We start from the raw sequence: 115,343 nt of genomic DNA, 5'->3' as shown, positions 1-115,343 counted from the left end.
ATCTGCCCGATATGCTCGATACTCCCCCCAATCTCGGCAATCGATCGGGTGGCACGGGTGATTGTAGCCTTGAAGATATCCGAGAACTTCCGTGCAAGCCCCTTTACCCGGTGCTTCTCCTCATAGGTTTCGACCATTGCCCGTGTGGTGATCCTGAAGAAGTCGGACGGGTGGGTGATCATCCGGCAGTTCACCTGGACGAAGAGGACCTCGTCCCCGATGCTCCTTTTGAGATTTTTCAAAAGCGAGGTCTTCCCGATCCGGCGTGGGCCGATGATGACGTTATGCTGTGCCCGGGAGAGGAGATCGAGCCTGATCCGTCTCACCTCCTCATCCCTGCCGATGAAGTAGGGGGGCTCGACTTCGCCTCCGACGATGAATATCTGTTCAGCCATGATCTGATCCGGTGGTTTGGTGGGTGTGTCTGAGTGGGTGTCTGATGGCGGTCGGTGTATCTGGTTTTCACGATAGTGGTTTTTGGCGAGTGAGGGATTTGGGGGGTTTTCAGGGATATGCATGATAATTGCATGGAGTATGTAAAGTGGTGATGCGAGGGGAGTGAATGTGATTTTGATTGTCCCACGGTGTCAGGGGAATAGGAGAGAGAGGGGAATTTAGCGGATCAGCTTGCGGGGTACCTGCGGGGTACTTGTGGGGTACTTGTGGGGTGTTCATCCTGTCTGGTAGTGATGAAATGGCGGTTTAGGTGAGCTCAATTCTCTCTAAACTGTCGCAATAATTGGAGAAGGGGGGATACTCTTACCGGCTCAGCTTGCGGGGTACTTGCGGGGTACCTGCACGGTGCTTGCGCTATAATTATCGTGTAATTTGTGGTTTTTCCCTCCTGTTAGGTGGTGGTAAAGGAGCGTTAATCCGGGTTCAATTGGCTTTAAGAAGCTTTAAAATTGGAATATGGGGGATTCTTTTACCGGCTCAGCCTGCGCGGTACCTGCGCGGTACTTGCATGCTACTTGCATGGTGCTTTCGCTAAAATTATCGTGTAATTTGTGGTTTTCCCTCCTGTTAGGTGGTGATGAAAGTGGCGTGAATATGGGTTAATTTGGCTTTAGGGGGCTTTAAAATTGGAATATGGAGGTTTCTTTTACCGTCTCAGCTTGCGCGGTACTTGCGCGGTGCTTGCATGCTACTTGCATGGTGCTTTCGCTAAAATTATAGTGTAGTTTGTGGTTTTCCCTCCTGTTAGGTGGTGATGAAAGGAGCGTTTATCCTGGCTCAATTGGCTTTAAGTGGCTTTAAAATTGGAATATGGTGGACTCTTTTACCGTCTCAGCCTGCGCGGTACTTGCACGGTGCTTGCATGCTACTTGCATGGTGCTTTCGCTAAAATTATCGTGTAATTTGTGGTTTTCCCTCCTGTTAGGTGGTGATGAAAGGAGCGTTTATCCTGGCTCAATTGGCTTTAAGTGGCTTTAAAATTGGAATATGGTGGACTCTTTTACCGGCTCAGCCTGCGCGGTACTTGCACGGTACTTGCACGGTGCTTGCATGGTGCATGCATGGTGGTGTTGGGCTGGGTTGCGGGGTAACTTGCGGGGCGGGTGTACCCAAAAGTGAAGAAACTACCTTTATCAGCTCTCAAACAAGAAGACTTGGAATAGAACGATGATGTGGAAGTGCAGACTACCATGACGGTTGCCCTCATCAATCCCGGGGTTCTCCGCTGGGCTCGTGAACGTGCACGTATTGGTCCAGACAGGCTGGCAAAGAGTGCCAGTGTCACACCAGAGAGGATTCTCCGCTGGGAAGAGGGGATGGAGAAGCCAACCTTCAGACAGGCACAGGAGATTGCGAAAAAGCTTCACATTCCTTTCGGATATCTTTTCCTTTCGCACCCGCCCGAGGAGAAGCTTCCCATCCCTGATCTTCGCAGGATAGGTGATCATCCGATCAGTGAAGTCAGTGCAGATCTCTTCGATCTGCTTGCCGACACCCTCTATAAGCATGACTGGTACAGGGATTACCTCATCGAACAGGGTGAGGAGAAGCTGCCTTTCATAGGGCGTTTTGATCCTGATGCTGATCCCAGGGAGATAGCCGCAGATATGACAACGACCCTTTCCCTCACGCTTGCAGACCGTACACAGGTGCGAAGCTGGGAGCAGTTCTATGATTTCCTTGTCAGGAGGGCGGAGGCTGCCGGTATCTGGGTGATGCGGAGTGGAATCGTTGCCAATAACACACATCGCAGTCTTGAGATCCATGAGTTCCGTGGTTTTGCCATCTGCGATGAGATCGCCCCGCTCGTCTTCATCAATGGAAACGATGCAAAAGCGGCACAGATCTTTACGCTCGTACATGAGATGACCCATCTCTGGATTGGAAAGAGTGGTATCTCTAATACGTCGCTGGATCGACCGGTGAATGGTGAAGGAAAAGATATTGAGAAGATCTGTAATGCCGTTGCCGCTGAAGTACTCGTCCCTGAGGGGCCTTTCCTGCATACGTGGGAGGAGATATGGCAGAAAGAGAGTTCTCCTGAAGATACGATCTCCACATCTGCAACATTCTTCCGGGTCAGTACCGTTGTGATCGCCCGCCGTGCACTTGATCTTGGCCTGATCGAATGGCCAGTGTTTGTCGATTATTATCGAAGTCAGGAGGAGCGATGGCAGCGGAGAAGGGAAGAACAGGGTGGCGGCAATTTTTTTAAGACGCTACCGGTACGGTATGGCAGGCGGTTTACCGAGGCGGTCGTCCGAAGCACCTTTGATCAGAGCCTGCTGATGCGTGAGGCCGGGCGGATGCTCAATATCAGTCCATCCAGGATTCAGCCGCTCGCGGAGCAGATTGGTGTTTGGTGATGACAACTCTATAGGCTCTCACAGGAGATCACGTTCCGGGATTAGAGATACTTCATGGCGACATCAAGAGGGCAAAATCCCCTATCCCGTATGCAGGGCTCTTTCTCTTTCTCTTTATCTGTCTCTTGCTCTACTTCTTCCTCTGCTTCTTTCTGATTGTGCATTTACGGGAACTTCTCACTTCGGTTCAACTGCCTGGAAACGAACCGACAACTAAGAAACTGCTTGAAATTAGAATCCGCAGGCATATTGACCATTTTTGGGTATGAATGGCATTAGGTGTGAACCAACCGATAACTAAGAAACTGCTTAAAATTGGAAATCGCAGGCATATTGACCAATTTGGGGTATGAAAGGCAATAGGTGTGAACTAACCGACAACTAAGAAACAGCTCAACAATTCAAATCAACTCCCTTCGCGGACCGCCCTGCTCTGAATCCCGGTATCGAAGAGCGATTATCCGCTCATAGCTGTCCGTTAATTGATATAACCTGCCTGGGCTGAGTATGGTCGCTTCGGGTGATAGAGGTGTGCGGTAGAGAGTACTTGCGGGGTAGGTAGCACGCAGGTTGATGTGGATGGATATGGCCATTTATCACAGATATTGAATGAAAAAGAATTCTCACCTGAATTACCATGTCGTGGTTAAGGAGTTATTGAGTTCAAATGTAATAACGGAAGATTTTTCTTTGAAGGGGTAGATTCTGCATCTGTTAATAGAAATTCAGTTTAGTTTTTTTATAAAAAAAATTGAACTTATAATGTCGCTTGGGGGATAATAATTGCAGGCTCTCTTTCAGATTGCAACAGTGGAATTAGCTTCTTTTTTAGAGAGTAGTTTCCCTGAGTTTTCAACTGACTGGTGGAATGAAAATGTATTTGACAATCTAAGCTTTCAACAGCAGAGATTTGTTGAAGAAAGGGGTTATAATTCACTTAAACAACTTGATTTTGCCGCACTACTAAGGATCTTAGATAGAAATTGGTATGATATATCAAATTTGTATTCCTTTCCCCCAGAAGGACGCTCTTGGGTAAAAGAACTACAAACCGTCCGAAATAAATGGGCCCATCTCTCCTCAGAAGAAATACCAAAAGAGGATTTATTCCGTGATGCCGATACACTGGAGAGGCTCCTCAAATTAATTGGTGCATCGGAAGACTCTCTTGAAAAGATAAATGAACAAAAACAATCAATTATCTCTATAGCCTTCGAAAAACGCTCAGAACTGAATAATACTACTGATTTAGTGTCAAATGCTACTGCTCTCAAAGCGGATGTAGATAGTAATAAGCCAAAGTTTGAGCGAGGGGATCTTGTCTCCCTTCGTTCAAATACAGAAATTAAATGTCCAATTCTAGAAGTCATTCCGGGCTATGGTGAATGTAGATATAAGGTATTTCAGGATTCTCGAACGGTTACCTATTATGAGAGCCAGTTACAACGGGTTTCTGAGTCTGAAACGACTCAGGAAATTCTTGATGCAGAGAAAGTAAAATCTTATTTGACCAATCTTCAAATACTCTCTCCTTCAATTAACAACCTTTTTTCGTTGCGTCAGGGTAGAATCCAGTTTGTCCCGTATCAATACCGCCCGGTATTGAAGTTGATTCGATCTGATCGACCTCGTTTATTAATCGCAGATGAGGTTGGCGTGGGAAAGACCATCGAGGCGGGGCTTATTATTAAAGAGCTACAGGCAAGAATGGATATCTCATCAATTTTAATCATCTGCCCCCGGACTCTTGTTACTGAAAAGAAATGGTATTATGAGATGAAGAGATTTGATGAATCCTTTACCTCTCTTGATAGCAACTTACTTAGACATTGTCTTCATGAATTGACTCTGGATGATGAATGGCCAAAACAGTATTCTAAAGTAATTATGCCCTTCTCTCTCTTTGATAAAAAATTATTATTTGGCAACTCTAATCAAAATAAGAGAAACAGAGAAGGGTTATTCTCTCTTTCACAACCACCAAAATTTGATCTGGTTATTGTAGATGAAGCTCACCATATTCGAAATTCAGATACATGCTTGCATCAGGGAATTCGGTATTTTTGTGATAACGCAGAAGCGGTAATTTTTCTCACAGCGACTCCCGTTCAATTAGGGAGGAAGGATTTGAACACTCTTCTTAATGTCCTGCGTCCAGATTTGATCATCGATTCATCGAGTTTTGACATGATGGCAGAGCCAAATCGTTATATTAACGAAGCTGCTCAGCACTGTCGGAGAGGGGAGAATGATTGGAATAAAAATGCTCTTGCCTGTTTAAATCAAGTGGCTCAAACCGCCTGGGGTTCACAGTTTATCCGGGAATCATCTGAATTCCAGAAGATATATGATAATCTACACGAAGAAAACCTCACTGATGCTGATCGGGTTCAATTAATACGCTCTATTGAAGAATTGTATACATTCAGTTCTTTGATCAATCGAACCCGCAGGCGTGATATTGGCGAATTTACTGTAAGAAAACCTGAAACAATCGAAATTGAATGTACGCCTTCTCAGAAAGAGTTGCATGATACTCTACTTGATCTTATTCAAAGAATGTTAGCGTATAGCCATGATAATTCAAATATTTCATTCATGATGACGATGATTCGGCGTCAGGTTGCCAGTTGCTTTTACGGTTTGGTACCACTTTTTGAGGATATGCTCAATGGACGTCTCAACAAGATTGAATATGCTGAAGCAATTGATGGTGATTCTGATCCTGATCCTGAGCTTGTATCTCAATTTCGTTCTGAAATCCAGAATCTCATCGTTCAAGCTCGAGAATTAGATCCCTATGATCCAAAACTGGAGGCCTTCATAAAGGTAATAGAAGATAAAAATACGTTGCCAAACAATAAGATTCTTTTATTTAGCACATTTCGTCATACTCTTGCATATCTTGCGAAAAATGTCGAAAACACGACTCTGCGCTATGGATTGATTCATGGTGATGTTCCCGATGACGAGCGTGCAGAAATCAGACATAGATTTGGATTGCCAAAGGAAGATCCATTGGCAATTGACATTTTGCTATCCTCTGAAGTTGGTTGTGAAGGTCTTGACTTTCAATTCTGCGACTTTTTGATAAACTACGATCTTCCCTGGAATCCAATGCGGATTGAACAAAGAATCGGAAGGATTGACCGATATGGACAAAAGAGCGAATCGGTGGCAATTGTTAACTTTATTACTTCTGGAACAATTGAGGCTGAAATCTACAATCGGTGTCTGTTACGAATAGGTGTTTTTGAACATTCAATTGGTGGAAGTGAGGAGATTTTAGGAGATATTACGAGAGAGATCCACCAAATAGCTGAAAGATATACTTTAACTAATGAGGAAATGGAAAGGAGGCTTCGTCAACTTTCAGACAATATGGTTCGTCGTATTCAGGAGGAACAGGAGTTAGAATCCAAAGAGGCTGAGCTTATTGGTCTTAATATTCCAAAAAGCACCTGGCTTCAGGATATTGAGTCTGCTGAGAGTTATTGGCTCTCTGCTGAAGCAATTCAACGATCTGTTACATGCTATCTCAAGGAGCGTCTTGGTGGAGAAGGTGAGTATCTGCTCGGAGAAAAGGCAGTAAAAACGTTAAGAGTGAATAAAGATGGAAGAGCAGCCCTACTCCAGGATTATATCCGAATACCTCATAAATCTGATCCAATCTTTCGAATGTGGGAGAAATGGTTAAAGGGAGACAATCCTGTATTTCCAGTAACATTTGATCAGGAGGCTGCAACAGAGGATGAAAAAATCACGTACCTCTCAGTCCTTCATCCCCTGATCAAACAAGCAGCATCTCATCAGGAACATCAACAGGTTGTTTATACCGCTCTTACAATTCAGGACACGGAATTGTCTCCGGGTCAATATCCATTTGGTGTCTATCACTGGAAAAAACAGGGTGTCAAACCTGATGATGTGATTGTTCCGGTTGCAACAGATCCAATACTTGAGGAAAAAATACTCTCCCTTCTTCAAACTGCCGAAGGTTCAGACTTTAACGATCATATTGATTCATCGGTTTTCGATGTGCTGGAAAAACGACATTATACAAAATGGATTGCAGCTCGCGCCAAACATATTGATGAAAACCGGCAGCAGGTTGAATATCGAATTCAAAGTCTAAAAGCCAGTCACAAGTCCCGCCGTCAGGTAATAGAAAACCAGTTGAAAGGAACTGCGAATAATAAAATTCAGATCATGAAGACGAGTGAGCTGGCCAGAGCTGAACAGGACTTTGAGCTGCGAATGAAGGATCTTGAAAAAGATAGGGATAGTGGAGATATCACCGCTGAGCCTGTGGTGTTTGGATTGTTAATTAATTTGTAGCTGTGTGGTATCTCTAATGAAATCACTTGATTTTTTCTGGAGGATGTGATATTGGTGTTCTCAGAGCAATATGAGCATATTCAAGAGATAAGAAATAGAAGAAAGGCTGATCCAGATACCATAGAGGACTTAAATAATATGTTAGAAGAAATATCTACTCGTATTTTTAAGAGTGGTTTTCATTTTTTATTTGAAATCATTCAAAATGCTGATGATGCAAATTATCAATCCAATAATCCCTCACTCTGCTTCAAACTTGTTAAAAATGATCCCACATCTTCACTTGGATCTAAGGGTGCATTCATAATAGAAAAAAATGAAACTGGATTTACCAAGGAGGATGTAAAGTCTATATGCAGAGCGGGTGTCTCTCCAAAGAGAAATAGCCGTGCCTTTATTGGAGAGAAAGGAATAGGGTTTAAATCTGTTTTTCGTGCTACTGACAATCCACATATTTTTTCAAATGGCTATCACTTTTGTTTACCCGCCAATAAAAATGATGGCACGATAGGTATGGTTTTACCATATTGGGTTGATTGTATTCCAGAAACTATTGATCCATCTCTTACAACAATCATACTGCCACTCGACAAAACAGATCTTTCATATGATGACATGAAAGAGAACCTTCTTCAATTTGATCCAAATAGCATTCTTTTTTTAAATAAATTAAAAAATATATCGGTTGTGCTTGACGGCGAAACCATCTTTTCTTTAACAAAAGAGGTAATTGATGATTATTATATTAGTACAATTCAAGAGATTAGTAACGATGGGAAGAAAAATTCGAGTATAAAGAGATTCCTTCTTTGTACAGATTCTTTTGATAAACCTATTGAGATTACTTCTGAAGAACGTAGCAATTGCCATGAGAGTAGCATATCTATTGCATTTCCTCTTGATGATGACTCTACTGGAGATGGGAAATTTTTTGCCTATCTCCCAGTTAAAAAAATTCCTGAAGTTCCATTCCTATTAAATGCTGACTTTTTACTCATCTCATCAAGAGAGGATGTTCATGTTGACGACCCATGGAACAAATGGCTCATTAGTTGCGTCCCGAAGGTCTTTGTGAAGGCATTCGATAAGTTTCTTGATATGGATGAATATTCCAAATCTTTGTACAAATTTATACCCCTCAATACTTCTGATGACTTTTTTCAACCTGCAATAGAGTCAATCATTGACGCTCTCAAGGGTATGGCAATTATCCTCACTGAGCCTGGTGGAAAAAGGGTCAAGCCAAATGAAGCTTTTCTTATATCTAAGGACTTACGTTCTCTTTTATTCGAAACAGATTTGCCCAAGTCATTGTATACACACCGTGTTGTTATTGAAGGTATCCAGGTGTATAACAAACAGCTAAAAGCACTTGGGGTAGAATCTTACCCAGATGAGTTTATTCAAGAATTCTTCAGAGATGTGGATTGGATAAAGAATCATGATTTTAACTGGCTATTGAGATGCTATCAATATTTTGCTTCACATAAGATCGATGTATCTCATTGCCCGATTATTCCAGTGGATACCCATGATGGGTTGCAATGGTTTAGTAAAGAGGAAGAAGCAATTTATTATCCCTGTAATGAAGAATTAAAGTCGTTTATTAATGATATCCCTGATTTTATTCATATAGATCTAAGATTTTTAAGTGCTGATTTTTTTAATGAAATTCTACAGGAGACAGAAACTTGCCGCTGGATAGAGGATACATTGGGGATTCAAACCCTTAATGAGGAATTGATAAACGAAATTTCGTTAAATTGGGTAAATAATCATTTCGAAGGGATGAGTGATGATGAAATAATCAACGCTTCTCTTTATTTTTCTGAAAATCTTGGTTCACTTTTAATCAGTCGGAATATCCCAATAATAATTTTTAATGGCGAAAAAAAATTGTTATCGATGGTGAAATCACAGCCTGGATTACAGGCAATAGTACCACCCATGAAATTAGATACAGAGGCCGGATGGCAGAATATTTTTACTACTTATGAAGAAAGGGATAATCTGGAGATACTTTCAGATTATTATGTAACTTTTGCGAAAACGAACGATACTTCTGATTCAATCACTCATTTTTTCCAGAATATTGGAGTGAACTTCTATCCCCTTCCTTTGATGGTAACGCTCTCCTTGGAAAAGGATCAACTAGTACCATTAGGTTATGATTATGAAGCTGAATGTGCGGAAAAAGTGAGATCAACACGTGGAAAAAAAATTATTAATTGGAAACCTTTTGAAATGCTTAAATATTTCACATTTTTAAATAATGACCAAAAAGAAATTTTTACAAAAAGTTTATTAATTTGGCTTAAGAATCAAAAGCCAGCTACAACATCTTCCTTTGTCCAAAAATATCCCTGGCAAGAATTAATAATTTATTATTTTTATTACTCTTGTATTCCTAAGCCTTTTAATTCAGAATTGCTTCAAGAACTCAAAAAGAAGAGTTGGCTCCCAACAACAAAGGGATTTTATCGTCCAAACGATGTTTTTATTCAATCCGCAGGAATAATTGAGATTTTTGAGTATTCTGTTCCATACTATGAGGGGCAAATTAGTGATAATCTTCAAAAAGTTTTTAAACTTCTTGGGGTAAGAACAGAAATAACATCTGTAGATCTTGTGGACTATTTAAGTTCTTTATCCACTCGAAGTGATATATCTATAGAAGTAATCGAAAAGATTTACAGGCGTTTATCAAGTATTCCCTCTTTCCCTCCTGATTTGAAAAAACGTTTCGAAAGTGAAAAACTATTTTTCATTCCATTGAATGATACAAATGGGAAATGGGTGTCGAAGGATCAGGTGATATGGAGGGATAGAAGCCAGGTTTTTGAGGATGATTACAATTATCTCCAAAAATACTATCCGAAATTTAAAGACTTTTTTGTAAACATACTTGAAGTAAAGAGCGATGTTGATTCCGAATGTTTTGCCAATAGATTGTTGCGCCTTCAGGAAGAAATGATTAGTCAAAGTCAAGATTATCCAGAGTTATTACCTAAGATCTACAATGAATTACAGAAAATCTCTAATCTTGCTATACGTCCCTCTTGGTGGAATGACTTTCAAAGAAAAGTAAAGATTTGGACTACAAATTCTACCTTTGAAACACCAGATTTGGTATATATACCTGATGATGGTGACCTCAAAGAAATTTTCGAGGGTCCTGAGATTCATTTTGTCTGGTATCCTTCTGATAAAGCTCGCTCATATTGGGATTTGCTGTATAAATCGCTTGAAGTTAAGAACATATCCGAAGTGGTAAAACGATCAATTGTGAGGAAGAATGTACTTGGACCCTGTTCAAAGCCCCACTACCTTACACCATCTGCCAAAATTCTGATTCTCGCCTGGCTTTTTGAAAAATATTATGATGAGATATATAAAAAATTGGTCGACAATAAGGCAGTTGAATTACTTCTTGAAACACAGGAATTCGAAATATCTGACTTAGAGATACAATATCAACTGAAATCCAATAAGATAACTAAGCAGCATTCTGCATACTGGGATCTAAAATCTAAAACATTATTGATTTTAAATCAACCTGATAAACATATTAAACCTGGCGTTTCCAGAGCAATAGCACGAGAGCTAATCATTTTAGGTGAAATTGAAAATAAAACCGCTGGAGATCTAACTGAATTCATTGAACTTGTACTTAATGAGGACAAAAATTATTGCATACAAAAATTATCTGCGAATAATTGGAGATGTCCTGACGAGGTCAAAGATTGGTTAAGAGAAAAAGATCTCATTAGTGGAGAACATGAAACCACTCTCATTCCAATTGAATATTTTGAGAAAGAGACTATAATCGAGAGTTCGGACAACAAAATTTTATCAAGTCAGGTTAACTCTAAAGATTATACCGAGGATTTGTCGCAAAATGTCGATGAAGCAATTAGTGAACGGTCATCTCAGTCCTTTGAAGATGAGGAAGGGGAAGAAATTGTCGAATTGCCAACGAAAAGTTCTCCCAATCCGGAAAGGCGATATGAACTAGTTAAAAATAAAAGTAAAAACGCTCCTGAAAAAGAAAAAGAAACCCGAGAACGCTCTGTATCTGTGAACCTACCTCCCGTTAAGGAAGAAGCAAAACCCTACCTCCTTGATCATTATACCAATATAGATGGTGATATGATTTGCCAGATTTGTAAAAGTAAACTTCCATTCAAATTGGATGATAACCAATATTATTTTGAAACAGTTCAATTTTTGGGAGATTTAAAGAAACATCATAAAGAAAATTATCTCGCTCTTTGTCCTAACCACAGTGCGATGTTTAGACATGCAAATCAATCAAAGATGCAATTAAAGGATTTATTTCTTAATATGAAAGGATGTAGATTGGAGGTTACTTTAGCACGCAAACAGAAGAGTATCCACTTTACTGAAGTGCATATTTCTGATCTAAGAGCAATAATCGACTCAGAAGAAATGGGCGATGATAAATGAGTGGCGGATATAATTCGGGAGTCGTTGACTCCCGAATCTCTGGATCGGTAAGATTGTCAATGGCGGTGTAAAAATGCTCACTTGTGGCGCCAATTCCCTTTTGATTGTCAAAGATTCTCATCTTTTCCCTACCCCCCCGCATAAACACTCTGCCCGGCCCCATAATACGCATCATAGACATGCTGGAAGACTGCGATCGTCTTCTCTTCATAGAGTTCCGGGGTATAGGCATCCGGCAGGCACTCATCCAGCATCTTGCTGATGGTCCGCCGGACATCTGATAGCGTCTGTTGGCGTTTACGCCAGTCAAGGACCAGCTTCTCTTCCTTCAGGGTGGCAAGCAGTTTTCTGGCGGTTGCCTTTACCCTCTTTCGGTCGGCAGCTGAGAGCTCGATCATCGGCTTTGTCAGCAGGTCAAAGATGGCAAGCTCTTCTTCATCCAGCTGCTCGCTGACCGTCCGCTGTTCCTCTTCATTCAGGCTCTTCGTGAAGGCAACGAGCTGGTGGAAGAGCTCATCATCGCTTAATCTCCCGGAATTGTATTCCTCGATCATCTTCTGGAACTGCTCAAGATAATTCATCCGGGTGCGATTGAGCCGGACCATCTTCATCATCTTCTGAACAACCTGTCCCTTCAGCTTCTCGTTTATCGTCCGTTTCTTCCCTTTTTTAAACTGTTGTGTGAGCAGATCAAAGTCAACATTACTAATGTCTATCAGGTGATCATCCTGATATGGCTGCTCTGCCTCCCGTATGAAGTAGCCATCGGTTGCTATGGAGCGGTCAAGCAGCCCCTCCACCTGCTCCATCACATTCGAGATATCAACAGGCGGGATGAGCGAGCGGATTGCGTCTGCGATGAAACGGATCGGTGAGACCTGGGCGGCGAATCGTCTGGCATCCGGATCGGGGAGCACCGCTTTATATAGCCGCTGAACGGTATTTGCAGAGTCAAGGAAACGGCGTTTGACCTCTTCTGAAACAAGGAGGGCTTCCACCGCCTGATCCTTCAGGGCGATTCTGCCAAAGCCTTCGGCAGCCTGTATCGCATCAATATCGACACCATGATCCTCGCAGAGGCTCCGGGTTTCAGAGAGAGCATGCTCAAGGGCGGCAACGAGGGCAGCTTTATCTTCTACCGGGGTATCGCCCTCTCCACCTGCACCATAGATGGCAAGAGCCTTCTCAAGATTCCGAAACACCCCGACATAATCGACAATTAACCCGCTTACCTTTCCGGGATAGACCCGGTTTGCCCGTGCAATCGTCTGCATCAGGGTGTGGTTCCGCATCGGCTTGTCAAGGTACAGGGTGGAGCAGCTCGGCACATCAAAGCCGGTAATCCACATTGCACAGACAAAGACCAGCCGGAAGGGATCGTCTGAACGCTTGAAGCGTTTCTCAAGATCTTCCTCAACCATCCGTTTCCGGTGGGGGCGGATATCAAGCCCTTTCTCTGCCATATCCGCGATCTCGTTCTGACCCTGCGAGACGACGACCGCCATATCCGTCTCTCTCATCCAGGCGATCGTCTCAAGGAGCTCTTTTCGATCATCACCCCCAGCTCTGTTACATTCTGCAACAAGTTCACTGATCTTTGTATCCCAGTATCTCCTGACCTTGTCATGCATCCGGATGGCGGTCGCCTTGTCGATTGCGATCATCATCGCCTTGCCCCGGAATCCCCGTCCGGTGAAATGATCGACGAGATCGCGTGCAATTGCCTCGAGCCTGTCATCCCGGGTGATCAGGTGGTATTCCCGTGCAAACTCACGCTCAAGCTTCTTCTCCTGTGCCTCATCAAGCTCGACATCTTCGAGGAGCTCTGCCATATCCACATTCAGGTTCTCGTTTGTAAGCTGGAGCTGCGGGATACGGTTCTCATAATAGAGCGGAACGGTCGCACCATCAGCCACTGACTGTTTGAAGTCATAGACGCTGATATACTCGCCAAAGACCTGGCGGGTCTTCTCTTCGGTGACGATTAACGGGGTGCCGGTGAAGGCGAGGAAACCTGCATTCGGAAGAGCAGTCCGCATATTCATGGCAAGGGTGTCGTACTGGCTCCGGTGTGCTTCATCGGTGATGACGATGATATCACCCCGTTCAGAGAGTACCGGATGTTTCTCACCTTTTTCGGTCCTGAACTTGTGAATGAGGCTGAAGACGTACCGGTGATCCTCGGTGAGCAGCTGGCGGAGATGGCGGCTGCTACCAGCCTGGGCTCTGCTTTCGGTCACAACCCCTGCTGATACGAAATTCCCATAGATCTGATTATCAAGCTCCTGCCGGTCGGTGATGATGACAAATGTCCAGTTACCGGGGACTTTGCGGAGCACCTTCTGTGAGAAGAAGATCATCGAGACGCTCTTGCCGCTCCCCTGAGTGTGCCAGAAGACACCGAGCTTTCCATCCCGCTCCCGGATGTCGGTGAGGGCATCGATTGCATTGTTGACACCCAGGTACTGGTGGTTCTTTGCAACCAGCTTGATAAGTCCGCCTGTTATCTCCTGAAAGAGGATGAAGTTCTCGACAATATCAAGGAGCCGGGCGGGTTCACAGATCCCATGAAGCATCGTCTCAAGTGAGATCCGCCCCGGCTCTTTCTCGCTCCCCACCTTCTTCCATTCGGCAAAGTGCTCCCACCCTGCGGTGACGCTGCCGACCCTGCTCTGGCTTCCGTTTGAGACGATGATCATCGCATTTGGCCAGAAGAGCTGAGGGATGGTGTCTTTGTAATCACGGATATTGCTGGTGAACCCCGTCTCAAGTCTGCGGTGGGCGGCTTTCAGCTCGACCAGAAGGAAAGGAAGACCGTTGACGAATCCCACCAGATCGGCCCGGCGGGTATGCATCTCCCCGGTGACCCAGAACTGGGAACAGAGGAGGAAGTGATTATTTGAAACTGTCTCCCAGTCGATGACCCGGACAAGCTCAATCGTCTCTCCCCCACTCTCCGGATCAGCCACCGGCACCCTGATACCGTTCTTCAGCAGGTAATAGATCTCGCGGTTTGCGGCAGCCATGCTCATCCGGGAGCGATCCTGGGTGAGGATGGCAATTGCCTCATGGATCGCTTCAAGTGGGGCATCAGGGTTGATCCGGAGCAGGGAATTGTGGAGATATGTCTTCAGAATGACTTCAGATTTCGTCTCCCGGCTGAGGGTGCTCACGCCATGATCAAACTCATCATAGGCATTGATCGCCTCCCAGCCAAGCTCCCTGAAGACTGCAATGGCGGGCTGCTCAACGAGGGCATCCTCTGTATACCCTGCCGGTGTCAACTTTCCTCCTCCTGAGCTGCTTCGATAAGTGCACGTCCGGCAGCGGTGGTGCGGTACCGTTGTTTCGGGCTGCGTGGTTTATCTGGGATTGTTCGTTCGATCAGACCGTTTTCAAGAGCTGGTTTTAGAAATTCCTTGAGAAAATGGACGCGGTCATTCAAATTTAGTTTGATTTGAAGTTCAGATGCTGAAACATCATCTAATGCACACTGTAACAGGCTGAGAACTTGTGGGGTACTTGTGGGGTACTTGTGGGGTACTTGTGGGGTGCTTGCGGGGTAACTTGCGGGGTAGTTGTGTGTTTTCTCCCCGCTCTTCTCCTCATGGTCCACTCCGATAAGAGCCCGTCCGGTGGCTGTAGTGTGGTACCGTTGCTTGGGGCTGCGTGGTTTATCGGGAATTGTTCGTTCGATCAGACCTTGCTCAAGAGCTGGTTTGAGATAGTCCTTGAGAAAATGAACACGATCATTCAAATTGAGTTTTGTTTGTAGTTCAGAAGCTGAAGAATCATCTAATGCACAATGTAACAGGCTGAGAACTTGTGGGGTACTTGTGGGGTACTTGTGGGGTGACTTGCGGGGTACCTGCGCGGTACTTGCGGGGTGCCTGCGTGTTTCCTCACCGGTCTTTTCCTTATCGCCAATCGGCATTGGAGAGAATATCGCAGAGAAAAAGCTCCCCGATGTGAATTCAGGCGCAGGATAGCCAAGCGATGTTGCACCATCCCGCATCCGCTTGATTCCTGTCCCGGCCTTTTCGATATAGGCAATCCGGTGAAGGAGATCCGCGATGAGCGGGTTTCTCCGGACACTCTTATTGCCGAGATCGGAAACCTGCATCCCTTTTGGGAGCCCGCCGGGGCTTGAGACTTCGATTCTGTCACTGAAGATCTCGACAAAGACATTTGCACCTTCGATGAACCAGTCCCGGTGCATGACCGCGTTTGTGATCGCCTCCCGGAGTGCTGCCATCGGGTATTCGGGGATATCCTCCCTTTGGAGTTTCTCGATCCGGTAGGCGGTCCGTGTGTTTCGTTCGATGAACCGGAGTGCATCCTCGATATCCGCGATGATGCCGCCGTCGAAGTCCTTCCGGTCGAGGATATGGACTTTCACGGTTCCTTTGAAGAGGAGGCAGGTGATGTATGCCTGGTTGAAGAACCGCCGGGGATCTTTTGCAAAGAAGAGGACACCGGCGTTCCTGAAGAGCAACCTCCCGCCGGACCGTTCTGCCGCCTCGATATTGACGAGGATATCCTCGACCGATCCGTCCCGGTAGATGCTGCTCTTTCCAAGCCAGTTCCTGAATTTATCGGTATCAAAATCTTCCGGATAGGAGAACCGGGTGTTTATCGCATGATCGAACCGGATCGCCCCCTCCTGCTGGAAGAGATCCCGGATCTCATTTCTGGAGAGCTTCTGCGAGACTGCCCCAAGCCGCCAGAAGAAGCCGTCACTGCACTGGACCGGCTTTTCAGTACTCTCCCGGACCGTCACCACCGTCACCTCGCCGATCCGCTCAAGCACAATCTTCACCGGGGGATCGCATTTCCGGGCGATATCCTGAATTCTGGCACGGAGGTCATTGGTATCAGGAAAACCCTTCACGGTCCCGTCATCCCGCACACCGAGGAGGATACGCCCCCCGGCGGTATTGGCAAATGCGACCAGCTCACGGGCGAAGGAGTCGTTTACTCGCTCCTTGTACTCGAGCGTGACGCCTTCGCCCTCCTGGAGGAGGATGGTGAGATCGGCGGGGGTGGTCATGTCATGGCAGCCTCGGGGATTCTGATATTCAGATCTGAGACATCCACCTCACCGGAGATAAGCTTTGGGAGAAGGAGGTCACGGGTGGTGCGGAGGTTTTGATTCTCTCTATTTAATGAATAAATCAAGTTGAATTGTGGTTGAACAATGTCCTGAAATTGCTTCAGAACAGATTCAGGGGGCTGAGCCAATGTATACTGCTCAAAGCATTTTTCTGTAACTCTCTGACGCCCTGTTGCTCCAGTCATACTCTTGATTGCATGATCTCGGAAAGTATCACTTCTTGACATTAGATATACGTACTCAGGACAGGCCGTTTTAGAACGGAGAACGATGAATTCTGTTGATCCACAAGCTATAGTATCATCAGTTGGCAAGAATTGAACAAATCCGGTCTTACCATTTTCAAGACAGGGAGTTATTCTCGCAAAAAGGGTGTCGCCATTTTGGAAGCGGGCTCCACTTGGTTTGTCTCGAATCTCAAAACCTTCAATTAACATTGAATTTTCTGCAAGGCTTCCCATCGGAACAAAAATAATTTCTTCCGATTTGGGAACAGGAATTCGTGGTCGAACCTCAACGATATCTAACATGCTCTTCACCTCCCACCCCTCCGGAATCTGCCCCAGAGGCGAGTCCACAAACCGGGCGTGCTCGTGGCCGGGGAAGCGGAATTTGACGAACCACTCGCGGTAGAGGTTCTGCGCCATCTCCTCAAGGATTTTGATGCGCCGGGTATTGTTCTCGATGAGGTCATCATAGGCGGAGAGGATGGTGGCGATCTTGTTCTGTACCTTTATAGGAGGTATATTAATTGTCAGATTAGGAATATCTGCTAAACGCATATGTTCAACGGTTGCACCAGAGCCAAAACCTTGGATTTGTCCCTGCAAATCATCAGCTAAAAGGGAATATAGTAAAAAATCTTCATTGAGATAATTTGGATTAACGCGAAAGTGGTAAAGTCTTTGTCCGAGAAAAATACTATCTTCTGTCCGTATTTTCCCCACATCTCCAAGAGGTGCTTCACGAGTTAAGATAATATCACCCATTTTTGGGATTAATCTACGTGTCCACTTCTTGAAAATTTCCTCGGTTACATAACGAACATTTTCGCAATCAATAAAACCATTCTTTATATTTGAGGTTCTGATCATTTTATATGGTGTTTCATAATCTACAATTGGTGCTGTGCGATTGACGCAATCTGTGTGCTTTGCACATAGATCAATAATTGGAACCCTTTTCCAACCAATTGGACATTCCCCCATCACTCCCCCTCCAGCAGCTTCCCCACATTCTCCGCGATCCGCTGCTCCAGTTCCCTCGCCTCTAGGTTGAGCAGTTCCAGCTCCTCGTTCAGCTCCTCAAGCCGCTCCCTGAAGTCGAAGTCATCCTCTTCCCGTGCCTTTACACCGACATACCGGCCGGGATTGAGGCTGAAGCCCTGTGCCTCCACCTCCCCGATGGTTGCCACCTTGCAGAGGCCGGGGATATCGATGTAGGTTCCGTCCGGGAAGTGCTCAGCCATCAGCTCCGCACTCTCATGGAGGTTCTCTGCCGCCTCGCCCCGGTAGAGGCGGGCGATGTTGGCGAGGAACTCGATCTGGGTAGGTGTCCAGTCACGGTGGGCACGGTCGACCTGGGTGTAGATATGCCGTGCATCGATGAAGAGGATCTGATCTGCCCGGTCGGTCTTCCGTTTTGCCTTGTCAAAGAACCAGAGGGTGCAGGGAAGGGTGACGGTATAGAAGAAGTTCGAGCCGACGGCGACCATCACATCGACGGCACGGTCGGCGATGATCTGCCGCCGGATATCGCACTCGGAACTGCGGGCGTCGGATGCGGAGTTCGCCATCACAAAGCCCGCCCGCCCGTTCTCGTTGAGTGCACTATAGAAGATCTGTATCCAGAGGTAGTTGCCGTTATCAACACGGGGGAGCCCGAAGGGGAACCGGGGATCATCCTTCAACCGCTCCTTATCCACCCGGTCCACATTGAAGGGGGGATTTGCCATCACGAAATCAAATCTTCCGGGTGATTTGTGGAGATCCTCATAGTAGGCGTTCCCCTCGCGGATATCCCCTGAAAGCCCGTGGACGGCGAGGTTCATCTTCCCAAGCCGGACGGTCTCCTCGACCTTCTCCTGCCCGAAGATACTCAGCTCGGTACCCGGATTATTCCGGTGCTCCTCGACAAACCGGGCACTCTGGACGAACATGCCGCCGGATCCGCAGGCGGGATCATAGATTCTCCCATGGAACGGCTCGATGATTGCAACGATCAGCCGGACAAGTGCAAGCGGGGTGAAGAATTCCCCTCCCTTCTGCCCTTCTGCCCTTGCAAAATTGCCGAGGAAGTACTCATAGATCCTCCCAAAAGCATCACCCTCTATATCCATCGGAACCGAGTTCATCGTCTTGAGGAGTTCCATCAGCAGGGCATTCTCAAAGCGCTTGTAGTTCCGGGGGAGCACTCCCTTCAGATCCGGGTTCCAAATCTCAATTGCCTGCATCGCCTCGTTGATTGCTTCTCCGATATTGGAGCCCTCCGTAATCCGCATCAGGGTGCTGAATCGTGCCTCCTCAGGCAGGTAGAGGACACCCTCTGCCTTGTAATCGTCAGGACCGATCTTTCTCCTCCTGCTTCCGCTCCCTTCGCCCTCGATCCTCGCTGCTGCCTCCTGGAACCGGTGATCGGCATACCGGAGGAAGACGAGCCCGAGAACAGGAACAGAGTATTCGGACGATTTCAGCTTGGAGTTGGCACGCAGCTCATCGGCTGCTGCCCAGAGCCGGGATTCGATATGGTTTCCGTTATGGTTCATGGAGTTGCTACCTGGTTTGCTTTGTGCGATTGAATTGTAGAGGAGAGATCGGCAGATGGATCGGCAGGATGGATCTGCAATGACACTCCTATCTGGGTAATCTGAAAGATTACTCTCTCTCCACCAACGATAAAGACTTTTATTTCTCATTCCATGAACAGGATTGATTGAATCCGGAGGGTTTAAAGACGGCAAATGTGATGATGGAGAGGAACAATGTGGCGGAATATCTTCCTGCAACAAGGATTTCCCATGAATTTTGAAAAAGAGTGGAATATGGGCGAATTAAGGGTTCATCTGCAACTACCCGGAAACTAAATGGCAACGAAAAGGGCTGTATTCTGTGCTTGAAAACCGTGATGTTAATGTGGAATTGGCGTCCGGAGTTTTCTGTGCAACAAGGATTCTCGTTAAATTTTGAAACCGGGCAAACTGAGAGGGAATAATGGTTTATGTGAAACTATCCGGCAACATCACATTGAGCCCATTGCGAGGGTGAAAACCGGGATCAGAGGTGCGAAAATATTGCTCCGAAATGCCCCTGCAACAAGGATTTCGGTTTGATTTTGAAATAAGGGGCAAATATGGTTGAAAAGTCTTCGAAGTGAAACTACCCTGCAACCACCCAGCAACTAAATAGCAACGAAAAACGGGCAGCACTGTGTGGTTGAAAAACGGGATGGAAATGTGGAATTGCCGCCTGGAGAATTCTATGCAACAAGGATTCTCGTTAAAATTTGAAACCGGCTAAAATGAGGGGGAATAGTGGTTTATGTGGAACCACCCGGCAACATCACATTGAGCCCATTGCGAGGGTGAAAACCGGGATCAGAGGTGCGAAAATATTGCTCCGAAATGCCCCTGCAACAAGGAGTTCGGTTTGATTTTGAAATAAGGGGCAAATAGGGTTGAAAAGTGTTCGAAGTGAAACTACCCTGCAACTACCCGGCAACAAAACCTGAGTGTATCTATACGCCCATTTAAAACCCCTCTTGGTCATGCTGCGTTCTTGATCTTTGAATAGAAGGCATCATCCACATATTGGAATGATTGGGGGGGCATAAACTCCGGATCGCAGACCTTCGGATCAACCGGTCTTTCAAGGGGGTCTGTCTTTCCAATCTCAATGGCATATCCTCTCTTCCTCCCTTCAAAATATGAGAAGAAATCCTCCTCACCTATCCCGGCTGCCTCCTTGCAATGTTCCCAGAGGGCGAGAGGATCATCTTCAACCACAGATCGGATAGTACATGTACCGACAATCTTTTTGACCGGGCTGCTTGAATAGATGACAATCTCATGGACATCAGGATGTCTGAAGATTACCTTTCGGAACTCGAATTTTTTAGAGCCAACAAGAATTTTATCTGCATATTTGGGTTTAACTGACATTAGAACTCTCATCCGTTCAACCCCTCTTGATTCTAAATCTGGATTGTCTCTCCGGTGTTTATATCCTGCTTGTCATCCTACGTATGAGCTCTGTATACCAGTCTTCATCACGAAACCATCGCTCCCTCACCGCATGTCGAATCAGCGCCTCTTTGTCATGGAAACCCTGATGGCATGCAATATCATTCAGTGCTTTGTGAGGGTCCTCACTCACTATCGCCGTTCCGCTTCTGCTAAATGATCGATACATCTCTAATGACTTCTCGACAATAGCCTTTTCGAGGCTCTGAGGGATGAATATGAAGTGAAAATGGAAGGAAAAACGATCATCTCTATCAGAAACCATTGATATGATACGATCTGCCGGATCATGCTCGATAGAAATGTCTCTTCTTCTCTTTGTTTGGAGGAGCCTGCTCATGGATTCTGAATATGTTGTGAGTAAATATGCAGGATCGGAGTAGTCTGCATCCTTCATGATGACAAAATGCACATTCATTATCCTGGTGCCGAAGAAACCCATGATTGCCGGCACATATTTGTCCATCAATTCATGTCCATTGTCAGAGAGAATGATGCAGCTATGCTTTGAACAATGGTAATCCGAACGATAGCATTTCTGAAACTCTCCCAGATCCTTATGGATACAGAGTGGATCTATGGAACATTCCAGCTGAACTACTTCATCCAAAAACCAGCAATCATGTTTCCCTTCACATAAAATAGGGCGAATCAATTCAGATCCCCCGGAGATCAATATTGATAGTCTCGATATCTTCGAGAGCTTCTGCTCCGGGTATCTCTTCTGCCTCTATTGTATGAGTATCCAGCCGTGGATGCATTTTGATGATCTGGACTGAATCGAGGCAGTTGTTCTGGTCTGCAACCTCAAGCAGGCTTTGAATGAGGTCGTTGGAATGGGTTGAAATAAAGAATTGTGTATCACTCGAGCAAAAGAAGATTGCATCGGCGAGCATTTCGATATATCCCGGATGGAGTGACAGCTCCGGTTCTTCCAGAGTGATCACGCCGTTCTTTGCAAGGACACTTAAATAAAAAATCTTAAGCATCGATTTGAATCCATCTCCCATTGATGACAATGGAATGATCCGGTTCTGTCCGCGTAATGAAACAAAAAGTCCGTCATCCGTCTTTCGTATGTCCTCGATATAGGGTATTTTAGAAATAATGCGATGATGAGATTCGGAGATCAGGTTCTTTCGAACCACTTTATCATGGAGTTCCTCGACCCTGCCTGATTGACAATCTGTATCGTAATCGCTTACAAAGCCTGTTGATTGATGTGTATGAGAATATATTGCATGAAAATTCTTAATCCGATACCTCATAAAATCGAATATCTCTTCCTGCTGCCGCACTAGTCTCATATTCTCGTCTTCAAGAATTAAATAAAGAAAAATGGGTGATTTCTCAAAAAACCCGGATATTACAATCTTCTTCTTATGGTATAGATGTGATTCGAGTTTCTTCTCCACATTTTTGATATAATTCTCTAATCGCTCATCATCATCCTCAGTTTCCACATCCTCATAATGTAATCGACGCTGACTATCTGATGGAAGTGATCCGTCAAGCCGTAATTGTTGCATCTTCTGTGAATTCGTTGATCGAGATCTTTTCTCCTGAAAGAACCGTGACCGAATCCGATTGATAGTGTCGGGTTGATTAAAATAATCCTGTGTTATTTCGTTGAAATACTCTCGAATTAAAGCTCCACTCCCATCTGTTGGGTATCCCTCTGAATAGTAACGTATCGAAATAGAACTGTTATTATATGAAATGTCAATAGGTTTCTCAATATCGTGAAAAAGGTAATCCATTGAATATTTATCAATAATCTCTCCTAAAACATAGACTCCCAGCGAATCCTCGCACTTGTTCTCACTGGATTTTAATAATGCAATTGCCTCGAGAGCAGATGATTTACCACTGTTGTTTGGACCGACAAGGATATTGATACGTTTTGGTGTAAATGATATCTCATCGATGGCTCGAAAATTCTTTATTGAAACCTCATGAATATCATTCATATGATGAGTGATGGTGTCCTGATGTCATTTCTATCTTACGATTAAGAATGAATTTTGTGTTTTGCCCTGCTCATCTTACCCTCCAATAACAAAAAGAAATGTGATTCAAAGCTACTTCCCCCCCCCTTCACACCACCTCCTCGATCCCCGGCAGGTGCCGGTACAGCGCCTCCCTGACCTCGGCCGCCGGCCGGCCGGTGCGGGTGGCGATGGCGGTGATTCTGTGGTTGATGATGCTGATCGGATCAGCTCCCTCAAGGTGGAGGCCGCGGCCCCAGGCACGGTAGCGGGCGGCCGCCTTCTTTCGGCTGGCCGGATCCGGGTTGGCACCCATATCTGTGCCTGACCCAGCCCCAGCACCAGCCCCCATATCTGCGGAAGCCCCCTCAGCTGCACCCGCACGTGCACCCGGATTTGCCCCGGCTGCCAGAGTTGTTCCGTTGGCTGCGATGTCCGCAAATTCGCGGCCGATCTCTTCCCGGAGGAGGGCATCCTGCTCGTGCCTTCGGGCGTTCCTTTGCTCTGCCGCCGCCCTGAAGGTGGTGGTCGCCTGGTTCAGCTCCTGCTCGATGGCATCAAGTTCAGCCCTGACGCGGTCAAGATCCTGCTGTATCAGGCTATACCTGATACCGGCCATCCTCCCGGCCATAGCTTTCTCTTCCTCTCCGGCAGCTCCATATGCCCCGTTTGCCCCGTTTGTCATGCCGGTACCGGCTGTTCCGGCTGTTAGCGCAGTTCCGCATATCCCCGATGCTCCGGTGAAGTACTCGGTGAAGAGCCGGGAGGCGAGTGCCGATATGGATCGGCCTTCTTTATGGTAGGATTCGAGATAGGGATGGAGATGATCGGCAAGGGAGAGGGATTTCGTGAACGCCATCAGCAGATCTCCCCGATAACGATCTCTTTCGCAGCTGGCTCATCTTCCGCACCTGGTTTTTCTTCCGGAGAGCGTTCTTCCTGAATGATGGCATCTGTGCCCGGAATATCATTTTGAAACCCTGGGCACTCGTCTTTCGCATCTGTTCTGTGCATACAATCTCGTTTGCAGAGATAGATAAAAGGGGTTAGCCGTGCGGGGTGTGAGTGTTTTTTCCACAATCAAAAAAAAGGGCAAGGGGGGTGGGCATTCCCCGGACAACAACTGCTATCGTGTTATTCGTGTTGGCTATTCTTTCGTTTTCAGGGCGTACACTCCTTCTGATGGAAAACTCTCTTCTGCTCAGTCTGTTTCTGCTCCCTTCAGGGTCACCCTCCCCGGTATATAGAGCCTCACCGTGCATGGTGTGAGTGTTTGTGCGGCTTCCCGGGCAGAAAAAAGCAAAGGAAAAAGATCGTGGTATTGTTGTGAGCAGTACTAGTACAAGAGATAGTTACCCCCCCCTGTCACCTTTCTGCAATCAGCAGTCATCCTCCTCGTAGCTAAAACAGTTATGTAGAATTCAGTATGCAACGTGAATCTTCAGTGATATATTTTTATGAGATGAGACAGGGATTACTACGTATGACTCCGTCTGTCACCATTGATGAAGTATATCTTGAAATTAAAAAAAAATTCAGAATACCATGGTTAGACGGGAAGATCTTGATGCCCTTCTTGATACCATTGAGATACTAAGCAATCCTGAAACGATGGCAATGATACAAAAGAGTGAATCTGACATTGCTGCTGGGAGATTCAGAGAAATCTCCTCAATTGACGATCTGCTTGGCGAGTTGTCCTGATGGAATGGACTATTCAGAGGACAGACACCTTTATCGAGAGCCTCAGGAAATGTAGGGATAATAATATTGATCACCGCCAGCATGTCTATGACTGATTATAGATATTAATGTGAAATATCATCGAGACTCCATATTACCTCGCCCCTAGCCTCTACCAACATAAGTATATATGCTAAAACAATTCATCCAAGACTATGGCACTCGCTGAGATGCTTACCCCGGTTTCTATCGCCATCCAGCTGATTATTGTAATCCTCGGATGCTATGCTGGCTTCAAAATGAAAATACAGGCAGGATTCCTCTTCGCACTCACATTCCTGCTCTTTGCAGTCTACGATATGACCTCGATGATGGGATATGGAGATGACACGCTTGCAATCATCAATATCATCGCATCCCTCTCTGCCCTCGGAGGTATCTACCTGCTCGTGAAGCCGGCATAATTTTCCTAAATCCCCCTCCCCAATTTGGTTCAATTCAAACATCACTCAGAACACACTGTACTATTTCGTGTTAATGGCAGCGTTGGTCTCAAATACAAAAAAGGTCTGAGGAGCCAGCTCCTCGCTGACAACTCTCCTCCCCTCTCCCCTCGCTTCCTCGATCCCCGGCAGGTGCCGGTACAACGTCTCCCCGATCTCGGCCCCACGCGCACCAACACGTACAAATACACCTGCACTGCTTGTACCTGCTGCACACCCGGTGCCTGGCCCTCTTGCCGTCCTGCTCTTTGGTTCCGTCTATCCCGCCAGTGCCAGATCCGCATCTGCACCCGCACCTTGGGAATGTATGGATCAACGGTGATGGTCATACCACGTGGGTGATATTTCACTGAAAAAAAGGCATTATTTTTGATTTCTCAATATTTGAGATAGTATTATATACAACTTAAGATATTGCTATGCATGCTATCATATTGGAAGGTACGGTTTCTACTACTGTTTATTGCACTCTGTCTGCTCTCAATCATCACAACTGCTGCGCTCTTCGATGGCGGGGGACGGATTGAGGCACTCGATCAGGATTATATCTTTGATAGGGCATGGGGTACAACAGCTCTGCCCGGAGAGTTCTTCAACCCGCGTGGAATCGCATTTGACGATAATGGCAACATCTATATCTCCGATACACAAAATGCCCGCATACAGAAGTTTTCGCCAGACGGGGTATTCATTGCCGGATGCGGATCATATGGATGGGAGCCGGGAGCGTTTGGTGAGCCGCATGGTATTACTATCAATGATACCGGGTACCTGCTTGTGACAGACTCTGGCAATAACCGTATCCAGATTTTTTCACCGTCATTGGAATATGTACAAAGTATCGGCTCATACGGACATGGTGTGGGAGAGTTTGACTGGCCGCTCGGTATCACGACAAGGCCGGACGGATCCATTCTTGTTGCAGATACAAACAACCACAGGATCCAGATCTTCTCTCCATCCGGAAGCTTCCTCTCATCAATTGGGTCAGAAGGAACAGCAGATGGCCAGTTCATGTACCCAAATGATGTTGCAATTGACGGTGCCGGGAACATATATGTCATCGATCTTGGCAACAACCGCGTACAGGTTTTTTTTGAAAACGGGACGTTCCTTCGGAGGTGGGGAGGCACCGGTGATGCCTCTGGCATGTTCAACTGGCCGCAGGCTCTCACTGTGACTGATAACGGAACCGTGTATGTCGCCGATTCAGGAAACAGCCGTATACAGACATTTACTCCGGAAGGCGTCCACCTCTCCACCTGGAATTATTATTCAGAAGAAAACAGCAGTGAATTTTCTCATCCGGGTGCAATTGCGGCTGGTCCGGGAGATGTCATTGGTATCTGTGACTCAGAAAATCATAGAATCGGGATCTATACTGAGAACGGACTCCTCCTGAACGGTTTTGGAATATATTCGCATGGTGGTGATGGTGAATTCTGCCGTCCGACAGGTATTGCCGTTTCCCCGGATGGCGGGATACTCGTCTGCGATAATGGCAACCAGAGAATCCAGAAATTCTCTTCCGATGGAGCGTTTCTCTTCAGGTGGGGTAGTCACGGGAGTGGAGACGGTGAGTTTACCAATCCGTTTGGAATTGCAACCGATGCGAACGGGAGTGTTTTTGTCACTGAAACAGATAATTTCCGTGTACAGAAATTCAGTGCAGAGGGAACATTCAATTCAATCATTGGCTCATATGGGAATGGCCCTGGTGAGTTCAATACGCCGCGTGGGGTGGTGGTATCATCGAAAGGAGAACTAATTGTCGTTGATTCTGCAAACCACCGGATCCAGAGATTCTCTCAATATAGCGAGTATCTTGGAGAATTCGGATCCTATGGCTCCGGAGATCTTCAGTTCTCCTCCCCGATCGGAGCAGCCATTGGTCCGAATGGAATTCTCTATATCGCAGATACCGGAAACAGCCGGATCAAAAGATATTATACAAACGGGACATTCATCAGCATGTGGGGTGTGTGGGGAAATCAGGGTGAGGGAGAACTCAACAATCCGCATGGAGTTGCGGTATCGCAGGCAGGAGAGGTCTTTGTCGCTGATACCTATAATGATCGGATCTGTATCTTCTCAGGTGAAGGGGCATTCCTGGAAACGTTTGGCTCATATGGCTCGCAAAACGGCTCTTTCTTCAATCTCCATGACATTGCCGTTGATAGCGAAGGCTCTCTCTATGTTGCAGATACACACAACCATCGGATCCAGAAATTTGTTTCTGTTGAAAAACCGCTGGTAGCCAATTTTTCCGCAAACCGCACCTTCGGCAGAGCACCTCTGTCGGTACGCTTCACCGATCTATCGAGCGGATCACCTGATGCCTGGAGCTGGGATTTTGGAGATAGTGAACGATCAGATCTCCAGAATCCGGTTCATACCTATAGGTCAGAAGGGATTTATACGGTACGCCTCACCATAACAAATGAGAAGGGAAATGATACCGAAACAAAGGAAGGATATGTGGTCGTCTTCGGAGATCGGAGTTCTCCTCTCATTGTGAACCACACACATACCAATCTTTCGAAAGTGCCACTCTCTGTAATTAAACGGGCAACGCGATCCCTCCATATTGCCTATTCGCATACATCACATGGGAGCCAGATCACCGATGGTATGACCGGGCTGATAGGATTTCCAAATGCACCATACGGGGGATCAGTATACCGGTGGAATCATGGTGGAACAGACGGAGCACTGGATCTCCATGACTATGCAATGGAAGGCGATCTCGGTAACCCGGATCGCATATCCTGGGCAAACCGTACCAGGGAATACCTGGCCGCTCATCCAGAAACAAATGTCATCGTCTGGTCATGGTGCGGCCAGGTCTCCACCTCGACTGAGGACGATATTGAGTTGTACCTCTCGCTGATGAACACAATTGAATCGAAATACCCGGATGTACTCTTCGTCTATATGACAGGTCACCTTGACGGCACCGGTGTTGAAGGCAACCTGAACCAGCGAAATGAACAGATACGGACATTCTGCCGGGAAAATAACAAGGTTCTCTATGATTTTGCTGATATAGAGAGCTATGATCCTGACGGGAACGGATACCTCGCCAGGTATGCAAACGATGGCTGTGATTATGAAGATGGAGGAACTACCCGGAACTGGGCGATCGATTGGCAGAACAGCCATAACGAAGGTGTGAGCTGGTACAACTGCAATGCCGAACATAGCCAACCCCTGAATGCCAACCTGAAGGCATATGCAGCATGGTGGCTCTGGTCAGGGCTTGCCGGGTGGTCACCTGATCTCCTCAGGGCAGATTTCAGCGCTGACACTCATGGCGGACCAGCCCCGCTGCTTGTCTGGTTCACTGATACCTCGGCAGGAAATCCCGGGATATGGTCATGGGATTTTGGTGATGGTACACACTCCACACAGAGAAATCCATCTCATATATATACGCAACCCGGGGTGTATACGGTGAACCTGACAGTTCAGAATGACAATATGACAAATACCCTCTCCAGGGAGAATTATATTACCGTTGTTGAAGGGGGGTCGATGGTTTGTGCAGGACAGCGACATCTCGCCACCAGGATGAATGGTACAGTGCCGATCTCGATTGTGAATATCACCCATGCAGATGGAATCTCTCTCTATCTCACCTTCAACCCGGTGCTTGCCAGTATCATTAATGTCACAGTAAACGCCTCTATCTCGACAAATACGACACTTAACTGCACAATCGATAATGCAACCGGCACAGCTTCGTTCTCTTTGAAAAGGTCGCCTGAGACCTTTTTCGCAGATACAGCACCACAGCAGGTGCTTGATCTGCTCTTCAATGCACACATGCAACCGGGGAATGGATCGATCGGGATTGCAGATGCAACCTTCTCTCTTAATACAATGACCTATCCATTTGCCAGGGTGCAGAACGGTACACTAACAGTCCATCTCAGGAGTGATTTGAACAGAAACAACCGGATCGATATCGGTGATGTTGCAAAGGTAGCATGGATGGCAGCAGGTCTGATTCCCCAGGATCCCGAGGCAGACTTCGATGGAAAAGGGACCGTTGACGGCGCAGATGCGGCAAGGATTGCCTACTTCTATGTGGGGAAGATACCAACCATTTAAAGATTTCCCCTGTGTAATATACTATAATTTTTTATTATTTAGTTTTTAGAATGGCTGAGGTTATTCAAAGGTTTTATTTCAGTATACATGTATTAGAATGTCATACGATTCTTCTCAATGGTCTGCTGGTGGGATGCACTATGTTGGATAGAAAAAAAAGTATTCAGATTCTGATCCTTTGTGGTATCTGTATGTGCATTGTTGGTACTGTACAGGCCACTGAGGAATACGATTTTGTATTGCAATGGGGCTCATTTAATGGAGTTGGAACCGGAGATGGAGAATTTGTCAGACCCGAGGGGGTTGCCGTTGACAGTCTGGGGAATGTCTATGTCGTCGATACCTATTATGTTTCAACAAGCAGTGGAGCTGTACAGGAGGTGAATAACCGGATCCAGAAGTTCGATAATGACGGTACCTTCATCACCAAATGGGGATCAAACGGCACCGATCTGGGCCAGTTCCTCTACCCAAAAGGTATTGCAATCGATCAGAACGATATGGTCTATATCGTTGAAAAGAACGGCAATCGGGTTCAGAAGTTTACCACAGACGGTGTTTTCTCTACATGGTGGGGTGCAGAGGGATCAGGTCCGGGCCAGTTCAATAAACCCGAGGCGATCGCAGCAGATAGTGACGGTTGGATCTATGTGGCAGACACTCGAAATCACCGGATCCAGAAGTTTAACAATCTCGGAAGCTTCGAGATGGAATGGGGATCCCAGGGATCAGGCGATGGCCAGTTTAACTTCCCTCTCGTCATCGCAACAGATAGTGAGAATCACATCTATGTGGGTGATGAGAACTATCGTATCCAGAAGTTCGATGCAAACGGCACCTTCATCACCAAATGGGGTTTTGAGGGGATGGGTGATGGCGGATTTACCTATCCCCCAAGCGGTGCTGCCGTGGACGGAGAGGGTAATCTCTTCGTTGCCGAGGGGCAGTTCTATACCGGCAACAGGCTGCTGTACCGGATCCAGAAGTTTGATGCAAACGGCACCTTCATCACCAAATGGGGGTACCGGGGTATAGGAGAAGGGGAGTTCCAATATCCACGGGGTGTTGCGGTCGACCAGAATGGCAACGTCTTTGTTTCAGACGGATGGGAGAAAAGCCACCATCACCGGATCCAGAAGTTTGCTCTTCACAAAGATGAGATTATAGCTAACTTCACCGGGGATCCCCGGAGCGGCGACCCCCCGCTTCTGGTGAATTTCACGGATCTATCAAGTGGAAACCCGACATCCTGGCAATGGACATTTGGGGATGGAAATACCTCTGATAGCCAGAATCCATTTAATACCTATACATATCCCGGAACCTACAATGTCTCCCTGACAGCGAGCAATGCAGATACCACACACACCATCACAAAGAATGGCTATATTACTGTCAATCCATTAATCGCCAACTTTACCGGAGATCCCAGAGAGGGAGACTTCCCACTGGTTGTGAACTTTACCGATACATCAACCGGAACACCGGATTCGTGGGAGTGGGATTTTGGTGATACTGCAACATCAACAGAACAGCACCCGTCACATGAGTATACTGCACCCGGCAATTACAGCGTCTCACTCACTGTCTCCAATGCAGGTGGAAACAGCACCGAACTGAAAAACGAGTATATAATTGCGAGAGACTGGGTGCAGGCTGATTTTCATGTTGATATCACAGAAGGTGTCGCCCCGCTGACGGTCCACTTTACTGACAATTCAACCGGGGGCACTGCACCGCCAGACTATTGGGAATGGACCTTTACCAACTGGGATTTCACGTTTGAATATAAGACAAATGAACAGAATCCTGCATACACCTTCACGATACCGGATGATTATATTATTTCCCTCTATGTAGAACGAGATAATCTATCAGCTGTTGCGGTGCTGGGAAGTGGCATACACGTGGCTTGGGCACCACCTGTTGCCGGTTTTACCGCAAATGTAACCTCAGGCGAGGCCCCACTGACGGTTCAGTTCACCGACACCTCGACGGGTAATATTTCAGAATGGAGCTGGGACTTTGGGGATGGCGTCACCTCACAGGAACAGCATCCCCTTAAAACCTATGGAGTGCCTGGCGTCTATACTGTATCGCTGAATGTAACCAACGAGGGTGGGAGTAGTAATGAAACAAAGACCGATTATATTACAGTCACCGGAACTCCCACACCCCCGATCGCCAACTTCTCGGGATCGCCTGCAACCGGACTGGTTCCGCTGACCGTCCAGTTCAATGATCTCTCAACACGAGGGCCGACACAATGGTTCTGGGATTTTGGGGATGGAACGAATTCTACCCATCAGCATCCTGAAAAGATCTATAGTACTGCCGGAACCTATACCGTCTCCCTTACCGCGAGAAATGCCGCAGGAAGTGATACTGAATCAAAGACTGACTATATCATTGCGTCTGATCCTGTCCCGCCTGTTGCTCAGTTCACCGGAACACCAGAAGCCGGATTTGCACCTCTCACCGTCCGGTTCCAGGATGAATCAACAGGTTTCCCGACATCATGGTTCTGGGAGTTTGGAGATGGAACAAACGCAACAGAACAGCACCCGGAGAAGGTCTATACAACTGCCGGTACCTACACTGTTTCGCTGAATGTAACAAACGATGCCGGCAGCAGTCTTAAAACACGGATTGATTACATAAGGGTTTCAGACCCTGTACAACCTCAAGCGAACTTCACCGGAACACCGACCAACGGAACCGCCCCTCTTACTGTCCGGTTCACTGATCTCTCAACAGGCTTCCCAACATCCTGGCTCTGGGAGTTTGGTGATGGAACGAACTCAACAGAACAGCACCCACTAAAGATCTACAACCATACAGGAACCTATACGGTCATCCTGAATGTGTCAAATAGCGAGGGCAGCAGTTCGATTGTCAAAGACCGGTATATCACCGTCACCGAAATCCCGGTTCCACCTGTTGCAAACTTCACCGGGACTCCGACAGTTGGCATTGGCCAGCTCACTGTCCAATTCACCGATCTCTCAACCGGGAGTCCCACATCCTGGCTCTGGGAGTTTGGTGATGGAACAAACGCAACAGAACAGCACCCGGAGAAGACATACGGAACAATCGGATCATACACAGTCTCATTACGTGCATCGAATGCAGAAGGAAGCAATACTCATACAAAACAGGCCTACATCAACGTGATAGCAGTCCCCACACCCGGCAACTACACATTTACCACTGAGTGGGGGTCAAGGGGTGCAGCAGACGGGCAGTTTGTCTATCCCGAAGGGCTGGCAATGGATCGCAATGGAGCACTATCGGTTGTTGATCAGGGGAATAACCGGATACAGACCTTCGATGTAAACGGCTCTTTCATCAGCACATGGGGGAGTTCCGGATCCGGGGATGGCGAGTTCGATGTACCACGGGATATCTGCGTCGATGCAGACGGTCATTTCTATGTGATAGATACCTGGAATGCCCGCGTCCAGAAATTTGATGAAACCGGCTCATTCATCAGTGCATGGGGTTCATACGGCTTTGGTGAGGGTCAGTTTAGTTCCCTCTATGGTATAGCAGCAGATTCTGCCGGGAATATCTATGTCACCGATCGCGATCGTGTCCAGAAATTTGATTCAAATGGAACATTCCTCCTGCAATGGGGAACAACCGGCAGTGGAGAGGGCCAGTTCAACTCGGCAATGGGCATCGTTGCAGATCCGGATGGCACTATCTATGTCATCGATTGGGGCAACAACCGGGTTCAGAAGTTTGGATCAGATGGCAGTTTCATTGCCACCTGGGGCTCTCCTGGATCCGGTGAAGGACAATTTGCCATGCCAAAGGGGATCGCCGCTGATACTGCCGGCTATATCTATGTAGCAGACACACAGAACCACCGCATCCAGGTCTTTAACTCAAATGGAACGTATCTGACGCAGATCGGATCCTATGGTACCGGTGAAGGCCAGTTCAATGAGCCCTTTGATGTTCTGGTAGACAGATTAGGGAATCTGATCGTTTCAGATGCACGAAACCACAGGATACAGGTCTTCTCTCCGAAGATTGAAGGAATGCCGAAAGCAGCCTTCACCGGAACGCCAACATCCGGACAAACACCGCTCACCGTCCAATTCACAGATGAATCATCCGGGGATATCACGACATGGCAATGGATATTCGGCGACGGAACGACATCAACCGAACAGAATCCAATAAAGATATACACAACGCCGGGTGTCTACACGGTCTCTCTCACAGTATCAAATGCCATCGGCAGTGACACAAAAGAGATAACCAATTATATCAATGCAACCCCGCCCCCGGAGTACTATAGATACGTCACCCAGTGGGGATCCTACGGGGATGGGCGATTCCTGTATCCGAAAGGGACAGCTGTCGATCCAGCCGGCAACCTATATGTTGTCGATGCTGGCAATGACCGTGTCCAGAAATTCGATCAGAACGGCACCTTCCTCCTCCAATGGAGGGGAGGTGGTGGCTGGTGGGATGGTGACCTGCTGATGGGAGGTGCATACATTGCAATAGATGCAGACGGCTATGTCTACCTCTCCCAGGGCAGCAGTATCAAAAAATATGACGCAGACGGGACCTTCATTTCACAATGGGGTTCATACGGCTCCGGAGAAGGCCAGTTCCAGGATGCCCGTGGTATCGCCATTGACGCCAATGGCACTCTCTATGTGGCAGACTACTCTGTAAACCGGATCCAGACGTTCACCTCTGATGGCACCTTTATACGGCACTATCAATTCTCACAGGGATCAGGAGATGGGGAGTTTGGCCTTGGACCTGTTGGGATATCCATCGATACAGACGGTTCGATGTATATAACTGACTACATCAATAACCGTGTCCAGAAATTTGATCAGAACGGTACATTCCTGGCAACCTGGGGATCCTATGGTTACGGGACTGGACAATTCAGGAATCCTACTGGCATCCGGATCGATGGAGCAGGGGATGTGAACGTTGTTGACTCCTGGAACAACCGCATCCAGACGTTTGCCAAGAATGGGGCATTTATCCGGAGCTGGGGGAGCAGAGGAGATGGAGATGGCCAGTTTGACGTTCCGCAGGATATTGCGATCGACAACAGTGGCAACATCTATGTAACCGACTATTACAACAACCGTATCCAGAAATTTGACAGTACTACCACATTTATCACCACATGGGGTTCAGAGCCGCCCGGTGATGGTTCATTCTACCATCCGGGAGGCATGTCAGTCGATCGGAACAACTACCTGTACATCGCAGATACCAACAACCATCAGATCCAGATATTCGACAATACCGGCACCTTCATCAGAAGATTCGGTGAAGAGGGGTCCCCGACACTTCCCGGAGAGCTTCCTGTTGATGAAGCAGACGGTAAATTCAAATGGCCTAAGGGTGTTGCGGTCGATAGTGATGGATTTATCTATGTCGCTGATACCGGCAACAGCCGCATCCAGAAATTTGATGCAAACGGCACCTTCATCACAAAATGGGGAGGCTGGCCGGTCGGCCCGGATGACGGGCACTTTGTTCATCCGGAGGATATTTCAGTAGATGCCAATGGATTTGTGTATGTCGCAGATACAGGCAATAACCGCATCCAGAAGTTTGATGCAAACGGCACCTTCATCAGCAAATGGAATTCACCCAACCCGACAGGTGTCACTGTTGATCAGTTTGGTGTTGTCTGTGTTGCAGGTAGCGGCAGTATACGCACCTTCGATACACTAGGCACATTCATCAGACAATGGGTCTCCATTGGTTGCCGGGGAATTGCCACAGATGGTGAGGGGAATGTATACGCAACCGATACAGCCAATGACCAGATCAAAAAGTTCACTCCCAACGGGGTATTCATCACCGGATGGGGAGCATTTGGAGATGGGGATGGTGAATTGAATGTCCCTGGTGGTATTGCGGTCGACGGGAACGGAACAGTCTTCGTCACGGATGCATTCAACAACCGTATCCAGGCTTTTTCATCATTCAGCCCGGTTCCTGCGCCTTTTGCAGGTTTCACAGCGAATGTCACAACCGGATATGCCCCGCTCACGGTCAGGTTCAATGATACATCCACAGGCGATCCAACATCCTGGCTCTGGCAATTTGGGGATGGGACGACCTCAGGTGAGCAGCACCCTGTAAAGACATTCATGACAAATGGTACCTACACCGTATCACTCACCGCAGGCAATGTCGGAGGGACCAACACGACGGTGAAGGAGAACTATATTATGGTTCACCTCCGTTGCGACTTCAACAGAAACAACCGGATCGATATCGGTGATGTTGCAAAGGTAGCATGGATGGCAGCAGGTCTGATTCCCCAGGATCCCGAGGCAGACTTCGATGGAAAAGGGACCGTTGACGGCGCAGATGCGGCAAGGATTGCCTACTTCTATGTGGGGAAGATCCAGGCTCTCTGAAGATTCAGTAATGATAAGGTCTGGGGACAAAAATCATCCCCTATATTTATATGAATTGTGTCTTGATCAATGATAACGTAATCATGAAATCTGCTGACGCTCTCCAGCACCTCCCACTCTAAGCGCCAAATGAGATCAACATCTTTATTATCTAACAGATGTATCCGAACATATGGCACTCGCTGAGATGCTTACCCCGGTTTCTATCGTCATCCAGTTGATTATTGCAATCATTGGATGCTATGCTGGATTCAAACTTAAAATTGAGGCAGGATTCCTCTTTGCACTAACGTTCCTGCTCTTTGCAGTCTACGATATCACCTCGATGATGGGATATGGATCTGATATGCTCTCAATAATCAATATCATCGCATCCCTCTCTGCACTTGGTGGTGTCTACCTGCTCGTGAAGAAGGCGTGATTTTCTCTCTCTTTTCTTTCTGCCCGCTCCTTCGCTTCTTCATCCCCCTACCGTTCCGCCCCTGCTAGAAACGCAGCCAGGACCGCCATATACTCCTCTTCCGCCTCCATGAAATGCATATGCGAGGCTCCGGCAAAGACCTTCATCACAGCACCCGGCGTCATTTCGGCAAAACCCCGGACGGTACGCGGCGTTGCTTCATCAAACTCCCCGCAGGTATAGAGGACCGGCAGTAAAAGCGACGGCAGCACATCCGTCTTATCAACATACCGGAGGCTCCCCCGGACCGTGAACTCAGACGGCCCCCACATCGCCATGTAGATCGGAACTGCCAGCCGCTCGAACATCCGCATCAGGCAGTCCGGCCAGGGATCCATCCGGCAGACATGGCGGCGGTAATACGCCATCATCGCCTCCTGGTATGCGGGCGAATCATACACCTCGCATGACTCATGCATCTCGATCACCGCCCGCGGATCCGGCGGCATCTCAGATAACAGCCGCCGCTGGTCTGTTTCCCAGCGTGGCGACGAGATCAGGGGCCCGGCAAGAATGATTGAAGCAACACCATCCTGCCCGTATTTTTCGAGATAGGCAGCTACCACCATCGCCCCGAATGAATGGCCGAGGAGATGCACCCTATCCGGAGCTAGCGCCGAAATAACCGCATGCAGCTCATCTGCATACCGCCCAGGCGTCAGCAGCGAATCGTCCACAGCCGCGGGTGATCGGTACGATCCCAGCTGATCATAGCAGATCACCGGCCGGGACTCTGCAAGCGACAGAAACGGCTCAAATGCATCAGAGCTCCCGCCGGGCCCCCCGTGAACCAGGATCAGCGGGATGCCGCCCTTCTCACTGCCAGCAATACAGTACCCGACCTCACCTCCGGGGACGAGAACTATACCATGCATATGAGTATTCATAGCCAGTATCGGGGGTGGGAGGATAAAATTCTTCTGAACCAAAAATCAGCCTCCGGGTCAGATAGAGAAAGAGAGAATACGAAGGAGCTGAGAAGATGATCAGCAGGAACACCACTAATGGAAGATCAGAAGAGCCCTTACCCGGTATCAGATACCGCAGCCCTTGTGATGCTCTGGGCACGCAGCTACTTTGAGGATACCCGGACAATCCGTCACTACATGGATCGGCTTGACCTTGTGCCCGGAATCCCGCTCCTTGAACTATACAACCGTACATGCCCCTGGTATTCTGAGGTGATCGTAAACAGGAAACATTTCATTAAAAACGCCGTCCTCTCCCTTCTTCAGGCAGGCAACAGCCCTGCTGTCATCGCAAACCTCGGGGCTGGCTTCTCCCCCCTTGCCCTTGAGCTTTCGGATCAACTCTCTTCAGATCTCAACTTTATGGAGCTCGATCTCGAGAATACCGGTGTCAAAGAGCAGCTGTACCGGGAGATCATCCCCGGCTGCTCCGGGTTTATCCGCTGTATACAGGCCGATATCACAGACACCCGGCAACTCATCTCCATACTGAAGAAGGGATGCGGAACCAGCCGTAAAACCCGCCTGATCATCGTTATGGAAGGGCTCACATACTATATCGGGCGGCAGCAGATGGAGCAGATGGCAGCCGCTCTCACCGCCTCGTTCCCTGGCCTTGCAGTCGTCTTCGAGCACCTGAAGCCATGCCATCTCATCAGTGACACCCGGAGGCATATCCCCTATGATATCTTCTCGCATGTCCGGGACTATACAGGGTGCCGGGAGATGACCACCTATACAGAAGAGCAGATTCGTACCATCTTCGGCCACGGCTTCTCTCTCTCCTACACGGATATGGATCAGATGGAACGCAGGAGAACGGGCACTCAGAAGTACTTCCCAACCCCCGAAGATGGCTGGCTCTCGGTAGCTGTTATAAAACAGAGATGAGTCCCGAAGATTGTGATCAGGTGACCTTTTCAGGGTGTGCGATCAACAGGGATCATTAAACAATGGAAACGCACCGGATCGCCACACTGATCATCATCGCCGCATCCCTCATCCTGGCAGCCCTCATCTATCCGGCAGCCCCGGAGCAGATCCCGACCCACTGGAATCTCGGAGGCGAGCCTGACGCATGGTCTGATACGGCATTCGGGCTCGCAATCATCCCGGCAATCCTCGTTATAACCGCTCTCCTCTTCGGAGCGATGCTGAAGTACATCGGCTCCGGCGATACGAAGACCAGAAGAGCAACCGGCTGGTTCATCGTCCTCATCATTGCCCTCCTCTTTGGCATCCAGATCTTCCAGGCAATCAGCATCCTCGGCTACCCGGTCGATCCGGCCCTCTTCTTCCCGATCCTCTTCGCCCTTTTTTATCTCGGACTCTCGTTCCTCCTTCCCCGGGTCACAAAGAGGAATACGATGATGGGAATCCGGACCCCCTGGACAATGAAGAGCGAGGAGGTCTGGGTGCGGACACACCAGCGGAGCGCCCGCGTTCTACAGGTGGCAAGCGGCCTCACCCTCTTTGGGATATTCTATCCCGATCACCTCTTCCTCTTCATCATCATTCCTGCCATTCTTGCCATGGTATGGCTTGTCATCATCAGCTATCTCGAGTTCAAAAACCTCTGGGAGATGCAATGAAGGCAGACGCCACCTGCCAGAAGACCCTTGAAGCATTCTTTGGCCATACCAGTTTCCGGCCGAACCAGGAGGCGATAGTAAAAGATCTCCTGGAAGGCCGCGATGTCCTCGCCGTGATGGCAACCGGCGGCGGCAAATCCCTCTGCTACCAGCTCCCCGCCGTCCTCCTCGGCGGCACCACGATCGTCATCTCGCCCTTGATCGCCCTGATGAAAGATCAGGTCGATGATCTTCAGGCACAGGGGATCGCCGCTGCCCTCCTCACCTCGAACCAGACCTATGACGCACGAAAGGCAATCGAGGCAGAGCTGCAAAAACAATCGATCACTATCCTCTATGTCTCGCCTGAGCGGCTGGGCCTGCCTGCATTCCAGGGACTCCTCCGAACAATCAACCCGAAACTCTTTGCAATCGACGAGGCTCACTGCATCTCACAGTGGGGCCACCAGTTCAGGAAAGACTACCGGACCCTTTCGATCATCCGCGATCTCTTCCCGGAGACCCCGATCATCGCCCTCACCGCAACCGCAACCAAAGAGGTGCGGGAGGATATTATTGGCCAGCTCCAACTGAGAAAACCCAACCAGTATGTCGGCGGCTTTGACCGTGAGAACATCCGGTATACCGTGATTATGGAGAAGAGCGAAGATGAGCGTTTCCGCCGCCTTGCCCTCTTCATCGCTAACCATCCGAGGCAGTCGGGGATCATCTACTGCCGGTCCAGGAAAGCGGCAGATGATATCGCAGCAAAACTCAGGAAACGGCATATCCTTGCACAGCCCTACCATGCCGGGCTCCCTGGCAATGAACGCTCCAGGGTGCAGGATGCATTCCTGAAGAACCAGGTGCCGGTGATCGCGGCCACGATAGCCTTTGGAATGGGGATCGACAAGCCCGATGTCAGGTTCGTCGTCCACTTCCATCCCCCAAAGGATATCGAGTCCTTCTACCAGGAGAGCGGGCGGGCGGGGAGAGATGGAAAGCCCGCAGAATCACTTCTCTTCTATTCATCCCAGGACTTTGCCATCTCAAAAAAGCTGATCGAGAAGGAGTACCAAAGCCAGATTGATCTCTCGATTCGAATCAACAAGCTCAACACCATGCAGTCATGGTGCGAGAGCACCACCTGCCGCCGCCAGAAAATTCTGAAGGTCTTCGGGGAGAAAAATGCAGAATCTTTCTGCGGGAACTGCGATATCTGCGCATCTGCACCGAAACTGCTCCATGACCGGATCATTTCAGGCATCGCATCCATATCGGGACGGTTTGGAATTGATACCGCCGCAGCGATTCTCACCGGATCGTCACAACCAGATGCCCATACCCTCCTCCCGGCATATGGTCTTGCATCACAATGGTCCGAAGATGAGGTGAAACAATCAATTCACGCTCTCATCCGGGATAAAAAACTCCTGCTCTCCGGAAACATGCGGGTGAAGGCGGCGCCGAAGACAAAAAGGCGGGGCTGATCGAGGATACTTTTATTGCTCTGATGTACATATCTATACATTATACTACAATGATGTAAGTAATTGGAGGAATATGATGCAGACCAAGATCTACCTCGATGAGGAGAGCCTCCCAAAGACCTGGTACAATATCCAGGCGGATCTCCCCTCCCCCCTTGACCCGCCGCTCCATCCGGGAACCGGAAAGCCGGCAGGCCCTGAAGACTTTGCCCCCATCTTCCCGATGGAGCTGATCGGTCAGGAGATGAGCCAGCAGAGAACTATCCCAATCCCCGAAGAAGTCAGGGATATCCTTCGGATCTGGAGGCCGTCCCCCCTGATCCGTGCCCACCGGCTCGAAAAATTCCTAAAGACCCCGGCAAAGATCTACTACAAATGGGAAGGTGTGAGCCCGGCAGGCAGCCACAAGCCCAATACCGCTGTTCCCCAGGCATACTACAATATGAAAGAAGGGATCGAGCGGATTTCAACTGAGACCGGCGCCGGCCAGTGGGGTTCCGCCCTTGCCTTTGCAACGAACCTCTTTGATCTGGAATGCACGGTATACATGGTCAGTTCGAGCTATTACCATAAGCCGTACCGGAAATCGATGATGCAGGTCTGGGGAGCAGAATGTATCCCAAGCCCAAGCCCAAGAACTGCGTCAGGCCGGGCCATCCTGGAGAAAGATCCAAATACCTCGGGATCGCTTGGGATCGCCATCTCCGAAGCGGTCGAAGATGCAGCCACCCATGCAAACACCCACTACTCACTCGGATCAGTCCTAAACCATGTCTGCCTCCACCAGACGATCATGGGGCTTGAGGCACGCGAACAGCTCGCGATGGAAGAGCTCTACCCCGATTACGTCATCGGGAGTGTCGGCGGCGGATCGAACTTTGCCGGGATCAGCTTCCCCTTCGCAGGCGATATCCTCACCGGGAAGAAGAAAGATACCGAGATCATCGGTGTCGAACCGGCTGCATGCCCGACATTGACACGGGGGCTCTATGAGTACGACTACGGCGATGTCGCAGGACTTACCCCGATGCTGAAGATGTACACCCTCGGCCATGACTTCATTCCCCCGGCACTCCATGCCGGAGGGCTCCGGTACCATGGCGACTCCCCGATCGTCTCCCGGCTTGTCCATGACGGGATCATCACGCCGCGAAGTTACCTCCAGAACGAGGTCTTTGAAGCTGCAATCACCTTCGCCCGGACAGAAGGGATGATCATCGCACCCGAGGCAGCACATGCGGTGAAAGGCGCAATCGATGTTGCCCTCGAATGCAGGAAGACCGGCGAAGAAAAGACGATCCTCTTCTGCAACTCAGGCCACGGCCATTTTGATATGACCGCATATGATGCCTACCATACAGGAGGGATCATCGATTACGACTGTCCCGACGATCTGATCAAAGAATCCCTCGCAAACCTCCCGAAGCAGAGAGGATGACACCGGTAATAGGACTTCTGATCAACCCGATCGCCGGGATGGGCGGCACCGTCGGGCTGAAAGGAACCGATGGTCTCGCAGGAGAGGCACTGGCACGGGGGGCAACCCCCAAATCCGCCATCCGGACAAAGGAGACCCTCTCCCTGCTCAAAAATGACAGCCTCACCTTCCTCACCGCATCGGGCGCAATGGGCGAGGATGCAGTCAGGGAATGCGGGATCACAGCGATCAGCGTCCTCCACGAATCAGGCGAACCGACCACAGCAGAGGATAGCATCCGTGCCGCCGCTGCATTCAAAGAGGCAGGGGCAGACCTGATCGTCTTTGCTGGCGGTGACGGCACTGCCCGGGACATCCTCTCTGCGGTCGGAACAACGGTTCCCATTCTTGGGATACCGGCGGGGGTGAAGATGTACTCAGCCGTCTTTGCAACCGATCCGATCGCAGCCGCCGCACTGATCCGGGAAGCCGGATCCCTCCCGATCCGTGATGCCGAGGTGCTGGATGTCGATGAGGAGGCATACAGGGACGGCCGCCTCAGCACCCGGCTCTATGGCATCGCAACGACACCGTACCGCGCAGGCTATGTCCAGCATGCAAAGGAGACCGTCTTCAGAACCGGGACCGAAGAGGAGGATCGGCAGGAGATTGCAAACTTCATGGCAGGGGTCCTCTCCTCTCCCCGGCCTTTCATCCTTGGCCCCGGCTCGACGACAGAGGCGATTGCAGATGCAATGGATCTGGAATGCACCCTCCTTGGGTTCGATGCATACGCAGATGGCACCCTCGCCATCCGGGACGGTGATGCACAATCCCTCCTCGGTTTTCTCCGCGATCACCAGGATACACGCCTCATCATCAGCCCGATCGGATCCCAGGGCTTCATCATCGGGAGGGGCACCCAGGTGATCACGCCAGAGATCCTCAGAAGTATCGGAGATACAAACACAATCGTCGTCGCAACTCCCGGCAAGCTGAGGGCGACGCCAGAGCTCCATATCGATTCGGGGGATCAACATCTTGATCGATCATTTCCCGATTCGATCCGCGTGATCTGTGGTTTCGGGCTTGCGGAGCGGAGAAAACTCCATCGTTCTCTCTGACCCAGACCGCTCCTTTTATACCCAAATTGTACAAATATATACACTACACTACAATAATGGAGAATTACGAGTGCCGAATATTACCGCATTTCTTGATATCGGGGCGGCCCGATCAGACAAACCCGCCCTGATCGTCCCAACGCGGGGCGAGTCCTGTTCAATGCGGGATCTCCTGAATGCCACCTGTTCTGTTGCATCCCTCTTCACCTCGCTTGGCGTTGTGAAGGGTGATCGGATAGTGATCTACCTGGAGAGCTCCGCTGAATACCTGATCGGGTACTTCGCGGCATGGCGGATCGGGGCAGTCGCTGTCCCGACCGGACGGGTCTATACCAGGGAGGAGCTTGCCTATGCGGTTTCAAACTCCGGCGCACGTATTATCATCACCGATCCACAAGGGGTGGCTGCGGCGAAAACGATCCCCGGCACCACCATCATCTCAACTGGAGATGCACCCAAAGGCACGGTTCCCTGGCCCTCGCTGCGGGAGGCAGTACCGGTAATCCCCCCTGTGAACTGCTCGCCCACCGACCTCTGCCAGATCCAGTATACCTCCGGGACCACCGGAAAGCCGAAGGGAGCGATGCTCACCCATGGCGGATGGATGGCAGCTCTTGATGCCGAGGCAGAGGCGCTCACCCTCACACCGGATGACGTGTACCTCGGCATCTACCCGATGGGCCATGTCGGCTTATCATGGGGTATAGCAGCACTGAAGGCGGGTGCCGCCTTCGTTGTTATGGAGCGGTTTGAGCTTGAAGCCTACCTCTCACTCACCGAAGAATACGGAGTCACCGTCCTTGCAGGGATGCCGCCGGTTATCCACTCCCTCCTCACTTCGCCAGCCGGCACAGAAGGCTGCCTTGCAACGGTGCGGGAGATCATCTCCGGCGGCGGCCCCCTCCATCCCGAGATCTGGAAGCCGTTCCATGAGCGGTTCAACATACCGATCATCAATGCATACGGCCTCTCGGAGACGATTGTTCTTGGAACAGGGACCGCGATCCGGGCCGCAGACTATCCGTTTGCAGATCGGTTCCTCTCGGTCGGCCATCCGATCGGGTACTCCGAGGTCAACATCGTCGATTGCGAAGATCCGGAAAAGATCCTCCAGGTTGGAGAGGAAGGGGAAGTTGCCCTCCGGGGCCCTGCAGTCGCCCTCGGGTACTATGGGATGAAGGAGGAGACCGAAGAAGCCTTCCTTCCATCAGGCTGGTTCTTAACCGGCGATATCGGGTTTATCGATCCGGCCGGGAGGCTCTCCATTACGGATCGTAAAAAGGATATGATCATCATGTCGGGCTGGAAGATTTACCCGACTGAGGTGGAGGATGTCCTCCTCCGCCACCCCGCTGTTGCAGATGCCGCCATCTTCGGCATACCTGACGCAAGGAGGGGCGAGATTCCGATCGCAGCCATCGTTTTACAGGAGAACCAGACGATCTCACGCGACGGGATCACCGAATACTGCCGCTCCCATCTGGCAGGATACAAGGTGCCACGGGAAGTGATCATCACCGATTCGCTTCCCAGGAAGAACGGCTGGAAACTGATGCGGAAAACACTCAGAGAAATATATACACAAGAGAGATCATCATGAAATCAAGAGATATAGCACTTGTCGGCATTCTGCTTGCAGCAGGAGCCATTGTACGGTACATGTCGCTCGTTATACCGGGCCCGATCGTTGCAAACCTTGTGATCGCCTTCTACTCGCTCGCGATCATTTTGGTTGTTCCAAAGATCAGCGAAGCACTCGGAATTGGTATCATCGCGGGACTGATATCGGCATTGATCAGCCATTCGATCTTTCCGCCAGCAAACCTCATATCCGAGCCTATCGGCGCTATTGTCTGTATACTCATCTTTATGGCGCTCAAAGACAGGATGAAGCTGGCAGCACCCGGTATTACTACCTTCATCACCACACTCGCTTCAGGCTTCTCATTTGTCGGCGTCGTCGTGATCCTGCTCCTCGCAGCACCGGGGATGCTCGCACAGGCAGTGACCCTCACCGGCTTTGTGATGGCCGTTGTTCCGATCGTTGTTATCACGGCAGTGGTGAACGGGATCATCGTCTCGATGCTCTACCCCGCCGCCTCCCGGGTCCTTGAGAGGTAACTGATGATCACAATAGACCACTTCAGCTATACGTACAGGAACAGGGAGCACCCGGTACTCCGGGATATCTCCCTTTCGATTCCAAAGGGATCGATGATGATCGTCACCGGCCCTTCAGGTGCAGGCAAGACAACCCTCTGCCGGGCGATGGCGGGGATCCTCTCGCATGTCTATACCGGCACCGCTACGGGATCGATTGCGATTGCGGGGCGGGATATCATGGAGTACAAGGGTATAGAAGAGCTCTCCCATGATGTCTCGATGGTCTTTGACGATGCCGATGCACAGCTGATCTTCACCACCGTCGGGGAAGAGGTGATGACGAGCCTGGAGAACCGTGGTCTCTCAAAGAAAGAAGCAGAGGCGGAACTTGTAAGGATCCTTGACCTTCTGCAGATCTCCCATCTTGCAGATCGTGCCCCCTATACCCTCTCCGGAGGACAGAAGCAGAAGGCGGCGCTTGCTGCAACCCTTGCACTTGGAACGAATGTGCTCATCCTTGACGAAGCAACATCAGAACTTGATGAAGAGGCACGGAACCTGGTATTCTCCATCCTGAGATCGCTTGCGGACGGGGGAAGAACCATCGTCCTTGTTGAGCATATGATCGATGAGGCCGCAAAATATGCAGACTCCTGCGTCCTGGTGAAGGACGGGACGATCGCAGCATCCAAAACCCCGGAGGAGGTCTCACGTATCATCCAGAAGTCCCTTCCTCCGATCACCAAGCGTCCCGGCAAAGAGCAGGGGGATCTCCTCATCGAGGCGACCGGGCTTGTCCACTGCTACGGCGATTTCTGTGCCGTTGACGGGGTGGATATTACACTCCGGAAAGGTGAGATCATCGCGATTGTAGGGGAGAACGGATCGGGGAAGACGACGCTCGTGAAGCATTTCAACGGCCTGTTAAAGCCGACTGCGGGGACGCTTAGGATTGCCGGGAGCACCTGCAATGGTCACTCCATCTCGGTCCTCTCCCGGCATACCGGCCTTGTATTCCAGAATCCTGATACGATGCTCTTTGAAGATACCGTCAGGAAAGAGATCGCGTTTGGGCTGAAGAATATCGGACGGGATCAGAGCTGTATCGCTGATGTCCTCAATGAGGTCGGGCTTGCAGGAAAGGAGGATACCAATCCCCGCCACCTCTCACGTGGCGAGCGGCAGCGGCTTGCCCTTGCCTGCGTCGTCGCGATGGGCCAGGAGGTCTTCGTCCTTGACGAGCCGACAACAGGACTCGATCTTGCAGAATCCCTCCAGATCATGGAGATTCTGATGCGGCTTTCAGATGAGGGGCATGGGATTGTGATGATCACGCATAATCCGAATCTGGCAACGACTTTTGCGGATCGGGTCATGAAGATGAGCAACGGAAAGATCGTCTGCAGTCAGGAGGCTTAAATCCCATGCAGGAGATTATGCAGTATATCCCGGGCAACGGCATCTTCCACAGGGTGCATCCGCTCACAAAGCTCCTCTTCACGGTGATCATCGTCATCCTCGCGGTACTGACAAGCGATCTCCTGCTGCTTGCATTCCTCCTTGTTGCAGTCTTCCTTGCAGCATGGGCCGGAGGACTTGGGCGTGGTCTCACCGAACAGATTCCGCTCCTCCTCGTCCTCGGTGTAATGCTCGTCCTCTTCACAGTGCTGACGATGCATGGCGGCGAGGTGCTCTTTACGCTTATCCCTGCAGGCATCCCCTTGATCGGCGGCGGGCTCCCGGTAACAACTGGTGCCCTGCTCTTTGGAACCATCCTCTCGCTCCGGTTTGCGGTGATGCTTTTTGCCTTCCAGCTCCTCGTCGTCTCGACAAAACCGGGAGAGCTTGTCACCACCCTCAGGCAGCTGAAGATGCCCATTGACTACACCCTGATGTTTTTAATTGCGCTCCGGTTCATCCCGACCCTCCAGAGAGAAGGGATCAGGATCAGCGAGGCACAGCTTGCACGGGGATATGCCCCCGGCGACGGGATGATGGGAAAAGTGAGGGGGCTGAAGCCGGTGATCCTCCCGCTTATCTTAAATGCTCTTGGAAAGGCTGATACGCTTGGACTGACGATCGATATGCGTGGATACCGCCGTGGAAGGGCAGATACGGGCACGCTCTCGTTTGGTGCCCTGGACGGAGTCGTCATCCTGGCTGCACTTGCACTCGCAGCAATTGTAGCCGCAACCAATATCATTCTGGTGTAGGATAGATGCAATAATGAGAACGAGCGGAGTACCTGGCCTCGATCCGGTCATTGGCGGGGGATACCGGGCAGGAAGCCGGATTGTCATGTACGGATCCCCCTTATCTGGCATGGAGAGCCTCGCAGCCCAGTTTGCAAAAGCAAACAGGGGCGTCTATCTCCTCCTCGATGAAGAGGCACGGGACGGGATGTTCCCGGCCGGCGGGCTCTCGATTGAGGATCTTGCCCACGATATCCGGGGGGATGCCGCCGTTGTCGATTCACTCTCCACAATCATCCTTGATCGGGGCATTGCCCAGGCACTGCGTTTTCTTACAACGACAACCGCAGCCTTCAGGAATGATGCCGGCTGCCTCCTCTGTACGCTGTACGAAGGGCTTCACACCCCCTATGAAGAGGCGCTCGTCTTCAGGCAGGCTGATATCGTGATCAGGCTGACGGCTGATCTCCACCAGTCGCAGATCGAACGCAGGCTCCAGATCATGAAGTACCGGGGCATGCGGCTCCCTGACCGGACAATCCCCTTTGTGATCACCGGGGAGGGGCTTGAACTCTCGACGACGTCAAGGGTGGTGTGAAGAGAGGGAGCTCCCTGATCACTGAGAGTCATGCAGAATTTGGTGATCTACCATGGGCTACAGAACAATCCGGATCAGTGACGAAGCCTATGATCGACTCCTATCCCTGAAGAAAGGGACGAAGATGAGTTACTCGGAAGTGATCCTGAGATACACTCCCCAGAAAAAGATGCTCTCGGAGGTCCTCAGGGATAATGGCCCAAACCCGGAGCTTGCAGATTCAATTGAGAATGAATCCCGTGAGATGAGATAGGCAAAGATGCGGGATCTCTCTTTGGGGAGATGATTGATCTCAATCAGCCAGCTCACACCAGAGGATAAGGGAGGGTATTAATCGCTAATCTCAGATAATGGGAGATAGCTATCTTTTCTGCGGCTGCTCCAGATCCTAGCATCTTCTTCAAGCCTGCGTCTCTTCTGATCCTCGATCATCTCTCCCTGAATACCTGTATCTGTCTGACCCGTTGTTTTCATCTCTGCAAGCTCCTTGTAGACCTGTTCTGGTACCGGAATCTCTAATCCCGCACCCTACTGATATTCTCCCCGTACCAGCTGTACCGCCTCACACATCCGGGAGAGTTTCGCAAATGCCCCTTCCGGCGTATGCATCCGCAGTCCGCAGTCCGGGTCGATCAGGATCGTATCATGCGAGAATATATCGATGCATCGCTCGATCCGCTTTTTGATCAGGTCAACGGATTCAACCTCGTGGTCAGAGGAAGCAACGCAGCCGCAGCCGACCATCTTCCCCCTCAGATCCCTATCCGAAAAGATCTCGAGGTTCTCGGGCTGGGTCGCTGCCTCGATATCCAGGATCGCAATCGGCAGCCTGAGGAGGCGGTCGATGATCCCCGCAAGCGGTCCGCAGACATGCAGGCAGATAGGGAGATCCACCGCTGCTGCGATGATCCCAATCGCCTCTGCCCCGGTTCCGATATCGGCGGCTCCTGTCGAGAGGATCGGCTCATCAATCTGGATCAAAGATACACCTTCCCGTGCAAGCGCCCGCCCTTCTGCTGCAAGGGCATGCGCAATATCGATCACAAGCTCCTCACGGTTCCGGTATGCCGGCGTCTGGATCCGGAGTGCATGGGCAATTGATGAGGGGCCGGTGAGGATCCCTTTTACCTTCTTCGCCTGTGTGAGCGCATACCGCGTATCGGCAACGGTGATCCCTGTTGCCGCGGACTGCACCGATGAGATCACGCAGTCATCCTGGATGCCGGGCAGTTTTGCCGTGAATGCCCTGATCATCCCTTCCCTCACCTGCCCGTCCGAGATGATATCGATCCCGGCCCGGATCTGCTCAGCTACTGCGAACCGGACCGCATGCTTGTAGGGATCAAGGACTGCTGAGAGTCCTGTACCTTTCACTGCGGGGAAGCTCCCGACAACGGTTGTCGGGAGGATCATGCCGGGAGTATAGACAGGCGAGGACATGGCTTATGGTGTCACACGGTGGCGATCACGTGGGAAAAGGACCGCTTCACGGATATTCTGGAGATTGCACATCGTCATGACGAGCCGCTCGGCGCCAAGCCCCCAGCCGGCATGCGGCGGCATCCCGTACTGGAAGGGCTTTAAGTAGAATTCGAAGCCTTCGGGGGAGAGGCCCTTTGATCTGATCTGCTCCACAAGCAGGTCATAGACATGGCACCGCTGTGCACCGGATGAGAGCTCCATCTTTGGGTGCATCAGATCAAATGCATTGCAGATCGAAGGATCGGCAGCAGAGGGCATCGCATAATAGGGCCTAATTGAGGTCGGCCATTCGGTGATGAAGTAGTGGGTGCCCATCTCCTCGCCGATTGCACGTTCTGATGCTGTCCCGAGATCATCCCCATATGCAATCGGCTCCTCGCTCTTCTTTGCAGCAATCAGAATTGCTTCTTCATAGGGAAGGCGGGGGAGCGTCTTCTCGGGCACCTGGAGATCAGGTATCCCGAGAAGCTCAAGCTCGGCAGTGCAGTTCTCTGCAACAGAGGAGTAGATCTCATGTATAAGCTTCTCGAGGAGCACCATCACATCGGTATGGTCGGCAAACGAGACCTCGACATCGATCGAGGTCGCCTCATTCAAGTGCCTGATTGTATTATGCTCTTCAGCACGGAAGATCGGCCCGATCTCAAAAACCTTCTCACAGCCTGCTGCCATCATCATCTGCTTGTAGAGCTGCGGGCTCTGGCTCAGAAACGCCTCCTTCTCAAAATAGGCGATTGGGAAGAGTTCGGTGCCGCCTTCGGTTGCGGCTGCCACCACCTTCGGAGTGGTGATCTGGAGAAAACCCTCCCTGAAGAGGAAACTGTTCGTCGCCTCCATCATGCGGGATCTGATCGAGAAGATTGCCGCAATCCTCGGCCGCCTGACATCAAGGAACCTGGCATCGAGCCGGGTGTCGATCTCGGCAGGCACCTTCTCGGCGACATCAAGGGGTAGCGGGGATGCCGCCTTTGCCAGGATCTCAAAACTTTCAGGGACAAGTTCCCTTCCGCCGGGCGCCTTTTCAGTTGCCTTGATGATCCCGGATACCCGAACAACAGACTCTCTTGATACCTCTTTGATTGCAATCAGTACATCCTCAGGGACTTTCTTCTTTGGAACAGTCACCTGCATGATCCCGGTCCGATCCCGGATCAGGAAGAAGGCGAGGCCGCCGAGATCCCGCTCTTCATGCACCCATCCGGCGATTGTCGCACGCTCAAGTTGTGGGGTGACTTCTCGTATTGGTATGCGCATAAAATCCAGTACTGTTACTTCGTATAAGGTGAAGAGGTTTGTGCCATCACGGGGGCAGGTCAGCTGATACACGGTTAATTATATCTCTCTCTCGCCCTCAATCATCGTCTGGTATATGATGACTGCCGATCTAAGCCTCTTTCACCAGACGATCATCGAGCGGATGAATGCACTGGTGGCGTTCCTCGCTCCGGATGGAACGATACTCTTCTGGAATGTTGCTGCCGGACAGATCACCGGCTATCCTGCCGGGGAGGTGATCGGAGGGAGCTGGATCTGGAAGAAGTTGTACCCGGATCCAGTGTACAGGAAAGAGATCACAAAGATGATCACCAATGTGATCGAGGAGCAGGCATATCTCCGGAACTTTGAGACAAGGATCATCACCGGGCTTGGAAGTGAGAAATATATCTCATGGAATACAAGCGAAGTCCGCTCCCCCGGCGGTTCCATCACCGGGTATGTGGCAGTCGGGGTGGATATCACCGATAAGGTTCAAAACAAACGGCAGCTCCGTGAACGAGAGGAACTCTTTCACGGGATCACATCAGCTGCCTATAACGGCATCATCCTCCTTGATGAACACTCCATAATTACGTACTGGAATCCCGCGGCAGAGCGGATCTTCTTCTATCATAAGCAGGAGGCAAAGGGTATCAATGTCATCGATCTCCTTGCACCGGAAACTGCCCGTACACAGTGGCAGTCGGTGCTTACAAAGACCGGATCCCATGAACTTGATGCCAGAAGAAAGGATGGTAGTTTGATTTCAGCCGAACTCAACATCTCATGGGTCATGATAAAAAACCGTCCCCACACCATCGTTATCATCCGTGACATGACCGAACAGAAGCGATCAGAATCGCAGATGCGGCTCCTCTCGACGATTGTGCAGACCTCACAGGAGGCGATCGTCAGCATCTCCGGATCCGGCACCATCCTCTCGTGGAACAAAGCCGCAGAAGAGATGACCGGCATTCCCGAGGAGAGCGCCCTTGATGCGCCGATTTTGGATCTAATCAAGCTGAAAGATGGCGAAGAACGGATTGCTGAGGCGATCTCACAATCAAATCATGCAGTGATCTCCGCTATCCTGCCGGATCGGCGGGGAATGGAGCATGATGTGATCATCTCTGTTGCGCCGCTCTCCGGTGGTGAGGGCTTCTCCCTTCTGATTCGGGATATTACAGAGGTGAAGAAGGCGCAACGGACGATGATAGCGTATATCAGGGAGGCGACAGCCCGTCTGAAGATGCCAGTTGAGGTTGTCCGTGAGAATATCGGGGATATTCTCGGGATGTTTTATGATGATACCATCGATTGCGATGCCGCCGCCCTCCGGCTGAAGGTGCAGATGACCCACCTGGCACAGATCGCAGAGACGATCCGGGAACTCAATGCCGCTCTCACCGGTGAGGGCACAGATATTCCAAAAGCATACGAAAAGTTCCTCCTGGAGTAGCCATGCCAGATGCAACAGTTCCCCATGTTATCGAAGAGGGGGAGATCTATCTCCTGCTTGCAGAGCCAAATGCCATGAAGAAAGCCTCGGTTGCGCTGGCAGGTGAGATCACCAGCGCCGGGTATGACGCGATTGTGATCACTACAAACCAGCCCTCTCCGATCCTGAGAATGCTGTATAAGAAAGCCGGAATCGATCCGCAGTCAATCTGGTATATCGATGCGATCACCCGGTACTCGCTTGGAAAGGAGCCGGATTCAGATCCAATGACGACTTATATCAATCACCCCTCAAACCTGACTGATATGGGAATAGCCGTCACAGGCATCTTAAAAAAGATGGAAGGAAGAAAAGCCTGTATCATCCTTGACTCGGTATCGACGATGCTGATCTACCTTCCCACCCAGAACATCTCAAAATTCATGCATTTCGTGACAAACCGCCTCCGCCTTGCCGGGGTTGCCGGGGTCTTTCTCGCAGCAGAAAAAGGGCTTGATCCCGATCTCCTGATGCAGCTCTCCACCTTTGTCGATACGGTTATTGAGGAATAGTGTCAGGAGATCTTCCTGAATCCATCCGCTGGCACCTCTATCTCAAAGCGGGCCCCCTCTCCATAGACTCCGTTCTCCCTGATGGTTATTCCTGTAATTGAGAGGATCTCGCATACAAGGTAGAGCCCAAAACCATGGTTTCTTCCAAACGCAGGCTTGAAGATCGACTGCTTCTTCTCGTCCACAACCCCCACTCCATCATCTTCACAGATGATCAGAAGAGAACCACCCCTCTCCTCTGTGTACCATCTGATAGATGTCAGCGTTTTTCCATGGATAAGAGCATTTCCAATGAGATTCTCAACGACACGGGGGAGCATCGGGTCCGCAAAGATCTCATATCCGGCAAGGTTTTGCTCAATTGTGATATCAACGGTATCAGTATGGTCGGCGAGATACTCCTTGAGGATCTTTTCAGGAGACTGCCATAAAGGCGCCTGAATTCCCATATTCTGGTAATCACGGGAAAACTCATTCTTCCTCTCTATCGCTTTGATCTGTTCGCGAAGGCCGTTGAAGTACCGGACTGTATCTGGTGGCATATCCGCAGTATCTATCATGTACAGGAACCCTTCGGCAGCTGTTATATTGTTGAAGATATCATGTCGGGTGAGGCTTGTCAGCAGATTGAGTTTTTTATTGGCGAGGTGGAGTGCCTTTTGATCCAGAATGGTCCTGGTAATGTCTGTAAAAATGGTGGCAAATGTTCCGGGCTTTTCAGAGAAGACAGAGATACTGAAGTACTTATTCCGCTCTGGAAAATACTCCTCGAAGGTGATCGGCTCCCCTCCATCTGCAACCTTCGCATACCGATCCAAAAATGGTGGCTCTTCAGCTCCATAAAGTTCACTGGCAGTCTTATTGATCGCACCTTCTGCGGGAATCGAAAGGATCTCCTCAAATGCCGGGTTAACCTCACGAATCCGGTAATCAATGGCATTGCCGTCATCATCCCTGATGATCTCGTGGAGCGCAAATCCTTCTTTCATAATCTGGAAGAGCCCCCGGAACTTCCCTTCGCTCTCTGAAAGATCGCGGTACAGGATCTCAAGCGGGCGCCTGATACCGGTCTCCACCAGAGCCAGATAGATGAGGGCAAATGAGATGATCTTGAAGAGGTGGCCGATCAGGTTTGACAGCCCATAAACATCTATGTAGAAGGTGAATGCGAGCTCGGCGATAATGGTTGTTCCGATGGCTGCGATCATCAGGTGAAGTATCCCGGGCTCGAAATATGCCCTTTTCTGGTAGATGAGCACTATTGTAGCAGCAAAGAGGGTCGAGAGGAGATATTCCATATAAATCTTAAATGGAGTCAGCCCGCTCCCTTCGATGAAGCAGTCCGGGAACATCCCAGGTGTGAAGATGGACCAGATCAGGGCAACAACAAGAGCGAAATAGAACCCAGACTGGAGCCTGAGATCAACCTTTTTCGGAATGAGGAATGCTGCGATTAATAGAGTTGCAGCCTCGAGGCTCCGGGCTGCTATCCAGAGCTGGGTTGGGAGGTTTGCGTCATACCCGGCAAATATGTTCATCCCCTTGAAGGCGAGGGTATGAAGGAGATCAAGACCGGCAATGAAGAGATATCCCACACCAATGTAGAGGAGATAGCTGTTCTCGATCCGATCCCGTGCCGTCCACGCGATCATGAAGATGAGGCATCCGATCACAATCGAGAAGAGTTCGGCTATTGTATGGAAAAGAAGGTAATTAACAAACGATGTCAGCGTTGTTGCTAGAAGAAAGAGGAAGAGAACAGGAAAGAAGAAATGGTTGTGTGTATTCTCACAGGAGCCCATGAGCTCTGCACCATTCCTCTTCCTCTGAGATTATCTGTTGCATCATCTTTGTATCTTCACCCCATGCAGAACAGATCTCCTTTTCAGGCGTGATGCATTGATTTAGGATTCCTTCATAGATCCGGTTCAATACCCTGTGGCGGCGGCGGTGCATAGCAATATTGTACTGCTCTTGGATAGACCCGTTCTCCGCCATCTCTAATGCGACTCTTTTGTCTTCTTCGAGCTCTGCAAAGATCTGTTGTACCATCTCTATAAATGGCTCCATCCTGATCGGTTTTTTTATCCACCCGCTGATCTCTTTGCCATACTCGATCATCTCGGATGGGAGGAAGATCTTGCCGGTGAGGGTGACGATGGGAATATCCTTACACGCAGGGCTCTTCCTGATGGCAAGGAGCGTTTCATATCCATCCATCGGTTCCATCATGATATCGAGGAGGATCAGATCCGGGTATATCTCGGTTAAGGTTTTAAGGCATGATTTTCCACTATCGGCACAGATAACAGAGTAACCGGCCCGTTCCAGCACTTCAGAAATGATATTCCTGAGGACATCGTTATCATCAACAAAAAGGATCAGGGGTCTTCCGTTTTTTACCTTCCCGGGCTTAGTCCCGGAGTCAGCTGCCATACCGATAGTGTATCCTGTATTCATTATTAAGCATTACTACCATTCGCTTCCACGTCTGACCTGAGCCCTGTCTTCTGCTGTTTTGTCTGTGATAGTGTATCAAAGGTGTTATTCTGTTGCATCATATGGTATCTCTCTTTCGCACCAACGGCACCCGGTAAGGGAGTAGACGCTTGCTCTCCTGCTCCCGGTGCGGTACAGGGTGATCCCTTTGAGGGAGAGCTTCCATGCAGAAAGGATCGCTTCCCTGATCGCTTCATGCCCGGTTGTGTGTGGGAGATTGATCGTCTTGGCAATGGATGCATGGGTGTGGCGCTGGAACGCAGCCTGCATCAGGAGGTGATCCCTCCAGCTGATATCGAGTGCAGAGACAAACAGCTTCCTGAATTCAAAAGAGAGCCATCCGATATGCTGAAGAGAGCCGCAGCGCCTGACCTCTTCGATCACTGCTTTTTGCCGTGCACGCCCCTCATCTCCGTGGTATCCAAGGCTGGCGATCTCCTCGTCAAGACGGGCTGAGAAGAGTGGATGGATCACCTCAAATTCAGCACCCGCCGTATTGTTCCGCCAAAAAGCAAATGAGTAGACCGGCTCGATCCCGGGCGAGCACCCGGCAAAGAGCGAGATTGTTCCGGTGGGGGCAATTGTCGTCAGGGTGGCGTTCCGCACCGGTTTCTCCCAGACACTCCCTTCCCATGCCGGGAACGGGCCGAAAACCTCTGCCAGCCGTTTGGACTCATCAACAGCGGTCTCTGAAATAAAGGCCATCATCTCCTCTGCACACTCTCGTGCAGATGGCGAATCATAGGGGAGCCCTAAGAGGATGAGGGCATCATGCAGCCCCATCACACCAAGCCCGATCTTCCTCGTCTTCTTCACTGCATCTTCGTTTTCAGGAAGAGGATATGATGATCTGTCAATTGCCAGATCAAGAAACCGGACAGCGAGCCGGACAGTTCTCTCAAGGCGTTTCCAGTCAAGAGTGCTTTCCTCTATAAAGCGTGCAAGGTTGATGCTCCCAAGTATACATGCTTCAAATGGCAGCAGTGGCTCTTCTCCGCAGGGATTTGTTGCGGTGATCTCTCCAAGATGCGGGGTTCTGTTCTCCCGGTTGATCGCATCCGAAAAGAGCAGCCCCGGCTCCCCGTTCCGGTGTATCCCGTTTATGATCGCGTCAAAAACAGAGCCGATTGTATTCTCTCTTCCGGTTGCCGGGTGGATTGAGAGGATCTCTTCTCTCTCTCCGCCTTCAAATGCCTCCATCACCGCATCCGGCACAGTCACCGAGAGGTTAAAATGCGATAGCTTCCCCTCCTTGTCTTTTGCATCGATGAAGGCGAGGATATCAGGGTGCCTGATATCAAGGATACCCATATTCGCGCCTCGTCGCCGCCCTCCCTGACGGATCACCTCCGATACAGTATCAAAGACAGATAGAAACGCAACCGGACCCGGTGAGATCGCCCCTCCCGGCTCTGCGGTTGTGCCTGCGGGTGCAATCTCCGAGAAGTTGTAGCCGGTCCCGCCGCCTGTCATCTGGATAATGGCACCCTGCTTCACTGCCTCAAAAATCCCTGTTATCGTGTTTCCAACCGGGATGACGAAACAACCGGCAAGCTGGTTGCATGGCGTCCCCGCATTCATCAGGGCCGGAGAATTCGGGAGGAACTCACCACTCTCCATCATCCGGAAGAATGCCCCTGATTCGGCCTCGTCCCGCCCGATCCATCCGGCAACGCGGCGGCAGATATCGGTAAAATCCTTCTCGCCGGGGAGCAGGTACCGGCTCTTCAGGATATGATCTGCCATATCATCCATCATCCCTCCTCATCTCCCGGCGATACGTTCTAAGAGCGGGCTGATACGCTCGACAAAGAGCATGCCATGGCCGACAAGCTCCTGGATCAGATCGAGAACCCCTTCAAAGGAGATGCCATCGGAAAAGATCTCACCCTTCTGAGGGGGAGGAAGCGGGGTAATTGTGGGGGTGGGCTCTGGCGTGGGTGTCAGGGTCACGTCAGGTGATGGTACAGGTGTGTGGATCGGAGTCTCTGTCGGACTCGGTGTTATTGTTGGAAGCGCCCCTGAGATACATGCCGGGTGAGTGAAGATTCCCCCCTCGCGTGTGTAGCCGTCCGGCCCGCACTGGGTGATCTCGAGGAGCGGCGCAGCCGATAGCACGGGCACTGTTCCAGTGACCGCAACAGAGAGGCCGAGGTTCTCACGTACCGGATAGGAGAGCTCGAATCCCGGGATGGTATAATAATACCCTATTTTGGGGAGCCGTTTTGTCTCGCCTCCGCTCTTGAATATGCTGACTTCCCAGTCCGCATCGATTAATGTGGTCCTCATCCTGAGCGTATCCCCAACCGGGAATGATGTCTTTGGCTGGCGATCGAAAGAGAGGTATGTCCTGATGGTCACCTCCTCCCCTGAAGATACCGACCCTGTCGGTGTGGTTGAACGTTGAGATACGGTAAATGCCGAGAGATCCGGGTACGGGGGAGCGGCAGCCACCGGATCCGGAGGGGTGCTCGCGGGGACGCTTCCCTCGGGATATGCCATCTGCATGATCAGGTACTCGTTCTCCCCGCGGAGCGTAGAGGAGCCGTCGAGCTGGCGTATCGAGATGATGGTTGCCATCCCCGGTTCAGCCATCCTGGGAACGGTGCCTGACAGGCGGATAGTCAGGCCGATATCCTCGCCAGATGGATAGGAGAGCTCCCATCCGGGGATCTTCTCCCTGCTCCTGCTGCTCTGCCTCAGGGTGCTCACACCACCTGATCTATGCATCTCAACCGTCCAGCCGGGATTTGAGAGCCCTGTCCAAAGCTCCAGAGTGTCTTCAGATGGGAACGAGCAGGTATCTAAGTCCGGGAACGTGACAGAGATCTCAAGCTCAGGCTCCTCATCATATACAAGGTATCCCTCAGGGACTCCATCTGCACTCTCCACAAAAAAGGCTCCGGCAGATGAAACCAAAAAAAACAGCATCGCAATCAGCATGGCACCCCGTCTGAACATACCCATTTCATCGCCGCCGGTATGAAAGAGGCTTTCGTCTCACAGTGTTAAGTGTTGTATATGCGCCTCACCGTACTTATCGAGAACACCACCTTAATCGATCGCTACTTCAGGAGTGAACCTGGAATTTCCTTTTATATCGAGGATGGCGATTCCAAAATCCTCTTCGACTGCGGGTATTCGGATCTCTTCATCGATAATGCCTTTGCAATGGGCATCGATCTTTTGAATGTCGGTTTTGTTGTCCTCTCTCACGGGCATATCGATCATACCGGCGGCCTGCCATCCCTTGTTGCGCATCATATAAGGGCCGGAATCGAGGGAAAACCTGCCAGCCGCCCCGTCTTCATCACCCATCCCGCCACCTTCGGGAGGAAGAAGGCAAAAGAAGGTGGAGATGCCGGCTGTCCTGTCTCTGCTGAATATCTCTCCATGTTCGGCGATGTGAAGACCTCTGTCTCTCCGCAGAAGGTCTCTGAACGGATCACCTTCCTCGGCGAGATTCCACGCAAAAATCCGAAACAGACCGCACAGAGCAGTGCCTTTGTTCTGTCTAAAGATGGGTGGGTGCCTGATCCGGTCATCGAGGATTCGTGCCTTGTGTATCATGGAGACAACGGTCTTGTGATCATCTGCGGCTGCACCCATGCAGGGATCGAGCATACGGTTGCATATGCGCGGAGCGTCTGCGGTGATGACCGGGTGACTGCTGTCATCGGAGGTCTCCACCTCTATTCTGCAAACCCGGCACGTATAGAGGAAGTCTCCCTATGGTATGCTGGCTCGGGTATACAGAGTATATATCCCTGCCATTGTACAGGACTTGCTGCAACTATTGCTCTCTCACGGTACCATCCAATCACCCAAATAGGGGTGGGTTCGCATCTGGCATGGGATGAATAAAGCGGTTATCAACGGACAAAGTTTAAACTCCCTGAAATACGAATGATGATTATGGTTGTTCCCTCAAAGGTATTCTTTACAAAAGGGGTGGGTGTCCACAAAGACAAACTCGCCTCATTTGAGCTTGCACTCAGGAAGGCGGGGATCGAGAAGTACAACCTCGTCTATGTGTCGAGTATCTTCCCCCCGAACGCAACGATCGTCTCCCCGGAAGATGGTCTCAAAGAGCTCAATACCGGTGAGATCGTATACTGCGTGATGGCACGGAATGAGACGAGCGAGCCGAACCGGCTTTTATCTGCTGCAATCGGGCTTGCACTCCCAAAAGATGCAAACGAGTACGGGTATCTCTCCGAGCATCATGCGTATGGCGAGACTGCATTTGTCTCGGGTGAATATGCAGAGGATCTAGCCGCAACGATGCTTGCCACAACACTTGGGATCGAGTTCGATCCTGATAAGGCATGGCAGGAACGGGAACAGATATATAAGGCAAGCGGCAAGATCATCAAAACGACCCACATCTGCCAGTCGGCTGAAGGTGATGCGGATGGCAAATGGGTCACCGTCATTGCAGCTGCCGTCTTTGTACTGTAACAACTGTATTTTTATAATACAGTCAATTTTTTGGTAACGGGATATGGAGATCATCGGTATTCCTGTAGCGGATCTCTATACCTGGGTGATCATCCCTCTCTTCATCATCGTCGCCCGTATCGTCGATGTCAGCATGGGGACGCTCAGGATCATCTTTGTTGCCCGTGGATACCGGTATCTCGCCCCCACACTCGGTTTTTTTGAGGTGATCGTCTGGCTCCTTGCCATCGGCGAGATCATGAAGAACCTGAATAATCCTGCCTGCTATATTGCCTATGGGCTTGGATTTGCGCTCGGTAACTTCTTAGGCATCCTCATTGAGGATCACCTCTCAATCGGACAGGTGATTGTACGGGTAATCACAAACCGTGATGCGACCCAGCTCGTCGAGACATTAAAACAGAAGAACTTCGGTATCACCTCGATCAATGCCGAAGGGGCGACTGGTGAGGTCAAACTGATCTTCTGTGTCATCAACAGGTCCCGTATGACCGAGATCATCGAGCTGATCAAGCACTTCAACCCCAACGCCTTCTACTCTGTTGAGGATGTCCGTTCTGTAAAAGAGGGGATATTCCCCACTGAAAAACCAGGCTTTCTCAGCTCACACCTCAATGCGATGAAGGTGAGAAGAAAGCAGAAGTAGCCTACCTTCTTTTAATCTGCTCGATAGCCTCAAATGCCTCACGGCGGACCGATGGATCACTATCCTGGAGGAGATCGATGAGGGGCTCATGTGCTTCATAGCTACCGATCTCACCGAGGATAACTGCCGCACGCTTTCTCATGGATGGATCTTCATTCTTCAGGTACACAATCAATGATGGAACTGCCGGCTCACCCATCCCGGCAAGTATCTCCATAGCTCCTTCACTGACACGTAGATCGGTGTTCTCAAAAGCTGCGGTGATCTCTGGCAGTGCCGATTTCCCAAAGCCGGAAAGTGCGGCAATCGCTGAATTCCGCACCTCGGGATCCGGATCGGCGAGTGTCCCGATCAGGTGTGAGACCGTGTTCAGATCCTTGATCTCTCCGAGAATACGGATTCCTGACTGCCGCATCGCCGGGTCCTGGTGATGCAGCATATTGGTTATGTCTGTTCTTCCTGCAGATCCGATCCCGGCAAGCGCCTCTTCGGCATAGGATCTGATCGCAGGCCCGGCCTCTTCAAGCGTTCTGATCAGCGGACCAACAGCAGGTTTCCCTATCCGGATACAGGCGTTTATCGCAGCCTTCCGGACTGCTCCGATCGGATCGCCGAGGAGCCCCATCAGTACCGGGATCCCCTGCTCATCCGGGAGATGGCCATAGGCCTCTGCGGCTGCCGCCCTGACCGACTGATCGGGATCATTGAGCGCTTTTGTCAGCGCCTCGCCCCGGTTCTGGTTCTTCATCATTGCGATTGCACCGACTGCACATGATCGGATGTCAGCAGATGGGTTGTCGAGTGCCACTACAAGTGGGGGAAACGCCGGGTTGCCGATGATGGTAAGTGCCCGGATGATCTCTCTCTTTACATCCGTTCTTGCCCCATCGAGGGCCAAAATCATCGGTTCGACAGCTGGCAGCCCGATCCCGGCAAGACCAGTACCGGCAGCTCTCCGCACCCTCCAGCTCTCATCACTGAGCGTGTTGATCAGCAGCGGGATCGCCGGAGCGCCGATACCGGCAATCGAATGTACAGCGGCAATCCGAACCTCGGGATCGGGGTTTCCGAGCGAATCATCAAGTGAAAGACGCGGGAGATGTGCTTCTTCGGTACCTTCTACACTCTCCCGGGCTTTCTTTCCGTCCCTTGATCTGAACCATCCAAATAGACCCATAGCATACCTCTCTGTGAAGTAATCGTCTGATGGTGGGTATATAATTACCTCTTTGGCTGCTCTCCCGCAATCCTCTGTCTCTGTCCCTCTACAATCGAAAGGATATCCCAGGCAAGGGATTCGCTCTCCCGTGGCCCGGTCATCATCGTCTTCAGCCGGAGACTCCCCTCGCACTCAATCCCGTCATCAATATCCTGTACAAAGAGATCGACGATATCCCCGTATGCCTCCCGTGTCCCATTTGAATCCGGACTCCTCCCCCAGGCTTTCATCAGTGCTGCGGCCGGACCCGATACGGGCCTGCTCCCGATAAAGGGGCTGATTGCAATGACATATGCATCCATAAGCGCCTCCCGCACACCCGCACATTCCAGGATCGGGCCGATGCTTGTCACCGGGTTTGAGGGGCCGATGATCACCGCATCGCTCCTTTCGATCAAATCGAGAACAGCATCGGTTGCAACCGGCGGCGTATCATATTCCCGGATGATCCCCGTTATTTCGACATTGCCCCGGTGGGTGACCCAGTACTCCTGGAAATGCATGGGGCCGTTCTCTGTTGCCACATAGGTTGTAACCGGAGAATCGCACATCGGGATAACAGTTGCTTCGACACCAAGGGCTGAACCAATCTTTGCGGTTGCTTCGGTGAGGGTTTTTCCCTCTCTGAGGAGATTGCCGCGTGCGATATGTATCCCCCGGTCCCGGTCGCCGATTGCGATCGACTCGGGCATCCCGATCCGCTCCAGGTACCGGTTCGTCTCAAAACTATCCCCCCGGATCCCCCACCAGGTCTCAGTGTTTAAGATGCCTGCAAAGAGGTACAGCACGGTATCGATATCAGGGGAGAGGTGGTTTCCCGATACCCACATATCCTCTGCGGTGTTGACGATAACCGCGAGATCGGAGTCATGGAGCACCTGGCGCATGCCCCGGATCAGCTTCGGGGTTCCGGTGCCCCCCGAGAGGAGAGTAATCATACTGATGATCTCTTCTTCAGAACAAAAGAGCTTTTGCGGATGATCCCGGATAGGCAGGTTTTTCATTTTACATGACAATCATCCATGATAGGAATCCTGCTATTATGGATGGATGTCCCGCTCCATGTCTTACGTTCTTTGCTGAAAAAACCGAGGATCTCGTCTATAGATTCCGGGTGCCGCGCGGAGGCGATCCAGAGGTGCTCTTTATCTCGGGATCTGTACGCATTATCCTCGGTTACACCCCTGATGAATTTGCCGATGATCCCTCATTGCTTATCCGTATCCTCCCGGAGGATGATCGCAGCTTTTTCAAAGAGATTGCATGCAAAGATGGGGAGTGTGCCTGCACTCTTCACCTGACCGCAAAGGATGGATCGATCCGGGTGATCGAGACGAAGAACGCCACACTCGCAGATCCAAAAACCGGCGATCTGATCATCGAGGGTATCGGCCGGGATGTAACCGATTCGATCGAGCGTGAAAAGGAGATTATATCCCGTGATCGCATCCTTGAAGCGGTCGGGTATACAGCGTCCGGTTTTCTCTCGAAAGGAGACTGGGAGAGCCGGATACATACCGTGATCAGAAGGCTCGGGGAGGCGGCTGATGCCTCTCGTGCATATCTCTATATGATTGACTGGAGAGGTGATATCCCGAGTGCCTGGCTGAAGGGCGAGTGGAATGCCGGGGGCATTGACGCTGGCAAACCCTACTATCTTGATGGCGGCAGGTACACAGAAGGTCTCCCACTCCTTCTCTGCGGAGAGACGATCGCAGGATCGCTTCGGGATCTCGGAACCTTTGGCGAAATGGTCAGGCAGGCATCTCCGGATACGCAATCGATTCTCTTTGTACCAATCAACGTCAAGGGAAGGGTGTCCGGGTTCATCGGATTTGATGAATGCCGGTATGAACGAATCTGGAGCCAGCCTGAGATCCAGGCGCTTGAGATCGCAGGCCGGATCATCGCAGCTGCAATCAAGCGGAATTCCGATCACCAGGCCCTTGTTGCAAGCGAAAACCGGTTTCGGGGTATCTTTGAACACAGCCCCCTTGGGATGGTGCTCACCGGTCCCGATTACATGATCGTCGAAGCAAATCCTGCGTTCTCACGCATGATAGGATACTCGCGTTCTGAGCTTCTTTTCCTCTCATTTAAGGATCTGACCCACCCGGATGATATTCCCGGAAATGAACGGGGCCTTTTTGATCTGATGCAGGGCAAGGTGCCGATTTACCGGTTGGAGAAGCGGTACATCAGGAATGGCGGCAGCGTCTTCTGGGCAGATGTCACGGTTGCACCTGTTGCCACGCCGGACGGGAACGGCTATATCGCCATGATCCGGGATATCTCCCTCAGAAAGGAAGCGGAGCGGAGGCTTGCCGAGAGCGAGGAGATGCACCGCTCGTTCCTCCAGCATTTCCATGGAATCGTCTACCGTTTTGTCGAAGGGGAGCCGGTCTTCCTCCATGGTGCAGTTACCGAGATCACCGGGTACCGGCCTGACGAGATCGGTTCTGGCAACCCCTCATGGTCATCACTTATCCATCCTGCCGATGCACCGGATATCATGAGCCGGTACGATCATCTCTACGCCTCGCCAGGCGACCGGTTCAGTGCAGATTACCGGATTATTCACCGGGACGGTAGCCTGCGGTGGGTGCATGAGGTGATCAAGCACAGGATTGGAGAGGCAGGCACCTCAATCATCGAGGCATCGATCTTTGATATCACCCGCAGGCGGGAGATGGAGGAGGCACTCTCCCGGTCAAATGAGAAGCTCAACCTCCTTCAGAGCTTAACCCGGCATGATATCTTCAACCAGCTCATGGGGCTCTCGGCATACACGGAGCTGATGAAGGATCTGATCACCGATCCGATAGGATCCGAGTATTGTGCAGGCCTTGAAGCAACGATCGAGCGGATCCACAGGATCTCCAGATTCACCCAGGATTACCAGAAGGTCGGGGTGCATGGTCCGGCCTGGCAGGATCTCAGGGAGGTGATCAACCGGGGTTTTGATGCCAGGAACCCGGATGGGATCACCCTTCTGAACGAGGTGCCGGTATATGAGATCTATGCCGATCCCCTCCTTGAGAAGGTCGTATACAACCTCGTCGATAACACCGGCAAGTACGGCGGCGACTCGGTATCCCGGTTCCGTGTCTCCTGCCATGAGGAGGATGGCGACCTCTTGATCCTTCTCGAAGATGACGGGGATGGGATCGAGCCCGCATTACAGCCTCACCTCTTCGAGTACGGGGCGGGCAGGGGCACCGGCCTCGGCCTCTTCCTTATCAGCGAGATCCTCTCGATCACCGGTATTGGGATCGAAGCTGCTCCGGGCACCCTTGGAGGTGCTGGCTTCCAGATCCGGGTGCCAGCCGGCGGATGGCGGGGAGGGGTATATAATACCTCTCGTGCCTCATAGATCTCGTTATGCATCATCGAGGGGTATCGCCATCCCGTACCGCCAGGGCAAAGATGATCAAGGATCCGGTTCACGGGGATATCGAGGTGGATGATTCGATCCGCTTCCTCCTCGATACGCCCGCCATGCAAAGGCTCCGGATGGTCCGCCAGCTCGGTTTCTCCTTTCTGGTCTATCCAGGTGCAAACCATTCCCGGTTCGAGCATGCTCTTGGGACGATGCATCTGGCAACCCGCCTCTGCAGACATCTCTCCCTCGATCCGGATGACTCGCTCCTCCTCCGTGCATCTGCCCTCCTCCACGATATCGGCCACGGCCCGTTCTCCCATGCGACAGAGCCGGTGATGGAGGCTTTTTTGCACCATGGACATGATAGCGTGGCTCATCTGCTCGAGGACGAAGCACTCGCACCCCCCCTTGCCAGCCTCGGCCTTGATCCAGCTGAAGTTGCCCGCGTGATCGGGGGAGATCATCCGCTTGCCGGTGCGATTCATGGGGAGCTGGATGTCGACCGGATGGATTACTTAAACCGGGATGCCCACTACACGGGGGTTCCCTATGGTGCGGTCGATTCACACCGGATCATCAGGAGCACGGTGCTCACGGAGTCAGGACTTATTCTGGACGATTCCGGTGTGCAGGCGGCAGAATCACTCCTTGTGGCGAGGACCCTGATGCGGCCTGCGGTCTACTACCATCATGTCTCACGGATCGCCGAACGGATGTTCCTCATTGCTGCGCTGGATCACTGCACCCATGGAGGCGATCCAGACAGGCTGGTTGGGATGGATGATCCGGAATGCATCCAGCATTTCAGGGAATCAAAGAGCGGGGTTACACGGGATATGATTAAGCGCCTTCTTACACGGAACCTCTACAAGCGTGCCGTCTATATCGGTGTAGGCTCGGTCAACCGGGCACGGATTCCACAACCGGATCTTCGTGCCTCATTTGCTCTGGCAGAAGAGATTGCTTCTCATGCCGGTGTTGGTTCCCACGAGGTCTGCGTGGATATCCCGAAATTTCCATCAGAGATGGTGATGTGTGTGCAGGTTCGGAACCGGCATGATATCGTCTCGCTCGATGAGATATCGCCTTTAATCCGGGGGATGAATGAGATCCGGCGATCACAGTGGCGGCTTGGCGTTTATTGTCCGCAGGAGCTGGCAGAGGAGGTTGCCCTGGCAGCAGCAGAGGTGCTCTCGATCCGTCCGGCAACAAAACAAGATAAGCTTCTAATAGATACAGATGAAGGAGGGGAGAGATAAGATGAAAGAACTGGTTGTCGGGGTGACCGGCGCAAGCGGAATGATCTATGCGGAACGGCTGTTGACCGAGCTTCAGAAGCAGTGCCGTGTGCACCTTGTGATGAGCGAAACGGCAGAGACAATTGCTGATCTCGAGGAGGTCTCGTTCTCGGATTTCTCAGTGATTCGTGAGGGAAATTCTGATCTGGCAGCAACAATCGCGAGCGGATCATTCCGGTTTGACGGGATGGTGGTTGTGCCCTGCTCGATGAAGTCTCTTGCAGAGATCGCACATGGCATCTCGGATACGCTGATCGGGAGAGCCGCCGATGTCTGCCTGAAGGAGCGACGGCCCCTGATCCTGGTGCCGCGGGAGACGCCGTATTCACGGGTGCATCTCCAGAATATGCTTGCAGCCCATGATGCCGGTGCGACAATCCTTCCGGCATCCCCTCCTTTCTACCAGAAACCCAATACAATCGAGGATCTGGCGGATATGATCGTCTCACGTATACTGGATCACCTTAAGATCGAACATACAATCGGATCACGGTGGAGTGGATATCATGCGTGAATTTATCGAGACATTGCGGGAAGCCGCTCTCCTGAAAGAAATAGACGGGGAGGTGGAGACGACTTTTGAAGCGGCACAGATGGCATATGAAACAGATATGCCGCTCCTCTTCAAAAACCTCGGTGGCGGCAGGCGGGGCGTGATGAATCTCACAGCCAACAGGGAGACCCTGGCGCTTGCTCTTGGGATGAATCAAAAGGGGATGGTGCCGCAACTTGCCGGGTGCAGGTACGATGGGAGCGTCATCGATGACGGGACGCTTGGTACCTCTGAACCCGATCTCGGTTCAATCCCGGTGATGACCCATTTCCCAAAAGATGCGGGTGCCTATATCACCGCCGGAATCGTCTTCTCCTCATATGGCGGGGTGGAGAATGCCTCCATCCACCGGATGCTTGTTGCCGGAAAGGATCGGCTTGTTGCCCGGATCGTCGAGGGGCGGCATACCTACCAGCTGATGAAGGCCGCTCATGCAGCCGGGGGGAAGCTCCCGATCGGTATTGCAATCGGTGTCCATCCGGCGGTGACGTTCGCCTCCTGCACCAGGGTGCCGAGCGGAAAAGAGCTTGCCTATGCCTCTGAACTGCTTGGCGGGGAGATCCGGGTGAAGACGCTGTCAAATGGCGTCCGGGTGCCTGATGCCGAGTACATCCTCGAAGGGTATCTCACCGCTGAGAGTGCCCCGGAAGGGCCGTTTGTCGATATCACCGGGACATATGATCCGATCAGGAGCCAGCCGGTGATCGAGATCACCGGGATTGCAGCGAAACAGGATCCGATCTACCACGGAATTCTTCCGGCTGGCGCTGAGCACCGCCTCCTGATGGGTGCACCGTATGAGCCCCGGATCTACCAGTCGGTTGCCGGGGTGACGAAGGTAAAAGATGTCCTCCTGACACGGGGCGGAGCCGGATACCTCCATGCGGTCGTCCAGATCGAGAAGCAGACCGAAGGAGACGGGAAGAATGCGATCATGGCAGCATTTGCCGCTCACACCTCGCTCAAGCATGTGGTGATCGTCGATTTCGATATCGCGATCAATGATCCCGAGGATGTTGAGTTTGCAATTGCAACCCGTGTCCGCGGCGATTGTGATATCATGGTGATCTCCGGCGTCCGGGGTTCGTCACTTGATCCGTCCCGGATTGCAGATGGCCTGAACGTGAAGGTCGGAGTGGATGCAACGATGCCGCTTGGGCGGGAAGATGAGTATATCAGAGCAGGATGGGATGCATAATGGAGCTGGACAGATCAGATGAAGAGATCCTTTCGGGAGAGTATGGAGAGACACGGAGGGTGATGCTTGAGATCTTAATCGCCCTTGGAAAGATATACGGTGCAGAGCGGCTGATCCCGGTATCGAGCGTACAGGTGAGCGGGGCATCCTACAAGACGATCGGTGATGCGGGTCTTGAATGGCTGGAAGGGCTTGATGCCCGTGCGGTGGTTCCTGCATTTTTAAATCCGATCGGGATGCCAAGAGAGGAGTGGAGCGAGATGGGGATCGATCCAGCATTTGCCGGGAAACAGGAGGAGATCCTGACTGCTTATAAGCGGCTTGGGATCCGCCTCACCTGCACCTGCACACCCTACTATCACCAGATTGTGCAGTATGGTGACCACCTCGCCTGGTCTGAGTCATCTGCGGTTGCCTATGCAAACTCGGTGCTTGGTGCCCGGACGAACCGGGAAGGGGGGCCGTCAGCCCTTGCCTCGGCACTGATCGGGAAGACTCCTGAATATGGCCTCCATATCATGAAGAAACGCCTGCCGAACGTGATCGTTTCCCTCGATGATCCGGCTGCCGCAAAGGAGTGGGGCCCGGCAGAGTACGGGGCGCTTGGATATGTTGCCGGAAAGGAAGTTGGAAACGCAGTCCCGTTCTTCCGGGGGCTGCGTCCAAACCGTGACCGTTTAAAGGCGCTTGGTGCTGCAATGGCGGCTACCGGTGCCGTTGCGCTCTTCCATGTTGAAGATATCACCCCTGAGGCACGGGTGCCGTTCTTCAAGCAGTCGTTCTCAGTGGATGAGAAGGAGCAGATCGAGATCGCCGTGTCCGACGTGAACGCAGTCTTCTCGGATATCGAGGTGAATGCGGTTGCAGTCGGCTGCCCCCATCTCTCGGAGGATGAACTGAGAACAGTCGCAGATCTCCTGTCAGGGAAGAAGGTCACAAAACCATTCTTCATCTTCGTCTCGCAGGAGATGATAAATGAGCACCGCGATCTCGTCACCATAATCGACAGATCAGGTGCCCATGTCTATGCAGATACCTGTATGGTGGTCTCCCCGGCAACTGATAAGCTCGGCTCGGTGATGACCAATTCCGGGAAGGCCTTCTCCTATCTCCCGGCGATGTGCGGGGTTGTCCCCCGGCTTGGGACGATCGAGGACTGTGTACGGGTCGCGACCGAATAATCACTTCAATATCTTTTTTCGGCTTTTGGCCGGTCCAGACTATTGATAGAATGTTCTATCTGAAATGAATGAGATAAACCATCTTCTCTTCAGCCGGATATCTCTCCGATATACAACGGTCGTATCGTTTCTTTTCCTGAGGACGCCAAAGAGGCGTTCGGCAATGAAGGGATAATGGTGTATCTCCTCCCATACCTCTGCATCTTAAAACCCAATCATCCGGAGCAGAAACAGCACTGCCACGATCAGCACTGCAACCACCGGCACGATAAATGCCGCCCGCACACCGAGCAGCTCCGGTATTGTTTCTGCCGGGAAGATACCTCTGTTCAGGACTTTCCTGTCCAGCCGGGGGTAGAGCCGGGCGAAGATGCCTGCTCCTATCACGATCCCGATCATCCCGACGAGTGCATCAAGGGCACCGGAGCCGACCGCAGCGCCTGCTGTGCCGGGACAGTACCCAAGGACCGCAAACCCGGCACCGAAGATCAGGCCGCCGATAACCGTAGCACCCACTGACCCGACTTTTGTGTGGAGATGGACAAACCCTGCTGCCTTCATTATGTATATGCCGATCATCCCGACCAGGATCGCGGTCATCATGATCTGCACAACCGTGAAGTCGGTGAGGAGGAGCTGGCCGAGGATCACATCATAGCTGGCCACCCCTCCCTTCTGGAGGAGGAAGCCGAAGATGATCCCAAATATAAGCCCGAGAAGTACCTGGGCCTTTGTATTGGATCTCAATTCATCAAATGCCATTGTTAAGTCCCCTCACAGGAATGCAAACCCATAGATCATCCCGGCGACAAGGATGCCGCCGATGAAGAAGAAGATCACCGCCACCCAGCTGGCAAGACCTAGCTGGAGTGTGCCGGAAATACCGTGGCCGGAGGTGCAGCCGCCTGCCCATCGGGCGCCAAGCCCCATCAGGATGCCCCCGACCAATGCAACAGCTGCCCGGAAGAGGGCATCTGTTCCAAATGCCCCTGCAAAGAGCGGCGGCACCGTCAGCAGGGAGAAGGTGCCGGAGAGGGATGCGGAGATGAATCCCCCTATCAGAATACCGATCACAATAATCCACTGCCAGTCGACAGTCGGTGTGATCTTCTGGTAGTATGCCATTGAATCTGCTTTCTCACGTGAGATTGCCGTCTCCACCATCCCGGCGGTCTTCGCATAGGCAGTCGATGCCCCAAGAGGCCGGTCGGAGAGGAGGAATGTAAGCCATATCAGGACACCGATCCCCGCTCCGACGATATAAGGCGACCACGTCGCCGCTGTAAGCCATTCGATCATCTTTCATCTCCCTTTTCACGTCTCGTTCTTCACGGAACAGGTGCAAACCCGGCCCTGCTGTATGCGGTATAGCCGCCGCCAAGGTTTAAAACCCTCTCTATCCCGTGCATTTTCAGGATGCTTGCGGCAATGCTCGCTCTCTGCCCGCCCCGGCACATCACAATGTAGTGCTGATCGCTCTTCAGCTCAGTAAAACGGGTCCTGAGATCATGCCAGGGAATATGGATCGACTGTTCTGCATGGGCAAAATCCCACTCCTCCTGTGAGCGGACATCGATTAGGGTTGCCTTGCCACTTTGTACGAGCATATCAGCCTCTTTTGGCGGGATCACCGGCACCCGTGAGATCGGAAATGCCGCTGTACCCCAGGCGAGCATGCCGCCTTCGAGGAATCCGGATACAGAATCGAACCCGACCCGCCTCAGCTGGAGGGCAGCTTCCTCTGCCTGCTGCTTTCCTTCGAGGACCAGAACAATCTCCTGATTCGGTGGGAGTACCCAGCCCGCCTGAGTGGCAAAGCTACCAGAGAGATCGATATGCCAGGTCTTTGGGATATGCATACCAGAGAATGCCGGGTAGCTCCGGACATCCAGCAGAAGGGCGCCGCCTTTAATCTTCTCAGAGAAGGTCTTTGGATCAACCAGGGCGGGACTTTTCAGGTTTCGCATCAGCTCAGGTCCCTTTCTGTTAATCTCGGAACAGCGGGCAAAATGGTCTGGTGCGGCGGGCATATCCGAGGTGAGTGCCCGTATGAACTCCTCTTTTGTCTTAATCAGGAGGGCGTAATTGTACTTTTTTTCGTACCCGATCGTACTCGTACGCTTTGCTGCCATCGCCCTCCCGCAGAGGGACCCCATTCCGTGCGCCGGATAGACCTCGACCTCGTCGGGGAGGGTCATGATCTTTGTATGCAGATTGTCATAGAGGGAAGATGCGAGCTCTTCTGCCATCCCGGGGAAGAGATCCGGCCTCCCGACATCACCGACAAAGAGTGTGTCGCCCGAAAAGAGGGCAACAGGTGTCTCGCCGCGGGCGAGATCGGTGGCGATGTAGGCGATATGTTCGGGCGTATGGCCTGCGGTGTCGATCACTGCAAACCGGATGTCTTCAAGATCGATTACATCGCCTTCTGCAACAGGGGTATGCGGGAAAGCGCAGTCCCCTGATTCTGGTGCATAGATTGTGGCACCGGTCAGATCTGCCAGATCGAGATGGCCCGAGACGAAGTCCGCGTGCAGATGGGTCTCGAGGATATGGGTTATTTTCAGGCTATTCTGCGATGCATATTCGATGTACCTGCCAATATCCCGTGAGGGATCAATGACAGCACATGCCTTGTTCCCGGCAACGATATAGGAGCTGTGGGCGATGCCGGGAATGAAAAACTGCTGGATGATCATAGGGCTTCAACTGCTCTATGCGATGAGGAGGTAAATGAGTGTTGTGGCTATTGCGATGAAGATGACTGTCATTACACTGCCTGCTTTGAGATAGTCCCTCGTGCTGTATCCACCCGGACCCATTAAGAGGGCATTCACCTGATGTGTCGGGAGGATGAAGGAGTTTGAGGCACAGACAGCCACGAGGAGTGCCAGGGCAGTCGGCTCGATCCCGGTCCCGGCACCGGTGATCATCACAAGCGGTACCAGCAGGACGGTTGCGGCGACATTCGAGATGATCAGGGAGAGCACTGTTGCAAGCACCGCCACTGCTGCGAGGATTACAATCGGGTGGGTGCCGATGAGCGCTTCTGTAAGGGATCCGGCGATGAGGGCGGCTGCCCCGGATTTTTCCATCGCGATCCCAAGTGGGATAAGCCCTGCGATCAGGACAACCGTCTTCCATTCAATGGCCCGGTACGCTTCGTCGATCGAGAGGATACCGGCGATCACCATCGCTGCGGCACCGGTGAGGAGTGCGAGCGAGAGGGGAACCCCGGTCATGGTGAGGGCGAGTGCTCCTGCGAAGATCAACACGGCGAGCGTCCCTTTGCCATGCCGCATCTCCTCGCCTTCGGGATGGGTGAGGAGGATCAGATCCCGGTTTCCGGCAAGGAGCCTGAGTGTATCCCATGAGCCAAAAGCAATGATGGTGTCTCCGGCTGCAAGTGGAATATCCGAGAAATCAACCCGGTTCTCGGTCTCACCACTGACATGGAGGATCGGCTCGATCGAGAACCGCTGCCGAAACCCGATCTCACGCGGGGTCTTTCCTATGATGGAAGCTTTTGGCCGGACAGTCAGTTCTGCAAACCCAAATCCCTCGCCATCCAGGATTTCTTTCAGCCTGCTGTCTTCAATGGTGGGGATGCAGCCTGAATCTTCGATAAACTTCTGGAAATTCTCTTCAGATCCGAGGAATGCCAGCTCCTGTGAAGGTTCAAGACGGGTTGAGCGTGACGGGGCGACCGTGATATCCTTATAAGTCCTGACTGCGAGGAGATCGAGTCCGTACCGGATCTTGAAGAACGCTTCTTCACGGGTCTGTCCGACAAAGGAGGATTTTGGAGGGAGTATGCAGGTTCGCACCGGGTGATCGATCCCCCATATCTCGGCAATTGTCGGGCCCGGAAGCTTCTCCTCCTTCTGCGGGAGGAGGGTGTTTCCGAAGAAGGCGAAGAGTGCAACCCCTGCGATCAAAAGGGCAAGGCCGATAGGGGTGACGGCGAAGAGGCCGAAGGGCTCTGCACCTGACTGGCTGAGGAGATCGTTTAAGACGATCAGGGGGCCGGATCCGATCATCGTAATGCTTCCACCGAGTATTGCGGCAAATCCCATCGGCATCATCAGCCGCGATACCGGGATCTTCGTCTGTTTACTGATCCTCCTCATCGCCGGAAGGAAGAGGGCGGCAGCCCCGATATTCTGCATCAGTGAGGATAGGAGGCCGACAGTGATCCCGATCGTCGAGCTGACCTGCCGCTCTTCTGTTCCGGCATACTTCACGATCGAGCGGGCAAGTCTGGAGGTGATTCCGGTCCTCTCGATCCCATAGCCGAGGATCATCACCGATGCCATCGCCATTACCGCATTTGAGGCAAAGCCTGATATTGCCTCCACTGGTGTGATGAGGCCAAGCCATGCGAGGGCGATTGCTGCGCCGATTGCGACGAGATCGATCCTGACACGGTCGCTTACAAAGAGGACGATCGTTGTAAGAAGGACGATACCAACGAGAAGGATATCCGGATCCATTCAGAACATCTGGTGATGAGGCGGATAAGAGGAAAAAGGTTGCCTCAGGTGCGGGAGAGCCGTGCTGCTGTCAGGTGGCGTTTCAGCGTCTCCGCTGCCTCGGTATCTGAACCAAAGCAGTCGAGAAGTGCCCTGATCTGCTGGATTGTTTCCGGATGCAGCTCGTGTTCCATGAAACAGGCGTCTTTCTCGGCAACTGTTTCGGGCACTTTCAGGAGGAGGAGGAACTCCTTGAGGGTTTCATGGCGGAGATGGACAGATCTGCCGATTGACTCGCCTTCTGGCAGGAGAACGACCCCTTCGTACCTCCGGTATTCAATCAGGCCAAAGGAATGGAGTTTCCGAAACATCTCAACAACGGTTGAGGGCCTGACTCCAAGTTCGAGGGCGACATCCTTTGTCCGGGCATATCCTTTTCTGCTTGTTACCCGGTAGATTGCCTCGAGATAGTCTTCTGCCTTCCGCGAGAGGTGTTTCACATTACATCCTCTGTTTCTGACAGGTATAGAATGTTTTCCTCCTTGATGTCTGTGCTGCATACCAGAAATGCTCCCAAACTGAATAACTATCTGGTATTTGGTTGATAAGAATCTCTGCCGAATATGTTTTGGAACCATATTCAAATCCGAGATCTTTGAAAAGGAGAACGGAGAAAAGTGCCCAAAGGCTGGTGCATACAGCATATCATATCAGGGCACATGGATGAGGTATTGATTAACCATTGGCTGAAGTGATGGTAATCCATGTTTATCCCGGGAACTGTGGCCTCCGAAAGCCTTTGTCCGGGATGGTGTCTGTTCCTTCTTCTGTCTCACCTCCTGGTGTAATGGTGCGATCCCATCATGTCCTCTTCTTTTCCCATATGCCTGAGGACTGCGGGTCGCTATACTACTCTTTTGTCGTTTGGGAGTGATGAGGTGTTCCCAAACACAATTCGCTTTTTTCCTCCTCTCCGAATGATTTCCTGCTGATATGAACCTGCCCGAATGATTGTGCGCATCGCTCTCCTGCCGGATGATTCAATGATATCGCTTGCGAAATTGAATTGTGACTCTTTCGATGGACATATATTCCACAATGCATGATAGAAGAGTATGGATCAGCCGGGAGATCGGAATGTTCAGATTATAATTGTGATCATGGGGCTTCTCCTCGCAACAGCAGCAGAGCTGATCTATCATGCAGGCGACGGCGTTGTAGCGGGCTACACCCATCTCTATTATATCATCATCATCGTCTCTGCATTCTATTTCCGGTATTATGGCGTTGCCACCGGTGTATATCTCGCTATTGTGCATATCTATGCTGATTTTGTCGTAACCGGGTCAGTGACCGCAGATGCTGCCTTCCGTGCCGGATCATTCATCATTGCCGGTCTCCTCTCCGGCTACCTCTTCTCAACATATATCAGGGAAGGGCATGTACGGGAGATGCTTGAGGATAGCATGTACCGGGTGCGGGCAATGATGGTGAGCGAGGGCGATATCGTGAAGATGAGAAAAGGGGGTGATCTTCCCGCCCTTCTGACTGTTCTTGCGCACGGCGAGCTTGATCAGCGCTATTCTGCAATAGATGCGCTTGGTCTCCTCCGTGATCCCCGTGCGATTGAACTACTTGTTGAAACCCTGCAAAGCGATGCTTATTCCGGGCTCCGGTGGAAGGCGGCAGAGGCGCTTGCCAGAATCGGCCCGCCTGCTGTTGGCCCGTTGATCACCCTGCTGGATGATTCCGATGATGATGTCAGATGGAAGGTCGCCATTGCCCTCGGCGAGATCGGGGATCCGCGGGCAGTTACCCCACTGATCGCACGCCTCTCTGATCCCGATGCCTATGTCCGGAGCCGGGTTGCACTGGCACTCGGATCCATAGGGGATCCGGCGATAACCGGCCTTAAAAACTCTCTTTCATCTCCTGATCCGGCGATCCGGGCTGCTGCGGTGACCGCATGCGGGGTGATCGAATCAGATCTGGTGATCCCACCGCTCATTGATGCCCTCTTTGATCCTGTCGATATGGTCAGCCTTGAAGCGGCAATGTCGCTTTCAAAGATCGGATCCACGGCTATCCCCCTGCTCCTTGAAGTCATCAGATCTGTATCTCCAGATGATCTACGTACTCTTATGCTGGAGCGGGGCCTTGCTGAAGCCGTCATCGGGATCTTTGCGGATGCAGATTCCAACCAGCGTTTCCAGCTTGCCTCTTCTCTTGAAGAACTCGCAGATCCAACCCTTGTACCTTTCATTGAAGAACTGATGGCTGGGAAATCAGAATAACTGTCTATTTTGTCTTTTTTGGAGAAATATCCCTGATACGAGGTAACCTTTATTGGCTGGTGGATACCAGATCACTCCTGTGTACGGGAAATTTGGATATGAATTTTGTGTCGAAAAGGATGACCTGAAGGTCTGCTTTTCAAAAGACGACGATTTTCTCAGGTATCACCGCAACCTTGGCGGAACGGTTGTGGAGCGGATCATCGCCTCTGAATCCGGGACGGTGATCATCAATCCGGTGGAGCCTTTGAACCTGCCTGATGAGGTGACCCGGTTCCTTGAGATCCGGTTCGAACCGATCGAGATCGAGCCGGAGGCAACACGCCGGATTTATGTCACCTTTCCGATCGAGATTGCTGTCTTCCTCATGAAGAACGATGCGTACCGTTGTATTGATATCTTTTCGAGAGTGCCGCCAAAGTACTCGCTCTATGGCCCGACCGATACCGGCGTGATCACCCGGTATCACTGGAGTGAGGTCTTCCTCAGGCGTCCTGAACCGGATCCAAGCCTCTATGGAGTTGTTGAGCTGGATCTGATGAATTCGACAAAGAACTGGGTAGAGGTATCCCGGGTGGTCTTTGAAAACTTCGGGATGAAGATATACTATGATAATGATCTCGTCTCAATGAGTGCCGGTATGAAGATCTACACGCAGAAGCTTGCTTATACCGCCTTTGAGGATAAGCCGATTATTAGCGGGATGCAGAAGTCAATCGAACTCTACTATTCGCGGAAACTCGCGGGTGTTGATAAGCTGGCGTACTACGCGATGGATGAGGGGCTGGTATAGATGAGCGCTATTGATGATGGTGTAGAAAGTAACGGCAGTTCCATCTTTGATCTGCTCTCTATACCTGTTCTTGGGGATATAACCCTGCTCGACATCCTGTGGGTTGCAATCATCGCCATTGCTGGTGTTATTATTGTGCGCATCGTCAGGATATGGCTGAAACGGAGTTTCGGTGAGAAGGTTGCAAAACCGGATCTCGATCTGATGATCACTCTCGTCTCATATTTTGTCTATATCGTAGTGATCCTCAGTATCCTCCCCTATCTCCACTTTGATCTCTCCGGCCTCTTTGTTGCAGGTGGTATCATCGCAGTCGCTGTTGCGTTTGCTACCCAGAATATTGTTTCAAACCTGGTATCGGGGATATTCCTCCTCTTTGAGCGGCCGATCAAGATCGGGGATAATGTGTCTATCGGTTCACTGACAGCAACTGTACAGAAGATCCAGATCATGTCGACGATTGTCAGGACATATGATGGCATGTATGTCAGGGTTCCAAACTCCAAGCTCTTCACAAGCGATATCACGAACCTCGTTATCCACCCGGCACGCCGGTTTGACTACACAATCGGCATCCGGTACCAGGATGATGCGAAGAAAGCAATTTCTATCATCAAATCGATGATCGAGAAAGAGCCATATGCACTGAAAAGCCCCGCCCCATCGGTGTATGTGGACAAGCTCGATGATTCGAGTGTCAATATCGTGGTGAAGATCTGGTCTCCCTCCCTCTACTGGTGGGGGCTCCGGACAGAGCTGCTCTGGAAGATAAAGGTAGAGCTTGAGAAGAACGATATTCAGATCCCCTTCCCGCAGCAGGAGGTCTGGTTCAATAATATCCTCAAGACCGATATGAAGGCCGTGAAGGGTCCGCCCCCTATTAAGGAGATACCTTTTCAGGATGAAGGGTCTGATACGAAGGTTGGTAAGCCAAAGCCCGGAGATACCCATGACTGGTAGGATAGCAATCCTTGCCCTGAAGAAGGCGGTTGGCGAGCCCGTTCTGGCTGCCCGCCGTTCAGCAGAAGAGGCACTTGCGGAATGCGGTCCGGATGCGATTCCCGAGATTGTCAGGGCACTTGGAGAAGCGCCGCAGACGATGCGGTGGTATCTTGCTCGTGCCATTGCCCGGATGGGCCTTCCGGCATTTGAGCCGGTGATTGAAGAGATCAGAAGGACTGATAACCCTGAGGTGCGGCGGTATCTGACCGCTTCACTTGCGGCGTTTGGTGAAGCGGCGATCCCGCTCCTTATCAGGCTGCTTGCGGATGACGATGTCGCAGTCCGTGGGGCAGCGGCACTGGCGCTTTGCAGAATCGGCGATCCAGCCATGCCAGCGCTGAAAGAAGTATCTGAGGGTGATGATCCCTTCCTCAGGAATTCAGCCGGGCTCGTCCTCTTCCGGATGGGTGAAGAGGGGATAATGACACTCTTTTCAGAAGACGGGGAGTAAAGGCCATGGAGCTTCCGGCGATGTCGATAGCGATGGAAGGCTATCTTGCTTCCCTGAACCGGCAGCTTGATGAGGCGCTCCGGATAGCACAAGAGGCACGTTCACGGGGTATTGATCCCGCAATAAACCCGGAGATACCGATCGCAAATGATCTTGCCGATCGTGTCGAGGCGCTTCTTGCTATTCCCGGTGTGGCGGCACGTATCCGTGAGCTGGAAGCAGAGATGTCACGTGAGGAGGCGGCGCTGAAAATCGGGGATGATTTTGTTGCCCGGAAGTTCGGGGAGACCTCGCGTGAGGAGGTGGTCGATCACGCGATCCGGTGTTCGATGGCGCTTTTAACCGAAGGTGTGGTCTCTGCTCCGACGGAAGGAATAGCCAAGGTGGGTTTTGGAAAAAATGATGATGGTACCGAGTACCTCAAGATCTACTATGCCGGGCCGATCCGGTCAGCAGGCGGCACCGCACAGGCGCTTTCGGTGCTTGTCGGCGACTATGTACGGCAGGGGCTCGGCATTAACCGGTATATCCCACGCCAGAATGAGATTGAGCGGTATATCGAGGAGATCCGGCAGTATAACAATATTTTGAGCCTCCAGTATGCGCCGACAGATGCAGAGCTTCGGCTGATCATCGGGAACTGTCCGGTCTGTATTGATGGCGAGCCGACCGAAAAAGAGGAGGTCTCGGGATACCGGAACCTCGATCGGGTGGAGACGAACGCCGTCCGTGGCGGGATGGCGCTTGTTATTGCAGAAGGGCTCGCCCTGAAAGCCCCGAAAGTCCAGAAGAATGTCCGGAAGATGAAGATGGAGGGGTGGGAATGGCTCGATCAGCTCGTTTCCGGCACAAAGACGGGCGGCGAAGAGGTGGAGCAGGGAATAAAGCCCAAAGACAAATTCATCAGGGATACCATTGCCGGCCGCCCGGTCTTTGCCTACCCGATGCGGAAAGGGGGATTCCGGCTCAGGCTTGGGCGTGCGAGAAATACCGGCCTCGCCGCCGGAGGCTTAAATCCCGCGACGATGTACATCCTCGGCGAGTACCTCTCACCTGGCACCCAGCTGAAGGTGGAGCGGCCCGGAAAAGCGGCCGGAATTGTGCCTGTCGATTCAATTGAGGGGCCGACGGTCCGGCTCAGGTCTGGTGAGGTGAGGCGGATTGATTCAGGAAAGGAGGCAAAGGAGGTTGCAAAGGAGATCGAGCATATTCTTGATGTCGGCGAGATCTTAATCAGCTTTGGGGAGTTCCTTGAGAATAACCATCCGCTTGTGCCTCCGTCCTACTGTGAGGAATGGTGGCTCCAGGAAGGCGGTCCCCGGCATCCTGCAAACGAAATGGAGGCGATCAGTTTCGCAATGAATGGTGCGTACCTCCATCCCGATTACACCTGGTTCTTTGATGATCTCTCCCATGAAGAGTTCTGCAGGCTTGCTGAGCTGGTTGTGGAGCGTGGACGGATGGCAGAGGGGGTGCTCAGGATCAGGCTTGATGACGAGGTTAAGGGGCTCATCGAGGAGACCCTTGTTCCACATACGGTTGAGAATGGAGAGATTGTTCTTCACACCTGCTATTCATTCCTCGCCTGCCTTGGCCTTGGCCTGGATCTCTCGCGCCGCCCCGGCTGGCAAAGCCTGCCTGATTGCGGAAACGGTCTTCTCTGTGCGTCTCACCTGAGCGGTTTTAAACTTCGTTCAAAGGCAGGAACCCGGATCGGCGGCAGGATGGGCAGGCCAGGGAAATCCGCTCCAAGGAAGATGAAGACTGCGCCTCATGCACTTTTTCCAATCGGAAACGAAGGGGGTGCCCGGCGCTCGTTCCAGGGAGCAGGCGCAAAGCGGCGGCAGGAGACAATGGAAGATGGGGATCTCTATATCGATGTCGAGACGCAGGGCCAGATCTCAATTGAGGTAGGTGAGCGGCGGTGCACCGTCTGCGGGGAGAAGACCTTCTGGAACCGGTGTTCATGCGGGGGGCATACGCTGCCGGTCTTCAGGTGTGTCCACTGTAACAAGGAGATTACAGATGGCGACCGCTGTCCACGGTGCGATGCGCCGCTCACCTGCACAACAGAAGTAGAGATTAATATTAAAAAGGAGTATGAATCCGCACTCGCTACTCTGGGGATGCAGCAATCGGATCTGAAGCTCCTGAAGGGAGTCAAAGGGCTGATCTCCCGCGAGCGGTCGGTTGAGCCGATTGAAAAAGGGATCCTCCGGGCAGTCCGGGATCTCTTCGTCTTCAAGGACGGAACTGTCAGGTACGATATGATCGATCTCCCCCTCACCCACTTCCGCCCATCTGAGATCGGGGTGCCGCCCGAGAGGCTCCGCGAGCTTGGGTACGTGAAGGATATCGAGGGGGATGATCTGGTGGATAGTAACCAGATCTGTGAGCTGAAGCCGCAGGATATCCTTGTTTCAGAGGACTGCGGCGAATATCTCCTCAAGGTGGCAGGTTTTATGGATGATCTCCTTGAGAAGGTGTATGGCCTGCCCCGGTTCTATAATGCAGAGAAGCCCGTGGATCTCGTCGGCCAGCTCTTGATCGGGCTCGCACCTCATACGAGTGCGGGTGTTCTTGCCCGGCTGATCGGATATTCCCGGGCGCTTGTGGGGTATGCCCATCCTTTCTTCCATGCAGCAAAACGCCGTAACTGTTTCCATGGCGATACAGAGATCGAGGTATACGGGCAGTCCGGCTGGAGGAAGATGCCGATCCGGGATTTTGTTATTGAGAATTTCGATATCTCGCAGCCCGGGTGCGACCGGCTCGGGACCTTCTATTCAGATCCTGCATTCCCTCATATGCTTGTGGCAGTGGATACAAATGGAAACCCGAAGATGAGGAAGATCACCTCGGTCTCGGTTCATCGTGCCCCGGCACATCTTATCCTTTTTGAGACTGAGCGTGGTAAGAAGCTTGCGGTAACCCCTGATCATGCGATGGTTGTCTGGGATTGTGCATATCTGCGGAAGATCCGTGCCCTTGAGGTGAAGCCGGGGGCACGGGTTCCGGTGATGGAGGGGGGTATGGTGATTGCGGACACGATCAAGACTGCTGAACCGGTTCCCTGCCTTGATGACCGGGTGTACTGTGTTACGGTGGCAGATGATCACACTCTCCATGCAAACGGGATATTTACCGGTCAGTGCGACGGTGATGAGGACTGCGTGATGCTGCTTCTGGATGGCTTAATCAACTTTTCGCGTTCGTTCCTGCCTGAGACGCGGGGCGGCTCGATGGATGCCCCGCTCGTCCTGACGAGCCGGATTGACCCAGGCGAGGTCGATAAGGAGACCCTGAATGTGGATGTGATGAGCCGGTATCCGCTTTCGGTGTACGAAGCCTGCCTCACCTACACGCAGCCAAAAGAGCTTGAGAAGGTGGTGGATCACGTGGAGCTTAGGATCGGCACCCCCGGCCAGTACGAAGGGTTCTCATTCACCCATGATACGACAGATATCTCGGCAGGACCTGAGACGACGATGTATACCCGGCTTGGGTCGATGGTGGATAAGCTGGATGCAGAGCTCGTTCTTGCGAGGATGATCCGTGCTGTTGACGAGGATGATCTTGCTGAGCGTGTCCTGACGACCCATTTCATCCGCGACATGATCGGGAACCTAAATGCCTTCTCAAAGCAGGGATTCCGGTGTCCCCGGTGCGGTTTGAAGTTCCGAAGGATGCCGCTTGCCGGGAAATGCCGGTGCGGGAACAAGATTATCGCCACGGTCTCGGAGGGTGCGGTGAAGAAATACCTGGCGGCATCGCTCTCGATCTGTGAGGAGTTTTTGGTCTCCGAGTACACAAAGCAGCGGATTGCGGTGATCAATGCCTCCATCAACTCGACATTCGGGGAGGAGCAGAAGCTCCAGCTGGGGCTTGCGGATTTTATGTAGATCGAGGAATGTTTTTTGCATTGGAGCGCAAATATACTTCCTTCAGTGCGAGTGTTACCGAGAGGCCAAAGGTGATCGACTCAAGATCGATTCCCGTAGGGGTTCGCAGGTTCGACTCCTGCCACTCGCATCTGGAATTTTGGTTTGATTCGTAAAGGGCGCTGCTGGGATCTTCGCGTACGTGCCACATTATAACCCCCTTTCCATGATATCCGGCACTCCCCCGTATCTTCCGGAAAAGTAGTTCTTCTCTATCGATCGATCCAGCCTCTTTTCGTACTCAAAAAGGGAATACAGATCAGTATTTCTGGTCTGCTTCTTCTTTTCTGTAAACCATATCTGCTCCCTTCGGAAGATATCGGCTGATAAAAGCCGGGTATTATGGGTAGTTACAATCAACTGTGAGTTCATTCTGTTGGTCTTGTTGCTATGAAAGAGACGGAAGATGTATGTGATTAAATCCGGGTGGAGACGTGTGTCAAATTCATCAATAATAAGTATTCGTTGACGGTTCTCGAATGCATCCAGAAATAATCCAAGCAGGTTAAAGAACATCTGGGTTCCAGCGGATTCAAATTCGGAGAATGTATTTGTGATCTGATGACCATCATCCCGGGTATGTACGCTCGTTAATTCTGAGGTCTTAATAACACCATCAGTAAGAGGTTTTTTAGTGTTATCTTCAATGAGTTGAATGACTATATCGGGAATATCTGATCTCTTCATTGTTTTTATAGTACCTGATATATCATCAATGTCAAAATCGGCAAAATTTAGCAGATTAATTATTTGATCCTTATTCTCCTGTTTTCTGTTCATATAGTTAATCGTGTATCGGTCACCAATATCCATGATGGAATCCATATAATTTAAATTTACATTAAACCACTTAAATACCGGTCCAAATGGCTTATATTCATTATTTGCTTTTGAGAGGAAGAGGACATTATTACCTGTGTGGCGGAAAAGCCCCTTTTGTTCCTCTTCATCCTGATATGCCAGAAGATCGTTTTGTTTCCGGACAAAGATCGTCTTTTCGCTTTTTCCTTTGAAATAGACGAGTTCCTCGGATATTATTTCATCTGCATTATAGGAAAATGAATAGCGGTATTCCGTTTCATCGATGATGAAGTTAAGTGAGAAAGCTGTTGGTTTCTCTGCATACTCAGAATTCAGGATGAATGGAAAATATGGGATTTTATCTCCTTTATTGAAATTTCGGGACATACGAACAATAAATTGCATCAGGTCAAGAGCTCGGATCTGGTTTGTCTTTCCTGATGCATTTGCTCCAAAAATGACCGCACTTTTCAGTAATTTCGTAACTCCCGGAACCTCCTCAACCCGGATAAGGTTCTCCGCCTTCTTTCTCTCTTTCGAAGGTACCATACTGAATGTTGTCTTTTCAGAGATAGAACGGAAGTTTTCCACACTATATTCTATCAGCATACACTATACTCGCATCTCCTGAGAGATAATTGTGTCGATGGATTTTACGATTTTTTCGTAGAATCTCCTATTGTAGTGTACATCTATAAAAGATCCTCCTGTTATCTGTATATGCCAATTCCTTTTCGACCAGCGTATGTAAAGAAAGGCTCATTCGTTTTTGACCACCTCTGACAAAACTCTGTGCAGTAATGTAAGGATATGTTGATCGACCACTTTTGTATCTGCTATTTCATATCGTACAATTATCGAATGATTTTTATTGCTTCAATCCAATTATCTGAATGGTGAGTAAGTCCTTTCCGAAACGGATGAGGCCACCTTGAGGTGGGCGGGACAAAGTAGGAAAGGGATCACTGCAATTTTGGCTCATGCATGCTGTTCAGCTCCAGCATCTCTCCAAGCTCCATACAGTAAACCCCTCTTTCCGGAACTCTGCGACATCCTCAATCCCCCGTGCAACAACGCCGAGCGAGACCTGGTGGGAGATGCCCTGCACGGCGGGAGTTTTGCTTGTAATGAGGTGAGAATGGAATATGTCCCGGAGCGGGTGAGTGTCGTGTTCTTGATCTCAAGCGCAAGATCCGCTCCTTCAGAGATGGCGAGGAGATCGATCCCGTCTCCCCGGCGCATCCACCATGAGCCGACTGCCGGTGAGGACGAGGAACGAGGGGCTAAGTGCATAGAGGTGCTCCATCAGCTTGAGCTCTTCTCTCCTGCCATAGAATTTCATAATGATTATGATTGTAATTATTATGTTTATAATTAATATTGGGGGTTTGTCGAGGAGTAACTTATAGTATACTATATCAAAAATCGGGAAAAACTTTCAGTATACTATAAGTTTATCATCTCCCTGCATACTCTGTTCTGTAGAGGATATAACCGATATCAGGGCTGATGATGCAGCGTAAGAGAGGCTTGGGAAAGAGAGCGTCCGGCCCTCCACCTATCCCGTCCGCTATCCCCTTTATCTGCCGTTTTCTCTCTGCGATTTTCTACTCAGAGTACGTATTCCTCTCTCCTCACACCATTCCAGCTGAACCTGGTTTCGCTCAGCTCATCATGCATCCACCATCCGGTGAATCGTGATTGTGTGTCGTCCACCGTCAGTTCAAACGGCCCCTCATCCCCGTCACATGCCCATGTACCGGTGAAGACATATCCGTCATTTGAGATCGTTCCATGTACTGTTCCGGTATTGGTATTTTCATAGGAAAATGTACCGGAAACTGTTCTGCCCTTTTGGGTGAGGATCATCTCTCCGGAATCCTTTGTATCATCAAGCCAGGTGCCTGTCCATGAGACCGGTGGCGCCCGGTAGCCGGTCCACGGGTACTGGAGGCTTTCATCTGTGTCTTCAATCTCCGTCCACCAGCCGGCAAACTCCTGCCTGTCAACGGACATCGTCAGCTCAAAAGAGCCTTTGGAATCTTCCTGTCTCCAGGTTCCGGTGAGGATTGCTCCATTGCCGGATACTGTTCCTTCCATCGTTCCCCGGCTCTCTCCGTAGATATATGTACCGGTGACACGATCCCCGGCCTGGGTCAGCCTGAGTGCGCCGTGATCTACAGACGTGTCTATCCAGACTCCTGACCAGTCTGCCTCTTTGCCATACGATGCCGTATCCGTACATCCTGCAACAAGCAGTCCGCCGATAACAAGAACCACAACTGCCGGCAGGCAAAAGCGATGTGAACAACCGTTCATATAGTAATCATATCATAAAATAATATAAAAATATTATGAAAATATGTTGATGAAATGCCCGGTTTCTGTATCTTTCTCAAGTTAGCCACAGTCTTTTTGCCTGGATACATACGGGATACCTTTTTCTTTCCGAAAGTGAGAATCACCATCATAAGAAGCCGGAGAAGTCAGCATGCCACCTGTCATCAGAGCAACCGATCTTGTCAAAGACTATGGAGATCTCCGTGCCGTTGATTCAGTCTCTCTGGATGTGGAGGAAGGAGCACTCTTTGGGTTGCTTGGGCCAAACGGCTCTGGAAAAACGACGATGATAAAGATGCTGACCGGCCAGGTTAAACCGACTGCGGGTTCAGCTGCCGTCCTCGGCATCGATGCGGTCGCAGATCCGGTTCTGGTGCGGAGGATGATCGGGATCATTCCTGAGCAGGAGACGCCCCCAAGTTTCCTCTCGGCAATGGAGTACCTTGCCTTTGTCGGAGCAGTCAGGAATATCCCGGATTGTGAAGGGAAAGCAGACTGGTGGTTCGATTTTCTCGACTTTGCGGATAAGAAAGATGTCCTGTGTAAGGATCTCTCACGCGGCACACGGCAGAAGCTGATGTTTGCCCAGGCATTTATCCATGAGCCGGCACTTGCTCTCATAGATGAGCCGCTCATCAACTTTGATCCCGTCATGCAGGACCTGGTCAAGGAGTATATGGCGGAATATGTGCAGAAAGGGAGGACGATCTTTCTCTCTACCCACATTCTTGAGGTGGCAGAGGAGATCTGTTCGGATATTGCCATTCTCCATAAAGGAAAACTGCTCCATTTTGGCCCTGTTGCCGAACTGATCGAACAGGGAGAGGATCTCCCCTCCTTCTTCCTTTCACTCGTCAGGAAGGGCGATCATGCTTGATCTCTTTCTCGCTATGATGAAGGAAGAGTGGAGGATTCATTCCACGATCTTTGGAAGCCTCTCATTTGCTCTCTTCCCGGTGATGATCTGTGGGATTGCGTTCATGGCTTCGTTTCTCATCCCGATAATCCAGGCATCCCTTCCCCCCGGATACCTCACGCTGATCACACACGGGAGCTACCTGATGCTTGGTGTGATGGTCGGGGGGTTTGGACTGCTTGGCAGTGAAGTAATGAACCGGCGGTTCGGGCAGGTAAGCCTTCTTGCCTATTCTGCACGGAGCCTCCCGATCAGAGAGACAACCATCTTCCTGACCTTTGTGGTTAAGGACACCGTCTACTATTTCCTTCTCTGGGTCTTACCGTTTGGATTTGGGTACATTCTGGCATCACCGTTTACGGGAGTCCCGTTACTATCTGCTCTTTTGCTCCTCACAACACTCTCACTCTCGTTCCTCTTCGGGCTCTCGGGCATTTTCCTCCTCTCATCAGTATATGCACGATCAACAACGGTCTTCTGGCTTCTCCTCATCATCCTCTTCACTGGTATCGGGGGAACTGTTCTTGTAACTGCAATTAACCCTGCCCTCTTCTTTCCTCCGCTTCTCATCTATAACTCACCTTCTGTTGCGAGCTTTCTCCTGGCAGTCCTCATTCTCGTGCTTCTCTTCTCAATCGCAACTCTCCTCTTTGATCCGATCTCTCCGGGTTCTGCAAAGAGGTACCCAAATGCCTTTACCCCTCTCTCAGGCAGGCTGTCATTTCTTCCAGACTCACCACTGGTTGCAAAGGATCTCCTTGATCTCTTTCGGAGCGGGAGCCTTATCGGCCAGACGATCTTCTCCTTCATCCTGCCCCTTGTGGTGATCTGGTTCTTCCTCTCCCTCCTCGAGGGCTTCCTGCCGCCACAGGGTCTCATCTTCCTGGTTGCGATCACAACCGGCATCATCGCATCGACGATGTATACCTGGGTGACCATGTTCGACACCTTCGGCCCATATGCCTGCCTTCCAATTGATGTCAGCACGATCATTGCAGGCAAACTCACCACATGTGGAATTCTCCAGATGATCCCGGCCATCTTTATCGCGACTGTTGCCATCCTCTCAGGAGATGTGATCTATCTCATTCCCTCTGTTGTCCTCTCACTCTCGGTTTCTTTCTATGCTACAGCAGTGATGGTCTGGCTCTCCGGACTCTCCCCGAACGTGCTCGTCTATGATGTAAAAGTACTTGCTGCATACCTCTTTCTGGTAGGGATCGCCATTGCACTCCTGACAGCAGCCGGGTACTCAAACCCAGACTATGCCTATCTGGCAGTGCTCCTTGCCATCCCGTCCTGGTGCTTTATCCGGAGGGGGAGGGCGTGGTGGAACGCATCTGAGCCGGAAGGGTTCTGAAGAACACAGATCGGCTGTGTTGTTTATTATAATGGATATCCGGATCTATCGGCTCTCACACGATCCGATTGGGCAGAATCAATCCCTTTATTGTAGCAGGATAATGATAGGTCATATATCTCCTTTTTAAGGCATTCTGAATCTATTCTGGGGAGTAGATGTTCTGCCCGGATACCAGAACATTCTTTATTATCTCCCTTCAATATCTCATCATATGCCATTCTCCACTGATCCGTTTTTCTCTCTTCTGTTCATCGATGATGAACCGGCGCTCCTGGAGATTGGAAAAATCTATCTTGAGCGTACAGGTGATATTGCCGTCACAACTGCGGGTGGCGTTGAGGAGGCAATCCGGCTCATTGGGGACAACCGTTTTGATGCAATCATCTCGGATTACCAGATGCCGGGGATGGATGGGATCGCGTTTCTCAAGCACCTGAGGCAATCTGGCAATACCATTCCGTTCATCATCTTCACCGGGAAGGGTCGCGAGGAGGTGGTGATTGAGGCTTTGAATAATGGTGCTGACTTCTATGTTCAGAAAGGGGGTAATCCAAAAGCACAGTTTGCGGAACTTCGCAATGCAGTTGAAAATGCAATACAGCGGAAACAGACGGAGGCAGCACTTCGGGAGAGTGCCGGAACATTCCGTGCGCTGGTGGAGCAATCAAATGAAGGGATTGTCATTACCGATTTCACCGGTACGGTTCTCTTTGCGAACCAGAGAGCATTTGAGATCATCGATCTCGATGAAACAAAACACGATACAAAGGCACCTCTGAATATACTTGATTATCTTGATTCCCCGGATGATCGTGAGAGGGCGATCCTGGATCTTGCCGAAGTAGCGGGTGGATTTGACAGTTTTCTCGTGAATTATACGATTCGAACGCTTACTGGAGGTAAGAAGAATCTTGAATGTATCGGTAAATTTATCGAATACAAACATTCTCCGGCCCTGCTTCTCTCGATTCGGGATGTAACAGAACAGATGCTGGCACAGAAGGCGCTCCGTTCTTCGGAGGTGTGGTTCTCTACCCTCTTTAAGGACAACCCCATCATATTAACGCTTGTTTCGGCATCTGATGGTGTCTTTGTTGATGTCAACCAGATGTTTCAGAATGTGAACGGATATACTCGCGAGGAGGTGATTGGAAAGACCGCAGAAGAGATCGGGATATTCATTGATAGGAATGAATCAGCTGCTTTCACGTCGGCACTTCAGAGGGATGGGTGTGTTTCCGGTATGGAATTGCGAACCCGTTCAAAAAGAGGTGAGGAATATATCTGCCGATTTTACTCACGTCTCATCATCATGGACAATGCTCCCTATATTCTCTCCTCAATTGAGAACATCACTTCCATGAAAGCAGCTGAGATGGCATTGGGAACACTTCTTTCAAGTATGGTCGGAACCACCGGAATGAAATCCCTTGAGCGGATGGTAAAAAGCGTATCAGAATGGCTCGGGGCAGATTGTGTGATGATCGGGGAGATCAAGCCGAATCAGGAGACGGTTTTTGTGCTCTCGATGGTACTTGATGGAGAAGTGATCCCTGGGTATTCTTTTACCATCCAGGGAACGCCCTGCGAAGCTGTTCTGGAGAAAGGATTCATTTTTTATCCTGATAATCTCCCTGAACTCTTCCCCGGATGCAGCACTATCTGGAAAGAGCCATTCCGTGGGTGTGCAGCGACCCCGTTGCTATCAGGCGAGAATGTGGTTATTGGTTTCCTCTGCATCCTGAAGAGAGATCAGCTGCATCTCCCAATCTCGGCGAAGGAGACACTAGATATTCTTGCCGCCAAGGCATCTGCCGAGATCGGGAGGCTGCATGCCCTGAGTGAACTCTCCGATAGCGAGGAAAAGTTCCGTACTCTTGTAGATGATATTCTTGACGGTATCGTGATTATCTCTCCGGATGGCACTATTCTCTTCACAAATCCAAGTGCAGGTACCGTACTCGATGAGGAGCATTACCGGGAGCTGATCGGCAGAGCAAATATCATCGATTATATTGCTCCCGGATCTCGTGACGATGCGATCTCCAATATACAGAAGATGGCATCCGGAGATGATGACTTCCTTGCAGAATATCTCGTTTCTACCTCAGATGACCAGGAGATATGGGTTGAGGCGATCGGTAAATCAATTACCTTCGAGGGAGCCAGGGCAATCATTCTTTCGGTCCGTGATATCACCAAAAGGAAGCAGACTGAGCAGGCTCTCCATGACGAGCTGGTCAGGCGGCGAATTCTTGTTGATCAGTCACGTGATGGAATTGTTCTCCTGGATGAGAACGGCAGGGCAATTGAGACGAACACGCGGTTTGCAGACATGCTTGGGTATAGTGTTGATGAGGTCCAACAACTCCATGTCTGGGACTGGGACGATCAAAGCACCGCTGCTCAGCTCCACGAGATGATACAGACTATCGATGAGGCAGGGGATCATTTTGAGACTGTTCACAGGAGAAAGGATGGAAGTACAATTGAAGTTGAAATAAGTACAAATGCTGCATTCTTCTCGAATAAAAAATTAATTTTTTGTATCGTCCGGGATATCTCCCAGAGAAAGAAGGCGGAATCAGCCCTCCGCGAGAGTGAACAAAAATTCCGGTCTCTCGTCGAAAATGCCTTTGATGGCGTCCTGATAACTGATTTCAGTGGAACAATTCTCTTTGGGAACAGTGCAGTTGCCAGAACAATTGATCTGTCCGATCCATCTGAAGCAATTGGAAAGAATGTGCTTGATTATATCGCATTGACCTCAAGAGAGCTGGTGCTGAAGGATTTCTCTATGATCCAGGCCGGTCATGATGGATATATCTCTGAATATCACGTGATTACGGCAAAGGGAAGGGAAATCATCGTGCAGAGTGTCGGCAAGGTGATCTCCTATGAAGGAAAACCTGCCGATCTGATCTCACTTCGTGATGTGACAGAAGAGAAGCTGGCAAAGGACGCCCTCACAAAGACCAATAAGAAACTGAATCTCCTCTCATCCATCACCCGCCATGATATTCTCAACCAGATTATGATCGTCGCCGGCTACCTGTCGTTCATAGAGAGAGATATTGAATCCCCGAAGCAAAAAGAGCGAATGCAGAGTGTCAATCATGCGGTGACAATGATTCAGCATCAGATCGAGTTTACCCGCGAGTATGAACAACTGGGGGTGAAGGCGCCTCTCTGGATTTCAGTGAAAAACACGATTGATATGATCAGGGAAGATCGCATTCCTATTCACTGTGAATGTCTCGAATTCTCAATATTTGCTGATTCCATGCTCGAGAGGGTTTTTGCAAACCTGCTACAGAATACTCTCCTCCATGCTGAAGGGGCGACACATATTCATATCTACTGTCATGTGGATGATACTGAACTAAAGCTAATCTGGGAAGATGACGGTGTAGGTGTCCCGGATGGCGAGAAAGAGCGGATTTTTAATCGTGGGGTTGGTAAAAACACAGGATTGGGATTATTTTTTACCAAAGAGATCCTTTCGATCACTGACATCTCAATTTCAGAAGACGGAGTGTATGGAGAGGGGGCACGATTTGTGATTCATGTGCCTGGTGGGCGTTTCAGACGAAACAATCCGGAATAACCCTCCCCTTTTATGCTCCAGGATCCCCTTTTTCCCACCAGATCCGCACGCGGACTGAGTGTCCGGGTATGATAATCTGATCATTGTGATGCATGACTCTCTCCCTGAGATATCTCCGGACACATGCTTTCTGCTCGTCACCGTCTGCAAAGACCCTCCCTGAGAAATGTGTAACGGCATCATCAAGGGAGTCAAAACTGTTGTTATGTTCAAGCGGGAATACTTCGATATTCGGATAGATGCCCATTGAATAGAGGAGATTATAGATGAGATCACATGTTGGGGCGGGAACAAAATCCAATCCATGGAGCTGTGGCCAGAGATCACGCGACATTGCATCCCACGTGCTCTCGCCAGTAAACCAGTAAATGGCGATATATTTTGATGAAGCCTCCTGCATCTTCTCTATGGCGTCCCTGAGATCCGGTACATTCAGGGAATATGAGGCAAAGACCACGTCATAGGGTGGTTCAAGATCCTCCTGAATATCAACATCTTCCCACCGTTTTCTGACGAGCCTGATAGTGTTGCATCCCTCTTCTCTTATCATCTCGGAAAAGACCGTGCACATCCCCTCTGATGGCTCGACTGCGGTGACATGGGCGACCAGTTTTGAGATGGGAAAAGCAATGGTACCTGGTCCGGATCCGATATCCAGAACCCGTGAATTTGGTGTGAGCGGGAGATCCTCTATGGTCTTTCTGATCCGCCCTCCGGTATCATTCTTCCACATCCTGGCAAACATCCGTGCGGCATCAATAGTCTCCCAGATATTTGATTGACGATCCCTTGTTCCGCACCTCTCGTGTTCTCTCTGCTGCCTCTTCCAGGCATCGTTCCAGTCGATGGTTGTGTGGTGTACCATATGGCATCAGCTATTTTTCTGCAAAAATGAGAGAATAATGGAGATTATGAGGATTATTCATCTGATTATTTCCGCCATCCCCCTTCGGGAACCCGCATCTCAAACCTCGCTCCTTCTCCATATTTCCCGTTCTCTTCAATCGAAATTCCGGTGATCGCCAGGATCTCGCGTACAAGGAAGAGCCCAAAACCGGTGTTCTTCCCAAACCCCCTCTCAAAGATCCGCTCCTTTTCGCTGTCGGGGATCCCGGGTCCATCATCCTCCCAGGTGATCACAAGCTGCCCCTTCTGCTCCTCACACCGGATCTCCACCCGGCTTGCCCCTTCGGCATGCCGGATCGTGTTCTCCATCAGGTTGAAAAAGACCTTCTGGATCATCGGATCGGCAAAGACGATGAGTTCGTCGCAGAGGTGCCGGATGATCGGCAGTTCTCCATCATCGACTGCCTTGATCAACGCAGTGAATGGAAGCCATGTGGGCGACTGCACACCCAGACTCTCATACTCGCGGGTAAACTCGATCTGCCGTTCGATGGATTTGACCGCCTTTTCGATATCGTCAAGGAACGTATCCTGCTGCTCCCCTTCCTGCTCTCTCTTCAGCCAGATGTAGCCGTCTATCGCCATGATCTTGTTCTGGATATCATGCCGGGTGACACTGGAGAGGATCTGGAGTTTCTTGTTGGCCCTCTGAAGCGCTCTTTCCTCCTGTTTTCGCCAGGTGATATCGATACAGGAGCCCATCATTGCAATCGGTGTGCCGGATGCGTCACGGACAAGGGTGGTGGCAAGCTCAACGACGATCTCTGATCCATCCTTTCTTTTTCCCACAACCTCGCCAGACCACCTGCCTGTCCCGAGGATTGCATCAGCGATCTCCCGGCCGCTTTCTTCGGCAGTCCAGAGAGAAAGAATAGATCTGCCGATTGCCTCGTCCTGATCCGATGCCCCCCACATGGCAAGGAACGCAGGGTTCGCATAAGTGATCCCACCGGAGAGATCGGTGATTACAAGGCCGTTTAATGATGCTTCGATGGCTGCATCCTTGAGAATGAGCTGTTCTTCTGAGATTTTTCGTTCGGTGATGTCATGGAGGACCTCTATGATCAGCTCAATCTCCTGGTTCTCGTCAAGAACCGGGTTGCTTGTGCATTCCATGAACATTCCAAGTTCCGGGATGTACCGCTCGACTTTCTCCTGCTTCTTTGATAGAACCGCCTTTGAGGTGGCACATATCTCACAGGGGCTGATCCGCCCGATTAGCTCATAACATCTTTTCCCCCTTGCCTCATCAGGAGTCATGCCGAGGATCTCATAGCCTGCCTTGTTGTACCTTAGGATGGTATGATCAGGAAGCTGAAGGCCGACGATATCGGGGATCCCATCCAGCATCGCCTCGATGAGACGGTTGTTCCTTTCGGCTTCAAGCTCGGCCTCCTTCCTCTTGGTAACATCGCGGCCGACGATGAGGATTGCAGTGGCAACCCCATCGCTGTCACGGAGGAAGGTCATCGTATTATTCACCCAGATTGTTGTACCATCCTTTCGGTACGTCTCAAGATCAAGGCTGACAACACCAACAGGTTCTCCGGATGCCTCCCGTTCAAGTGCCTCATGGAAGGTCTGCCGGGCAATCATCAGAGACTCCGGTGCCAGCACAAAATCCAGTGGCTGGCTCAATGCCTCCTGAACGGTGAGCCCACGCAGGGATTCAATTGATGGGCTGATATAGATGAAGGAGAGCGATAGATTCATGATCGAGATCGTCTCGGTCATATTCTCGGTGATCAGCCTATACAGCCGTTCGCTCTTCTGTAATGCTTTCTCTGCCTCCTTCCGCTCGGTGATGTCGGTATGGGTTCCAAGGAGGCGGAGCGGTCTTCCCTCTGCATCACGGCCTATGATCTTTCCTCTGGCAAGGATCCATCTCCAGCCCCCGTCTTTTGTCTGCATCCGGAACTCAAGCTGGAAATTCCCCTTCCCCTCCCGGATATGGTTCTGAATATACGCTTCAGCCTCCTCGACATCGTCGGGGTGGACAAGTGCCCTCCAGTTTGCATAAGATCCCGGCATCTCGCCCGGCTCATACCCGAGCATCGAATACCAGCGTGGGCTGAAGAAGGCGCTTCCGGTGGCAATATCCCAGTCCCAGATCCCGTCATTGGCAGCATCCAGCGTGAGCCTGTATCGCTCTTCGCTCTCTACAAGTGCCTCTTCCGAATGCCTCTGCTCTGTGATGTCCCGGATGGTCTCGATCGACCCGACGATATCTCCGTTCTCATCATACAGGGGGGATGCCTTCCCGGCGAGGATCGCATACCTGCCCAGAGGCCGCGGCAGTGATGTCTCGGCGATGAGTGTGTCCCCTTCCCTCCTGATGGATGCGTATTTTGAATGCAGCAGATCCTCATCAGATAAGGAGACGAGATCGATCAGGATCGGCCGGCGTTCCCCGTAAAAGGGGATTGCATATTCGTAATCGCCTTTCCCGACCATATCTTTTGCTGAGATCCCGGTCATCTCTTCTATTGCCTGGTTCCAGGCGATCACAATGCCTTCAGCATCGATTGCGAATGTGGGGTCGGGGAGGAACTGGATGATATCATACAGCCGTTTTTCACTTTCTTTTGTAAGCTTCTCAGCCATTATCCGGCTGACGGCGGCACGGATCATATTGGTCAGTTCGGCAAACTGGGATCTCGGATCACCGCCCTTCTGGAGGTAGAAGTCTGCGCCGCTGTTGAGTGCCTCGATCACCACCTCCTCCCGCCCTCTTCCGGTGAAGATGATGAATGGAATGGTATTGCCAGATTGCCTCAGGTGTTTGAGAAACGCGATCCCATTCATCCCGGGCATCTGGTAGTCTGAGACGATCACATCAAAATGCTGGTCATCGATAAGCCGGATCGCCTCTTCTGCATCCAATGCCGTTGTGACGCTATTATCCCCGCTCTGCTCAATGAAGAGCTTTCCTATTTCAAGAAGCGCAGGCTCGTCATCTACATACAGAACGGAGATTGGCACGGCCTCAGCTTCTGTCTCTCTCATTGACTGTATGATGAACATTGAAGTTGAAAATACCTTCTCAATCATTCAGCCCGAATGGGAATCAGGTCTCGAAATCACTCTTCTGCCATGCCCCGGCCGGAACCAGAATCTCAAATCTCGCTCCTCTTCCATACTCCCCGGTCTCTTTCATATTAATCCCGGTGATTACCAGTATCTCCCGGGAGAGGAAGAGCCCAAGTCCCATATTCTTTCCATACCCCCGCTCAAAGATCCGCTCCTTCTGGTCGTCGGGAATGCCAGGCCCATCATCTTCCCAGATGATCGCAAGCTTCCCGTCCCGCTTCTCGCACCGAATCTCCACCCGGCTCGCACCTTCGGCATGCCGTTTGGTGTTATCCATCAGGTTCGAAAAGACCTTTTCAATCATCGGATCGGCAAGCACCCGGTATCCACTGCAATCTACATGAACAGGCAGTTCTGCATCGCAGATTAAAGAGAGAAGTTCATCGATTCCCTGCCACGCCGCTTTTTTCACCCCGAGCTCCTCATAGGTCCGGGTGAACTCGATCTGCCGCTGGATATCGTTGCCTGCTTCCTCTATCCCTCTCAGGTACCTGGATAACGTTGGATCATCAATCTCAGGACTTATCAGGTCGAGGTATCCCATCAGCGCCATGATCCGGTTCTGGATATCATGCCGGGTGATACTCGAGAGGATCTGGAGTTTCTTATTTGCTGTCTGCAGGGCATCTTCTGCAAGTTTACGTTCGGTAATGTCCTGTACTGTTCCATGAAGCCCGATTATTGCACCGTGAGGATCCTTTTTAACGCCCCCATAGACATAGATCCATCGCATGGTGCCATCAGGCCGGATCAACTCAAGTTCAAGATTATAGGATTTACCTGTTTTAATTGCGCAATCAACCGCGTCATTCAGAAGGCTCCAGCTGAACGGAGTATAGATCTGAGATAATTCGTGATATCCTGGCTCGGGAAGGTCAGGATCCCACCCGACGATCTCAAACAGCTCTTCTGACCATGTGAGGCTATCGGTCTCGATCACCCAGTTCCATGTGCCGATATGGGCGATTTCATTCACTTCTTTGAGCCGCATCTGAGCCGCATTCAACGCACGTTCTGCCAGTTTCCTCTCTGTAATATCCATCCCAAACTCGATCAGCCCCCTGATCCCACCCTCCTGATCATAGATCGGGCAACCCCTGATCATGAAGATCCTGCCATCCGGCACCGTTACTTCGCCCTCTTCAATCTTCCCGGTAGCCATGGATCTGAGCACCGGGCAGTCAGGACAGGGCTCTGATCGATTGTGCCAGATCTCATAGCAGTGGCGTCCTGCAAGATCTGCCGCACTCTCACCGACAGAATCGCCAGATACCTTGTTTGCATAGATTAATCTTAAATCCATGTCATAATATGCGAGCATTACAGGAAGTGCATTTAATAGCGCTCCCTTCTCCGCCTCAGACTGCCTGAGTGCCTCTTCAGCCCCCCTCCGCTCTGTCACATCTGAGTTCGTCACGATTACCCTGCCATCTGTAAGAAATGCTGCATGGAATTCGATATCCTTCACTGTGCCATCCTTGCAGGTGACCTTGAACTCACGGACCGTTACCTTCCCATTTTTCTCATTATTCCAGATGGAGCGCACTTTATCCCGGTAGGCAGGATCAGGGTATGCCCTGAGGAACCACTCATCGACAGTCGGGATCTCCTCTGGCGTATATCCGGTGATCTCCTCAACTCCCCCGTTCATTCGGAGTATCGTCCCGGATGTATCAAAGATAATGACTCCGAGGGGGAGGCTCTCAAAGAGGCCCTCGATCAGGTCAAGCTGGCTCTGGATGGCCCTCTCCATCTCCTTTCGCTTCGTGATGTCACGTGATACTCCGAGTATTCCAACGGGTCTGCCCTCCTCATCCCGGAGCAGCCGGGTTGAGTTCTCAACCAGTATCGTCGATCCATCTTTGCAATACTCTTCTGTCTCAAATGATACGGTTCTGTCCGGGTCAGCGGTGCCGGATGCTTCGATTTCCATTTCCTTGTTAAACAGATCCAGAAGTGCTGCATATGAGGCAGAGGTCAATTTCTCTTCGACGGTCTGCGCGAGTGATTCCTCAACCGTGAAACCCTTCATCTTTAGAACTGACGGACTGATGTACCGGAGTGAAAAGTCCATATCAAAGATCCAGATATTATCTGCGGTATTCTCTGCGATGAGCCGGTACTTCTCCTCGCTCTCCCTGAGCGCAACTTCAGCCTCTTTCCTTTCGGTGATATCCCGTGATACCCCGATAATACCGGTCGGCCGGCCATCCTGATCGCGGAGGAACCGGACCGCATTCTCAACAAGTATCGTCGATCCATCCTTGTGGTACTTCTCAAACTCTATTGAAATCGTCCTCTCCGGATCGGCCTTTCCTGTTGCTTCAAACGCCATCTCCCTGGCAAATTGTTTTTGTACAGATTCAAATGATCCGGGTGTCAGCATCTCCTGTAAAGACTGCCCCATCACCTCTTCCGGGGTATATCCCCGCATCTTTTGGACAGAAGGGCTGATATACTGGATTTGGAGGTTGAGATCAGCGATCCATATCGTATCTGCGGTATTGTCTGCAATGAGCCGGTACTTCTCTTCACTCTCCCTGAGTTTCTCCTCTGCATTCTTTCGTTCAGTAATGTCCCTTATAATTCCCTCAATTCCTGTTCTTTTGCCCAAACGATCATATGCCTGGCGGCAGGATACTGAAACAGGGAGGAAGCTTCCATCAGCCTTTTTGAGCGTGACTTCATAATCCTGCACTTCTCCCTCCCCTGCAATACGCCTCAAAATCTCCTTCCGCTCTTCAGGATGTACCCAGAAATCAGAGGCGGGCTTTCCGAGGACCTCGTCTGTTGTATCATACCCAAAGATTCCAGCTGCTGAGGGGCTCAGCATCGTGACTTTTCCGTCAGCATCGGTCCTGTAGTAGATATCCTGAAGATTCTCGATGATGCCCCGGAACTTCTCCTCGCTCTCCTGAAGTGCTGCCTCATACTGCTTGCGGCTTGTAATATCGGTTGCGAGTGCCAGGATGCAGGGCTCGCCCGCGATCTGTACCCTGGTTGCATGCACCTCAGCGGGATAGATCGATCCATCCTTCATCCGGTGCCGTGTCTCAAAGATCTTCTCCTCCAGCAGTGGCGCTTCCTGCCAGAGCCATTGTATAAAGGGATATTCATCTGTATCCGGATCTATATCCGCGATATTCATCGAGAGAAGCTCTTCACGGGTATATCCGGTGCTCTCTATTGCCTTCTGGTTGACATCAAGGATTGCACCGTGTTGATCGTGGAGGAAGAGCATCTGGCTTGCCTTGTTTACCAGTGTCCTATACTTCTCCTCACTCTCACGGAGTGCCTTCTCTGTTTGTTTCTGGTCACTGATGTCATGAAGCCGCTCGATAACGAGTTCCAGGTTCCCATCATCCCCGAATACGGGGTTGCTTGTGCACTGGAAGTACTTCTGCCATTCAGGGATGAACTTCTCTAAGGTCACGGCTTTTCCTGTAGCAACTGCCTCGCTTGTCGCACAGATCTCACAGGGCTCATCCCTTCCGATCAGCTCATAGCAGCGCCTGCCCTCAACCTCGCCGGGGGTCATATTGAGGGTATCGTAGCCGGCTTTATTGTACCTGATAATGGTATGATCCGGTTTTTGGAGCCCGATGATATCCGGAACACCATTCAGCATGCCTTCAAGCAGCCGCCCGGCCTCTGATATTTCGGATGTAGCTTTCTTTCTCTCTGAGATATCCCGTACCCACTCCAGAAAGAATTCGACGTTCCCATCTTCATCCAAAGCAGGTATGACCCGGAGATCGATCCATCTGCCATCGGGGAGCAGCACCTCTTTCTGGAACGGCTTCTTTGAGGCAATTACCTCTTTTGCCTGGCAGTCCGGGCAGATCTCATTAAAATCCCTGTATGTCATGTAACATTTCGTCTGTACCTGCCGTTTCTCTTCCGGTACAGCCCCAAAACCCATCCAGTTGCTGTAGAGGATCGTCATCTTTGGATCATGGATTGAGATCATATCCGGAACAAGGCTCATCACCCTCTTGAACCGCTCCTCGCTCTCCCTGGTCGCCCTCTCTGCCCGGTGGAGATCAACCGCCCTCCTTACTTTCCTCTCGAGCTCGGCAAACTGCGACTTTGGATCGCCGCCTTTCTGAATATAAAAATCCGCGCCCGCATCAAATGCTTCAATAACAACTTCTTCCCGCCCCTTTCCGGTGAAGATGATGAACGGGGTTGTATCACCCTTCTCCCTCAGGACTTTTAAAAATTCGATCCCATCCATATCGGGCATCTGGTAATCGGAGATGATCGCATCATAGGATTTCGTTTCAAGCATATGAAGTGCATCAATTGCCGTCTCCTGCGTATCAACCAGGATCCCGGTGCTTAATTCAAGAAATGCTTTTCCAATCTCAAGGAGCGCCGGCTCGTCATCCACGTAGAGGAGAGAGATCTGCGGATCACCAGATCCTGGGGATGGCATATCTTTTGATTAGCATCATGAAGGATAAACTTTCTTCAATGAATTTCCAGCCGGATGGAAGTAAGGGATGGATGGTTTCTTCTTCAGGGAAACCACTCTTACTGCATCCGAATCGATGGAAATAATTATTGTCTCCATTCTCCTATTGACACACTATGTCAATCCCGGGTGCTCTCCACCCTCTCATTGAGAATCTGTGGAAGCGGGAGATGCACCTCCCAATTGATCCACGGGTGGCGTTTACGGCTGTCATCTGCACCTCCATCCTGAGTATCATCCTGAGCATACTCCTCCTCTCCTCAGGCTTCTCTGATATCGCCCAGATCCTCTTCTTCATCCCGATCATCCTTGCCTGCCTCTTCTATCTCCGGCAGGGCCTCATCTACTCGATCTTCCTTTCGCTGCTGTACCTGATCATCCTCCTCTCGACAGCGGGCGTTGAGCATCTCGTAAACGGCGTGTTCCGTGTTCTGATCTTTTTCATCGTAGGGGTAGTCGTCACATTCCTGATGGAGGGGTGGATGGTAACAGAGCGGGGGCTCAGGGCACGAACCCTTGAACTGAATATGATAAACGAGATGCTCCGGCAGAGAAATGATCAACTTCTTGCACTCGAAGCAGAGATGCAGGCAAACCGTGATGAAATTCAGCGGATGCAGCGGGAGCTCCTCGAAACAAATGATTTCCTGAATAACCTCATCTCATATACCAATGCGCCAATCGTCGTCTGGGATTCAGAAGGTAAAATTACCCGGTTTAACAAGGCATTTGAACACCTATCCGGCATTCCGGCAGAAGAAGCAATTGGATCCGATCTTGGTATCCTCTTCCGCTCAGAAAACTGCCAATCTGCGATGGATCTGATTCAGGGTGCAAGTTCAGGCACATCGTCCTGGGAAGCATGCGAGATCCCGATCCGTTCACGAAACAGCGATATCCATGCCGTCCTCTGGAACTCATCAAACATCCTTGCAGATGATGGGAAAACGGTGATTGCCACCATTGCCCAGGGCCAGGATGTTACCGAGCTGCGAAAGACAGAAAAAGCACTCGATTCGGCGAACAAGCAGCTTGAAATCCTGATGCACCTTACAAAAAACGATTTCAGGAAGGTTGCCCTTCTCCTGATCATCACCGTCGCCACCTACATCTTCCTCTATGACTTCGTCTTTCGGATTGTGCAGGGAGGTTTCACGATTGATAACATATTCTTCGGCCTTGCGGGCCTGATCGCGGGTATTCTTGCCATCGGGATTGCCCTTATTGCGGTTGTGAAAGCTGTCCTGAACGTGATGAGGAAACGGGGAATGGCAATCCCGGAGATGCCGCAGATATTCTCCACGAACGATGCAGAGAGTATGGCTGGCGGAGGAGATGAACCAGCTCCGTACCTGGCGCAGCTCCTGACGCGAACCGAGGATGGTGCTCTTGGGCGGATCATCATCTACTTAATCATCGCAGAGTTTGGCATTTTCTCGTCACGGACAATTGCCGCAGCAACAGCTCAGGCAGGAATGACCTTTTTTATCATTTTTATGGGAGCCTGTTTCATTTTTATCAGGCTTGTATATACAGATTATCTCGTCGGGCTGAAGCATTTCGGGGTGGTATTCCTCCTTGGGCTGATACTCTCTTTTATACTGGGGCATTTCTGGGGGGGGATCCCGGTAGAGACCCTCTTCTCACTGGAATACTTCGGATCTGACGCCCTGGTTGCCCTCATCACCGGGATCTCGCTCAGTCTGTTTATGTCCAGTAAATGAGGGATGAATGAGATCACCCGCCCCCGGGAATAACCCTTCTCCTTCCCTCTCTCTTATTTCACGCCAAGGCAGATCTCAACACGATGGAGCTTCTCCGGGTCTTCGTCCGGACAATTGAGATAGTACTCATATCCCGGCCTTGTGAGATCAAGTTCGACATTATTCTCCCCAAGCCACTCTGCCAGTGCATACCAGACGGGGCCATACTCCTCAGGCCCGGTGAGTTCGGCCTTCATCACTGCATACTTTCCTCCGGGGAGGGTCCGCCTCTGCACCTCCCCCTCCGTTGGGATCTCTGTTCCGGGGGGGATTGTCATGCAGACATCGACCCTCAGCTCTTCAGGAGGGGTTGTGTCGGGGTCGTTGTAATAGGCAGATACAAACCGGGTCTCCGGCGAAATCAGCTCTTGTGCGCCTGCCCATCCGCAGAGCGTGCCAAACAGCTTCTCAAAGACACTCGCATTTCCAAGATAATTTCCGGTGAATGAGACCGATGCAACCTCTCTTGCATCGATCTCCCGTATTTCTGGTGTGGATACATTCATTCAATAACACCTCTGTGTGTTTCATACCAGTCTTTTCCAGCAGATGCAATAAACCCAATACTGCGGAGTGCGAAAGTGAAAGTGGTCCGGAATCTGCCAGTTCCAAAACCATGATATAATCACCCGTCCTAGTGGTATCTTAACGGCTCAGCCGTTATTGTATGGAGGATAAGAGATATGAAGAAAGGATTTGCAGCAGATATTGAGACAGAGACCCTGAAGAATGCTGATTTCAGGAGAGTCCTGTATACCGGGAAGTACAGCCAGCTTGTCCTGATGTGCCTAAAGGCAGGCGAGGAGATCGGATCAGAGGTGCATGACGATATCGATCAGTTCTTCCGGTTCGAGGAGGGTGAAGGCAAGGTTGTCATCGATGGTGTTGCACATACAGTCAAAGACGGCAGTGCCGTGATTGTTCCGGCGGGTGCCGAGCACAACGTGATCAACACCTCAGCAACAGCCGATCTGAAACTATATACGATCTACTCCCCGCCAGAACACCAGGACAAGACGATCCATAAAACAAAGGCAGAAGCAGAAGCTGCCCACGAGCATTTTGACGGGAAGACGACGGAGTAATTCTCTTTTCAAAATCTCTCATTTTTTCACCCGGATCAGATCCGCTGTCTGTGACTCTGCCCTCTTACTATTCTATCGGGTTTTTTAGTTCCTCTTCTGTGATCCGGGTCTCGTGACCAACCAATGGCCAATCTGTTTTTACTCCGGAAGGGCTGGTAATGTGTGCATATGTGTGATGACTTTATCAAAAAAAATTATATGGTATGTTACAATTAGTATTCAGATCTATTTTGTAAACTCAAAAATAAAGATTTAAATATCAATTAATACAAAATTGAACATTCATCATACTACCGGGTGGTACTACTCTATGGACTGGTTACAAACATATCTCAATCCGAAAACCGTTATCATCGCTTTTACTATGGCGATCCTTGCGTCGGCTGTTATTATCGCAGGATGTACTGATGCTGGCCAGACAGGGCCCTCAGAACAGGTTTTAACGATCGGCATGAGCACTGATGTTCCGTTATGGCAGAACTCAAACTTCCCTGGAGGTGATGGAAGATTTGTCTGGTCACAGATCTACGAGACGCTCGTCCGGGTTGATACCGATCTGAATATCGAGCCCGGTCTTGCAACATCATGGGATACGCCCGATGATGGTAAGACCTGGTTCTTCTACCTCCGTGATGGAGTCATCTTCCATGATGGCACACCGCTGAATGCCGATGCTGTTGTCTATTCCTATAATGAAAACAGTTATGTCAGGGCACAGGGAGCATTGCAGACGATTGCAAGTGTCGAGGCTGTCGATGATCTGACTGTCAAATTTGTCATGAAGCGTCCGCAACCCCTTCCACTCTACCTCACTCACGTGGCCTGGCCCGTTGTCAGCCCAACCTGTGTCGATTCGAATGGAAACTTCATCAAACCAATTGGAACAGGTCCCTATGCCTTTGAAAGCCACACGAAAGCCCAGCAAGTCGTTCTTACAAAGAATGAGAACTACTGGGGTACTGCACCCACACTTGATATGGTTATCTTCAAGGTGATCCCCGAAGCCTCCACACGGGTGATGGCTCTTGAGACCGGAGAAGTGGATATGATCATCAAGGTGCCTGAAAGCGATTGTATACGCCTTGAAAATACGCCCGGTATAACGGTTTCACGAAAAGTCAGCACATTTACCGACTTCCTCCAGTTCAATACGAAGACATCTCCATTCGATGATATCCGGGTCCGAAAGGCAGTCGCCTATGCAATCGATACTGAGGAGATGAGTGAGACCATCCTTGAAGGGATTGGTATTGCTGCCCGGGGCCGGCCCTACTCGCCGGTGATGCTCTATTCAAACCCGGATCTTGCCCTCTATAGCCAGGACCCCGCAAAATCACGCCAGCTGCTTGAAGAAGCCGGCTGGACACTATCAGGTACCGATACCATCCGGAAGAAGGATGGCCGGGAGCTGAAGGTCTCCATCCTCGTCGGTCGGGGTGTCTGGGCAGCGAGGCATATACAGATGGCAGAGGCTGCCCAGTCCTATCTCTCTGATGTGGGAATGGGTCTTGAAGTGAAAGTACTGGAAGATGGGGCATTGAACCAGCTTGAAAGCGCTGGTGATTTCGGCATGATCCTCAGGAGCGGCTACTTTGTATGGGGTCCGTATCCAAGGCACTTCTGGCTGCATTCGTCTCAGTATCCAAACTCTCACTATCAGAATGAGGAGTATGACCGGATTGCAACAGCAGCCGATACAACCGGTGATGAAACAAGGCAGAAAGAACTCTACTATCAGCTACAGGATATGGTAATTGAGGATCTCCCTGCATTCTATCTTATCCATGAAGAGAAGATCGTAGCAACCAACGATCATATCCAGGGCTATACCATCACCTCCGAGGATCCCTGGTTAAATCTCGCAGGAATTACAGTTCGATGATGATTCTGGCAATCTGCCAGACTCTTTTTTTTACGGGAAGAATGTGGATGGGAAGGTACTGAATGTACGCATACATTGTAAAGCGACTGGCACTGGTTTTCCTTGTCATGTCCGGTGTGACAGTAATCACATTTGGTGCCATGTACCTTGCCCCGGGAGATCCTGCTGAGATCATTGCGACCGCCCGGTATGGCCAGGATCTCACCCCCGGGCAGATAGAATGGGTACGTTCCACAGAACATCTCGATGATCCGGTGTATATCCAGTACCTTACATGGCTCAATCACATCATCCGTCTTGATCTCGGGAGATCACTCATCACCTTCGATGATGTGGCAGAAGAGATTGCAGTCCGGTTTCCAACAACTCTGACACTCGCTCTGGCGAGCCTTATCCTCTCCCTCTGTATCGGGATTCCTGTTGGGATCATCAGTGCGCTTCATAAGAATGCCTTCCTCGACTACACCACTACCTCAATTGCGCTTCTGGGCGTCTCGATGCCAAACTTCTGGCTTGGCCTCATTCTGATATGGTTCTTCTCCCTGTATCTCCGGGTACTCCCAAGTTTTGGATCGGGGGGAATAAGCCATCTTATCCTCCCTGCAGTGACTTTGGGAGCATCGATGGCTGCAATCACCATGCGTCTTATGCGGTCGAGTATGCTTGATGTGATGGGGCAGGAGTATATCGCCACAGCACGGGCAAAAGGTCTTGACAAAAGAACCGTTCTGTTTCGACATGCCTTGAAGAATGCGCTTCTTCCGGTGATAACCTTCTCGGGCCTTCAGCTTGGCTTTCTCCTCGGCGGAACCGTGATAGTCGAGACGATCTTTGCCTGGCCTGGCATCGGCAAACTGCTTGTCGATTCAATCTATGCACGCGACTATTCGATGATACAGGGGTGTGTCTTGTTGATTGGGCTCTTGTTTGCTATAACTAACCTGGCTATCGACCTCCTCTATGCCTCAATCGATCCCCGGATCAGGTACGACAGACATGACTGAAACGAACTTCCTTCTCGCAGAATTCTGCAGAAATCGCCTTGCTCTTATTGGTGCAGTGATCATCGGGATCATCGTACTCTGTGCCATATTTGCCCCGCTCATCGCACCGTTTGATCCTGCTGAACAGAACCTCAGGGAGCGGCTCCAGACACCCTCGATTCAGCATCCGTTTGGAACTGATGATCTGGGACGGGATATCTTCTCACGCGTTGTCTTCGGCAGCCGGATATCGCTCTCCATCGGTATCTGTGTGGTGGGTATCACTGCTCTCTTTGGAACCATACTTGGGCTTCTCTCCGGGTATGGGGGAAGAGCCATCGATGAAGTTATCATGCGTTTTGTTGATATCATGCTTGCTTTTCCAAGTATCATCCTTGCCCTCATCATTGCTGGGCTGCTTGGGCCGGGCGTTGTCAATGTGATCATTGCTCTCTCTCTGACACAGTGGCCTGCCTATACGCGGCTTGTCCGGGGGATGACGCTCTCGATGAAAGAAAAGGAGTTTGTCGAGGCTGCCCGGGCCCTTGGTGCATCAGATACCTATATTCTGAGAAAACACATCCTGCTGAATGCATCCAACCCGATCATCGTCCTGGCTACAATGGATATCGCCCAGACGATCATCTTCGCCGCAGCACTCAGTTTCCTTGGCCTCGGCATTCAGCCTCCGACACCAGAATGGGGATCAATGCTCAAGGCAGGTATTCCGTATCTCAGGAGCGCAACCTACATCACTTTCTTCCCTGGTATCCTGCTCATGCTTACAGTACTGGCATTCAACTTTATCGGTGACGGAATACGCGATACGCTTGACCCACACACAAAAGAGATGACCCTGGTGAAATGATGGCGCTGATCGAGATCAAAAACCTCAATGTCCATTTCTATTCCCGGAATGATATCGTCAAGGCGAATAATGGGGTTGATCTTTCAATCGGTGAGAATGAGATCGTGGGTTTGATCGGCGAGACAGGATGCGGGAAGACGATCCTTGGAAGAGCCATTATGCGTCTCCTCAGCCCGAATGTCTCTCTTGAAGGGAGCATTCTCTACCTGGGAAGAAACATTCTCGATCTCACCCAGCAGGAGATACAGGCTATACGGGGCAGGGAGATCGGGATGATCCTCCAGAATCCTGCAGCATCGCTCAATCCTGTTCTCCCTGTCGGCGAACAGGTTGCGGAAGTCTTCAGGTGCCATCTTGGGAATTCTGTGGCTGAAGCAGAGCAGAAAGCAAAAGGGCTCTTTGAACAGGTTGGCATCGATCCGGCGAGGATGAAAGAGTATCCCCATCAGTTCTCAGGTGGGATGAAGCAGCGCGTAATGATTGCTATCGGGCTTGCTGCAACGCCAAAACTTCTTATCGCTGATGAGCCGACGAAGGGACTGGATAAGGAGCGAAAGTGGCAGATCATCACGCTGATGTCGGATCTTATCCGGAAGCGGTCAGTAAGCATGCTCCTGATCACGCATGATCTCGAGATTGCAGAGGCGATCTGTGATCGTATTGCGGTGATGTATGCAGGCGAGATCATAGAAATCGGAAGAACTGCTGATATCATGCAGAGAACGCTCCATTCGACCACGCATCCTTATGCGAATGCACTCATCCATGCCCTCCCAAAGTATGGCATGATGCCGATACCCGGGGAGATTCCAAGCCTGAGCAGCCTGCCTTCCGGATGCCGGTTCCATCCCCGGTGTGCAGAGAGGAGGGAGGATTGCTCACAGGTACACCCTGAGATGCGTGAGATCCAGGACAACCACCTGGTCAGGTGCTTATACCGGGGAGTGAGCAATGAGCATCCTTGAAGTCCGGAACCTTAGAAAGGTCTTCACCTCGGGCATCTTTAAAAAGACCACTATTACTGCTCTTGACGGCGTCACATTCTCCCTGAAGCGGGGGAGTACCCTTGGGATTCTCGGGTCAAGCGGATCCGGGAAGAGTACACTTGCCCGATCTCTTCTCCGGCTGATCGAGCCGACGAGTGGTCAGATCCTGATGATGGGTCAGGATGTTACCCATGTGCCTCACCATTCGCTTGGGTGGCTGCCACAGAAGATACAGATCATCTTCCAGAACCCAGAATCTTCGCTCAATCCGAGGATGCGCATCTATGATGCTATAGCGGAGCCGCTCCGTATCCATTCAATCTGCACCGGGGATGAGGAAGAGGATCATATCCTTGATCTCATCGGGAGGGTCAACCTCAATCCCGAACTGTTGTTTCGCTATCCATTTGAATTATCCGGTGGTCAGCTCCAGCGGGTGGTAATTGCCAGGATACTTGCCCTTGAACCTGAGTGCATTGTAGCCGATGAACCGACATCGATGCTTGATGCTTCTGTACAGGCTCAAATACTGAATATAATGAAAGATCTCCAGGAGTCCCGAGGGATCAGTTTTATCTTTATTTCGCATGATCGCGATGTGGTCGAATGGATGAGCGATCAGATCGCCGTTATGGAGCATGGAAAGCTGGTTGAGTGGATCTGAGAATCCATTCATCCTCATGGAAAATGAACGGCTCGTATCCGCCTTCCTGTTATGAGCACGTTATGCTTCCGTCTTCTCCCACCACATCCGGACACGGATCGAATTACCGGGTATGATGATTGTGCCGTCATCCTGAAGCGTATGCCTCTCCAGGTACCCCCGGATCAGGTCTTTCTGCTGTTCGGTTTCTGCAAAAAACCGCCCTGCAAAGTGTTCGACCGCCTCATCAAGGGTGTTGAACCGGTTGATGTGCCGGAAGGGGAATGTCTCGATATGAGGGTAGATCCCCATTGAGTAGAGGACATTATAGAGGATATCGCATTTTGGGGAGGGAACATACTCTTTCCCATGGAGTTGTGGCCAGAGATCCCGTGACATTGCCTCCCATGAGGTCGCACCGGCAAACCAGTAGATAGCGATATACTTTGAAGCCGCCTCTTCTATCTTTTGAATTGCCTCCCTGATATCCGGTACATCAAGTGAGTAGGAGGCAAAGACAACATCGTAGGGCGGTTTCAGATCCGCTTTTACGTCGATATCCTCCCACCGCTTGTTTATAAGAGTGATATTATCGCACTTCTCATGTTCAATATTCTCGGAAAAGACCGCACACATCCCCTCTGAAGGCTCAACCGCAGTGATATGGGCAACCTGCCTGGAGAGAGGGATGGCGATTGCCCCCGGCCCTGCACCGATATCGAGAACACGTGATTCTGGCGAGAGCGGGAGTTCATGTAAGGTTTTATTGATCCGCTCGCCATTATTCTCGTGTGCCATAACATAGAACCTGCGTGCTGCATCCTTTGCATCCCAGAAGCTTGCATCATTCTTCTCCATGTTGGTATTATGGTGCTCTCTCTGCTGCTCTTTCCAGATAAAATTCCAGTCGATTGTTCTCTGCTGCATCAGCTATCACCATGAGAGGAAAAAGAATGCCCGGGCTGCTATTTGGCCCGGCGCATTCTGTCACGTCTCTCCTATTATTGTACTTAGTTATTTTATGCATTAAGTATTACGAAAAATGACTGTTGTTTTACATTAATGATATCAAAACGATTGAATCGGTTCCCTCTATATGATCCCAAGCAGCATCGCCATCCCGATTCCGATCATGAAGAGGGCGATAATAAGCCTCACAGGGCGGTTATACCGGTACCTCAGTGTCTCCACACGGTCCGGGGATGTGCCGGAGTAGACGACTGCAAGGGCGATTGTAAGGGGCAGGACGAAGATGATATTATAGAGGATCAGGTATGGCAGCCCTTCTGCAAAGGTCATCCGATCCGACATCAGTCCCAGTATCGCAAGATATATCCCGCCGGTACAGGGGAGCTCAACAAGGCTGACAAGTGCCCCAAGCAGAACTGCGGACGGGATGGTGGCACGCCGGATGTACCTGCTGATCTTCTCTTTTGCCGCATCCGGAATCGAGAGGGAAAAGCCGTTTCGTTTCAGCAGCAGATCCAGGATCTGTACCAGCCCTGCTCCGATAACGACAAGAGCGGCAATCGTGAAGACCGGCCCTGAGATCCCAAGGCTATGGACGAACCCAAGGAGTGCGAGCCCTGCAGCAAAGTACACGGCAAATACAATCCCGATATAGGTGAGTCCGACCAGAAGCATCCTCCTCCTGTCATGGAGGGAGGTGAGGTATGCGAGGAGCACAAAGAGGACGGCGAAGGCACAGGGATTGATGCTGTCGAGAGCCGCAGCAGTCAGTACTGAGAGAACAGTCACCTCAAGCCGCCCTGAAGAGCCTGTACCCGTGGTAGTATGATTTCCCATGACATATGTTCCCTGGGATGGGTGATTGGGGATTATTGAGTCCCGAAAGGCGATCGGATCCCGGGCATCAGCAATAAGATCTTTTTCATGCCTCAGATACGGAAGAAGGGAAAGGCGGATCTCCTCCTCCCCGCAAAAGGTTCTGTTCCCGATAATGAGGAGTGGGACGACATACGATCCAATCTGACGGTTCCTGACTGTTTCATGGAAGAGATCCAGATTCGTGCTGTTATAATGAAGCTCCAATGATTGAAGGTGAATGTCAGGGTATTCGTCTGCAACCGCCTCCACAAGTGGCTTTACCAGTTCACAGCCACGGCAGGTGATGCTATGGAAAAAGATGGCATCAATCGTCTCTACAGGCGTATCTATTGATTGAGGTAGTGGAGTGGTATCTGCTGCTGTTCCGGTGGTAACAAGGAGGCAGAGGAGCATGAAGGTGATAGCGGGGATTCGAAGAGCACCCCCCTCCCTCTTTTCATGCATCATATTCTTTCTCCATTTATTGTCTCCGTAAAGAGAAGATCTCTTTTAGTCTTCTGCTTTGAAGAACTAATAAATACCTCGTAGTTGCCTAATTCTATTCATGGATGAGCATATGAAGCGGTATGGAATCCGGGCTGCCGTCATTCTGATTATTCTGGTTGTTGCGGGAATATCCTGGCAGGCAGGGTACCAGGCAGGATATGCAGGCGGATTTGAAGGTGGAATTGATTCGGCAGAAGAGATCCATAACGCTGCAAAAATCAATACGAAATGTAAGACCTGCTTATTCAATTGCAATTATGCTGAAAAAAAGTATGCCTGCCTCAGTGATTGCGATCTGATCTGCTGAGGAATAAATAAATAGCCTGCAAGTATTCTTACATTCAATGGATGAGCAGATAAAAAAATATGGAGTCATGGTTTTAGTAATCCTGATTGCAATTGCAGTCGGGGTGATCTCGTACCAGGCAGGTGTACAGTCGGGCTATTCTGCCGGCTTTGAGGATGGAGAACTCGCAGGCGCATCCGTGCTGAATGCACCTGGCACCACCACCTACAATAAATGCCTGGATTACTGTTATGTAAACTATGCAGACAGGCAAACAATTCTCGATTCCTGTCTCCAGAACTGCCAGATTACATACAAATAAAAATGATCCGGGGATGCCTGTCTCTCCCCCCTCCATACTTTCCTCCCTCGTCAACCGTTTTCGTTCATGAGCAGGTATTCGGCCTCCTTCTCTGCTGCTTCGGAGTACCTCTCTTCAATCAGATTGCCAATCTCCGGGAATCGGGGGTTAATGATGAGTGCCGAGCCGCCATCAGATAACCCTATCATGTCTTCACCCGCAACCGATCTGCCCGAGAGGGCAGCTTCAATCTCATCATAGACAACTTGATCGACCCTTTTTACAACAGATGCAATCACCGTCTTTGGTGCAAGCTCTGACTGGTCGGAATCCACCCCGATAATGAGGAGGCCGGGCAGCTCTTTTGCCGCTGTGATCGCACCCGGGCCGGATCCCCCTGCAACCGTGAAGATCAGATCGGTTCCATCTGCATACATGCTGCGGGCAACTTCTGCTGCCTTCTCCGGCATCGTAAAGCCGGTATCATCATCTGCAAGATAGATAATCGAAACCTCTGCATCCGGATTCCCGCTATAGACGCCGTCTACAAACCCATCGGTGAACGAGGTGATCACCGGAGCATCCTTTGCAGCGATCACCCCAATCTTTTCGGTCTTCGTCTGGTTTGCTGCAAGCACCCCGGCAAGATAGCTCGCCCCGTACATTGAGAAGGAGACCGAACGGATGGAATCACCCGGAACCGGTCCCGAATCAATGACAACAATCGGCGTCTTTGGATACTTGTTTGCGACAGTTTCCGCATATCCGCTCATCAGATCCCCAAGAATCAGCACCAGATCCGCTCTCTTCCCATCATCAACGATCACAGGATCCTGGCTATCAGATCCATCCCAGAGCATCTCATGCGAGATAAAGTTAAAGTCATCGCGTGCCAGAATCAACCCCAGGTATGCGGAATCAAGGAAACCAAAATCTCCTTTTTCCCCAATATAGACGATGGTCACAACCGGCCTTTCATGGCCCGGAACAAACAACAGCACAGCTCCTGCCATACAGATAAGGATACCCGCAATGATAATGGAATTATACACTCTCTTCATGCGCAAAAAAACTCCGCAACTGGTATATTCAGGTCGGTTGCATTCCCGGCAATGATCCGGGGGTGCGATCCTGATACCCGGTCATAGGTCATCTCGTAGAGTCCCCGGAGGGTCTGGTCAGGATGCTGAACAATTATGTCTGTCATGCTCATCGAAAAATCATTTGAGAGCCACTGCCTGAGGTTAATATCATACTCCGCTCCCTTGGATGGCTCATGGTATGATGCTCCGGTCATGAAGACAACACCTGGAATATCAAGGCCGATGCCCATGCTCTCTCCATAACAGGCTTCAACCACGATCAGCATACGGGAGAATCTCTCCTCTTCAGCCATTCTTTGGATCGTCTCCTGGAACCGTGATCTCGTGAGATGATCATCATCCGGGAAGTCGAGGAATCCAGGGCCCCCATGTCCGGTCATGAACAGGAGCAGTCTGCTCCTGCTATCACTCTCAAGTCCGAACGGGATCTCAGAGCTGCTCTTTCCAAGGAGGAACGATACGAATGCTTCAGAAGTGATTGGAGTGTCTGTCACGGTTGCCGGGATATAGATATTCTTACCCCCAACCCGGTGATAGAGGTGGCCGGGTATGGGATTCATCGTGGAATATGGGATATCCTCCTGGCTGATCACGATAATATCCTCCGGGGAAACCCCGTTCTCAAGGAGGAGTGAGTACATGTGTGCGATATCTGCCTGGTGCCGGTAATTCTCCCAGTCCGAAGAGGTGGTTACCAGGACTGCATGGAGTTCCCCTCCCTCCCCCTGAATGAAAGCGTTCTCTCCTCCAATCATCGTTTCCAGCATCTGCACCGTTCTCTTTTCGCCAAACGATCCCGGAATATAGGTATTTGAACGAAAATCCCCCTCTTCAACCTTCCAGTGCACATACCAGGTGATGAGCGGCTCTCCGGGCAGATCGCTGTGATACTCAAGCGGACCTGATGCACCTGTCAGGTCGGGAAGCCTGCCTGAGCGGATCTGCCGGATAGCCGCTGCCGTACCCTGATGATCCCACCCGAAACTGCCATCCCGACCGGATACGGCCGCCATCATCGCCAGGGCCGGTGATTCGGAAGGGACGGCCTCCATCCGTGCAAGGGCGGCAACCGCGAGGATAAGGGAATCATAGGTGTGGGCTGCATAATCGTCAGGCATTCTGCCAAAATGCTCTTTGTATGCGACAAAGAACCCGGTCTTCCGGTCGGCAGTCGGGCTGACCCCCTCGGCCCCCTCTGCCAGATCTCCCGCTGCCTCAAGGAAGGCCTGTGTTCTGGCCGCATCAGTGAAGATGAGGCGGGTGGAGCGGCCTTCTTCATCCATGATCCTAAGCACCATGGCAGCATCTGATCCACGGGCAGCGACGATGATATACTCAGGATCAAGGAGGCAGGCCGCAGACACCGCCTCCCTGAGCTCCCCCCCTCTTTCGAAGGCAACCGTTGATGTGAGCTCGATATCTGATTCGATTGCATAAAATGCAGCCCAGTCCCTGAATGTGTTTCCATAGGTGCTCTCCTCGTACAGGAGGGCAGCAGACCGGGTCCCCCTCTCCTTCAGAATATTTACAATAATTCTGGTCTGGGCACGGTCGCCGGTGGTTGTCCGCCAGATGTACCCAAACCTCGAGAACATCCTGGGAAGATCCCCGGAAGTGGCAGAAGGAGTGATCAGCAGTTTCTTTGCCTTGATAAAATCCGGTGCGATACGGAATGCCTCGTCACTGGTTGCGGCCCCAATCACCACCCTGATTGATGGGTCATCGATCAGCTGCCTCGCAGCTATCATGAGTGGTACCTCCTCCGTATCGATTGGGACGAGTTCGATCCTCCTGCCGACCCCCTCCCGGTTCAGCCCGTCAACTGCCCACTCAAGGGTTTCGTAGTACTCAGAATCATCATCCCCGGATGCAGGGAGCAGGACGCCGACCCGGTACGGCTGGGCAGACTGCCAGGTGAGATACCCTCCTGCTGCAACGAGGAGAAATAAGAACACGATCACTCCGATCCGGCATTTCCGGGATAAGAGGCATGAAGGGATAGTGGACATTCGTTACTCTTCCTGTACCGGCATGGGATAAAGCGGTATCCAACCTGTTCACGCCTGTAAGTTCAGGTGGCCAATCACATGTTGCTGTTTAGGCATCCCCCCTCACTTTTCCTCATGGAATGTGAGAACCACAACCCTTATTCTTCTCAATATCCTCACCTTTCTTAATGAGCGCACGCTTTATCCTGGTTCCCATCGTCTGCATCTGCTGTATCTTTGCTGCCGGCTGCACCGGTTCACCCGAATCACATGATTCCTACCAGAGCAGCTACTCCTACGAGGCTACCATCAGCTTCACCGAACCGCTCCATAATGTTACACTCCTCCTCCCCTACCCGGCACCTGGATTTGATCCCCTGCTATCCGAGATCTATGGTCTGCCGGATGGCTGGGATGCTCAGATTATCGCCGTCAATACAACGCCCTTCCTCTCGATCACAGCAGCAGAGATGATTCCCCGGTACCATGGAATGCCGATTGCAATCGAGCCGGGCGAGGAGAATCTGCCGCCCACGCTCCCGCCATCCGATCAATACAGCGAAGAGACCCCGATCCTGAGGCCCGTCTCCTTCGGAATCCGGTATGATCCCGGCAGAACCATCCAGACGAAGCATCCGGAAGGAACCGACCCCCTCCTCCCCCACAGCACCTCCGAAGGCACCTGCGCCATCCTGGGTATGGGCGGGGAGCCCTGCACTGCGATCACCAGCCCCGTCTATCTCTCCTATGAGTCCTCTCCGGACACGAGCGTCGAAGTCTGGGTTCGTTTCTCCGGCAGCAACGAATGGTGGAGCCTGGGATGGAGCGGGAATAGCTACTCCCAGCTCTGTTCAATCCAGCTCACCGGTCCGCAAGATGGGTGGAATGAGATGCAGGGGGATATGGTGGTAGGATCCGGGAGATACTGATCTTCTCCCGAAGACTGCCCCCCCTTTCCTTTCTGAAAACTATTATCATCTCCGCAGAGAAGAGAGGAGCATATGAGATATCTTTCAATCATCATCTGTATCTTCCTGATCCTTGCCGCACTCGTTCCCGCAGTATCTGCCGGGCAGGGCGGCGGGCAGGACATGGCACCTGAGGGCCGCGGCCCTCCTGTTGAAGCGTCGAATCAGTCTGCAGGTCCACCGGTGGAATCCCCGGGAATAGCTGTCAGGGAGACGGTGCGGGCAGAGATAAACAGCACACCAGTTGATCCCGCAGGATTAAGAAATACAATCCGCACCCGGCAGGAGCTACAGGCAGAAGAGGTGCCGGGGCTCCCCGTACAGGCACGGGCCCGGTATGCCCATGAGAACCAGGTCAGAAACGCCGTCTTCGCCCTCCTTGCCGCTGAGAATATGACCGGCATCGGCCCGCTCGTTGCCGAAGTCGCCCGCGAGTATAATGCTTCGGTCAATGCCCAGTGGGGGGATGAGGTGGCAATGGAGCAGAGATCCGGTATCACGCTGGCGCTCTTTGGAGGAAACCGGGAGGCGGCTGAGCGGATCAGAGTTCGGGCAGAAGAGAATGAGCGGCGGATAGAGGAGATCCGGGGCATCATCCTGACAAGCTCGTCAACTGATCCGGAGCTCTCAATGATCCTCCTTGAACAGCTTGGCCAGATGGAAGAGGAGCAGCGCCGCCTCATGGAGAGGGCAATGGTAGAAGAGCAGAAGAAGGGTTTTTTCAGCTGGATCTTCGGCTGAGCCGAATCCGTATAAAGGCAGAGCAATCCCCCATCATACACCTGACTTTGTGATTTTCTAACTTCACCTCATACCATCACCACACCATCCTGCTACACATTCGACTTATTTTCCTGATCCTCCTTTAATCCAAACAGAAAGCTTTATCGTTTTGTGAGTTATAATTA

Annotated in this window: 85 protein-coding genes and 1 tRNA gene (1 of these 86 running past the window's edge); 49 read left to right on the top strand and 37 right to left on the bottom strand. The window is 51.0% G+C overall.

The features are described 5' to 3' along the window. Window positions 1–518, bottom strand: partial view of an AAA family ATPase gene (locus FTO68_RS00430; RefSeq protein ID WP_255331376.1) — the beginning only. It extends 781 nt beyond the left edge of the window; 518 of the gene's 1,299 nt are visible here — the first part of the coding sequence; it begins with the start codon at window positions 516–518; its stop codon lies beyond the left edge, outside the window. Between the two features lie 1,110 nt (window positions 519–1,628). Between FTO68_RS00430 and FTO68_RS11900 the strand changes: the two genes are divergently transcribed. The 3 genes from FTO68_RS11900 (at window position 1,629) to FTO68_RS00415 (ending at window position 11,627) form a co-directional block, all read left to right on the top strand. After that, window positions 1,629–2,822 (top strand): ImmA/IrrE family metallo-endopeptidase, encoded by a 1,194-nt coding sequence (locus tag FTO68_RS11900; RefSeq protein ID WP_255331375.1) that lies wholly within the window; start codon window positions 1,629–1,631, stop codon window positions 2,820–2,822. 783 nt (window positions 2,823–3,605) lie between these two features. Further along, complete coding sequence (locus tag FTO68_RS00420; protein WP_255331374.1) at window positions 3,606–7,160, top strand: DEAD/DEAH box helicase; 3,555 nt, start codon at window positions 3,606–3,608, stop codon at window positions 7,158–7,160. A 54-nt stretch (window positions 7,161–7,214) separates the two neighbouring features. Then, the gene (locus FTO68_RS00415) at window positions 7,215–11,627 is read left to right on the top strand and encodes a sacsin N-terminal ATP-binding-like domain-containing protein (RefSeq protein WP_255331373.1); all 4,413 of its coding nucleotides are present in this window, start codon (window positions 7,215–7,217) and stop codon (window positions 11,625–11,627) included. A gap of 128 nt (window positions 11,628–11,755) precedes the next feature. Here FTO68_RS00415 and FTO68_RS00410 read toward each other — a convergent pair whose 3' ends face one another. The 9 genes from FTO68_RS00410 to FTO68_RS00370 form a co-directional block, all read right to left on the bottom strand. Beyond that, the gene (locus FTO68_RS00410; protein ID WP_255331372.1) at window positions 11,756–14,911 is read right to left on the bottom strand and encodes a type I restriction endonuclease subunit R; all 3,156 of its coding nucleotides are present in this window, start codon (window positions 14,909–14,911) and stop codon (window positions 11,756–11,758) included. Next, complete coding sequence (locus tag FTO68_RS00405) at window positions 14,908–16,677, bottom strand: Fic family protein (protein WP_255331371.1); 1,770 nt, start codon at window positions 16,675–16,677, stop codon at window positions 14,908–14,910. Before FTO68_RS00405 ends, FTO68_RS00410 begins: the two co-directional genes overlap by 4 nt. Beyond that, window positions 16,674–17,948 carry a restriction endonuclease subunit S gene (locus FTO68_RS00400; RefSeq protein WP_255331370.1) on the bottom strand — a complete coding sequence of 425 codons (1,275 nt, stop codon included), beginning with the start codon at window positions 17,946–17,948 and terminating at the stop codon, window positions 16,674–16,676. Before FTO68_RS00400 ends, FTO68_RS00405 begins: the two co-directional genes overlap by 4 nt. Continuing rightward, window positions 17,948–19,504: a type I restriction-modification system subunit M gene (locus tag FTO68_RS00395; protein ID WP_255331369.1), complete on the bottom strand. Its 1,557-nt coding sequence runs from the start codon at window positions 19,502–19,504 to the stop codon at window positions 17,948–17,950. The genes FTO68_RS00400 and FTO68_RS00395 overlap by 1 nt, the downstream gene beginning before the upstream one ends. Before the next feature lie 996 nt (window positions 19,505–20,500). Then, window positions 20,501–20,896, bottom strand: a complete 396-nt coding sequence (locus FTO68_RS00390) for an ASCH domain-containing protein (RefSeq protein ID WP_255331368.1) — start codon at window positions 20,894–20,896, stop codon at window positions 20,501–20,503. A gap of 58 nt (window positions 20,897–20,954) precedes the next feature. Then, the gene (locus FTO68_RS00385; protein WP_255331367.1) at window positions 20,955–21,443 is read right to left on the bottom strand and encodes a hypothetical protein; all 489 of its coding nucleotides are present in this window, start codon (window positions 21,441–21,443) and stop codon (window positions 20,955–20,957) included. A 190-nt stretch (window positions 21,444–21,633) separates the two neighbouring features. Then, complete coding sequence (locus tag FTO68_RS00380) at window positions 21,634–22,947, bottom strand: AAA family ATPase (RefSeq protein ID WP_255331366.1); 1,314 nt, start codon at window positions 22,945–22,947, stop codon at window positions 21,634–21,636. A gap of 127 nt (window positions 22,948–23,074) precedes the next feature. Beyond that, a complete protein-coding gene (locus FTO68_RS00375; protein WP_255331365.1) occupies window positions 23,075–23,824 on the bottom strand; it encodes a hypothetical protein in 750 nt (249 codons plus the stop codon). Beyond that, on the bottom strand, window positions 23,824–23,979 hold the full coding sequence (locus tag FTO68_RS00370) for a hypothetical protein (RefSeq protein WP_255331364.1): 156 nt from the start codon (window positions 23,977–23,979) through the stop codon (window positions 23,824–23,826). Before FTO68_RS00370 ends, FTO68_RS00375 begins: the two co-directional genes overlap by 1 nt. Window positions 23,980–24,510: 531 nt before the next feature. Between FTO68_RS00370 and FTO68_RS00365 the strand changes: the two genes are divergently transcribed. The 5 genes from FTO68_RS00365 to FTO68_RS00345 all read left to right on the top strand — a co-directional run bounded on the left by FTO68_RS00365 (window position 24,511) and on the right by FTO68_RS00345 (window position 36,104). After that, on the top strand, window positions 24,511–24,669 hold the full coding sequence (locus FTO68_RS00365) for a hypothetical protein (protein WP_255331363.1): 159 nt from the start codon (window positions 24,511–24,513) through the stop codon (window positions 24,667–24,669). Between the two features lie 194 nt (window positions 24,670–24,863). Beyond that, complete coding sequence (locus tag FTO68_RS00360; protein WP_255331362.1) at window positions 24,864–25,112, top strand: hypothetical protein; 249 nt, start codon at window positions 24,864–24,866, stop codon at window positions 25,110–25,112. A 462-nt stretch (window positions 25,113–25,574) separates the two neighbouring features. Further along, window positions 25,575–29,264 (top strand): PKD domain-containing protein, encoded by a 3,690-nt coding sequence (locus FTO68_RS00355; RefSeq protein ID WP_255331361.1) that lies wholly within the window; start codon window positions 25,575–25,577, stop codon window positions 29,262–29,264. 191 nt (window positions 29,265–29,455) lie between these two features. Further along, on the top strand, window positions 29,456–35,683 hold the full coding sequence (locus FTO68_RS00350) for a PKD domain-containing protein (protein WP_255331360.1): 6,228 nt from the start codon (window positions 29,456–29,458) through the stop codon (window positions 35,681–35,683). A 172-nt stretch (window positions 35,684–35,855) separates the two neighbouring features. Then, window positions 35,856–36,104, top strand: coding sequence for a hypothetical protein (locus tag FTO68_RS00345; RefSeq protein ID WP_255331359.1), 249 nt, complete (start codon window positions 35,856–35,858; stop codon window positions 36,102–36,104). Between the two features lie 47 nt (window positions 36,105–36,151). On the opposite strand, the gene FTO68_RS00340 is transcribed toward FTO68_RS00345, so the two are convergent. Next, window positions 36,152–37,030 carry a proline iminopeptidase-family hydrolase gene (locus FTO68_RS00340; protein ID WP_255331358.1) on the bottom strand — a complete coding sequence of 293 codons (879 nt, stop codon included), beginning with the start codon at window positions 37,028–37,030 and terminating at the stop codon, window positions 36,152–36,154. A gap of 117 nt (window positions 37,031–37,147) precedes the next feature. Between FTO68_RS00340 and FTO68_RS00335 the strand changes: the two genes are divergently transcribed. From FTO68_RS00335 to FTO68_RS00285, 11 genes are all read left to right on the top strand, one after another. Further along, window positions 37,148–38,002, top strand: a complete 855-nt coding sequence (locus tag FTO68_RS00335) for a class I SAM-dependent methyltransferase (RefSeq protein WP_255331357.1) — start codon at window positions 37,148–37,150, stop codon at window positions 38,000–38,002. A 62-nt stretch (window positions 38,003–38,064) separates the two neighbouring features. Continuing rightward, a complete protein-coding gene (locus FTO68_RS00330) occupies window positions 38,065–38,703 on the top strand; it encodes an SdpI family protein (protein WP_255331356.1) in 639 nt (212 codons plus the stop codon). Then, window positions 38,700–40,172 (top strand): RecQ family ATP-dependent DNA helicase, encoded by a 1,473-nt coding sequence (locus FTO68_RS00325; RefSeq protein WP_255331355.1) that lies wholly within the window; start codon window positions 38,700–38,702, stop codon window positions 40,170–40,172. Before FTO68_RS00330 ends, FTO68_RS00325 begins: the two co-directional genes overlap by 4 nt. A 76-nt stretch (window positions 40,173–40,248) precedes the next feature. Further along, the gene (locus FTO68_RS00320; protein WP_255331466.1) at window positions 40,249–41,610 is read left to right on the top strand and encodes a TrpB-like pyridoxal phosphate-dependent enzyme; all 1,362 of its coding nucleotides are present in this window, start codon (window positions 40,249–40,251) and stop codon (window positions 41,608–41,610) included. Next, window positions 41,607–42,713, top strand: a complete 1,107-nt coding sequence (locus FTO68_RS00315; RefSeq protein WP_255331354.1) for an ATP-NAD kinase family protein — start codon at window positions 41,607–41,609, stop codon at window positions 42,711–42,713. The genes FTO68_RS00320 and FTO68_RS00315 overlap by 4 nt, the downstream gene beginning before the upstream one ends. A 70-nt stretch (window positions 42,714–42,783) precedes the next feature. After that, the gene (locus FTO68_RS00310) at window positions 42,784–44,313 is read left to right on the top strand and encodes a class I adenylate-forming enzyme family protein (protein WP_255331353.1); all 1,530 of its coding nucleotides are present in this window, start codon (window positions 42,784–42,786) and stop codon (window positions 44,311–44,313) included. Then, complete coding sequence (locus FTO68_RS00305; protein ID WP_255331352.1) at window positions 44,310–44,834, top strand: hypothetical protein; 525 nt, start codon at window positions 44,310–44,312, stop codon at window positions 44,832–44,834. The genes FTO68_RS00310 and FTO68_RS00305 overlap by 4 nt, the downstream gene beginning before the upstream one ends. Before the next feature lie 3 nt (window positions 44,835–44,837). Beyond that, the gene (locus tag FTO68_RS00300; protein ID WP_255331351.1) at window positions 44,838–46,235 is read left to right on the top strand and encodes an ABC transporter ATP-binding protein; all 1,398 of its coding nucleotides are present in this window, start codon (window positions 44,838–44,840) and stop codon (window positions 46,233–46,235) included. A gap of 5 nt (window positions 46,236–46,240) precedes the next feature. Continuing rightward, complete coding sequence (locus FTO68_RS00295; protein WP_255331350.1) at window positions 46,241–47,029, top strand: energy-coupling factor transporter transmembrane component T family protein; 789 nt, start codon at window positions 46,241–46,243, stop codon at window positions 47,027–47,029. Between the two features lie 13 nt (window positions 47,030–47,042). Further along, window positions 47,043–47,606 (top strand): RAD55 family ATPase, encoded by a 564-nt coding sequence (locus tag FTO68_RS00290; protein ID WP_255331349.1) that lies wholly within the window; start codon window positions 47,043–47,045, stop codon window positions 47,604–47,606. Window positions 47,607–47,658: 52 nt separating this feature from the next. Next, window positions 47,659–47,859 (top strand): antitoxin VapB family protein, encoded by a 201-nt coding sequence (locus tag FTO68_RS00285; RefSeq protein ID WP_255331348.1) that lies wholly within the window; start codon window positions 47,659–47,661, stop codon window positions 47,857–47,859. Between the two features lie 77 nt (window positions 47,860–47,936). Here the strand turns inward: FTO68_RS00285 and FTO68_RS00280 are convergent, their stop codons facing one another. Genes FTO68_RS00280 through aspS form a run of 3 tightly spaced genes read right to left on the bottom strand, consistent with a single transcriptional unit; the run spans window position 47,937 to window position 50,342 of the window. Continuing rightward, window positions 47,937–48,080: a hypothetical protein gene (locus tag FTO68_RS00280; RefSeq protein WP_255331347.1), complete on the bottom strand. Its 144-nt coding sequence runs from the start codon at window positions 48,078–48,080 to the stop codon at window positions 47,937–47,939. A 54-nt stretch (window positions 48,081–48,134) separates the two neighbouring features. After that, entirely contained in the window at window positions 48,135–49,046 is a 912-nt protein-coding gene (locus tag FTO68_RS00275; RefSeq protein WP_255331346.1) for a methionine synthase, read from the bottom strand. 3 nt (window positions 49,047–49,049) lie between these two features. Next, entirely contained in the window at window positions 49,050–50,342 is a 1,293-nt protein-coding gene (gene aspS / locus FTO68_RS00270; protein ID WP_255331465.1) for an aspartate--tRNA(Asn) ligase, read from the bottom strand. Between the two features lie 115 nt (window positions 50,343–50,457). Between aspS and FTO68_RS00265 the strand changes: the two genes are divergently transcribed. Beyond that, window positions 50,458–51,804, top strand: coding sequence for a PAS domain-containing protein (locus FTO68_RS00265; protein ID WP_255331345.1), 1,347 nt, complete (start codon window positions 50,458–50,460; stop codon window positions 51,802–51,804). A gap of 2 nt (window positions 51,805–51,806) precedes the next feature. Continuing rightward, window positions 51,807–52,355, top strand: a complete 549-nt coding sequence (locus tag FTO68_RS00260) for a DUF7504 family protein (protein ID WP_255331344.1) — start codon at window positions 51,807–51,809, stop codon at window positions 52,353–52,355. A 2-nt stretch (window positions 52,356–52,357) separates the two neighbouring features. On the opposite strand, the gene FTO68_RS00255 is transcribed toward FTO68_RS00260, so the two are convergent. The 4 genes from FTO68_RS00255 to FTO68_RS00240 all read right to left on the bottom strand — a co-directional run bounded on the left by FTO68_RS00255 (window position 52,358) and on the right by FTO68_RS00240 (window position 57,815). Then, window positions 52,358–54,157 carry an MASE3 domain-containing protein gene (locus tag FTO68_RS00255; protein ID WP_255331343.1) on the bottom strand — a complete coding sequence of 600 codons (1,800 nt, stop codon included), beginning with the start codon at window positions 54,155–54,157 and terminating at the stop codon, window positions 52,358–52,360. Next, the gene (locus FTO68_RS00250) at window positions 54,144–54,791 is read right to left on the bottom strand and encodes a response regulator (RefSeq protein WP_255331342.1); all 648 of its coding nucleotides are present in this window, start codon (window positions 54,789–54,791) and stop codon (window positions 54,144–54,146) included. Before FTO68_RS00250 ends, FTO68_RS00255 begins: the two co-directional genes overlap by 14 nt. 108 nt (window positions 54,792–54,899) lie before the next feature. Then, complete coding sequence (locus FTO68_RS00245; protein WP_255331341.1) at window positions 54,900–56,600, bottom strand: adenosylcobalamin-dependent ribonucleoside-diphosphate reductase; 1,701 nt, start codon at window positions 56,598–56,600, stop codon at window positions 54,900–54,902. A gap of 18 nt (window positions 56,601–56,618) precedes the next feature. Continuing rightward, entirely contained in the window at window positions 56,619–57,815 is a 1,197-nt protein-coding gene (locus FTO68_RS00240) for a hypothetical protein (protein ID WP_255331340.1), read from the bottom strand. A gap of 60 nt (window positions 57,816–57,875) precedes the next feature. Between FTO68_RS00240 and FTO68_RS00235 the strand changes: the two genes are divergently transcribed. The 3 genes from FTO68_RS00235 to FTO68_RS00225 are packed head-to-tail and all read left to right on the top strand — an operon-like array spanning window position 57,876 to window position 59,961. Then, entirely contained in the window at window positions 57,876–58,718 is an 843-nt protein-coding gene (locus FTO68_RS00235; protein ID WP_255331339.1) for an MBL fold metallo-hydrolase, read from the top strand. Window positions 58,719–58,769: 51 nt separating this feature from the next. Continuing rightward, window positions 58,770–59,315 (top strand): pyruvoyl-dependent arginine decarboxylase, encoded by a 546-nt coding sequence (locus FTO68_RS00230; protein ID WP_255331338.1) that lies wholly within the window; start codon window positions 58,770–58,772, stop codon window positions 59,313–59,315. 43 nt (window positions 59,316–59,358) lie between these two features. After that, window positions 59,359–59,961 (top strand): DUF2179 domain-containing protein, encoded by a 603-nt coding sequence (locus FTO68_RS00225; protein ID WP_255331337.1) that lies wholly within the window; start codon window positions 59,359–59,361, stop codon window positions 59,959–59,961. Window position 59,962: 1 nt separating this feature from the next. Here FTO68_RS00225 and FTO68_RS00220 read toward each other — a convergent pair whose 3' ends face one another. Together FTO68_RS00220 and cofD are read right to left on the bottom strand one after the other, a co-directional pair. Further along, the gene (locus FTO68_RS00220) at window positions 59,963–61,138 is read right to left on the bottom strand and encodes a HEAT repeat domain-containing protein (protein ID WP_255331336.1); all 1,176 of its coding nucleotides are present in this window, start codon (window positions 61,136–61,138) and stop codon (window positions 59,963–59,965) included. Window positions 61,139–61,182: 44 nt separating this feature from the next. Continuing rightward, window positions 61,183–62,118, bottom strand: coding sequence for a 2-phospho-L-lactate transferase (gene cofD / locus FTO68_RS00215; protein ID WP_255331464.1), 936 nt, complete (start codon window positions 62,116–62,118; stop codon window positions 61,183–61,185). A 71-nt stretch (window positions 62,119–62,189) separates the two neighbouring features. On the opposite strand from cofD, the gene FTO68_RS00210 reads away from it, so the two are divergent. The 5 genes from FTO68_RS00210 to FTO68_RS00190 are packed head-to-tail and all read left to right on the top strand — an operon-like array spanning window position 62,190 to window position 68,792. Then, entirely contained in the window at window positions 62,190–64,553 is a 2,364-nt protein-coding gene (locus FTO68_RS00210) for a PAS domain S-box protein (RefSeq protein WP_255331335.1), read from the top strand. 8 nt (window positions 64,554–64,561) lie between these two features. Then, on the top strand, window positions 64,562–65,821 hold the full coding sequence (locus FTO68_RS00205) for an HD domain-containing protein (protein ID WP_255331334.1): 1,260 nt from the start codon (window positions 64,562–64,564) through the stop codon (window positions 65,819–65,821). 1 nt (window position 65,822) lies between these two features. Continuing rightward, window positions 65,823–66,374, top strand: a complete 552-nt coding sequence (locus FTO68_RS00200) for a UbiX family flavin prenyltransferase (protein WP_255331333.1) — start codon at window positions 65,823–65,825, stop codon at window positions 66,372–66,374. After that, on the top strand, window positions 66,367–67,611 hold the full coding sequence (locus FTO68_RS00195; RefSeq protein WP_255331332.1) for a UbiD family decarboxylase: 1,245 nt from the start codon (window positions 66,367–66,369) through the stop codon (window positions 67,609–67,611). The genes FTO68_RS00200 and FTO68_RS00195 overlap by 8 nt, the downstream gene beginning before the upstream one ends. Continuing rightward, the gene (locus FTO68_RS00190; RefSeq protein WP_255331331.1) at window positions 67,611–68,792 is read left to right on the top strand and encodes an aconitase X; all 1,182 of its coding nucleotides are present in this window, start codon (window positions 67,611–67,613) and stop codon (window positions 68,790–68,792) included. Before FTO68_RS00195 ends, FTO68_RS00190 begins: the two co-directional genes overlap by 1 nt. A 204-nt stretch (window positions 68,793–68,996) precedes the next feature. Here the strand turns inward: FTO68_RS00190 and FTO68_RS00185 are convergent, their stop codons facing one another. Genes FTO68_RS00185 through FTO68_RS00165 form a run of 5 tightly spaced genes read right to left on the bottom strand, consistent with a single transcriptional unit; the run spans window position 68,997 to window position 73,764 of the window. Further along, window positions 68,997–69,554, bottom strand: a complete 558-nt coding sequence (locus FTO68_RS00185; RefSeq protein WP_255331330.1) for a DUF6691 family protein — start codon at window positions 69,552–69,554, stop codon at window positions 68,997–68,999. 12 nt (window positions 69,555–69,566) lie between these two features. Next, window positions 69,567–70,091 (bottom strand): YeeE/YedE thiosulfate transporter family protein, encoded by a 525-nt coding sequence (locus tag FTO68_RS00180; RefSeq protein WP_255331329.1) that lies wholly within the window; start codon window positions 70,089–70,091, stop codon window positions 69,567–69,569. A gap of 29 nt (window positions 70,092–70,120) precedes the next feature. After that, window positions 70,121–71,491, bottom strand: coding sequence for an MBL fold metallo-hydrolase (locus tag FTO68_RS00175; protein WP_255331328.1), 1,371 nt, complete (start codon window positions 71,489–71,491; stop codon window positions 70,121–70,123). 15 nt (window positions 71,492–71,506) lie between these two features. Then, a complete protein-coding gene (locus FTO68_RS00170) occupies window positions 71,507–73,285 on the bottom strand; it encodes an SLC13 family permease (protein WP_255331327.1) in 1,779 nt (592 codons plus the stop codon). Between the two features lie 44 nt (window positions 73,286–73,329). Next, complete coding sequence (locus FTO68_RS00165; protein WP_255331326.1) at window positions 73,330–73,764, bottom strand: metal-dependent transcriptional regulator; 435 nt, start codon at window positions 73,762–73,764, stop codon at window positions 73,330–73,332. A 615-nt stretch (window positions 73,765–74,379) separates the two neighbouring features. Here FTO68_RS00165 and FTO68_RS00160 point away from each other — a divergent pair. The 6 genes from FTO68_RS00160 (at window position 74,380) to FTO68_RS00135 (ending at window position 81,836) form a co-directional block, all read left to right on the top strand. Next, window positions 74,380–75,558 (top strand): HEAT repeat domain-containing protein, encoded by a 1,179-nt coding sequence (locus FTO68_RS00160; protein ID WP_255331325.1) that lies wholly within the window; start codon window positions 74,380–74,382, stop codon window positions 75,556–75,558. Between the two features lie 79 nt (window positions 75,559–75,637). Beyond that, a complete protein-coding gene (locus FTO68_RS00155) occupies window positions 75,638–76,351 on the top strand; it encodes a DUF432 domain-containing protein (RefSeq protein ID WP_255331324.1) in 714 nt (237 codons plus the stop codon). After that, entirely contained in the window at window positions 76,352–77,311 is a 960-nt protein-coding gene (locus FTO68_RS00150) for a mechanosensitive ion channel family protein (protein WP_255331323.1), read from the top strand. Next, window positions 77,301–77,804, top strand: a complete 504-nt coding sequence (locus FTO68_RS00145; RefSeq protein WP_255331322.1) for a HEAT repeat domain-containing protein — start codon at window positions 77,301–77,303, stop codon at window positions 77,802–77,804. Before FTO68_RS00150 ends, FTO68_RS00145 begins: the two co-directional genes overlap by 11 nt. Before the next feature lie 5 nt (window positions 77,805–77,809). Further along, a complete protein-coding gene (locus FTO68_RS00140) occupies window positions 77,810–81,706 on the top strand; it encodes a DNA-directed DNA polymerase II large subunit (protein WP_255331321.1) in 3,897 nt (1,298 codons plus the stop codon). A 47-nt stretch (window positions 81,707–81,753) separates the two neighbouring features. Continuing rightward, window positions 81,754–81,836: transfer RNA gene (locus tag FTO68_RS00135), tRNA-Leu, on the top strand. A 59-nt stretch (window positions 81,837–81,895) separates the two neighbouring features. Here FTO68_RS00135 and FTO68_RS00130 read toward each other — a convergent pair. The 3 genes from FTO68_RS00130 to FTO68_RS00120 form a co-directional block, all read right to left on the bottom strand. After that, window positions 81,896–83,095, bottom strand: a complete 1,200-nt coding sequence (locus FTO68_RS00130; protein ID WP_255331463.1) for an AAA family ATPase — start codon at window positions 83,093–83,095, stop codon at window positions 81,896–81,898. Between the two features lie 652 nt (window positions 83,096–83,747). Further along, window positions 83,748–83,888 (bottom strand): hypothetical protein, encoded by a 141-nt coding sequence (locus tag FTO68_RS00125; protein ID WP_255331320.1) that lies wholly within the window; start codon window positions 83,886–83,888, stop codon window positions 83,748–83,750. 269 nt (window positions 83,889–84,157) lie between these two features. After that, the gene (locus FTO68_RS00120) at window positions 84,158–84,865 is read right to left on the bottom strand and encodes a hypothetical protein (RefSeq protein WP_255331319.1); all 708 of its coding nucleotides are present in this window, start codon (window positions 84,863–84,865) and stop codon (window positions 84,158–84,160) included. A 172-nt stretch (window positions 84,866–85,037) separates the two neighbouring features. On the opposite strand from FTO68_RS00120, the gene FTO68_RS00115 reads away from it, so the two are divergent. Further along, complete coding sequence (locus FTO68_RS00115; protein WP_255331318.1) at window positions 85,038–85,763, top strand: ABC transporter ATP-binding protein; 726 nt, start codon at window positions 85,038–85,040, stop codon at window positions 85,761–85,763. Further along, window positions 85,756–87,162: a hypothetical protein gene (locus FTO68_RS00110; RefSeq protein ID WP_255331317.1), complete on the top strand. Its 1,407-nt coding sequence runs from the start codon at window positions 85,756–85,758 to the stop codon at window positions 87,160–87,162. The genes FTO68_RS00115 and FTO68_RS00110 overlap by 8 nt, the downstream gene beginning before the upstream one ends. Before the next feature lie 26 nt (window positions 87,163–87,188). On the opposite strand, the gene FTO68_RS00105 is transcribed toward FTO68_RS00110, so the two are convergent. After that, on the bottom strand, window positions 87,189–87,383 hold the full coding sequence (locus FTO68_RS00105) for a hypothetical protein (RefSeq protein WP_255331316.1): 195 nt from the start codon (window positions 87,381–87,383) through the stop codon (window positions 87,189–87,191). On the opposite strand from FTO68_RS00105, the gene FTO68_RS00100 reads away from it, so the two are divergent. After that, window positions 87,377–90,772, top strand: a complete 3,396-nt coding sequence (locus FTO68_RS00100; protein ID WP_255331315.1) for a PAS domain S-box protein — start codon at window positions 87,377–87,379, stop codon at window positions 90,770–90,772. The genes FTO68_RS00105 and FTO68_RS00100 overlap by 7 nt on opposite strands. A gap of 10 nt (window positions 90,773–90,782) precedes the next feature. Here the strand turns inward: FTO68_RS00100 and FTO68_RS00095 are convergent, their stop codons facing one another. The 3 genes from FTO68_RS00095 to FTO68_RS00085 all read right to left on the bottom strand — a co-directional run bounded on the left by FTO68_RS00095 (window position 90,783) and on the right by FTO68_RS00085 (window position 99,206). Then, window positions 90,783–91,637 carry a class I SAM-dependent methyltransferase gene (locus tag FTO68_RS00095; RefSeq protein ID WP_255331314.1) on the bottom strand — a complete coding sequence of 285 codons (855 nt, stop codon included), beginning with the start codon at window positions 91,635–91,637 and terminating at the stop codon, window positions 90,783–90,785. 65 nt (window positions 91,638–91,702) lie between these two features. After that, complete coding sequence (locus FTO68_RS00090; RefSeq protein ID WP_255331313.1) at window positions 91,703–94,684, bottom strand: PAS domain S-box protein; 2,982 nt, start codon at window positions 94,682–94,684, stop codon at window positions 91,703–91,705. A 61-nt stretch (window positions 94,685–94,745) separates the two neighbouring features. After that, window positions 94,746–99,206 (bottom strand): PAS domain S-box protein, encoded by a 4,461-nt coding sequence (locus FTO68_RS00085; protein ID WP_255331312.1) that lies wholly within the window; start codon window positions 99,204–99,206, stop codon window positions 94,746–94,748. A 155-nt stretch (window positions 99,207–99,361) separates the two neighbouring features. Here FTO68_RS00085 and FTO68_RS00080 point away from each other — a divergent pair, with 155 nt between their 5' ends. Beyond that, window positions 99,362–100,969 carry a PAS domain-containing protein gene (locus tag FTO68_RS00080; protein WP_255331311.1) on the top strand — a complete coding sequence of 536 codons (1,608 nt, stop codon included), beginning with the start codon at window positions 99,362–99,364 and terminating at the stop codon, window positions 100,967–100,969. Window positions 100,970–101,022: 53 nt separating this feature from the next. Here FTO68_RS00080 and FTO68_RS00075 read toward each other — a convergent pair whose 3' ends face one another. Next, complete coding sequence (locus FTO68_RS00075; RefSeq protein WP_255331310.1) at window positions 101,023–101,514, bottom strand: AraC family transcriptional regulator; 492 nt, start codon at window positions 101,512–101,514, stop codon at window positions 101,023–101,025. A gap of 177 nt (window positions 101,515–101,691) precedes the next feature. On the opposite strand from FTO68_RS00075, the gene FTO68_RS00070 reads away from it, so the two are divergent. From FTO68_RS00070 to FTO68_RS00045, 6 genes are all read left to right on the top strand, one after another. After that, window positions 101,692–102,093 carry a cupin domain-containing protein gene (locus tag FTO68_RS00070; RefSeq protein WP_255331309.1) on the top strand — a complete coding sequence of 134 codons (402 nt, stop codon included), beginning with the start codon at window positions 101,692–101,694 and terminating at the stop codon, window positions 102,091–102,093. 310 nt (window positions 102,094–102,403) lie between these two features. Next, window positions 102,404–103,975: an ABC transporter substrate-binding protein gene (locus FTO68_RS00065; protein WP_255331308.1), complete on the top strand. Its 1,572-nt coding sequence runs from the start codon at window positions 102,404–102,406 to the stop codon at window positions 103,973–103,975. 62 nt (window positions 103,976–104,037) lie between these two features. Next, entirely contained in the window at window positions 104,038–104,979 is a 942-nt protein-coding gene (nikB, locus tag FTO68_RS00060; RefSeq protein WP_255331307.1) for a nickel ABC transporter permease, read from the top strand. Continuing rightward, window positions 104,972–105,826, top strand: a complete 855-nt coding sequence (nikC, locus tag FTO68_RS00055) for a nickel transporter permease (protein WP_255331306.1) — start codon at window positions 104,972–104,974, stop codon at window positions 105,824–105,826. Before nikB ends, nikC begins: the two co-directional genes overlap by 8 nt. Next, window positions 105,823–106,791, top strand: coding sequence for an ABC transporter ATP-binding protein (locus tag FTO68_RS00050; protein ID WP_255331305.1), 969 nt, complete (start codon window positions 105,823–105,825; stop codon window positions 106,789–106,791). The genes nikC and FTO68_RS00050 overlap by 4 nt, the downstream gene beginning before the upstream one ends. Next, window positions 106,778–107,476: an ATP-binding cassette domain-containing protein gene (locus tag FTO68_RS00045; protein WP_255331304.1), complete on the top strand. Its 699-nt coding sequence runs from the start codon at window positions 106,778–106,780 to the stop codon at window positions 107,474–107,476. Before FTO68_RS00050 ends, FTO68_RS00045 begins: the two co-directional genes overlap by 14 nt. A gap of 60 nt (window positions 107,477–107,536) precedes the next feature. Here FTO68_RS00045 and FTO68_RS00040 read toward each other — a convergent pair whose 3' ends face one another. Together FTO68_RS00040 and FTO68_RS00035 are read right to left on the bottom strand one after the other, a co-directional pair. Then, on the bottom strand, window positions 107,537–108,382 hold the full coding sequence (locus FTO68_RS00040) for a class I SAM-dependent methyltransferase (protein ID WP_255331303.1): 846 nt from the start codon (window positions 108,380–108,382) through the stop codon (window positions 107,537–107,539). A 165-nt stretch (window positions 108,383–108,547) separates the two neighbouring features. Continuing rightward, the gene (locus tag FTO68_RS00035; RefSeq protein ID WP_255331302.1) at window positions 108,548–109,750 is read right to left on the bottom strand and encodes a cytochrome c biogenesis CcdA family protein; all 1,203 of its coding nucleotides are present in this window, start codon (window positions 109,748–109,750) and stop codon (window positions 108,548–108,550) included. Between the two features lie 97 nt (window positions 109,751–109,847). Here FTO68_RS00035 and FTO68_RS00030 point away from each other — a divergent pair, with 97 nt between their 5' ends. Further along, complete coding sequence (locus FTO68_RS00030) at window positions 109,848–110,096, top strand: hypothetical protein (protein WP_255331301.1); 249 nt, start codon at window positions 109,848–109,850, stop codon at window positions 110,094–110,096. Between the two features lie 37 nt (window positions 110,097–110,133). After that, complete coding sequence (locus FTO68_RS00025; protein ID WP_255331300.1) at window positions 110,134–110,397, top strand: hypothetical protein; 264 nt, start codon at window positions 110,134–110,136, stop codon at window positions 110,395–110,397. 50 nt (window positions 110,398–110,447) lie between these two features. Here the strand turns inward: FTO68_RS00025 and FTO68_RS00020 are convergent, their stop codons facing one another. Together FTO68_RS00020 and FTO68_RS00015 are read right to left on the bottom strand one after the other, a co-directional pair. Next, window positions 110,448–111,437 (bottom strand): BMP family lipoprotein, encoded by a 990-nt coding sequence (locus tag FTO68_RS00020; protein WP_255331299.1) that lies wholly within the window; start codon window positions 111,435–111,437, stop codon window positions 110,448–110,450. Continuing rightward, window positions 111,434–113,434, bottom strand: a complete 2,001-nt coding sequence (locus FTO68_RS00015; RefSeq protein WP_255331298.1) for a C13 family peptidase — start codon at window positions 113,432–113,434, stop codon at window positions 111,434–111,436. Before FTO68_RS00015 ends, FTO68_RS00020 begins: the two co-directional genes overlap by 4 nt. 221 nt (window positions 113,435–113,655) lie before the next feature. Here FTO68_RS00015 and FTO68_RS00010 point away from each other — a divergent pair, with 221 nt between their 5' ends. Further along, on the top strand, window positions 113,656–114,396 hold the full coding sequence (locus FTO68_RS00010) for a hypothetical protein (RefSeq protein ID WP_255331297.1): 741 nt from the start codon (window positions 113,656–113,658) through the stop codon (window positions 114,394–114,396). Window positions 114,397–114,468: 72 nt separating this feature from the next. Then, window positions 114,469–115,176 (top strand): hypothetical protein, encoded by a 708-nt coding sequence (locus FTO68_RS00005; RefSeq protein WP_255331296.1) that lies wholly within the window; start codon window positions 114,469–114,471, stop codon window positions 115,174–115,176. Window positions 115,177–115,343: the final 167 nt, after the last annotated feature.

The sequence above is a fragment of the Methanocalculus taiwanensis genome (assembly GCF_024372745.1).
In the GTDB taxonomy this organism is placed as follows: Archaea; Halobacteriota; Methanomicrobia; order Methanomicrobiales; family Methanocorpusculaceae; genus Methanocalculus; species Methanocalculus taiwanensis.
Note: the sequence above shows the minus strand (reverse complement) of the source record. Positions and strands in the feature narration are given on the sequence as shown.

What these genes read in the sequence shown, in the direction of transcription:
- FTO68_RS00115 (WP_255331318.1), top strand. Translation starts at nt 85,038, where the DNA reads ATGCCACCTGTCATCAGAGCAACCGATCTTGTCAAAGACTATGGAGAT.
- FTO68_RS00225 (WP_255331337.1), top strand. Translation starts at nt 59,359, where the DNA reads ATGGAGATCATCGGTATTCCTGTAGCGGATCTCTATACCTGGGTGATC.
- FTO68_RS00145 (WP_255331322.1), top strand. Translation starts at nt 77,301, where the DNA reads ATGACTGGTAGGATAGCAATCCTTGCCCTGAAGAAGGCGGTTGGCGAG.
- FTO68_RS00255 (WP_255331343.1), bottom strand. Translation starts at nt 54,157, where the DNA reads ATGGGCTCCTGTGAGAATACACACAACCATTTCTTCTTTCCTGTTCTC.
- FTO68_RS00105 (WP_255331316.1), bottom strand. Translation starts at nt 87,383, where the DNA reads ATGGCATATGATGAGATATTGAAGGGAGATAATAAAGAATGTTCTGGT.
- FTO68_RS00380 (WP_255331366.1), bottom strand. Translation starts at nt 22,947, where the DNA reads ATGAATGATATTCATGAGGTTTCAATAAAGAATTTTCGAGCCATCGAT.
- FTO68_RS00375 (WP_255331365.1), bottom strand. Translation starts at nt 23,824, where the DNA reads ATGGCGTTCACGAAATCCCTCTCCCTTGCCGATCATCTCCATCCCTAT.
- FTO68_RS00190 (WP_255331331.1), top strand. Translation starts at nt 67,611, where the DNA reads ATGGAGCTGGACAGATCAGATGAAGAGATCCTTTCGGGAGAGTATGGA.
- FTO68_RS00335 (WP_255331357.1), top strand. Translation starts at nt 37,148, where the DNA reads ATGGAAGATCAGAAGAGCCCTTACCCGGTATCAGATACCGCAGCCCTT.
- FTO68_RS00125 (WP_255331320.1), bottom strand. Translation starts at nt 83,888, where the DNA reads ATGAAATTCTATGGCAGGAGAGAAGAGCTCAAGCTGATGGAGCACCTC.
- FTO68_RS00400 (WP_255331370.1), bottom strand. Translation starts at nt 17,948, where the DNA reads ATGGGGGAATGTCCAATTGGTTGGAAAAGGGTTCCAATTATTGATCTA.
- FTO68_RS00080 (WP_255331311.1), top strand. Translation starts at nt 99,362, where the DNA reads ATGTCAATCCCGGGTGCTCTCCACCCTCTCATTGAGAATCTGTGGAAG.
- FTO68_RS00020 (WP_255331299.1), bottom strand. Translation starts at nt 111,437, where the DNA reads ATGAAGAGAGTGTATAATTCCATTATCATTGCGGGTATCCTTATCTGT.
- FTO68_RS00290 (WP_255331349.1), top strand. Translation starts at nt 47,043, where the DNA reads ATGAGAACGAGCGGAGTACCTGGCCTCGATCCGGTCATTGGCGGGGGA.
- FTO68_RS00345 (WP_255331359.1), top strand. Translation starts at nt 35,856, where the DNA reads ATGGCACTCGCTGAGATGCTTACCCCGGTTTCTATCGTCATCCAGTTG.
- FTO68_RS00180 (WP_255331329.1), bottom strand. Translation starts at nt 70,091, where the DNA reads ATGATCGAATGGCTTACAGCGGCGACGTGGTCGCCTTATATCGTCGGA.
- FTO68_RS00050 (WP_255331305.1), top strand. Translation starts at nt 105,823, where the DNA reads ATGATGGCGCTGATCGAGATCAAAAACCTCAATGTCCATTTCTATTCC.
- aspS (WP_255331465.1), bottom strand. Translation starts at nt 50,342, where the DNA reads ATGCGCATACCAATACGAGAAGTCACCCCACAACTTGAGCGTGCGACA.
- FTO68_RS00095 (WP_255331314.1), bottom strand. Translation starts at nt 91,637, where the DNA reads ATGGTACACCACACAACCATCGACTGGAACGATGCCTGGAAGAGGCAG.
- FTO68_RS00285 (WP_255331348.1), top strand. Translation starts at nt 47,659, where the DNA reads ATGGGCTACAGAACAATCCGGATCAGTGACGAAGCCTATGATCGACTC.
- FTO68_RS00265 (WP_255331345.1), top strand. Translation starts at nt 50,458, where the DNA reads ATGATGACTGCCGATCTAAGCCTCTTTCACCAGACGATCATCGAGCGG.
- FTO68_RS00235 (WP_255331339.1), top strand. Translation starts at nt 57,876, where the DNA reads ATGCGCCTCACCGTACTTATCGAGAACACCACCTTAATCGATCGCTAC.
- nikC (WP_255331306.1), top strand. Translation starts at nt 104,972, where the DNA reads ATGACTGAAACGAACTTCCTTCTCGCAGAATTCTGCAGAAATCGCCTT.
- FTO68_RS00220 (WP_255331336.1), bottom strand. Translation starts at nt 61,138, where the DNA reads ATGGGTCTATTTGGATGGTTCAGATCAAGGGACGGAAAGAAAGCCCGG.
- FTO68_RS00075 (WP_255331310.1), bottom strand. Translation starts at nt 101,514, where the DNA reads ATGAATGTATCCACACCAGAAATACGGGAGATCGATGCAAGAGAGGTT.
- FTO68_RS00130 (WP_255331463.1), bottom strand. Translation starts at nt 83,095, where the DNA reads ATGGTACCTTCGAAAGAGAGAAAGAAGGCGGAGAACCTTATCCGGGTT.
- FTO68_RS00195 (WP_255331332.1), top strand. Translation starts at nt 66,367, where the DNA reads ATGCGTGAATTTATCGAGACATTGCGGGAAGCCGCTCTCCTGAAAGAA.
- FTO68_RS00315 (WP_255331354.1), top strand. Translation starts at nt 41,607, where the DNA reads ATGACACCGGTAATAGGACTTCTGATCAACCCGATCGCCGGGATGGGC.
- FTO68_RS00150 (WP_255331323.1), top strand. Translation starts at nt 76,352, where the DNA reads ATGAGCGCTATTGATGATGGTGTAGAAAGTAACGGCAGTTCCATCTTT.
- FTO68_RS00065 (WP_255331308.1), top strand. Translation starts at nt 102,404, where the DNA reads ATGGACTGGTTACAAACATATCTCAATCCGAAAACCGTTATCATCGCT.
- FTO68_RS00320 (WP_255331466.1), top strand. Translation starts at nt 40,249, where the DNA reads ATGCAGACCAAGATCTACCTCGATGAGGAGAGCCTCCCAAAGACCTGG.
- FTO68_RS00355 (WP_255331361.1), top strand. Translation starts at nt 25,575, where the DNA reads ATGCTATCATATTGGAAGGTACGGTTTCTACTACTGTTTATTGCACTC.
- FTO68_RS00390 (WP_255331368.1), bottom strand. Translation starts at nt 20,896, where the DNA reads ATGTCAGTTAAACCCAAATATGCAGATAAAATTCTTGTTGGCTCTAAA.
- FTO68_RS00210 (WP_255331335.1), top strand. Translation starts at nt 62,190, where the DNA reads ATGACAATCATCCATGATAGGAATCCTGCTATTATGGATGGATGTCCC.
- FTO68_RS00200 (WP_255331333.1), top strand. Translation starts at nt 65,823, where the DNA reads ATGAAAGAACTGGTTGTCGGGGTGACCGGCGCAAGCGGAATGATCTAT.
- FTO68_RS00395 (WP_255331369.1), bottom strand. Translation starts at nt 19,504, where the DNA reads ATGAACCATAACGGAAACCATATCGAATCCCGGCTCTGGGCAGCAGCC.
- FTO68_RS00370 (WP_255331364.1), bottom strand. Translation starts at nt 23,979, where the DNA reads ATGCACAGAACAGATGCGAAAGACGAGTGCCCAGGGTTTCAAAATGAT.
- FTO68_RS00170 (WP_255331327.1), bottom strand. Translation starts at nt 73,285, where the DNA reads ATGGATCCGGATATCCTTCTCGTTGGTATCGTCCTTCTTACAACGATC.
- FTO68_RS00340 (WP_255331358.1), bottom strand. Translation starts at nt 37,030, where the DNA reads ATGAATACTCATATGCATGGTATAGTTCTCGTCCCCGGAGGTGAGGTC.
- FTO68_RS00090 (WP_255331313.1), bottom strand. Translation starts at nt 94,684, where the DNA reads ATGAGAGAGACAGAAGCTGAGGCCGTGCCAATCTCCGTTCTGTATGTA.
- FTO68_RS00365 (WP_255331363.1), top strand. Translation starts at nt 24,511, where the DNA reads ATGGTTAGACGGGAAGATCTTGATGCCCTTCTTGATACCATTGAGATA.
- FTO68_RS00275 (WP_255331346.1), bottom strand. Translation starts at nt 49,046, where the DNA reads ATGTCCTCGCCTGTCTATACTCCCGGCATGATCCTCCCGACAACCGTT.
- FTO68_RS00240 (WP_255331340.1), bottom strand. Translation starts at nt 57,815, where the DNA reads ATGTTCAGACGGGGTGCCATGCTGATTGCGATGCTGTTTTTTTTGGTT.
- FTO68_RS00385 (WP_255331367.1), bottom strand. Translation starts at nt 21,443, where the DNA reads ATGGACAAATATGTGCCGGCAATCATGGGTTTCTTCGGCACCAGGATA.
- FTO68_RS00350 (WP_255331360.1), top strand. Translation starts at nt 29,456, where the DNA reads ATGTGCATTGTTGGTACTGTACAGGCCACTGAGGAATACGATTTTGTA.
- FTO68_RS00005 (WP_255331296.1), top strand. Translation starts at nt 114,469, where the DNA reads ATGAGATATCTTTCAATCATCATCTGTATCTTCCTGATCCTTGCCGCA.
- FTO68_RS00230 (WP_255331338.1), top strand. Translation starts at nt 58,770, where the DNA reads ATGGTTGTTCCCTCAAAGGTATTCTTTACAAAAGGGGTGGGTGTCCAC.
- FTO68_RS00070 (WP_255331309.1), top strand. Translation starts at nt 101,692, where the DNA reads ATGAAGAAAGGATTTGCAGCAGATATTGAGACAGAGACCCTGAAGAAT.
- FTO68_RS00140 (WP_255331321.1), top strand. Translation starts at nt 77,810, where the DNA reads ATGGAGCTTCCGGCGATGTCGATAGCGATGGAAGGCTATCTTGCTTCC.
- FTO68_RS00360 (WP_255331362.1), top strand. Translation starts at nt 24,864, where the DNA reads ATGGCACTCGCTGAGATGCTTACCCCGGTTTCTATCGCCATCCAGCTG.
- nikB (WP_255331307.1), top strand. Translation starts at nt 104,038, where the DNA reads ATGTACGCATACATTGTAAAGCGACTGGCACTGGTTTTCCTTGTCATG.
- FTO68_RS00330 (WP_255331356.1), top strand. Translation starts at nt 38,065, where the DNA reads ATGGAAACGCACCGGATCGCCACACTGATCATCATCGCCGCATCCCTC.
- FTO68_RS00175 (WP_255331328.1), bottom strand. Translation starts at nt 71,491, where the DNA reads ATGATCATCCAGCAGTTTTTCATTCCCGGCATCGCCCACAGCTCCTAT.
- FTO68_RS00030 (WP_255331301.1), top strand. Translation starts at nt 109,848, where the DNA reads ATGGATGAGCATATGAAGCGGTATGGAATCCGGGCTGCCGTCATTCTG.
- FTO68_RS00245 (WP_255331341.1), bottom strand. Translation starts at nt 56,600, where the DNA reads ATGGCAGATCATATCCTGAAGAGCCGGTACCTGCTCCCCGGCGAGAAG.
- FTO68_RS00035 (WP_255331302.1), bottom strand. Translation starts at nt 109,750, where the DNA reads ATGATGCATGAAAAGAGGGAGGGGGGTGCTCTTCGAATCCCCGCTATC.
- FTO68_RS00185 (WP_255331330.1), bottom strand. Translation starts at nt 69,554, where the DNA reads ATGGCATTTGATGAATTGAGATCCAATACAAAGGCCCAGGTACTTCTC.
- FTO68_RS00100 (WP_255331315.1), top strand. Translation starts at nt 87,377, where the DNA reads ATGCCATTCTCCACTGATCCGTTTTTCTCTCTTCTGTTCATCGATGAT.
- FTO68_RS00305 (WP_255331352.1), top strand. Translation starts at nt 44,310, where the DNA reads ATGAAATCAAGAGATATAGCACTTGTCGGCATTCTGCTTGCAGCAGGA.
- FTO68_RS00085 (WP_255331312.1), bottom strand. Translation starts at nt 99,206, where the DNA reads ATGCCATCCCCAGGATCTGGTGATCCGCAGATCTCTCTCCTCTACGTG.
- FTO68_RS00110 (WP_255331317.1), top strand. Translation starts at nt 85,756, where the DNA reads ATGCTTGATCTCTTTCTCGCTATGATGAAGGAAGAGTGGAGGATTCAT.
- cofD (WP_255331464.1), bottom strand. Translation starts at nt 62,118, where the DNA reads ATGATTACTCTCCTCTCGGGGGGCACCGGAACCCCGAAGCTGATCCGG.
- FTO68_RS00250 (WP_255331342.1), bottom strand. Translation starts at nt 54,791, where the DNA reads ATGGCAGCTGACTCCGGGACTAAGCCCGGGAAGGTAAAAAACGGAAGA.
- FTO68_RS00325 (WP_255331355.1), top strand. Translation starts at nt 38,700, where the DNA reads ATGAAGGCAGACGCCACCTGCCAGAAGACCCTTGAAGCATTCTTTGGC.
- FTO68_RS00045 (WP_255331304.1), top strand. Translation starts at nt 106,778, where the DNA reads ATGAGCATCCTTGAAGTCCGGAACCTTAGAAAGGTCTTCACCTCGGGC.
- FTO68_RS00295 (WP_255331350.1), top strand. Translation starts at nt 46,241, where the DNA reads ATGCAGGAGATTATGCAGTATATCCCGGGCAACGGCATCTTCCACAGG.
- FTO68_RS00280 (WP_255331347.1), bottom strand. Translation starts at nt 48,080, where the DNA reads ATGAAAACAACGGGTCAGACAGATACAGGTATTCAGGGAGAGATGATC.
- FTO68_RS00405 (WP_255331371.1), bottom strand. Translation starts at nt 16,677, where the DNA reads ATGACCACCCCCGCCGATCTCACCATCCTCCTCCAGGAGGGCGAAGGC.
- FTO68_RS00120 (WP_255331319.1), bottom strand. Translation starts at nt 84,865, where the DNA reads ATGAACGGTTGTTCACATCGCTTTTGCCTGCCGGCAGTTGTGGTTCTT.
- FTO68_RS00025 (WP_255331300.1), top strand. Translation starts at nt 110,134, where the DNA reads ATGGATGAGCAGATAAAAAAATATGGAGTCATGGTTTTAGTAATCCTG.
- FTO68_RS00160 (WP_255331325.1), top strand. Translation starts at nt 74,380, where the DNA reads ATGGATCAGCCGGGAGATCGGAATGTTCAGATTATAATTGTGATCATG.
- FTO68_RS00205 (WP_255331334.1), top strand. Translation starts at nt 64,562, where the DNA reads ATGCATCATCGAGGGGTATCGCCATCCCGTACCGCCAGGGCAAAGATG.
- FTO68_RS00260 (WP_255331344.1), top strand. Translation starts at nt 51,807, where the DNA reads ATGCCAGATGCAACAGTTCCCCATGTTATCGAAGAGGGGGAGATCTAT.
- FTO68_RS00300 (WP_255331351.1), top strand. Translation starts at nt 44,838, where the DNA reads ATGATCACAATAGACCACTTCAGCTATACGTACAGGAACAGGGAGCAC.
- FTO68_RS00010 (WP_255331297.1), top strand. Translation starts at nt 113,656, where the DNA reads ATGAGCGCACGCTTTATCCTGGTTCCCATCGTCTGCATCTGCTGTATC.
- FTO68_RS00040 (WP_255331303.1), bottom strand. Translation starts at nt 108,382, where the DNA reads ATGCAGCAGAGAACAATCGACTGGAATTTTATCTGGAAAGAGCAGCAG.